Origin of the sequence: Massilia sp. Mn16-1_5 (genome assembly GCF_004798585.1) — a bacterium.
Classification (GTDB): Bacteria; Pseudomonadota; Gammaproteobacteria; order Burkholderiales; family Burkholderiaceae_D; genus Telluria.
This window is the reverse complement of the sequence record NZ_PPXQ01000015.1, coordinates 1-113393: the sequence shown is the minus strand read 5'-3', so window position 1 is coordinate 113393 and position 113393 is coordinate 1. Positions and strand designations below refer to the sequence as shown.

Below are 113393 nucleotides of genomic sequence, written 5' to 3'. Positions count from 1 at the left end.
GCAGCACATGCGCCGCGGCACCGCGATCGACGTGCACCATGCGATTTTGCCGGAGACGGCGCGCGTGCGCCCGGATCCGGCCCTGCTGCGCGCCGCCGCCCGCCCGCTGCCGGACCAGCCCGGCCTGTTCGTGCTGGCCCCCTGCGACATGGTGTTGCACAGCGCGGTTCACCTGTTTTCCGAAGGCGAGTACGACCACGGCTTACGTGACCTGTTCGACCTGCATCGCCTGCTGTGTCATTTCGGCGCGAATGAACCGGGATTCTGGACGGCGCTGCCGCTACGAGCCCGCGAACTGGAGCTGACCCGGCCATTGTTCTATGCGCTGCGCTACTGCACGCGCCTGCTCGGCACGCCGGTGCCGGCGGCGACCATGGCGGCGGCCGAGGCAGGGCGTCCGAACTCCGCCTTGCTGGCGCTGATGGATGCCTTATTCACGCGCGCGCTGCGCCCGATGCACCCCAGTTGTGCCGGCCCGCTGACGCCGCTGTCGGACGGCATGTTGTTTATTCGCGGAAATTGGTTACGCATGCCGCCGTTCATGCTGGCGCGGCACCTCTTCCGGAAAGCTTTTTTGACTTCCAGAAATGTTAAATTCGGCCAAGTTTGAGTTCCGAAAAGTATTATAATTCCTATAAGAATTTTTTGTAAAAAAATCCTGTCGGCATACTTTACACATGAGTTTAAAATGCTCTAAGGAAACTACATAAGTCCTTGATTTTAAAGTGATTTGATGAGCTGGCACAGCCTTTGCTTATAGCTGAGTGTGTTTGCCCAACCATCAACTTAAGCGAGGAATGGAATTATGAAATTTATGAAGAAACTGGCATGCGCCGCAGCTGTTGCAATGTCCCTGGCCGGTGGCGCCAATGCAGCGACCGTCCTGAACGACTGGGTCTTCAACCCGACCGGCGGCGGCATGACCGGCGGCCAGCAAATCAATGAATACCTGGACGTGAACGGCAACGCCTTCATCCAGATCAACCCAACCGGCGGCTCCAGCTTCTCGTTCACCGAACACGCTGTGTTCAACATCGTCCAGGCTGACAGCAACGGCAAACTGTTCCCAGTGAACTACCCAGGCGGCAACATCACCGCAACCTTCGAAGCAACCGGTACCGGTAACTTCAGCGGCGCCTTCAGCTTCGCCGGCGGCACCATCCGCATGTACCAGAACCCGACCAACAACCAATACGCTACCTCGGCCGGCATCTACGGCGCCGACCTGGGCAACCAGATCGCCGAGTTCACCGTGATGGCAGGCGGCGGCGGCCTGGTCGATGCAAGCGGCTCGCCAACCAACAACGGTCAAGTCACCGTCTTCGCGAAAGCCGAAGCCGGCTCGCTGGATTCGGGCTACTTCTTCCGTGAAAACGGCCAAGACCTGTCGACCGAGTCGATCATGGCCTTCGCCTTCACCAACGCTAACACCGTTGCCAACCCAGACTCGACCCTGGTGTCGGAAGTTGCTTGCCAATACGCCGGCTTCACTGGCGACGGCTGCAACGGCAATGCGTACGCCAACACCCCAGGCTACTTCTTCGTCAGCAACAACGGTCAGTTCAAGCTGGCTGAAGTGCCAGAGCCAGGTTCGCTGGCCCTGTTCGGCATCGCCATGCTGGGCGCTGGCGTCGTGAGCCGCAAGCGCGCCAAGAAGGCCTAATCAGCCTTTTAGCGTCAGGTAGCAAGAGAGAGCGGGCGAGCCCGCTCTTTCCCGTTGCAAAACGACACACGCAAGTTGCTTGGGCAAGCGCTGGCGATAACAAGAAAAGATTCACCAGTTAGGGAAATGAAAGCAAAAACGGCGGCGACCACCAGGTCGACGCCGTTTTTTTATGTGCGGACGAAACGGGGTTCAGCGCTGCATCAGCTCGGCCACCGGACGGCGCACCGAGCGCGAGGTCGGCGCGGGACCGTAGCCGAGGCGGCCCATGTAAACCGGGAACAGCTTGTCGTTGAAGATCAGGGCCTCGGTTTCGCGCTGCAGGTCGCGCGCCGCGCCCTCGAGTTTCGGCTGCTTCGTAAAACGCGTGCCTTCGCGCGCGTACTTCGAAAAGATCAGCGGCGTCATCTCCGGCTGCATGTACAGGCCGAGCGTGGTCATGGTCAGCCAGAAGCGCTGCAGTGCGCGTCCGGCGGCGACGTAGTCGTCGATCGATTGCGGCGCGCGCTTCGCCTTCAAGACGAAGTGGGCGGCGCAGGCCATGCCGGGCGCCAGGTCCATCTGCAGGCGCGGCGCCCAGGTGCCCATCAGGGTGTTGACGGTATTCATGCGGCGCCAGCTGACCATCGCCCATTTCATCAGGTGCAGGGTCATGGCGTCGACGCCGAGCGCGCCGGCCGGCACTTTATCCGGACTGTGCGTACGATTTTCCCAATCGATGATGCTGCGGTGGGTCTCGAAGGCTTCCGGCATCGTCAGGCGCAGCCGGGCATTGTTGAACATCAGCTTGGCCGCCTGCCATTTCTGGGCACGGGTTTCCAGCCAACTCAATTCGTAGTCCGGCGCTACCGTGGCCGCCAGCAGGCGCTTGTGTTCGGCGCTCAGCGGCGTGGTCTTCATTGGCCGGCGCTGCACGGTGCGCTTGTCGATGGCCTCGATCAGCGGGCTGCGCACGACCGTCGGGTCGCTTGTAAAACGGACGTCGAACACGGGGTGGGTGTCGCGGCCTTCCGGGCGGCGCTTGACGTCGGCGCGCAGGCCGTGCCCGCTGGCGGCGATGGCGATCGTTTCCAGCAGGGTGCCGAAGGCGATCTGGCTCGGGTGGCCGTCGAGGTCGTAGACGCAATGATCGCGTGTGTCGTAGGCGTGCACGACCAGGTGATCCGGCGCGGCGATCTCGAAGCGCCAGGTTTGCATGTTGTCGCCGCTGGGCGCCCAGCGCGCCAGGTCGAGGATCCGTTCGATGGTGTCGTTCGTCATGCTGTCGCTCCCGCGGCGGCCAGGTCCTTGGCCAGCTGCTTCTTGCCGATCTTGATCATCAGGCGGTGCAGGGGATTTTTATTTCCGCCCGGACGCCAGGTACGCACCAGCTTGTTGCGGTAGGCGTCGAACTGGATGCCCCAGGGCGCCGCCAGCACGCGCCCGCGCCCCAGCAGGATCTTCAGGGCTTCGGTACCCATCACACCGGCGCACAGCTGGCAGGCCATGATGGTCGAGGGACCGCGGCGTTCGACGAAATTCACCGCTTCCGGCACGACCAGATACGGACGGTGCAGGCCGGCAGGCGCCAGCCCGACCACGAAGTGGACGGCCTTGTCCGTTTCCGGCAAATTGCCCCACTGGAAATACTCTTCGAAAGTCATCTGGCCCGGCAGGAAGTTCAGCAGCGCCGCGCCCATGCCCAGCGGCGCCACGGTGCTGGCGGGAATGCCGAGCCGGGCGCACAGGGCGAAGGTCTTCTGGCGGATGTCGAAGGCGAAAAAGTCGAGCGCGTCGACATACATGTCGGTGCCTTCAAGGAAGGCATGCAAGTTGGCATCGTTGATACCCTGCTCGAACATCTCGACTTCGCATTCCGGATTGATGTCGAGCAGCATGCGGCGGATCACCGCGACCTTCGGCTCGCCCAGGGTCGAGACCATGGCGCCGACCTGGCGGTTGAAATTCGGAACGTCGAAGGTGTCGAAGTCGGCAATGCGGAATTTCGTCACGCCCAGGCGCGCCAGGGTCAGCGCGTGCACGCCGCCGACCCCGCCGCCGCCCGCGATCGCCACCCGCTTGGTGCGCAGCAGCGCCTGCTCCTCACGCGTGACCCAGCCAATGTTTCGGGAAAAAGCCTGCTCATAGCGGAAAGGATTGGTGGTCATGTGCGGGAACGGTAGACGAAAAAATGAAAACGGGGAGAAGAATGAAGCCGGGATAGCGAAAACAGGCAGCGCCATGGCGGCGCTGTCTCGATAAAACAGGCGGGAACGATACGGCGGATTACGCCGCCTGGTGTTCGTCGATGCGGCGCAGGCGATTGATAATACCCTGCTCTTCACGCGGGGAGAAGAAATACGGATAGAACGAACGTTCTGTCGACGTCTCGCTGAAGGTACCGCCATGCTTTTGAATCTGCTCGGTGACATACGCTAGCTCGATGCGCAGCAGATAAGCCGGCGCATTCACGCGCGGATTGTCCTTCAAATCGCCTTCGCGCTTGAATCCCAGCATATGCTCGTAAAAGCGGCGGTGGCGCGGATTGACTTCGATAACGATATCGGTGCAGTCGTGGATATCGCGGGCGTAAATGACGGCCAGGTGAAACAGGTTGGCGAGCGAAGTTTTCGAGCGTACCGTCGGGTCGAAGGCAAGCTTGGTGAATTCACAGAGCTTGGCGCCGCGCGCACGGTGCACGTCGAGTTCTTCCTTGAAGATCTGGTCGGCCATCAGGCCAATGGGCGAATCGATACCGAGCGTCAGGGTGCCTACCACTTCGCCTTTGTCGGTGGCGGTAAGAGTGATGCGATTGGGATCGTCGCTGAACTGGTGCGTGCCAGCATAGCCGCGCCAAGCATACATCTTGTTGACCAGCATGCTGGCCTTATTGCGTCCTTTTGCCGTATCGGTAAGCCGGATTCCATATGAATCTTGGTTCACGATAACATCCTCTAGTTCTGAGTTCGTTATATTATCGCGATCCTCTGACACATGAGCGTTCGATAGAAATTCGATGGTACGCTCGTCCAGTTCCTCTACCTCATCGGGATTCGTCATCGCAGGATACCTCGGGTTTTGAAGCACCGCCGCAAGGGCAGTGCATTCATTTTGATGCCGTACCGCGCTTTGCCGCCGGGGCGAAAAGCGCGGTGCTGTTGGTTTTTATTTAGCTGAAATACTAGACCGTTATAAGGTTTTTAGCAACGAACGGGCTTCCTCCTGCTGGGCGAATGGCTGGTTTTGCGCGAGCAGGCTTTCGAGTTCCTTGCGCGCGCCGGCCTTGTCGCCCGATTTATTCAATGCCACCGCCAGGTGATAGCGCACTTCCGGCAAGGTCGGCGCGCCCGCCGCCGCTTTTTGCAGCAGCGGCAGGCCACGCTGCGTATTGCCCTGTTCGACCAGCATCCAGCCCAGCGTGTCCATCACCGAGGCATTGTCGCCGGCGACCTTGAACGCCTGTTCGGCCGTCGCCAGCGCGCGCGGATCCTTGGTTTGCTGGTAGGCGTAGGCCAGGTTGTTCAGCGCCGCGCCGTTGTTGGGTGCGCGCTTGACGATGTCTTCCAGCAGCACTGCCGCCGGCTTGTATTCCTTCGCCGCCAGGTGCGATTCGGCCACGTACATCGCCACCCCCAGGTCTTCCGGATGCGCCTTTGCATACTGGAGCACGCGCTGGCGCGCTTCGGCTTCCTTGCCCGACTGGCGCAGGGCCTGGGCGGTGCGCAGCAGGACCGCGCCCGACTTGGTGATGGCAAAGGCCTTGTCGTAGGCGGCCGCGGCCAGCGCCGGCTTTTTCTGCGACTGGTGCAGGTCGCCTTCCATCAGGAAGCCGACCGGCGAACCCGGGATATCCTGCTGCAGCTGGCGGATCATCGCCAGAGCCTCGTCGTTGCGGCCGCGGCGCATCGCCACGCCGACCTGCGCCACACGTGCCTGCAGCAGGTTCGGCTGCAGGGCGCTGGCGCGCTTGAGCGACTCGGCGGCGCCGGCGTCGTTCTTCAGCTTGCTTTGCGCGTCCGCCAGGCGCATCTGCGCCAGCGCCGATTTCGGCACGATGTTGACCAGCTTGCTGTAGCTGTCGAGCGCGCCCTGGGCATCGTCATTGGCCAGCTGCGCCTGGCCCAGCAAGTCCATCAGCTCGGAATTCGACGGGTTCGCGGCCTGGAATTTACGGGCCAGCGTCAGCGCCTTCTTTTCCTGCTTGGTGGCGAGATAGTGGTTGCCCAGCTTGAGCACCGGCGCGATCGCATCCGGGTTCTCGGCCTGCGCCTTTTCCAGCCAGGTGGTGGCTTCCTCGGGACGCTTCTCCAGCATCGCCAGTTCGGCCAGCGCGCCCATGGCGCCGAAGTTCTTCTTGTCCTTTTCCAGGATCGCCTCGAAGCGCTTGCGGGCGACTTCCGGCTTCTTCTCCATCACGTCGAGCTTGGCCAGGTTGGCGGCCGCCGGGAAGAAGGTCGGCTTGACCTCCAAGGCCTTCTCGAAGGCGCCGCGGGCGGCCGGGACGTCACCCTTGGCCAGCAGCACGGTTGCCTTCAGGTTGTAGGTTTGCGGATCGTCCGGTTTCAGCGTCTCGAGCTTGTTGACGGCGGCCATGGCCTTGTCGAAGTGCTTGAGCTTGATTTCGGCTTGCGTCAGCGCCGTCAGCGCACGGTCCGATTTCGGATCGAGCTCGGTGGCGCGTTCCAGTTCGGCGATGCCCTTGGCGGTATCGCCTTGCTGCAGGCGCGCCATGCCGAGCGAGGTGCGCAGCACGGCCACGTCCGGCGCCAGCTGGACCGCTTTCTCGAGGTAGGACGTCGCCTTGGCGAAGTTCCCGGCCTGCATGTAGGACTCGCCGGCCAGGGCCAGCAGCTGCGGATCCTTGGTGTCGTTCAGGGTCGGCGCCAGCGTGGCGGCGGCATCGTTCGGCTGCTGGCTCTTCAGCATGGCCTGCGCCATCAGCTTGCGCGCGTAGACGTTGTTCGGCTCGGCTTCCAGGTATTTACGCAGGTGCATCTGCGCCTGTTCGGGCAAGTCGAGGTTCAGGTCGACGGCGCCGGCCAGCAGGACGCTCGGCATGTGGTTCGGAGCGCTTTTCAGGATGCGCTGCAGCGCATCGCGTGCCTCCTTGTTCTTGCCTTCACTGTAGTCGAGCAGGGCCTGGCCGTAGGTGACCAGCAGGCTGCCCGGCGCGGCCTTCTTGGCGGCCTCGATCTCGGTGCGCGCGGCGGTATACTTTTTCTGGTTGACGAGGATGTAGGCCTTTTCCAGGTTCGCGTTGCGGTCATGCGGACGCAGGGAGAGTACCTTGTCGTAGGCGGCGAGCGCCTCGTCGGGTTTTTCCAGACCGCGCAGCAGGCCGCCCTGGAACATCCAGACGTCCGGATTCTTGCCGTCTTTCGCAATGGCGTCGGCGCCGTAGCGCTGGGCCGTCGCGACGTCGTTCTTCATCAGGGCGTGACGCGCCAGGCCGGTGAGGGCGGCGCCGCTGGCCGGATCGATGGCCAGCGCCGCGTCGAAGGCGGCCTTGGCGGCGTCGGTGTCGCCGCTGGCGAGCAGGGCTTCGCCGCGTAGCGCGGTCAGGGGCGCCGACTTGGCAGCCAGTTCCGGCTTGATCGCATCCAGCACTTCCTTGGCCTTGCCTTGGGCCAGCAGGGCTTGCGCCAGCAGCGGCAGGTTGCGTTCGGGCGCCAGGCCCAGGCTGGCCGCCTTGCGCAATTCTTTCTCGGCCGACACGGCGTCGCCCGTTTCCAGGTACAGGTTACCGAGCTGGATGCGCGCTTCGGCGTCTTCCGGACTCTTCGCTACCGCATTCTTCAGCTGGATCAGGGCCGCTTTCTGGTCGCCCTTCTGTTCGTATTGCTTGGCTTCGGCCAGCAGGCTCGCAGTCGATTGGTCACGGTTGCAAGCGCTCAAACCGCCAAGCAGGAGCGCACCGGAAACGACTGCGGTGGTGAATTTCATCTTGTTTCGGGACATGGCTTCCTCTGGTTGGACATGCTGATGCCGCCCGGGACACCGGACGACAAGTTTCCTAGTCAACAATAATACCTCAAGGAACAGATTAATTACCGCACAATCCGGCTACCGTTGTAGACGGGCGATTTCCTATTGGTACTAAGCGCTGGTCGAGCCGGCGTGGCAGGTCGGACGCCCGCCTGTGTGCCTGATTGTGCGCCTTTGCCGGGCCCGATACCAGAGGCTGCTTACGGGATTACCCCTCATCGCCCTTGCGCAGGCGGCTGAGAAGGGCTTCGACGTTCTCGCCGACGGGCAGGCCGTGGCGGCGTAGCAACTGGACATGCAGGACGAGGTTCTCGAGCACCAGCTTGGCCGAGACGGCGAGCAGGGTCATCAGGCGGTCTTCAGTGCTGAAGTTTTCCATCGCGCCGGCCATCTCGCACAAGTGGTTCGCCACCAGCGCGCGCAGATCGTCTTCCGGGAAGGGTAAATCAGCAAAATCGATCGGGTCTTCCAGTTCGACTTCGCGCATCAGGGCGGCGAGTTCTTCCGGCTTGATCGGCATGCGGGGCTCCGTGGATGGGCGTGCTGCCATTGTAGGCGTGGTCGGGACGATTTGGGGATCTGTCATAATTTGAGGCAGAGCCGACTTCCTCACCGCAGATAGCAATGAACACCGAGAAAACTCACCGTAAGAGTGGCGCCGGCATCACGATGGAGGACCTAGCCGTGCTGGCAGGCGTGTCCCCGATTACGGTATCGCGTGCCTTGCGCAACAGCCCGCTTGTGACCGACCAGACCCGCGACAAAGTGCGCCGTATCGCCAGCGAACAGGGATACCGCATGAATGTCAGCGCGCGCAATCTGCGCCTGGGCCGCAGCAATACGGTGGCCGTGGTGCTGGAGATGCAGCCCGCCTCGCTGGCCCTGCTTGGCGGGATCGCGGAAGTGCTGACGGGAGCAGGCTATGCGGTGATACTCGGTGTGCGCGCATTGCTCGACACCGCGGCAGTGCGCGGCGCCGATGGCGTAATCGTGCTCGACCAGCGAATCGACGCTGCGGGGGTGGAACGCCTGCGCCAGGGCGGCTCGCCGCTGCTCCTCTGGAACGCGGTCGACCCGCAGGCGGCGTCCCTGACGGCCGATGGTGCATTACTGGGGCGCAGGATGCTGGCACTGCTGGACTGACGAGCCGGTGGCAAAAAAAATCCCTCCGCAAGCAATGGCCTTGCGGAGGGACTGCTCGGCGCCGCCGGGACAGACGGCTGCGCAACCATTACATATTGCGGCGGTACTGCCCACCCACTTCGAACAGGGCCGTGGTGATCTGGCCCAGCGAGCAGACGCGCACGGCGTCCATCAGCTTGTCGAATACGTTCTGGTTGTCGATCGCAGCCTGCTGCAGGGCGGCCAGGGCGGCTGGCGCCTCGGCGGCGTGGCGGCTGTGGAAGGCTTCCAGGCGCGTCAGCTGCGACTGCTTTTCGTCGTCGGTGGAACGGGCCAGTTCGATCGTCGCCGGGGCTTCCGCGCCCTTCGGGTTGCGGAAGGTGTTCACGCCGATGATCGGCAGCGAGCCGTCGTGCTTCTTGTGCTCGTAGAGCATCGACTCTTCCTGGATCTTGCCGCGCTGGTAGCCGGTTTCCATCGCGCCCAGCACGCCGCCGCGCTCGGCGATGCGCTCGAATTCCTGCAGCACCGCTTCTTCGACCAGGTCCGTCAGTTCGTCCATGATGAACGAGCCCTGGTTCGGGTTCTCGTTCTTGGCCAGGCCCCACTCGCGGTTGATGATCAGCTGGATCGCAAGCGCGCGCCGGACGGATTCGTCGGTCGGCGTGGTGATCGCTTCGTCGTAGGCGTTGGTGTGCAGCGAGTTGCAGTTGTCGTAGATCGCGATCAGCGCTTGCAGCGTGGTGCGGATGTCGTTGAAGTCGATTTCCTGCGCGTGCAGCGAGCGGCCCGAAGTCTGGATGTGGTACTTCAGCTTCTGCGAGCGGTCGTTGGCGCCGTACTTGTCGCGCATCGCGACGGCCCAGATACGGCGCGCCACGCGGCCCAGCACCGTGTATTCCGGATCCATCCCGTTCGAGAAGAAGAACGACAGGTTCGGTGCGAAATCGTCGATGTGCATGCCGCGCGCGAGGTAGGCTTCGACAAACGTAAAACCGTTCGAGAGCGTGAACGCCAGCTGCGAGATCGGGTTCGCACCGGCTTCGGCGATGTGGTAGCCCGAGATCGACACGGAATAGAAATTGCGGACCTGGTGGTGCACGAAATATTCCTGGATGTCGCCCATGACCTTCAGCGAGAACTCGGTCGAGAAGATGCAGGTATTCTGGCCCTGGTCTTCCTTCAGGATGTCGGCCTGCACCGTGCCGCGCACGTTGGCCAGCACCCATTCCTTGATTTTTGCCGCTTCATCGGCAGTCGGCTGGCGGTGGTTATCTTGAACGAACTTTTCGATCTGCTGGTCGATGGCGGTGTTCATGAACATCGCCAGGATGGTCGGCGCCGGGCCGTTGATCGTCATCGAGACCGAGGTCGACGGGCTGCACAAGTCGAAACCGTCGTACAGCACCTTCATGTCGTCCAGGGTCGCGATCGAGACGCCCGAGTTGCCGACCTTGCCGTAGATGTCGGGACGCAGGGCCGGGTCGGCGCCGTACAGGGTGACGGAGTCGAAGGCGGTCGACAGGCGCTTCGCGTCCATGCCGGTCGAGACGAGCTTGAAGCGCTTATTGGTGCGGAAGGCGTCGCCTTCGCCGGCGAACATGCGGGTTGGATCTTCGCCTTCGCGTTTAAAAGCGAACACGCCGGCCGTGAACGGGAAGGAGCCCGGCACGTTTTCCAGCATCAGGAAGCGCAGCACTTCGCCGTGGTCTTCGAACTTCGGCAGCGCAACCTTGCGGATCGTCGTGCCGGACAGGGTTTTTTGCACCAGTTTGGTGCGAATTTCCTTGTCGCGGATTTTGACGACATAGTCGTCGCCGGCGTAGGCAGCCTGCATGTCGGGCCACATGTCGAGCAGCTTCTTCGCGTTGCCGTCCATCGCGTTCTCACGCTCGGTGATCAAGTCGTCCAGCACCACTTCGCGATTCGCCGCGGCCAGCATGCGCTTGGTTTCGCTGAGCTGCTGGCGCTCGCGCGCCAGTTTGACTTGCTTGCTCGTGTTCTTGTGGTAGCCGCGCACGGTGTCGGCGATCTCGGCCAGATAACGGGCGCGGGCCGGCGGCACGATCACGTTCTTGCCGCTCGAGTGCTTCTGCGGCGGCACGGCCAGTTTCGAGGCTTCGACCTTCAGGCCCAGTTCCGCCAGTTTCGGCAGCAGGCCGTGGTACAGGGCGGTCACGCCGTCGTCGTTGAAGCGCGACGCCTGGGTGCCGAACACCGGCATCTGGTCCGGGCTTTGCGACCACAACTCGCGGTTGCGCTGGTACTGCTTCGCGACGTCGCGCAGCGCATCCTGCGCACCCTTGCGGTCGAATTTGTTAATCGCGATGAAGTCGGCGAAATCGAGCATGTCGATCTTTTCCAGCTGCGAGGCGGCGCCGAATTCCGGGGTCATCACATACATCGAGGCGTCGACGTGCGGCACGATGGCCGCGTCGCCCTGGCCGATGCCCGAGGTCTCGACGATCACCACGTCGAAGCCGGCGACCTTGCAGGCGGCGATCACGTCCGGCAAGGCATGCGAGATCTCGGAGCCCGCTTCGCGCGTGGCCAGCGAACGCATGAAGACGCGGGATTGACCGTTCCACGGATTGATCGCGTTCATGCGGATGCGGTCGCCCAGCAGGGCGCCGCCCGACTTGCGGCGCGACGGGTCGATCGAGATCACCGCGATGTTCAGGCGGTCGTTCTGGTCGAGGCGGATGCGGCGAATCAGTTCGTCGGTCAGCGAGGATTTACCGGCGCCGCCGGTGCCGGTGATGCCGAGTGCCGGCACTTTGAGGGTATCGGCCGCTTCGACGATCTGCTTGCGCAGTTCCGGGTCCGCTTTGCCGTTTTCGAGGGCCGTGATCAACTGGGCCAGCGGGCGGTGGCGTTCGGCGATGTCGCCCGTGCGCAGCGCGTCGATCGCGGTCGGCGCGTAAGGGGAGAGGTCGATGTCGCAAGCTTCGATCATCGAGCGGATCATGCCTACCAGACCCATGCGCTGGCCGTCTTCCGGACTGAAGATACGGGTGACGCCGTAGGCGTGGAGTTCTTCGATCTCGCTCGGGACGATCACGCCGCCGCCGCCGCCGAAGACTTTGATATGCGCGCCGCCACGCTGGCGCAGCAGGTCGATCATGTACTTGAAATATTCGACGTGGCCGCCCTGGTAGCTGGAGATGGCGATGCCTTGCACGTCTTCGGCCAGGGCCGCGGTGACGACGTCGTCGACCGAGCGGTTGTGGCCGAGGTGGATGACTTCGACGCCGTTCGACTGCAGGATGCGGCGCATGATGTTAATCGAGGCATCGTGGCCGTCGAACAGCGAGGCGGCGGTGACGAAGCGGACCTTGTTGGCGAGCTTCGGCTGCTCCGGCAGCTCGAGCTTGGCGGCGGTGGTGATGTCGTTCATGGGGTTCCTTCTAGGAATCGGACGCGGACAGGTTCGATTTGTACGGTATATGACGTTAACGTTAACGTCAAGTTTGGGATGTTGGGGTGCGCAACCGGTGAGACCGCGTGGGCGGAGCCCACCCTACGATTCGTTGCGATTCGTAGGGTGGAGTCCTGACTCCACGCGGTCCACCGTCAAAATCTACGCGGCGCGTTTTTTGACGTTGCCGCTGAGCAGCTCCGCCTTGCGAGCACGGAAGTTCTCGACCGCCTTTTCCTTCACATGGCCAAAGCCGCGGATCTGTTCCGGCAGATTCGCCAGCTCGACGGCGGTCGCATACGAGGCGCCGTTCAGCGCAGGCAGCAGCATGTCGATCATCTGGCGATACTCGACGATCAGCGCGCGCTCCATCTTGCGCTCGGCGGTGTGGCCGAACACGTCGAAGGCGCCGCCGCGCAGGCCTTTCAGCTTCGCCAGCACTTTGAAGGCGCCGAGCATCCACGAACCGAATTCCTTTTTCACGAGCTGGCCCTTGGCATCCTTCTTCGCGAACAGCGGTGGCGCCAGGTTGAACTTGAATTTGAAATCGCCTTCGAACTGCGACTTGACCTGCTCGAGGAAGCGGCCGTCGGTGTACAGGCGCGCCACTTCGTACTCGTCTTTGTAGGCCATCAGCTTGAAGTAGTACTTCGCTACCGCCATCGACAGTTTATTCCCGAGACCGGCCGCCGATTCGGCCGCGCGCACGCGCTCGACCAGTTCGGCGTACTGGCCGGCATAGGCCGCATCCTGGTAGCCGGTCAGGAAGTCGACGCGTTTCTTGATGACGGTGTCGAGGCTTTGCGGCATCTGCACCAGCACGGCCTGGGCCGGCGTCGCGGTCTTCTCGACGCGCTTGAAGTCGACGGCGGCGCGGCGGCCCCACATGAAACTCTTTTTGTTGGAGGCGACGGCGACGCCATTCAGTTCGATCGCGCGCATCAGCGCTGCTTCGGTCAAAGGAATGCGTCCCTTCTGCCAGGCATACCCCATCAGGAACAGGTTCGTTGCGATCGAGTCGCCCATCAGAGCAGTCGCCAGCTTGGTCGCATCGACGAAGTCGGCACCGTCGGCGCCGCCCACGGCTTCCACGATCAGGCCGCGCACATCCTCAGCTGGGAACTGCCAGTCGGCGTTCTGCGCGAAGGTGCCGGTCGGCTGCTCGTGCAGGTTGACGATGGCCAGCGTGCGGCCCGGACGCATTTTGGAAATCGCGTCGGCGGCGCCGGTGGTCAGCATGTCGCAGCCGAGGACCAGGTCCGCTTCGCCGGTAGCGATGCGCTGGGCGCGCAGGCGTTCAGGCGTCGCGGCGATTTTCACGTGCGAGGTGACGGAGCCGTTCTTCTGGCTCATGCCGGTCATGTCCAGCACCGATGCACCCTTCGCTTCCAGGTGCGCGGCCATGCCCATCAGGGCGCCGACGGTGATCACGCCGGTGCCGCCGATGCCGTTGATCAGGATGTTATAGGGGTGTTCGACCGAGGGCAGCACCGGCTCGGGCAGGGCGCCCCAGCCATCGTCGTCGCCCTTGGTGACGCCCGCTTTGCTCTTTTTCAGCGTGCCACCCTCGACGGTCACGAAGCTTGGACAAAAACCCTTGGTGCACGAATAGTCCTTGTTGCAGGACGACTGGTCGATGGTGCGCTTGCGGCCGAATTCCGTTTCCTTCGGCAGGATCGAGACGCAGTTCGACTGGATGCCGCAGTCGCCGCAGCCTTCGCAGACGGCTTCGTTGATGACCATGCGCTTCGGCAGGTCCGGGAATTCGCCCTTCTTGCGGCGGCGGCGCTTTTCGGCGGCGCAGGTCTGGTCGTAGATGATGACGGAGACGCCAGGCAGCTCGCGCAGTTCGCGCTGGATGTCGTCCATCTCCTTGCGGTCGTGCAGGGTGACCAGGGCAGGCAGGCTCGAGCGGTCGGCGTAGCGCGACAGGTCTTCGGTCACCAATGCGATGCGCTTCACGCCTTCGGCCGCCATCTGCTGGGCGATGTGCGGGACGGAGGTGGTGCCGTCGACCGGCTGGCCGCCGGTCATCGCGACTGCGTCGTTGTACAGGATTTTATAAGTGATGTTCACCTTGGCCGAGACCGCGGCGCGCACGGCCAGGTAGCCGGAATGGAAATAGGTGCCGTCGCCCAGGTTCTGGAACACGTGCGGCACTTTCGAGAACGCGGCCTGGCCGATCCAGGGCGCACCTTCCCCGCCCATGTGGGTGGTCAGCTTGTTCATCTCCGGGTAGATCGAGGTCGCCATCACGTGGCAGCCGATGCCGGCCAGCGCGAAGGAGCCGTCCGGCACCTTGGTCGAGGTGTTGTGCGGGCAGCCGGAGCAGTAGAAGGCTGGGCGGAAGGGCGTGGTGATCGCCTTTTGCAGCACGGCGTCCTTCGCGTCGAGGAAGGCCAGACGGGCCTTGATCAGGTCACGCGTGGTCTCATCCTGCACCAGGCGCGCGATGCGGCCGGCGATCACGCGTGCCACTTGCGCGACCGAGAAGTCGGCTTTCGGCGGCAGCAGCCAGTCGCCGCGCGGCGCGACCCATTCTCCCTTATCGTCGAACTTGCCGATGATGTGAGGACGTACATCGTCGCGCCAGTTATACAGCTGTTCCTTCAGCTGGTATTCGACGACTTGCCGCTTTTCTTCGACCACCAGGATCTCGTCCAGGCCCTGCGCGAATTCGCGCACGCCTTCCGGCTCCAGCGGCCAGATCATCGCGACCTTGAACAGGCGCAGGCCGACTTTCGCCGCCATCGCTTCGTCAATGCCCAGCTCCTCGAGCGCCTCCAGGACGTCCAGGTAGGATTTGCCGGAGGCGATGATGCCGAGCTTCGCGTTCGGGCTGTCGATCGTCGTGTGATTCAGTTTATTCTCGCGCGCATAGGCCAGCGCCGCGTAGATTTTGTAGTCCTGCATCAGCGCTTCCTGATTACGCGCCTGCTGGCCCAGCGGCACCGACGACAGCTTCGTATTCAGGCCGCCTTCCGGCATCGCGAAATCCTGCGGCAGTTTCACTTGCACGCGGTGCGGATTCGCGTCGACCGAGGCGCTCGATTCGACCGTGTCGGCCAGCGCTTTGAAGGCGACCGCGCAGCCCGAAAAGCGCGACATGGCCCAGCCGTGCACACCGAGATCCAGGTATTCCTGCACGTTGCAGGGGTAGAGCACGGGGATCATGCAGGCCGAGAAGATGTGGTCCGACTGGTGCGGCAGGGTCGACGAATAGGCGCCGTGGTCGTCGCCGGCCACCAGCAGCACGCCGCCGTTCTTGGCCGTGCCGGCATGGTTCATGTGTTTAAAGACGTCGCCGCAACGGTCGACCCCCGGGCCTTTGCCGTACCACATGGCGAACACGCCGTCGTATTTCGTCGGGCCGATCAGGTCAACCGTTTGCGTGCCCCAGACGGCGGTCGCGGCGAGATCTTCGTTCACGCCGGGTACGAACTGCACGTGGCTCGCTTCCAGGTGGCCTTTCGCCTTCCACAGGGTTTCGTCCAGGCCGCCCAGCGGCGAGCCGCGGTAGCCGGAGACGAAGCCGGCAGTATTTAATCCAGCGGCGCCGTCGCGCTCGCGCTGCATCATCGGCAGGCGCACCAGGGCCTGGATGCCCGACAGGAAGATGTTGCCCGACTTCGCGGTGTATTTGTCGTCGAGGGTGACGGTGGTGAGGCGGGACGGGACGAGATCCTGCGCGGTTTGCGGCGCGACGGTATCGGGCATGACGGACTCCTTTTGTAATCGGTATGGCCCCGCTTGATGCTCGGCGCCGGGTAGGCGCGGATCGAAGGCGGGGAAAGGTCGCGGTAGCGACATGCCCGATCAACAGCGGTTCACCGGGCGCGAGGAGTGTATGAGCTTCCCGTCAGCAGGGGAAATAGGGATTGCGGATAGGGGTATAAGAAAAACTGATAGCAGTTATTCACGCAATTGCGCGCCCGGCCAGCCGCCATTTGCGCACAGCATTTCGGTGACCTGGCGCACCAGGCGGCTGATCGCGGCAGCCGCATTCGTCAGGGGGATATTGCGCGAGGCGCAGAGGGTGACGCTGCGCCGGATCGCCGGGTTGTCGATCGGGACCGCGGCCAGCAGGCCGCTGTCGATTTCGGCACGCAAGGGGGCCAGCGGCAGCAGGGTCGCGCCCATGTCGGCCAGCAGGGCGGATTTCAGGATAGCGATTGAATTGATTTCGATCAGTTTGCTCAGCGCCAGGCCGGCACCGGCCGCCGCCTGCTCGATCAACGGCCGCACGCCGTGCTGCTGGGCCGGCAGGATCAGGGTGGTGCCGAGCGCCGTGCCCAGGGTAATGGCCGGTTCCTGCGGTTTCAGGGCGGAGTCGGCGCGGCAGATGTACATCAGGTCTTCCTCGACCAGGGGCGTGGCCTCGAAGCCGCCGAGCTGGCCGTCGTCGAACAGGACGGCCAGGTTCAGGCGGCCCGATTTCAGCTGTTCGATCAGGTTGCCCGAGATTTCCTCGGTCAGTTGCAGCGTGATTTCCGGGTAGGTCGCACGCGCGGCGGTGAGCAGGGGTAAGGCAAGGGCGCCCGAAATGCTGTGCGGCAGGCCGAGGGTGACGCTGCCGGAGGGACGCGTGGTCGACTGGGTGACGGCCGAGCGGGCGTCGGCCACCTGCTTCAGGATGGCCTGGGCGTGCTCATAAAACACCTTGCCGGCATCGGTGCTGAGGACGCCATGGGCGGAGCGGTGCAGCAATTGGGCGCCGAGTTCTTCCTCGAGCTGGCGCAGCTGCTGGGTCAGCGCCGGCTGGGCCACGTGCAAGACCAGCGCCGCACGGGACAGCGAGCCGTGGTCGACGATGGCGACGAAATAGCGGAGTTGTCGTAATTCCATGAAGAACTAATTTGTGTCTAGTTGCAACACATGAATGACGAAAAGTTTATGTACGGAAATGTCCTTGATATACTGCATGGTCCCGCCGCGGTGGCGGAGATTAACATATCGCTGGATCGTTGCATGCTTAAGAAAATCGACTCCTCCCAGCTGCGCGTGGGCATGGCTATCCACGACCTCGACTGCGGGTGGATGGAACATCCGTTCGTTCGTGCCAAATTCGTCCTCAGCAGCATGGACGAAATCCGCAAGATCACCAAGGCCGGCATCCGTAACGTCATCATCGACTGCTCGAAGGGGCTCGATGTGAAGGAAGCGCCGACCCTGGCCGAAGCCCAGGCCAAGACCGAGGCCGAGGTGACCGCCATCGCCAGCAAACCCGTCAAACCGGTGCGCGCCTCGCTTGGCGACGAGATCCAGCGTGCAGTCGGCATCCGGCGCCAGGCCGTGAACCTGGTGCGCACGGTGATGCAGGATGCACGCCTGGGCAAGGCGGTCGAGATGGAAAACGTCTCGCCGGTGGTGACCAGTATCACCGAATCGATCCTGCGCAATTCCGGTGCCTTGCTCAGCCTGATGCGCATCAAGACCAAGGACGACTACACCTTCCTGCATTCGGTCAGCGTGTGCACCTTGCTGGTCGCCTTCTGCCGTTCGCGCGGCATGGACGAGGAGACGATCTACCAGGCCGGCATCGGCGGCCTGCTGCATGACACGGGCAAGGCGCTGGTGCCGGACAGCATCCTGAACAAGCCGGGACGCCTGACCGACGAGGAATTCGCGATCATCAAGAAGCATCCGCGCGACGGTTACGACATCCTGCGTCAGACCCCGGAGATCGGCGCGATTCCGCTCGACATCACGCTGCACCACCACGAGCGGCGCGACGGCAGCGGCTATCCGGAAATGCAGAACGAATCCGAGATTTCCGAACTGGCGCAGATGGCGGCGATCGTCGACGTCTACGATGCGATCACCTCGGACCGCTGCTATCACAAGGGCATGTCGGCGGCCGACGCGCTGCGCAAGATCTATGAGTGGAGCAAGTTCCACTTCAATCCGGCGCTGGCCCAGGAATTCATGCGCTGCGTCGGCATCTATCCGGTTGGCACGATGGTGATGCTGGAGTCGGGGCGCCTGGGCGTGGTGGTGGAGCCGCACGAAACCAACCTGCTCACACCAAAGGTCAACGTGTTCTTCAACACCAAGAAAGAGATCTATATTCGCCCGGAGCTGCTCGACCTGTCGCGTTCGCTGGGCTTCGGCGGTGGCGACAAGATCGTGCGCCATGAGTCGCCCGAGAAGTGGCGCGTCGATCCAAATAAATTCCTGCTGGTTCCCTGAAAACGACTAGAAGAATTCGGCGGTGTCGTTCGTCGTCACCGTCTGCAGCAAGCCGCGCTCGACCAGTTCGTTGTAATGACAGACCTGGTTGCGGCCGTGGGTCTTGGCATAGTAGAGGGCCTGGTCGGCGTGGCCGAGTGTGACGACCGGTGAATCGTAGGGGCTGAGGCTCACGAAACCGATGCTCACCGTCACCTTGCCAACCTGCGGGAACTGGTAGCTCTCGACATTGGTGCGGAAGCGGTCGATGATACGGCGCGCATGCTCGAGCGTCGTCGAGCGCAGCAGGACCACGAATTCTTCGCCGCCGAAACGGAACACCCGGTCCTGGGCCCGGAACGAGGCCTGCAACTGGTTCGCGATCAGGATCAGCACTTCATCGCCGTACAGGTGGCCGAAGGTGTCGTTCACCATCTTGAAGTGGTCGACGTCGACCACGGCCAGCCATCCCTTCTTTTCTCCCTGACTGCAACGCCGCTCGGGCTGGCCCGGCAGCGGCGGCTCCGGCTCGGCCGGCGCTTGCAGGATGCGCGCCAGCTGGTCTTCGAAGGTTTTGCGGTTGAGGAGGCCGGTCAGCGAATCGCGTTCGCTGTAGTCCAGCAAATTCTGGAAATTGCGGTAGACCCCGATGATGCCCGTAATCGTGTGAATGATGGCGGCATGGTAGGGCGCCTCGCGCACGATTTCGAGGCAGGTGGTGGCCTTGTCGCCGAACCAGATCGGCAGCCACAGGGTACGTTTGCAGCCTGGACCGCAGGCTTCGGCGCTGGCCTCGTGGCGCGCCAGGCAGGCTGTCAGCTCCGGATAATTGTCGAGCGGCTCACCAGGCGAGGCGCCGTCATGCAGGTCTTCGACGCGGGGCGTGTCCCCTTCGTTGATGCTGGCGCGGACCCGTATGTATTGGCGTCCGCCGAATGTGGAGATGGATAACACCCGCGTCTGCGCGGCGGCGGCCAGTTCCTGCACTGCCGCCACCACTGAGATGTCGAGCATCGCATGGTCGCGGTGGCCGGTCATGTCCACCATGTGTTTCAGAAGGGAATCCATGTCATTCTCAGAAATGTAATCAACCCGCCACAGCTACTCCGAGGGGCGCGCAAGCGCCTGAATTTCCTAAGAGCAAGCGAAACAGCATAATCTCTTTTTGTTATCTAAGCAATATTTGCGCTGCTTTTTTTGGCGTTTTCGGTCCACACGAAGGTGTGTGTACGACCTGGATCAAAGTTCCACCTGAGAAACTAATTCCCCTAAGAAAGCTTGCTCACAGTCAACTTACTGTGGAGCATCATCTTTTATAGTGAACTCACTGCAACGGAAACGACAAAGCACTAGCGGCAGAGTCAGGGGAATTTTCCCACCGTTGCAGGTTGTTCTTATAAACCACCATATGGAGTTTCTCATGAAAACGATCTTTACCGCTGTGCAAGCTTTCATGGCTGACGAAGACGGCGTTACTGCCATTGAGTACGGCCTGATCGCTGCATTGGTTGGTGTTGGTGTCGCCGTCGCCGCAGAAGCACTCGGTGACGGAATCAGCGCTACGTTCACTAACGTAACGACTCGACTGGCCAACGCCATCAAGTAATCATTGAGTTAACCCTCCGGACTATGATCCGGAGGGTTTTTTTTATGGTGGATCGATCATGCCTATCTCGATCTGGCTCGATTTGTTGTTGATTTTCCTGGTTGTCAGTACGGCCATTACCGATTTGGCGATACGCAAAATCCCGAATTTGTTTCTCTTGCTTGCATGGTGCGCAGCACTTGGACTGCGCCTGTACGACACGGCGCCGGCCAGCGCCCTCGGTGCCGCGCTTGGCGGTGCAGTCGTCGGTTTTGCCCTATTCCTGCCCTTGTATCTGGTACGCGGCATGGCTGCCGGCGATGTCAAGCTGATGGCAACCGTTGGTTTGTTCCTGGGCCCGGTCGAAGCGGCGCATGCCTGCATCCTGACCTGGTGCGTAGGCGGCGCCATGGCCCTGCTGATGATCCTGTTCACGCGGCGCTGGGCAGATGCTTACGTCAACTTGCGTCACTTGCTCCTTTCAATGCTGTTACGAACCGGGCCGCCTGCCCCGGGAACGGCGATGGTACGGCCGAGTGCCGGTGCGATGCCGTATGGACTTGCCATTGCCATCAGCACGCTCTGGTTGTTATCACAAAAGCAAATTACCTGACGGTGGCCGCTTGCTGCGCCTCAATGGGCAGGAAGACCCGGTCGCTAGAATGAATTCAATATTCCAGGGGAATGTGCCCTTGTGAATGTAAGGAGAAAGATCATGAGTGACACGCTGTCTTTCGCAGCGTCTGCGGCGGTTTTCGGTACGGCATCGAGCGCGCCTGCAAGGCCGCCGGCTGACCCGGAGATCACCGCGGTCCTGCCGCGCCAGCCGAGGACGGTCAGCGACACCGGGCTCAACAAGCGCCTGCTGGCAGCCTTGTTACTCAAAACCTTGCACGCGACCGGCCGCGCCCCATTGCCATTACTAGCCGGAAAACTCCGCCTGTCCGTCAGCGTGCTGCGCGAAGTGCTGAATGCCATGACAGCCGAGCAGCAAGTCGAGGTGGCCTGGTCGGGTGACTCGGACATCGACTTGCAATACCAGTTGACCGCTATTGGCGAACGCGTCGCGCTCGAGCGTCTGGCGGAATGTGCTTATGTCGGGCCGGCGCCGGTGACGCTCGCTGCTTACCATGCCATGGTCGAGCGTCAGTCCCTGCGCCCCCTGACGCCGCGGCGCGCCAGCGCGCACGGGGCGTCGGCCTGTCCGATACGCCATCTGGCGCCGGCCGAGCTGGCCGCCGCCTTGGCCGAAGACGGCCTGGATCCGGCCTTGCGCGAACTGCTGGGCGCTGCCCTGCAGGCGCAACGCCCACTGCTTCTGCATGGCCCTAGCGGTGCCGGCAAGACCACGCTGGCGCGCAAGCTGGCGCGCCTGCTGCCGGGCTCGGTTGCGGTGCCTTACGCGATCCTGATCGGCGAGCGGATCGTTTCCTTCCACGATCCGCTGCGTCATCCCACCCCGCTACCGCTGGGCCGTCAGCAGGAAGAACGACGCAGCTGCGATGCACGCTGGACCGTCTGCCAGCGTCCGTTGGTGCACGTCGGCGCGGAACTCGATGCATCCATGCTGACGCTGCATATCGACGCCGTCAGCGGGATTCACCGTGCTCCGCTGCAGCTGCAGGCCAACAACGGCATCCTCGTGCTCGATGATCTCGGACGTGGGAAGATGCCGCCGGCCGAGCTGCTTGCGGCCTGGCTCGGCATGCTCGACGGCGCCCCCGCGCGCCTGGCGGCGGGCGCACATGGCGAGAGCATGCCCTTCGACGCGATGCTCGTGCTCGTCACTAACCAGGCGCCAGCCAGCGTCTTCGATGCCGCCTTCCTGCGCCGCATCGCCTACCGCATCGGCCTCGGAGCGCTTGCCGAACCGGCCTATCGCAGCCTCCTGCGCCGCGCCGGCAGGCTGCACGGCATCGACTGCGACGAGGCCGTGATCGATCACCTGATCACGCGCCTGCACCGTGCCGCCAGCACGCCGCTGCTGGCCTGCTATCCGCACGAGCTGATCGGCCGTGTGCTCGATTTCGCCGGCTTTGCCGGCACCGAACCCCGCCTGACGATCGCTGCCCTGGAGCAGGCGTGGAGCAGCATGTGCACCAGCGGCAGCGCCCCGGCCTCGTGCCACGTCGCAGGAATGGAACCATGAAAAACAAGCGCGCCCTTGTCGTGATGGCCGTTGCCATCCTGTTCGGCCTGACGGCCGTGATCCTCGCTTCGCGCTGGCTGCTGTTGCAGCCGACGACCAGCGCCGGGCATATCGTGGTGGCCGCATCCGACATCAACCTCGGCCAGCGCCTGACACCGGAGATGCTCAAGCTGGCCGAGTGGCCCGCCGACAGCATGCCGAAGGGCGCCTTTACCGACCCGGCGAAGCTCGCCGGCCGGGTGCTCAAGAGCAGTCTGCTGGGCGGCGAACCGGTCAGCGAAGCGAAGCTGGCGCCGGCCGGTACGCTGGGAGGATTGTCGGCCCTGATCACCGAAGGCAAGCGCGCGATCACGGTACGGGTCAACGACGTCATCGGCGTGGCCGGCTTTGCCCTGCCGGGGAACTATGTCGACATCATCGTCAGCACCGCAAAGGATCCGGCTCCTGGAAGCAACGCCCGCGAACAAAGCATTTCGAAGATCGTCCTCGAACGCATCCTGGTGCTGGCGGTGGCGCAGGAAGTCAACCGCGATGAAACCAAGCCGCGCGTAGTGAACGCCGTCACGCTCGAAGTCACACCGGAACAGGCCGAAAAACTCGACCTGGCGCGCAGCGTCGGTACGTTGTCGCTGGCGCTACGCAACCAGGTCGATCCGCAATCGGCGCAGACCGAGGGCGCAACCAAGCTGACCTTGCTGCCGGTGGCGGCCTCCGGCGTCAAGCCGGCCATGCCGAAGCCGGTTCCCGTGGTGCGCCGTCCCGAGAAGCCCGTCGTGCACCGGGTTTCCACGCCTCCGGTGCGCCGCAACTGCGTCACCGTCATCAACGGTCTGCATTCCTCGCAAGAGTGCCTCTGATCCCCCTTACCGTGTCAGGTGAAATCATGAACACCAGTTCACAACCGTCCGGCTCCCCGATTCATCCACGCGCCGGCCTGCTGTCCCTGCTGCGCCAGTGCGCGCTGGGCGGCGCTGTCCTGGCGCTGGCGGGCGCCGCCCATGCCGCCCGTCCGAATCCGCAGGCCGAGGCAGCGCCCGCGGCCGGCGAGCGTGCCGGCGCCGGGCCGCGCTGCAGCGGCGAGGCCGCGCGTCCGGCCCAGGTCGCGCTGCAGATGGGGAAATCGACCCTGATGCGCCTGCCGGAAGCGGTCCAGAACCGCAGTGTCGGCAATCCCGAGGTCGTGCAGGCGATGCTGGTATCGCCGGACACGATGTACATCGCCGGCGTCGACGTCGGCACCACCAACATGATCGTGCAAGGCCGCAGTGGCCTGTGCAGCGTGCTCGATATCACGGTTTCGATGGACCCCAGCGCGCTGCAGGCGACGCTGGCCGCCGTCATGCCCGAGGAGAAGGACATCCGCGTGCTGGCGGCCGCCGATTCGCTGGTACTGACCGGGACCGTGTCCGACGCGTCGGTCGTCGCCCGCGCGGCCGAGCTGGCGAGTGCCTACGTGCGCCGCCCGCTGCGCCCGCTGGGAGCGGTGCAGAAGGACCTGACGCCGACCGCGCCCAGCGCCGTCGGCAACGGCAGCGGCCTGCGTCTCGTGAACATGCTGAGCGTCGCCGCCCCGCAGCAGGTGCAGCTCGAAGTGAAGGTGGCCGAAGTGTCGAAGAGCCTGCTCGAACGGCTGGAAGGGGGGACCAGCTGGACCTTCGGCTCGGGCAGCTGGGCTGCCGCGGTGGCGGCGAACTTCCTGAGCGGCACGGCGAAGGGCGGCCTGGGCGCACAGAAATCGAACGGCAACGGTTTTGCGGTCGACGCCCAGACGCAGGACAGCCTGGTGCGCGTGCTGGCCGAGCCGAACGTCATGGCGATCAGCGGCCAGGAGGGCAGTTTCCTCGCCGGCGGCAAGTTTTATATTCCGGTCTCGCAGGATAACAACCGCATCACGCTGGAAGAGAAGGAATTCGGCGTCGGCCTGCGCTTCACGCCGACGGTGCTCGGCGGCGGCCGCATCAACCTGCGTGTCGCGCCCGAAGTGTCGGAGCTGTCGCGTGAAGGGATCGGCATCAACGCCGCCGGCATTAACAGCACGGCGATCCTGCCCGTCGTGACGACCCGCCGTGCCAGCACCACGGTGCAGCTGTACGACGGCCAGAGCTTCGCCATTGGTGGCCTGATCAAGAACAACCTGGTGACCAGCCTGAAAGGCTTGCCGGTGCTGGGCGAGGTGCCTGTGCTCGGTGCGCTGTTTCGCAGCACCGACTTCCAGCAGGACCGCAGCGAGCTCGTTTTCGTGATCACGGCGCGCCTGGTCAAGCCACTGACGGCGACCGGCTACAAGCTGCCGACCGATGGGGTGGATGCGCCCTCGCGTGCCGCCCTGATGCTCGGCGGGCGTCTCGAAAGCGCGGCCAAGCTGCCCGAGCCGACCGCGCGCACGGGCCAGAGCGTCGACGGATTCCAACTCAAATAGGAGGCGGCAATGACGACCAGGACTATCGCAGGCATCGTGGCGCTGTTGCTGCTGCAAGGCTGCTCGACCGCTCCACGTTTCGAACAGAACTTCGGCGCCTCGGTGCGGGCCAATGTCGCCGCACAGACGATCGACCCGCGCGGCGCGGCCAACGCCAACCCCGCAGCGGGGATCGACGGGCCGGCGGCACGCGCGGCGCACGAGCGCTACCAGCAATCGTTCATCCAACCCGGCAGCGCGGCGAGTGCGCCGCTGCTCAATACGCTCGGCAGCGTAAAGTAAGCCGAGCGGCGCCGGCCACCATCCCTTCATCGTTTACCAGCCCAGTGCTCCACGAGGACCGTCATGAAAGCCCTTTTGATCAGCCGCGACAGCTTGCTGTTTGCCGAGCTCGCCTCCCAGGGCGCGGCACGCGTGCCGCCGCTGAATGTGGCCAACAGCCGCGTCTCGATGCGCGAAGCCCTGGACCGGCCGCTGGGAGAAGCGCCGGGCCTGGTGATCGTCGATGCCGGTGAAGGCAGGCCAGACGATGCCGACCTGCTCGAACGGATGGCGCGCCAGTATCCGGAAGCGCAGTTCATGCTGCTCACCAGCCAGCACCAGCCGGAGTTCCTGATCCGCGCAATGCGTGCCGGCGTGCGCGAAGTGCTGCAGCTGCCGCTCGTGCATCGCGCCTTCCACGAAGCGATGGATCGCATCGCCACGGCGGCCGGCGTGGCAGGACTACGCGACGGCAAGGTGCTCGCCTTCATTTCCTGCAAAGGCGGCAGCGGCGCGACTTTTATTTCGACTAACTTCGGTTACGCGCTGGCTACGCTGGCCGAAAAGAAGGTCCTGCTGATCGACCTGCACGGCCAGTTCGGCGACGCGGCCCTGTACGTCTCGGACCAGAAGCCGGGCATGACGCTGTCCGACGTGTGCGAGCAGATTGCGCGCATCGACGGCCCCTTCCTGGACTCCTGCCTGGTGCACGTCACGCGCGGCTTCGGCGTCTTGCCTGCGGCCGACGACCCGTCGCAGGCGAAGGAAGCCAAGCCGGAGCACATCGATGCCATCTTGCGTGTCGCGCGCCAGCATTACGACTACATCTTGCTCGATGTCGGACGCCAGATCGATGCCGTCTCGCTGCGCGCGCTCGACAGCACTGACACGATTTATCCGGTGCTGCAGCTGGCGCTGCCCGACATCCGCGATGCGCGCCGCCTGCTCGATATCTTCCGATCGCTCGGCTACCCGCTGGAGACGATCCGCCTGATCGTCAACCGCTACGAGAAGGGCGGCCGCCTGCGCCTGCCCGACCTGCATGCGGCGCTCGGTTGCGAGGTCGTGCATACCGTGCCGAACGATTACGTCGCTGTCACCGACTCGGTCAACCAGGGCGTCCCGGTGCTCGAGCTGTCGCGCACGAGCGCGGCCGCGCGCAGCCTGGCCGATCTGGTGGAACTGGTCACCGCACGGCGCGCCCCTGAATCCCGCGGCTTGCTCGATCGCCTGTTCGGGCGCGGCGAAGCCGACTATTAAAGGAGATTCCCATGTCCCTGCGTGAACGCCTTGCCATCTCGGACGATAACCGCAAGGCCGGCGCCTTGCCTGCCGAAGCCGGCAACGGGGCCTATCAGGAACTGAAGAAGATGATGCACCAGATGATCCTCGACCGGATCGACCTGGAGCGACTGAAGCGCCTGACCGCCGAGCAGTTCAAGCACGAGCTGGCCCTGCTCATCCAGCGCATCATCGAAGAGGAGCGCATCGTCCTCAACCAGCACGAGCGCCACAACCTGGTGCTCGACATCCAGCACGAGATGCTCGGCTTCGGGCCGCTGGAGCCGTTGCTGAACGACCCGAGCGTCTCCGACATCCTGGTCAACACGGCCAGCCGGGTCTACGTCGAGCGCCGCGGCAAGCTGGAGCTGACCGACATCAGCTTCCACGACAACGCCCACCTGATGAAGATCATCGAGAAGATCGTCTCGCGCGTGGGCCGCCGCGTCGACGAATCGAGCCCGATGGTCGACGCCCGCCTGCCGGACGGCTCGCGCGTGAATGCGATCATCCCGCCGCTGGCCGTGGACGGCCCGATCCTGTCGATCCGCCGCTTCGGCGCGACCCCGCTGACGGTGCAGAACCTGCTCGACTACAAAAGCATGACGCCGCCGATGATCAAGGTGTTGCAAGGCCTGGGCATCGCCAAGATCAACATCCTGATCTCGGGCGGCACCGGCAGCGGCAAGACCACCTTGCTCAACCTGCTGTCGGGCTTCATCCCCACCAACGAACGCCTCGTCACGATCGAAGACGCGGCCGAACTGCAGCTGCGCCAGCCGCACGTGGTGCGCCTCGAGACACGCCCGGCCAACATCGAGGGCAGGGGCGAAGTCACCCAGCGCGCGCTGGTCAAGAACGCGCTGCGGATGCGTCCGGACCGCATCATTCTCGGCGAAGTACGCGGCGCCGAGGCGCTCGACATGCTGCAGGCGATGAACACCGGCCACGAAGGCTCGCTCGCGACCATCCACTCGAACACGCCGCGCGACGCCTTGTCGCGGCTGGAAAACATGGTGGGCATGGCGGGCGCGAACCTGACCCCGCGCGCCATTCGCCAGCAGATCTGCTCGGCGGTGACGGTGGTGGTGCAGGCTTCGCGCCTGATCGACGGCTGCCGCAAGGTGGTCAGCCTGCAGGAAATCACCGGCATGGAAGGCGACATCATCTCAATGCAGGAAATCTTCCGCTTCGAGCAGACCGGTGTCGATCGCGACGGCAAGGTGCTGGGCCATTTCTCGGCGACCGGCGTGCGTCCGCGCTTTGCCGACCGCCTCAAGATGTACGGCGCCGAGATCCCGGACGACACCTTCGATCCCGACCGCATTTACCAATGAACCCGCAGGCCTTGCCTGCAGTGGAGCCGCGCAATGGACCTGCTCTTCTACAGCTTTACCGTCTTCCTGTTTGCCGCCGTGATCCTGCTGATCGAGGGCGTCTATCTGTGGTGGTCGAGCACGTACGGCAAAGCGGCCCAGCGCATCGCGCGCCGCCTGCAGGTCATGTCGGGCGGGAGCGGACGTTCCGGCGAACGCATCTCGATTCTCAAGCAGCGCCGCTTCAGCATTCACGATGGCTTTGACCGCTTGCTGCACGGGATCGCGCCGCTCCACAAGATCGACGCGTTGCTGATTCAGGCCGGCAGCGCGTTGACGGTAGAGCGCTTTCTCGGCTGTTCGCTGGCAGCCTTTCTGCTGGCCTTGGCGGCAAGCAGCCTGCGGCCCTTGCCGTTCGCGCTGCGCCTGATGGTGGCGCTGCCGGCGCTGCTCCTGCCGTATATCCTGATCCGGCGCGCACGCACGCGGCGCCTGTGCCGCATCGAACAACAGTTGCCCGACGCCACCGATTTCATCGCCCGCGCGCTGCGGGCTGGTCACTCGTTTACCAACGTGCTGCAGATTGTCGGCAACGAACTGCCCGAGCCGCTGAGCAGGGAGTTCCGCATCGCGCGCGAGGAAATCAACTACGGGGTGCCGATGGGCGAAGCCCTGCACAACATGGCGGAGCGCATTCCGCTCACCGACCTGCGCTACCTGATCATCGCCGTGCTGATCCAGCGCGAGTCGGGCGGCAACCTGGCCGAAATTCTCGGCAACATCAGCACCATCATCCGCAGCCGCCTGAAATTGGTGGCCCAGGTGCGCGTGCTGTCGGCCGAGGGCCGCATGTCGGCGTGGATACTCGGCTTGCTGCCTTTTGCCGTGCTGGTGATCCTGTCCCTGGCCGCGCCGAACTATGTCAGCCTGCTTTGGACGGACCCGAGCGGTATGCGCTTGCTGTACTACGCGGCCGGCATGATCCTGTTCGGCGTTCTCTGGCTGCGCAAGCTCATCCGAATCCGTATCTGAGGAGCCGCAATGAATGCTGCACAATTTTCATTCCTGCTGATCGTCTTCGGCATCGTCTGCGCGCTGGCCTGGCTGGCGATGATCCTGTTCGCGCCGGAAGCCCTGCGCACCCGCTTGCGCCGCTTCATCGGCAAGTCCGACACCACCCAGCTCGAATCCGACGGCTGGGTCGAGCGGGTCGCCAAGGTGAGCCAGCCGTTGACCAAGCTGTCGATTCCGGAAGAGGGATGGGAAAAGTCGGCGCTGCGCACCCGCTTCATGAATGCGGGCTGGCGCAATCCGTTCGCGCCGACGCTGTTCTTTGCCGCGAAGACGGCACTGGCGCTGTTCGGGCCGGCCGTGATCGGCCTGCTGGTGGCGACTGCCGTGATGACGCTGTCCGGCATCAAGCTCCTGTTCCTGCTGCTGCTGGCCGCGTCGGTCGGCTACTACCTGCCGAATGTCAGCCTGAACCATATCGCACGGCGCCGCCAGCGCGAAATCTTCGAGACCCTGCCGGACGCCTTGGACCTGCTCACGGTCTGCGTCGAGGCTGGATTGAGCCTGGAACGGGCGTTCGTGAAAGTGGCGGGCGAGATCCATATCAAAAGCGTCACGCTGGCGCAGGAACTCCAATTGGTCCTGATGGAAATGCGTGCCGGTTTTAGCAAGGAAAAAGCCTTGCGCAATTTCGCCCTGCGTAGCGGCGTCAACGACGTCGACACTCTGGTTGCCATGCTGATCCAGTCCGAGCGCTTCGGCACCAGCGTTGGCGATTCGCTGCGTGTCTACTCGGAGAACCTGCGCACCAAGCGGCGCCTGCTGGCCGAGGAGTGCGCCGCCAAGATTGGCCTGAAACTGCTGTTTCCGCTCATCTTTTGTATTTTCCCGACGCTCTTGATGGTCCTGCTGGGCCCGGCTGGTATCCAGCTCGGCCGCACCCTGGCCGCCGTCAGTGGCGCCCGTTGAATCGAGGAGACGTTCATGCACGCCCGCCGCATTCTCAAACAAATCCCGGTGTTGTGTACCGGCGCGCTCTTGCTCGCATGTGCCGACGTCGCGCGCCAGCCCGATGCCGCGCCTGCCCTGGATGCCGACCGCGCCTACGACCAGGGACGCGAGCTGCATCTGGCCGGCCGCCACGACGAAGCGATTGCCGCCTACCGCATGGCGCTGTCCGCCACGCCGGGCCACGTGCGTGCGCGCAACGCACTGGCTGCCGCCTACGCGCGCCAGGGCGATGTCGCCCGCGCCATTCCGATCTGGCGCGCCCTCACCGATGAACTGCGCCCGGGCAGCGGACCCGACGGCGCCTACCTGTTCGCCAACCTCGGCTATGCCTATTTGCTGGGCGGTGATTTTCAGAACGCAGTGACTGCGCTGGAAAAAGCCTGCGTCCTCGATCCGCTCGATCACCGTGCCTGGAACAACCTGGGCGAAAGCCTGCGCCGCCTCGGCCAGGAAAAGAGGGCGGCCCTGATGTTTCGCCAGGCCGAGGCGCTGCGCCAGCACGACTTCCGGGGCGATTATTTAGCGGCCGGCGGCACGGCAGTGGCTGCGATCGAAGCGGCAGTAGCCGCGCCGGCGCGCCCCGACACCGGCTGGGCCGCAACCGAGGTGCGCACCGCCGCCGACGGCACCCTGGAACTGCTGCGCCTGCCGGCACGCGCCACCCTGGCCCAGAGCGCGCCGCCGCCCGAGCCGGCTCCCCAGGCGCCGCGCACACGGCCCGACCTCGTGCTGCTGGAGATTCGAAACGGTAACGGCGTCACCGGCATGGCCCGCACGCTGTCGCACCAGATCGTGGGCGACGGCCTGCAGGTGACGCGGCTGAGCAATGAAAAAGGTTTTCAGGTGCGCCGTACCCGGATCGAACACCACGCGGACTTTCGCGCCGCAGCCGAACGGCTGGCGCAGCGTCTCGGCAGCGGTGGACGCGGGCGCTTCGAAGCCGTCCAGGTCGTCCAGGTCGACAATTGCAAGCCAAGCGATATGCGCCTGGTGCTCGGCCAGGACTTGGCACGCGGGCAACTCGTACTGCGCGCGGCGCCGGCAGCGCAGCAAGTCCTGGCGCAGGCTGAACTGCCTGACAAGGCGCCGTGACCGTTCCTGGCCGGGCACCTTTGTTCGGTATCAAACACTGTCGATGCGCGCGCCCGAAAATGAAGCGATCTTCTTCATCACGGGAGCGTTGCCATGAACATTGCACAGCGTTTCATTTCGGTGTTCGCCGCCTTCATGGTGTTCTTGCTGGTCGGCTGCGCGTCGACCGGTACACGCGAAGGCACCGGTGAATACATCGACGACACCGTCATCACCAGCAAGGTCAAGGCCGCCTTCGCGGCCGACCCCACCGTCAAAGCCACCGAAGTGAAGGTGGAAACCTTCAAGGGCACGGTGCAATTGAGCGGCTTCGTCGAGTCGCGCGAGAGCGCCCAGAAGGCGGTGCAGCTCGCGCGTGAGGTCAAGGGCGTGAAGGAGGTGCGCAACAACACCGTCCTGAAATAGCCGGCTGGGTTCAGCGCCAGCTTACATGGCCCATGCCGCCCGTCGTGGCATTGCGCTGCGCCGGCTTGCCATAGACGGTGGCCGAGCCCATGCCGCTCAGGTTGAGGCTGGCCGCCGAGCTGGCATACACGGTTGCGCCGCCGAGGCCGCTCATGTCGAGATCAACGGTTTCGGCGCGCAGCTTTTCCGCGTCCAGGTTGCCGATTCCCGCGAGCGTCGCGCGCAGTGCGCGCGTCTGGCCGGTCACGGCAAGCTGGCCGGCACCGCGCAAGGCGAGATCCATCCGCTCGGCCTTGGCCGTATCGATGCTCAGGCTGCCGACACCGCCGAGGCGGGCATCCACAGTGCGGTAGTTGCCATTGAGTTTGACGGCGCCCGCTCCATCCAGCGAGACGACGATCTTGTCTCCGCTGAAACCGCTGACCGTGCTGGCGCCCACGCCACCCGACACGAATTCGGCCAGGTTCGGCACGACCAGCTCGGCGCGCAGCTGCGCATGGCGCTCGAACGACCCGTTATTGCGGCGTTCGGTATCGATCTGCAGCGTCTCTCCTTGCTGGCGCGTCGTCACGCGCGCGACATCGGCGCGCTCTCCCGAAATGACCAGCGAGGGCGTGGCGCCCTGGCGCACGACAAGGTCGGTCACGCCCTCGAGCTTGACGCGGGTGACGCGCGCATCGACAGGGCGCGCTTCGCGCACGAGGTCGGCTGCCAGCGCGGCGCTTGCGCTCAAGCCCAGGGCCGAGGCGAGTAAGGTGGTGCCAAGCAATTTGTTCATGGTTGTCTCCGTCGATTTGATGACGCCACTATAGGAGGCGGGATCGGCGGCGGCGCGTGCCGTGCGACGGGCTGCGCAATGGGCGGAATGAAATGCCAAAACCAGCACGCCGCACGAGCGATCAACGACGCAGGGCTCGCCTGACCAGCACGCCTGCGCCTGCAAGCGAAAGGACCACCACCGCCAGCGCCACCCAGCCCTCGTATGCGTGAATCAGGTGCGGCGTATCGCCCTCGCTGGCCTGGGCGGGGGCCGCGCCGAAGCTGGCGGCAAGGATGGCAAGGAGGATTGCAGCGATCGGTACGAGACGGCGCAGGAAGCGGGGCATGGCAACTCCTCAATTGAATGGACGGGGCGGCGCTGGCAAGCGCGCGCTGGCTGGACTGCAGGCCGCATGGACAGCCTCCTCACCAAGCAATAACTCAGCAAGAAGCATGCCGTTCATCTGCCCTCTATTAAGCATGTGCGCGCGGTAAAAAATGCACCCAGGCAGTGCGCCGGCTGCGGCGTGTCCCGGGATGGGGCGCCAGCATCGCGCACCGCGCCTCGGCAGGCGCTGCGCCCTGGCACGCGTGCCCATGAGCGGATCCGATGCACTTTGCCGAGTGCGCTGAGCCTAGCGCAGGCCTGTCCCGTTTGACCTCAATCAAACGCTTTGCAGCTCCACGTCCCATCTTGAACCTCTCGCCTACGGGCGATTTTTAAAAGGAGGGCGCATCATGTTGAAACAACTTACTGCAGGCATCGCACTGGCATCAGTTGTCGTCTTGCCGGCCCTGGGCGCACCGGTGCGCATGTCAAGCGCACAACTGGACGACGTGGTGGCCGGCACCGACTGCACCTGCGGCTGCCCGGAACCTACCGGGAAGGGCAACAATGGCTGGGGCAACGGTTCGGACCCGAGCAATCCGGGCAGCGACAACGGCGGTACTGCGCCGTCGAAGACCGCCAATGACAACCTGCCGCCGGGACAGAACCGGCCGAACACCAACCCGACCGGTTCGTCCGGACGATGAGCCATGCTCATGGGGGCGGGTCCTTGACCCGCCTTGTGCTCCTATCCCGGTATTCTTGGGCGCTGGGACTGGCCGTTCTGCTGGGCTCGAACCCCGTATGGGCCGAGCGTCCAGTGCGCTCGCTGCTCGAAATCCGGCACGAAGCACTGTTTCCTCAGCGTTGGGACAACAGTTGCGGTGCAGCCACCCTGGCGACCGTGCTGCGTTACTACAAGGGCGTATCCACCAACGAGGAAGCCGTCGCCCGCGGCATGCTGCGCCAGACCGATCCCTTGCGAGTACGCGTACGGGGCGGCTTCTCGCTGCTGGACATGCAGCGCTACCTGACCAGGCTCGGGTTCCAGGGAGAGGGCTACATGAACATGACGCTTGCCGACCTGGCCGAGCGGGTGCCGATGATCGTGCCCATCACCATGAATGGCTATGCCCATTTCGTCGTCGTGCGCCGGGTTGGCCCGACCGGCATCAATATCGGCGATCCCAGTTTCGGGAATTATGAAATGGCTCAATCCGCTTTCGCCGAGAAATGGTCAGGCATCGGATTCGGCATCCAATAAACCAATGGGAATACCATGAACAAATTGACGGCCGGCGCCTTCCTGTTTGGCGCCGCAACGGCGTGCTGCGCCCAGAGCGACGAGGACTTGCGGCGCAAGATCGCCGAGCAGGCGGCCACGATCGAACGCCAGCAGCAACGCATCCAGGTACTGGAACGTGCCCTGACACCGGCGCGCGTCGCCACCGGTGCGCTTGCCGACACGGCGCCGGAAGATGCCGCCGCCGAAAGCAATCGCGCGCTCGAACGCGCCCTGGTGCGGGAACGGGCCTCAGTGCTCTCGTCGGGCACGGTCGAAGTCGAACCGAACTTCGTCGCCTCGCACAGTTCCGGCGATGGCGGGTTTCGCCGCAACTCCTTCGGCCCGGGCCTGACCCTGCGCGCAGGCCTGCCCGGCCGTTCGCAGCTCGAGGCCAGCGTGCCCTATGTGTTCGAAAGGATCAGCAACGGCAACCAGTCGACGCACTCCGATGGCGTCGGCGACTTGTCGCTGGCGGCCTCGCACCAGTTCATGGCCGAGACGGAGAAGTTACCGAGCCTGGTCGGCAATCTCGGCTACCAGGCCGCCACCGGACGCAACACCAGCTACGAGCAGGGCCCCTTGGTCGCGTTGGGCGGCGGCTTTCCTTCGCTACAAGTCTCGGCCAGCGCCACCAAACGCCTCGATCCGCTGGTGTTCTTCGGCAGCCTGAGTGCCACCCGCTACCGCGCGCGTGAAAAAGGTGGTTTTCATGTCCGCCCCGGCAATATCTATGGCCTGCGCTTCGGTACCGCGCTGGCGACGGCACCCGCCACCTCACTGCGCACCGCCGTCAGCCTGAATTGGCTCGACACGACCCGGATCGATGGCGCACCGGTGCCGACCGATGACGTCAACGCGTTTCTCGAACTGGGCGGCTCGGCCGTCCTGACGCCGTCGACCGCCATCGACATCCTGTTCGCCGCGGGCCTGACGCGCAACACGCCGGACTTTCGCCTGATGGTGTCGGTACCGGTCCGGTTCTGAATAGCGGCGCCAGCCCTGAAAAACAAAAATGCCTTACGCGCAGTGCACGTAAGGCATGTGATGTTTGCTGCTGTCTGGTGCCGGCTGCCGGTTTCGAACTGGCCACCTGATGATTACAAATCAACTGCTCTACCAAATGAGCTAAGCCGGCGTAATCTGTACGGCAAGAATTATAACGCTATTTAATCCTGGTCAGCGTTGGGCGGCCGCCTTTTTTCGGGGGCTCATCGCCGTCGTCGGGCGAATGCGACACCTCCGTCGTTGGCGCGTCGCTGGTGGCAGCAGGCACGGCGGACAGGCTCGGTGCGCTCGTCGTTTCTTCCTCGGCAGCGGCCATGTCGGCTGCGGTGGTGCTGACGTCGAAGGCCATACCCTGGCCGTTTTCGTTGGCGTAGATCGCCAACACGTTTTGCACCGGCACATAGATTTCGCGCGAGACACCGGCGAAACGGGCGCGGAAGTGGATCGCGTCATTGTCCATCTTGAGGCCGGACGTCGCGCCATAGCTGATGTTCAGGATGATCTCGCCCTTTTTCACGTATTCCATTGGAACCGTCGTGGCCGCATCGACCTTTACCGCGAGATAGGGCGTGAAACCGCTGTCGGTGCACCATTCATACAGGGCGCGCAGCAAATAGGGCTTGGTGGAAATGTCGGGCATGTGCAGATGAGAGTAACAATGATCCGGCGATATCGGCGAACTGATACGCCAACGCAGCCACATGTAACAGGCAGCAGGTCGTGCGCGCCATCGCATGTGAAACGTATCGATGCAAGTGGCCAGCTTACTGCGCTTTGCCAAACGGCGGCGCAACACTGGCATGAAAAACCGAGGTCCATGCCGCACCTGGCGGCATGGACCGGACACTGCTTAGCGGCGCATGACCTTTTCCGACGGCGTCAGCGCTTCGATGTAGGCCGGACGCGAGAAGATGCGCTCGGCGTATTTCATCAGCGGTGCAGCGGTCTTCGACAGTTCGATGCCGTAGTGGTCCAGACGCCACAGCAGCGGTGCGATCGCCACGTCGAGCATCGAGAATTCGTCGCCCAGCATGTACTTGTTCTTCAGGAACAGCGGCGCCAGCGTCGTCAGGCGGTCGCGGATTTCGGCGCGCGCCTTGTCGTGGGCTTTTTCGTTCGTCTTGTTGCGGTCGCTTTCCAGCACGTGCACGTGAACGAACAGTTCCTTCTCGAAGTTGAACAGCATCAGGCGGGCACGGGCGCGCATCAGCGGATCGGCCGGCATCAGCTGCGGGTGCGGGAAGCGCTCGTCGATGTACTCGTTGATGATGTTCGATTCGTACAGGATCAGTTCGCGCTCGACCAGGATCGGAACCTGGCCGTACGGATTCATCGTCGAAATGTCTTCCGGCTTGTTGAACAGGTCGACGTCGCGCACTTCGAAATCCATGCCTTTTTCGAACAGAACGAGGCGGCAGCGTTGGGAGAACGGGCACGTGGTGCCAGAGTAGAGAACCATCATGGTTGGCGTTCCTTAAGAAACAAAGGGGCGAGCGCCGAGCGACTCACCCCGAATAATAATTGCCCGTATTATAGCCAAGCGGGCAATGAAAACGAATTACTTCAGATCTTTCCAGTAGGACGCGTTCAGTCGCCAGGCCAGGAAAGCAAATACTGACAGGAAAATTAGCACGATAGCACCAAGTTTCTTGCGCGTTCCTTGCGCTGGCTCAGCCATCCAGCTGAGGTAGGCAACCAGGTCGGCCGTCGCGATGTCGAAGTCGGTGGCGGACATCGATCCCGGGGCGACTTGCTCCCAGCCGGCAAACTTGTGGATCTTCTTGCCGGCGTCGTGCGGATCGGTTTCCTCGACCATTTTCGGGGCCCGTACGCCCTGCAGCTGCCACATCACGTGCGGCATCGCCACGTTCGGCACCACCATGTTGTTCCAGCCGGTCGGGCGGGTGTCGTCCTTGTAGAAGGTGCGCAGGTAGGTGTACAGGTAGTCGGCGCCGCTGCCCGCCGGCGACGATTTTGCACGTGCGATCACCGACAGGTCCGGCGGCACCGCGCCGAACCAGGCCTTGGCATCGGCCGGACGCATCGCGGTCGTCATCAGCTCGCCGACTTTGTCGGCAGAGAACAACAGATTGGTCTTGATCTGCTCGTCCGTCAGGCCGATGTCGCGCAGGCGGTTGTAACGCATGGCCGATGCCGAGTGGCAATTCAGGCAATAGTTGACGAACAGCTTGGCGCCGTTTTGCAGCGATGCCATGTCGCTGCGTTCCGGTGCGCGGTCGAGCGGGAAGCCGCCTTCGCTTGCGAATACCAGTCCCGGCACCAGCGCCAGGACCGCAAACAGTTTTTTTGTAAAGTTCATGGTTGTCCTTAAGCTTGGGTCCTGGGATCAATGCGGGTGGAAGGTCACGCGCGTCGGCACCGGCTTGAACCGGCCGGCGGCGCTCCACCACGGCATCAGGAGGAAGAAGCTGAAGTACAACAGCGTGCAGACCTGGGAAACCAGCGTGTAGGCCGGCGTCGGCAGCTGGGTGCCGAGGTAGCCGAGCGCGATGAAGGCCAGGCCGAACAGCACGTAGAGCCACATGTGCCATTTCGGACGATAGCGGATCGAACGTGCCGGCGAGTGATCCAGCCACGGCAGTGCGCCGATGATCACGACGGACGAGCCGAACAGCACCACGCCCCAGAATTTCGCTTCCAGCGTCAGCATGCCGATGATCAGGACCAGGCCGATCACGGCGGCCGCTACCTTGCCCTTGTACGACAGGCGCGACTTGATCCAGAGGAAGACGACATACAGCACGACCGCGGCAATCACCACGTACATGAAGTCGGCCGTGGTGGCACGCAGCACCGAGTAAAACGGCGTGAAATACCAGGTCGGCGCGATGTGCGGCGGCGTCTTCATCGAATCGGCCGGAATGAAATTGTTGTACTCGAGGAAGTAACCGCCCATTTCCGGCGCGAAGAACACGACCGCCGAGAAGATCAGCAGGAACATCGAGACGCCGAACAAGTCTTTCGTCGAGTAGTACGGGTGCGAAGGAATCGCGTCCAGCGGATGGCCGTCAGGGCCGAGGTGTTCCTTGACTTCGATGCCGTCCGGGTTGTTCGAGCCGACTTCGTGCAGCGCGATCAGGTGCGCCGCGACCAGGCCCAGCAGCACCAGCGGCAGGGCGATGACGTGGAAGGCGAAGAAGCGGTTCAGAGTCGCGTCCGACACCACGTAGTCGCCGCGGATCCACAGCGACAGGTCAGGGCCGATGACCGGGATCGCACCGAACAGGTTGACGATCACCTGGGCGCCCCAGTACGACATCTGGCCCCAGGGCAGCAGGTAGCCGAAGAAAGCCTCGGCCATCAGGCACAGGAAGATCGCGAAACCGAAGATCCAGATCAATTCGCGCGGCTTGCGGTAGGAACCGTAGAGCAGGCCACGGGTCATATGCAGGTAGACGACGATGAAGAAGGCCGAGGCGCCGGTCGAGTGCATGTAGCGCACCAGCCAGCCCCAGGGCACGTCGCGCATGATCGTCATCTCGACCGAATTGAAGGCCAGGGCGGCGTCCGGCTTGTAGTGCATCGTCAGGAAGATGCCGGTAACGATCTGCAGCACCAGGATCAGCATCGCCAGCGAGCCGAACAGGTACCAGATATTGAAGTTTTTCGGGGCGTAGTACTTGCCCCACTGGTCGTTCCAGAGTTTCGACAGCGGGAAGCGGTCGTCGATCCAGGCCAGGGCCTTGTGGCCGGCCGGCGCGTTGGCCGGCAGTTTGGTTTCCTTGAATGCCGCGCCCATGTTATGCCTCGCCTTTCTCGTCTTTGCCGATCACGAGCTTGTTATCGGACAGGTACATGTACGGCGGGATGTCCATGTTCGTCGGCGCCGGCTTGTTCTTGAACACGCGGGCCGACAAATCGAAGGTCGAGCCATGGCAAGGGCAGAGGAAGCCGCCGTGCCAGTCGTCGGGCAGGTTCGGCTGCGGGCCTTCGGCAAAACGGGAGGAGGGGGAGCAACCCAGGTGCGAGCAGATGCCGACGGTGACCAGGACTTCCTTGTGCTCGGCACGCGAACGGAATTCGTTCTTGGCGTACTCCGGCATGTCGATCTGGTAGATCTTTTCGGATTTCGGGTCGGCGACAAGATTGTCGTTCTTCGGGATGCTGGCCATCATTTCCGGCGTGCGGCGCAGGATCCACACCGGCTTGCCGCGCCATTCGACGACCTTCATTTCCCCGGGCTTGACGTCCGAGATATCCACTTCGACCGGAGCGCCGGCAGCTTTCGCCCGCTCGGAAGGTTGGAACGTGCTGACCAACGCACCTGCCGTGGCCACACCGACTACGCCTCCCGCCGCACATGTCGCGACGAGCAAGCCACGCCGGCCTGAATCGACCTGCTTTTCATTACTCATACCAACCCCACTCCGTGAAATTACGAAACTTGAGAATCAATTAAGAGCTTGCAGCAACACAAAATTATATGTGAATGGCAATCTTTATTGGAGAAAAAATATTGAGTGTGCGGTAGCGATGGAATGTGCGTCCCGGGAAACCGGTGCCAGGCCCGTGAAACGTGGTGCGCACGATCGAAAAGCGCTTGCGGTATCATCGCCTTGGTCAATTCGATAACCCGGGGAGAATACGATGTCGATGATGAGTGAGTTCAGGCAATTCGCAATGCGTGGCAATGTGGTCGACCTGGCGGTCGGCGTGATCATCGGCGGCGCATTCGGGCGCATCGTCGATTCCCTGGTCCAGGATGTCATCATGCCGCCGATCGGCAAGATCTTCGGCGGTCTCGATTTCGCGAATTACTATATACCCCTGAATAACCAGGCGACAGGCCTGGCACTGGCCGAAGCGAAAAAAGCCGGTGCGGTCATCGCCTACGGCAATTTCCTGACGATTTTGCTGAACTTCATCATCCTCGCCTTCATCATCTTCCAGATGGTGCGCCTGATGAACCGGATGCGCGAGCGCCTGGTTCCGACCGAGGCGGCAGCGGCGCCGGCCACGCCGGAAGACATCCTGTTGCTGCGCGAAATCCGCGACTCGCTGCGCCGCCCACCCACACAGTAAAACGTGAAAGACGATATCGTCACCCTCCGCCCGGCCTCGCCCTTGCGACGGCTGTGGCTGCTGTTCGCCCAGGTGGTGACGGTCGCACTCGCCCTGTATTTCGTCGTGTCGGCCCTGCGTCCCGACTGGCTCGGACGCGTGCCGGTGCAGGTACCGGTTGGGGCCGGCGCGCGCGGCGTGCCTGTCCTGCAGTCGCAGTCGGGCCCGCCGACGGCCAGCTACCGCGAAGCCGCCGGGCGGGCGATGCCGGCGGTCGTCAACATCCTCACCAGCAAGGCCTCGCGCGAAGCCCATCCGATATTAAAAGATCCGTTCTTCCGGCGCTTCTTCGGCGACCGCATGCCGCCGGAAGAGCAGATGTCGAGCCTCGGTTCGGGCGTGATCGTGAGCGGCGAAGGCTATATCTTGACCAACTTCCACGTCGTGGAGGGAGCCGACCAGATCGAAGTCGGCCTGGCCGACGGCCGCAAGGCGGCGGCGCGCATCGTCGGCACCGATCCGGAAACGGATCTCGCCGTGATCCGCATCGGCGAGCGCAACCTGCCGGTGATGGTGCTGGGTGAACCGGACGAGGCGCGGGTCGGCGACGTCGTGCTGGCGATCGGCAACCCCTTCGGGGTCGGCCAGACCGTCACCATGGGCATCATCTCGGCCGTGGGACGGAATAACCTGCACATCAACCACTTCGAAAATTTTATTCAGACCGACGCGGCCATCAACTTCGGCAATTCAGGCGGCGCCCTGGTCGACATCCAGGGCAACCTGCTCGGCATCAATTCGGCGATCTATTCGCAGACCGGCGGTTCGATCGGCATCGGTTTCGCGATTCCCGTTTCCACCGCACGCACCGTGCTCGAATCGATCATCAAGAACGGGCAAGTGGTGCGCGGCTGGATCGGCATCGAGTCGCAGGACATCACGCCCGAGCTGGCCGACAGTTTCGGTTTGGGGCGCAGCAGCGGCGCCATCATTGCCGGCGTGGTGCGCAACGGCCCGGCGGACCGCGCCGGCGTGCGCCCGGGCGACATCCTGCTCGCCGTCGAAGGGAAAATCGTCAAGAATACCGGCGACATGCTGAACCTGATCGCCCAGCTGGCGCCCGGCGCCAAGGCAAAACTCAAACTCATGCGCCAGAACCGCGAATCGACGGTCGATGTCACCGTTGGCAAGCGCCCGCGCCCCTCCCCGTAATTTTTATTTTATTTCCGGACCTTCCATGCACCTGCGTGACTTGACGCAATTTCTTAGCGAGCTGAGCGAAAACAACACCCGTCCCTGGTTCATCATGAACAAACCGCGCTACGACATCCTGCGCGAGGAATTCCAGGTCGTGGTGACCGAACTGATTCGAGAACTGAGCAAATTCGACCGCCAGGTCGCCGCCGTCGATCCAAAGAAGGCGATGTTCCGCATCAACCGCGACATCCGCTTCTCGAACGACAAAACCCCCTATAAAACCCGCTTCTCGGCCGGCATCACGCCGAACAACAAGCGCCGTCCCAGCGAAGGCGGCGGCTCGACCTATTATTTTCAAATCGACGGCAATGGCACCCTCGGTATCGGCGCCGGCGAATATTTGCCCCCGGCTGCGCGCCTGAAAGCGATCCGCGAACACGTGGTCAACGATGCGACAGGTTTTACGAAAGTGTTAAAGAATAAACACCTGCGCGCGACCTATGGCGACCTGCTCGACGAAGACAAGCTGCAGCGCCCGCCCAAGGGTTTTGATCCGGCCCACCCGCACATCGAGCACATCAAGCTGAAAAGCTTTTTCGTGTGGACGGAACTGCCGCTGCGGGTAAACGATCCGGACGAGCTGGTGCCGAGGCTGGCGCGCGGATTCAAGGATGCTTTCGCGCTGGTGACCTGGCTGCGCGAGGTGCCGCACACAACCGAAGAATCTGAATAAGGAGGCGACATGGCCTTGCAACACGCAGCATCGGGCGAACGGATCGCCTTGCAACGGGGCGAAGACGACATTGCCAACTTCACGTCGATCGCGCTGGCGAAGACCGATCACATGGAACTCATTCGGCTGATCGTCCCCAAGGACAAGCCGATGCCGGAGCACCGGGTCGAGGGAGAAGTGACCTTGCTGTGCCTGGAAGGCGAGATCATCGTCGATGCCCACGGCAACAGCGTCGTGCTGCGTCCGAACGAGATGATGTATTTGATTGGCGGCGAACCGCATGGCATCCGCGCCAACGAGGATGCCGTGGTCCTGATGACGATTCTATTGGGGCCGGTACGCACCGGCGGGCCGACGCATACTGGTGCTGGCGCAGGGCAGGATAAGTAGTATTGGTGTAGGGTGGGCGCCCCGTGCCCACCATAACGCAGCGCAGTGCTACCGTCGATTACGCCAATTCATTCCGCGGATCGCGCGCCAGCAACTGCTTCGCCATCTCCGCCGCGTCATAGCCGTCGAACAGCACCGCCGCCACCGCATTCGTGATCGGCATGTCGACGCCGAGTTTTGCCGCCAGGTCGCGCACGGCCTTCGAGCACGGCACCCCTTCGGCCACATGACCGAGTTCGGCGACGATCGTCGCCAACGGTTTGCCTTGCGCCAGCGCCAGGCCAACGCGGCGGTTGCGCGACAGGTCTCCGGTGCAGGTGAGGATCAGGTCGCCCATCCCCGTCAGGCCCATGAAGGTGTGGGCCTGGCCACCAAGCGCCATGCCGAGGCGCGTGATTTCCGCCAGCCCGCGCGTGATCAGGGCCGCGCGTGCATTCAGGCCAAGGCCGAGGCCGTCAGCGGTGCCGGTCGCGATCGCCAGCACATTCTTCACCGCGCCGCCGACTTCCACGCCGACCACGTCGTCGCAGGCATACACGCGCAGGTTGCCGCCGTGGACCGTGGCGACGACGCTGTCGCGCAGGGCTTTCGAGCTCGAGGCCACTGCCAGCGCGCAAGGCAGGCCGCGCGCCACTTCCTGCGCGAACGAGGGGCCGGACAAGGCCGCACCCGGTACCGCGTCGCCCAGCACCTCGCGCACCACCTGGTGCGGCAGCAGGCCGGTGCCGTACTCAAAACCCTTGCAGAGCCAGACCACGTTCGGGATCGCGCGTCCCTTCAATTGTTCCAACAAGGGACGCAGGCCGGCCACCGGGCAGGCGGCGATCAGCAGGGGGGCCTCGTCCGGGCCGGCATCGAGCACATGCGCCAGGGCTGCCTCGAAATCCGCGCTCACGCGCAGGCTGTCGGGCAGCGGCTGGCCGGGCAGGTAGGTCGTGTTCTCGCGCGCCGCTGCGGTTGCGGCCATCTGCTCGGCGTTGCGGCCCCAGAGCAGCACGTCGTGCCGCGCGGCCACCGCGATGGCGACGGCCGTGCCCCAGGCTCCCGCGCCGAGCACAGTGATCTTGTTCATTTTCTTGGTTTCTTGCATGGTTAGATTCAGATGCCCCATACCTCGGCCGCGCGCACGAAGCCGGCGATGCCGTCCTGGTGCCGTACGCGCACCCATTCGTTCGCCTGGGGATCGACCAGTTCGAGCAGCACGCCCTTGTCGGCTGTCATCAGGATGGTCGCATTGTCGTCGGCGGCGGCGCGCACCCTGGCAAACGGCACCTTGACGACGACATTGCGCCGGGCCGACAGGCCTTTCGATTCGGTCCAGGCCAGTTCGCCCTCGACGTCGCGCACCTTGACCCAGTCGCCGTAGCGCGCCACGATCTCGACCGGCATGCCGCGCGGCGCGATGTAGCGCTTGATTCCCTTCACCGACGGCGCATCGTAGAGCACGACCGAAGGCGAACCGACCGAACGGAAGTCGGCGGCGCAGGCATTCACGCAGGCCAGCATCAGCAGCACGGGGGAAAACAAGCGGGAAATCGTCATGGCAGGATCCGGGCTCGGTAAACCAGACGCCAATATGGCAGGAAGGGCATCCGCACCGGGCTTTTTCGATGTGAAAAAGGCGCGGCAAGGATGCCCATCACGGATCTCCCGGTGATTCCGGACTTAGAGCGGGTCCTTTGGACCGGCTCCAAGGGCGGAATGACCGGGGTACTCTTACTAACTTAGTTTGCCGGTGCGGCTGCAGCGGCTTCAGCCATCGCCTGGCGGCGCTGCTGGTAGAACACTTCGAAGTTGATCTCGGCCAGGTGCACTGGCGGGAAGCCGGCACGGGTGATCACGTCGGCGATGTTCGAGCGCAGGTACGGGTAGACGATGTTCGGGCAGCCGATGCCGAGCAGCGGATCCATCTGGTCGGCAGGGATGTTGCGTGCTTCAAAGATGCCGCCTTGCTTGCCTTCGACCAGGAAAGCGACCTTGTCCTTGACCTTGGCGGTCACGGTGATGGTCACGGTCGACTCATAGATGCCATCGGCGATTGCTTCAGCGCCAACGTCCAGCGACACCTCGATGGTCGGGGCTTCCTGCTCGAGGAAGATGGCTGGGGAATTCGGTTGCTCCAGCGACATGTCTTTCAGATAGACGCGTTGGATTTGGAAGACTGGTTGCAGATTTTCGTCAGACATGGAACGCTTTCGTTATGGGGTAAAAGGAACGGCAAAGCGCCGCCCCCGGTGCGACTTGGAGTCAACGCAGCGGCAATTGTATCAAAATCAATTTGGATAACAATACTTACTGCGGGGCGCTTTTTGCCCCGCCTCGTTCCGCCTTACTCCCCCTTGAGCAGCGGATCCAGCCGCCCCGCCTGGTCCAGCGCGTACAAATCGTCGAAGCCACCGACGTGCGTCTCGCCGACATAAATCTGCGGCACGGTACGGCGGCCCGTCTTTTGCATCATGATCTGGCGCTGTTCCGGGTCGAGGTCGACACGGATGCGCTCGATCTCGGTCACGCCCTTGGCTTCGAGCAGGCGCTCGGCACGAACGCAGTAGGGGCAGCTGGCGGTGTGATAGAGGACAACGTGGGCAGTCATAATATTTCCTTCCTGTCTTGATTTACTTGGTTGTCGGCAAGCCGGCAGCCGTCCAGGCCGTCATGCCGCCGTCCAGGCTGAGCGCGTCCTCGAAGCCGGCCGCCTTCAGCTGGCGTACGGCTTTATCGGAACGGGCACCGCTCTGGCAGACGACGACCAAGGTACGGCCTTTCGACTTTTCCAGCTCGCCGATACGATTGCTCAAGTCTGCCAGCGGAATGTTTTTCGCGTCGCGCACGTGGCCGGCCGCAAATTCGTCGGCGCCGCGCACGTCCAGGATCGTGGTCTTGCCACGGTTGATCAGCTGGGTCACCTGCAGCGCGGTCGCGCGGCGGCCCTTCGGTGCCAGGGCTGGCCACAGCAGGGCGCCACCGGAAACGACGGCAATAGCGACGATGAAGATATTATCGAGGATGAATTTCACAAGGCTTCCAATGGTTGAACGCAATCCGGCCATTATAAAATAGAAGCCGGACAGGAATATTTTTGGCCTCGATCGTTCGCAGCGGGTGCCTCTGCAAGTTTTTTAAAAACCGTAAAGAAGAGCATTTATGTACAAAATCGTATTCATGCGCCACGGCGAATCCACCTGGAACCTGGCGAACCGTTTCACCGGCTGGGTCGACGTCGACCTGACCGACAAGGGCATCAACGAAGCGAAGACCGCCGGCCGCGTCCTGCGCGAGGCCGGTTTCAAGTTCGATCTCGCCTACACCTCGGTGCTGAAACGCGCGATCCGCACCCTCTGGCTGGCGCTCGACGAAATGGACCAGATGTACCTGCCGATCAAGAACGACTGGCGCCTGAACGAACGTCATTACGGCGCCCTGCAGGGGCTCGACAAGGGAGAGACCGCCGCCAAGTATGGCGACGCGCAAGTGCTGGTCTGGCGCCGCAGCTACGACACCCCACCCCCAAGCCTGGAAGCGAACGACGACCGCGCCTCCTTCAACGACCCGCGCTACGCCGGCCTCAGCAAGGAGCAGATCCCGCTGACCGAATGCCTGAAGGACACCGTGGCACGCGTGATGCCGGTCTGGGACGAGGAAATCGCCCCCGCCATCCGCGCCGGCAAGCAGATCCTGATCTCGGCTCACGGCAACAGCCTGCGCGCCCTGATCAAGATGCTCGACAACATCAGCGACAGCGAGATCGTCGGCCTGAACATCCCGAACGGCCAGCCGCTGGTCTATGAACTGGACGAGAACCTGAAGCCGATCCGCCACTACTACCTGGGCGACCAGGAAGCGATCGCCGCCGCGACCGCAGCCGTGGCGAACCAAGGGAAGGCGAAGTAAGTCTTGCGCCTTTCTATCCAGAAGTCGGCCGCCGGCGTCCTGCTGTGCGGCTTGCTGGCCCTGTCCGCGGCAGGTACTGCCGCGGCCGCCAAGCCTACCGAACGCAGCAAGCAAAAAGCGGCGGCGGAGGCGCAGCGCGCCGGTATCCAGCAAAAGCTCACGGCACTGAAAAAAGAAATCAGCCGTACCGAGAGCGAAAAAGAGGACGTGGCCGACACCCTGGCCGAGTCGGAAGAGGCGATCTCGAACGCGAACCGCGCGCTGCGCGACCTGAACCAGGAAACGCTCGAGACCAATGTGCGCCTGCAAGACTTGGCCGGCGAACAGGAACGCCTCGCACAAACAATTGTCGGTCAAAAGAAACAATTGTCTGCTCTGCTGCGCGAGCACTATGTAGCAGGCAATGAAGACAGGATCAAACTGCTGCTGTCGGGAGACAATCCGAACCGCATCAACCGCGACCTGCAGATGATGGCCTATGTCTCGCAGGCGCAAGCGAAATTGCTGGCCGCGCTGAACGCGAACCTGGCGCAAGTCGAGGCGAACAAGGAAAAAGTAGAAAACGCCAAGGTCGAACTCGAGGAAATCGCCGAAGAACAGCGCGACCAGAAAGCCGTACTCGAAAAGGAAAAAGCGCGCCGCGCCGCCTTGCTGAACGAGCTGTCGGGCAAGCTGGTGGCCCAGCGCAAGCAGGCCGAGAACCTGCAGCGCGACGAGCAGCGCATGAGCGGGCTGGTCGACAAGCTGACGCGATTGATCCGCGAACAGGCGGAAGCCGAGCGCAAGCGCCAGGAAGCCCTGGCGGCAGCCCGTGCCAAGGCGAAAGCCGAGGCCGAAGCCCGTGCCCAGGCCCGCGCCGCCGCCAAGGCCGAACGCGAACGCCTGGCGCGCGAAGCGGCGAAAGCCGGCAAGCCGGCACCGAAACCCTTGCCGCCGGAACCGGAAGAACCGAAGGTGGCCGAGCAGCCGGCGCAGGAAGAGCGTAAACCCGACATTTCGCTCGCACCCGCGGCCCCGGCCGGCGCCTTTGCCAGCATGAAAGGGCGCCTCAATTCCCCGGTCAGCGGCACCATCGCGGCGCGCTTCGGCGCCAAGCGCGGCGGCGACGGCCCGAGCTGGAAAGGCATGTTCATCAAGGCGCCGGAAGGCACCGAAGTGCGCGCCGTGGCGCTGGGCCGCGTCGTGCATTCGGGCTGGATGCGCGGCTTCGGCAATCTGATCATCGTCGACCACGGCGGCGACTATCTGTCGATCTACGCCAACAATCAAACCTTGCTGAAACGCCTGGGCGATGCGGTACGCGCAGGAGAGCCGATCGCGAGCGCGGGTAACACCGGCGGTAACGAGGAATCAGGGCTATACTTTGAGCTCAGGCATCTGGGCAAGGCCTTCGATCCGGCAAGCTGGATCAAATTCTAGGGGCGTCAGCGATGGGTAACAAAGTGAAAAGCATGGGCCTGGTCGGCCTGGGTGTCGTGGCCGGCGTGGCGCTGACGGTGCAGGTTTCGGCCTGGGCGCAAAAGGGAGCGGACAGCCCCTTGCCGCTGGACGAACTGCGCCAGCTGGCCGACGTCTTCGGCCTCATCAAAAGCGATTACGTGGTGCCGGTCGAGGACAAGAAGCTGCTCTCCGAAGCCATCGGCGGCATGGTCGCCTCGCTCGACCCCCATTCCGTCTACCTCGACCAGAAAGCCTACCGCGAGATGCGCGAAAGCGTGCAAGGTAAATTCGTCGGGGTCGGCATCGAGGTGGCGGCCGAAGACGGCTACGTGAAAATCGTCTCGCCGATCGAGGATTCCCCCGCCTACCGCGCCGGCATCAAGGCCGGGGACCTCATCACCCGCATCGACAACGTCCCCGTCAAAGGTCTGTCGATCGACGACGCCATCAAGAAAATGCGCGGCAAACCAGGCAGCAAGGTGACGCTCACGATTGCCCGCCGCGGCGAGGACCGCCCCTGGGTAGTGCCGGTCACACGCGAGGAAATCCGGGTCCTGAGCGTCAAGGCCAAGATGGTCGAGCCGGACTATGCCTGGGTGCGCATCAGCCAGTTCCAGGAGGCGACCCTGGACGAGCTGGCAAGCAAGACGGCGGCCCTCTACGCCGACAATCCGAACATCAAGGGTTTGATTCTCGACCTGCGCAACGACCCGGGCGGCTTGCTGCCGGGCGCGATCGGCGTCTCGACCGCCTTCCTGCCGAAGGAAGAATTGATCGTCTCGACCAAGGGACAATTGGCCGACTCGAACCAGAGTTATTACGGCCGGCGCGAATTCTATGCGCCGCGCGGCCAGGATCCGCTGGCAAAAATGCCGGCCGCGCTGAAAACCGTGCCGATGGTGGTGCTGGTCAACGGCGGCTCGGCCTCGGCCTCGGAAATCGTCGCCGGCGCCTTGCAGGACTACAAGCGCGCGATCGTGATGGGCAGCCAGACCTTCGGTAAAGGTTCCGTGCAGACGCTGCGTCCACTGTCCGCCGACACCGCGATCAAACTGACCACGGCGCGCTACTACACGCCGAAAGGGCGGGCGATCCAGGCCAACGGCATCGTGCCGGATCTGGCCGTCGAAGAAACGGCCGAGGGCGACGGCCTGAACGCGCTGCGCGTGCGCGAAGTCGACCTGCAGCGCCACCTGAACGGCGAAAACGAAAAGCCGGGCACGCCCGCCAAGGATGCGCGCGACGGCGCCGAACAGAAGCAGCGCGCGCTGGCCCTGCTGAAGAACCGCAAGCCGCTCGAGCTGGGCGGCAAGGACGATTTTCAACTGGCCCAGGCTTTGAATCATTTCAAGGGCTTGCCAGTCAAACTCGCCAAGCCGGAAGCGGTCGAGGTGACGCCGCCGGCACCGAAGGAATTGCCGGGCGCGGAAACGAAGCCGCCTGAGCTGAAGGGTTCGAAGAAGTAAGCCGGTTGAACGCGTGGACGGCGCAAACGTACCGTGCGCGCCGATGACCGGGGAGAGCCGTCCACCCTACGTCCACTCATGAACGACAACCAGCTCCTGCGCTACTCGCGCCACATCCTGCTCGACGAGATCGGCATCGAAGGCCAGGCACGCCTGCTGACGGCGCATGCGCTCGTCATCGGTGCCGGCGGCCTTGGCTCGCCCGCTGCCCTGTACCTGGCCGCGAGCGGTGTCGGCCACATCACCCTGGTCGATGACGACGCCGTCGACCTGACGAATTTGCAGCGCCAGGTGATGCACACGACCGAACGCATTGGCGTATCAAAAGTCGAGTCCGGCCGCGCCGCCCTGCACGCCATCAACCCCGACGTCACCGTCACCGCCCTGTGCGAACGCGCCGATGACGCACGCTTGCGCGAACTGGTGGGCACTGCCACGGTCGTGCTTGACTGCAGCGACAATTTCGCCACCCGCCATGCCGTGAACCGCGCCTGCGTCGCCGCCGGGGTGCCGCTGGTGGCCGGAGCGGCGATCCGTTTCGACGGCCAGTTATCCGTGTTCGACCCACGGCGCGCCGACTGTCCCTGCTATGCCTGCGTTTTTCCCGAAGACAGTGGTTTTGAGGATGTGGCCTGCAGCACCATGGGCGTGTTCGCCCCCCTGGTCGGCATCGTCGGCGCGGTGCAGGCGGCCGAGGCCTTAAAACTGGTCGTCGGGATCGGCCAGCCGCTGGCTGGACGCCTGCTGCTGCTCGACGGACGCGCCATGGAATGGACCGAGATTCGGGCGGCGCGCAATCCAGCGTGTTCTGTCTGTCAGGAAAGACCTGCGCACGGCTGAGAAAGCGCAAGGATTTGCTCTGCAATACAATGGCGCACCGCGAGCAGTGGCCGCTCCCGGCATTCGGCCTTATACTAGGCCGATTGTTCCGATCCACCTTACCAAGATTGACTATGCAGATCGTTTCGCACCGCGCAGTTGGCCAGCGTCTCGCACGCGGCTTCACCCTCGTTGAAATCATGGTTGTCGTGGTCATCATCGGCATCCTCGGCGCCCTGGTCGTGCCAAAACTGCTGGGCCGTACCGGCGAGTCGCGCGTGGTCGCGGCCAAGACCGACATCGCCACCCTGATGCAGGCCATGAAGCTGTATAAGCTGGACAACCAGCGCTATCCGACCACCGAGCAGGGCCTGCAAGCCCTGACCACCAAGCCGACCTCGGGTCCGGCAGCCAATGGCTGGAAAGAAGGCGGCTACGTCGAAAAGCTGCCAAAGGATCCTTGGGGTAATTCTTACCAATACCTGTCGCCTGGCCTGCACGGCGAGATCGACATCTTCTCGTTCGGTGCCGACGGCCAGGCCGGCGGCGAGGGCGAAGACGCCGACGTCGGCTCCTGGCAGGGGTAAGTCGCCATGGCTGGCGTCGCGACGCCGCGCAGAGACGAGGGGTTTACCCTTGTTGAAATCCTGGTCGTGATGGTCATCATCGGCATCACGCTCGGGATGGCCTCGCTCAACGCGATTCCCAGTCCGCGCCAGGACCTCGAAAACGAGGCCAAGCGCCTGACCCTGCTGCTGCAGCTGGCGCGCGATGAAGCCATCGTGCGCAACCGGCAAGTCAGCTTCGAAGCCACGCCCGAGCGCTACCGTTTCCTGGTGCGCAACGACACCGGCTGGGTGCCCGTTACCCAGGACGATTTATTGCGCGAACGGGCTTTCAAGAACGCCCCGGTGCGCCTGCTGCTCGACCCGCCGGCCGCCGGCATCCAGGGGGAGACCATGCGCGTGACCTTCGGGCGCGAGCCGGTCGACAAGCCTTTTGTTTTGACCCTGGCCAGCGGCAACAACAGCGTCGGCATCCGCGCCGATGGCGTGGGCCATTTCACGGTCATCGAACCGGGAGAGCAGCAGTGAAGCATCCGCAGCGCCATGCCGGTTTCACCCTGCTCGAAGTGCTGGTGGCGCTCGTCATCGTCGGCACCGCGCTCGGCGCCGGCCTGCGCGCGATCGGCAGCCTGGCCTCGAACGGCGCCGGCCTGCGTGCCTCCATGATGGCGACCTGGTCGGCCGAGAACCGCCTCGTGCAGATCCGCCTGAACCGCGAATTCCCTGAAATCGGCAAGCGCAGCTACGCCTGCGGCCAGGGCGACCTGCGCCTGATGTGCCAGGACGAAGTGCTGGCCAGCCCGAATCCCCAGCTGCGCCGCGTCGAAGTCTCGGTCTTCGACATGGACAATCCGGACCGCCGCATCCTGAAACTGGTCCAACTCGTCCTGAGGCCCACCTCATGAAGCGGGCGCGCGGCTTCACGCTGGTCGAACTCCTGGTGGCGATCGGCATCCTGGCCATGGTGGCCGTGCTCGGCTGGCGCGGCCTGGACGGCATCGTGCGTGCGCGCGTCGCCCTGACCGACCAGATGGAAATGACGCGCGGCATGCAGCTGGCCTTCGCCCAGATGCAGAGCGATTGCGAGCACACGGTCGACGCCGCCATGCTCGGACGCCGTCCCTTCCTGGAGCAGGCCGACAACCGCCTGACCCTGGTGCGCACCGTCTTCAACGAAAACGAACCGGCACGCCTGCAGGTCATTTCTTACCGCCTCGTCAACGGCCAGCTGACCCGGCGCGAATCGAACACGACCCGTGACCTGATCGAACTCGATGCGCTGTGGCAGGCCTCGGTCAGCGATACCGATCCGACCCCGCCGGTGACGCTGCAGGGCGGCGTCCAATCGATGGCCGTGCTCGTCTGGCAGAACAATGCCTGGCAAAAGCAGCCGATGGCGACCGCCCAGGGCGGCGTCGTGCCTTCGGCCATCACCGGGGTGCAAGTGGTGCTGGCCGCGCGCAACTTCCCGCAGCCGCTTACTAAATCCTTCCTGCTGGGGAGCATCTGATGCGCAAGCCGATGCTTCGCTTCCCCCGGCGCCAGCGCGGCGTGGCCGTCATCACCGCCTTGCTGCTCACCACGCTCGCGATTTCCATCGTCGCCAGCCTGTTCTGGCAACAGCAGGTGCAGGTGCGCTCGATGGAAAACCAGAGACTGCACCTGCAGACGCGCTGGATCCTGCGCGGCGCGCTCGACTGGTCGACCCTGGTGCTGCGCCAGGATGCCTACAACAACCGCTACACGGCGCTGACCCAGGTCTGGGCCACGCCCCTGGCGGAAACCCGGCTCGACCAGTACATCGAACGCGAACGGGTCGAAGGCGAAGTATTCAATGCCAGTCTTTCCGGCAACATCGAGGACGCGACCTCACGTTACAATCTGCGCAACCTGGCGAGCAAGACCGCGAATGGCGCCGTGGTCGATGCGGCCAACCTGGCGGTCTTCCAGCGCCTGCTGACCAGTTTGCAGATCAATCCGGCGCTGGCGAAAACGGCGGCGAACCTGATCGCCGGCAGCCAGCCGGCCGTCGTTGCCGCCGGCACCGTGGACCCGGTCACGGGCCAGGAAATCGGCGGCCAGGAAAGCGATCCCAGCGAGGGTGGCACCCCGGCCGGGGACGGAGTACAGGCGAGCGGCGCCGACGCCGGCGGCGAGGTGGCCGACCCGGCCGCGACGATTCCGGTGAATCGCACAGGCCTGGGCACGCCGATCAAGTTCCTCGAAGTCGAGGATTTATTGGCGGTGCGCGGCCTGACGCCGGAAATGCTGGAAAAGCTGCGCCCCTTCGTGATCGTGCTGCCGGAACGCACGCCGATCAACGTGAACACGGCCTCGGCCGAAGTGCTGGCGGCGGTGATCCCGAATTTTTCGCTGTCGGAAGCGAAGTCCCTGCTGGCGCGGCGCCGCAACGTGCCCTGGGATGACATCGGCAAGTTCCAGACCGAGATTTCCGGGCGCACCCCGCTGGCCGATTCGATCAGCGTGAAAAGCGACTGGTTCCTCGTGAACAGCCATATCCGCCTGGACCGCGCGGCATTGAATGCACAGTCGCTGATGCAGCGCAGTGCCAATCCGATCGGTGGTGGTGTAAAGATCGTTTGGGTTCGTCAAAACTAACAAGAAAGCGAGACGGTTTGACTACACTTTATATCCGGCATCCGGCGCGCGCAGAAGGGGAGGGCGCGCCATGCCGTTATGCCGTCGTCGGCGACGGCGGCAGTATCGAAGGGCAGGGAGAAGGCGCACTGCGCAACCTGACCGACGTCGTCGCCGCCAGCCGCCGTGTCGTGCTGCTGCTGGCCGGCACCGACGTCAATCTGCTGTCGGTGCAGATGCCGCCCCTGACCGGCGCGCGCCTGAAAGCGGCACTACCGGGCCTGGTCGAAGAACACATCCTGGGTGACCCGGCCGATACCGTGCTGGTGGCGGGACCTGCGGCCGCCGACGGCACTCGTCCGGTGGCGGTGGTCGCGCGCGACTGGTTCGAGCCGCTCGTGCGCACCCTGCTGGCCCAGGGCGCGCGCAGCGTCGTGGCCCTGCCGGCGCAGCTGTGCCTGCCCTTGCAGCCGGGCGGCGTCAGCGCAGCCCTGAACGGCGCCGAGCTGCTGCTGCGCCAGAGCCAGTACGGCGGCCTCGGTCTTGCACTCGACGCCAATCCGGCCAGCGCCCTGCAGACGGCGCGCGCGCTGGCGGGCGATGCGCCGCTCACCCTGTACGTGCCGCGCGAGCAGTTGGGAGAATACGGCGTGCTGCTGGCCGAAGCCGGTCCCGGTACGGTGCTGGAAGCCGACGATTGGGCGCACTGGATCGCGGGTGCAAAGAGCACCGCCTTCGACCTGGTGCCCGGTCTCGGCAGCGCCGGTGCGCGCCAGACCGACTGGCGCCGCTGGCGCGTGCCGATCGCCCTGGCTTTCCTGGGCATCGTCGTCAACCTGGCCGGCATCAACATCGAGTGGCTGCGCCTGCGCGGCGAGGCCGAAGGCGTGCGCAAGCAGATGGAGCAGACCTTCCATACGGTGTATCCGAACCAGCCGATGGTCGATCCGGTCGCGCAGATGCGCCAGGGCATTGCACGGGCCCAGGCCGGCAGCGGCCAGATCGGTGGCGACGAATTCATCTACCTGGCAGGCGCGCTCGGCGACGCAAGCCGGGAATTGCCGCGTCCGCCCGGAATTACCTCAATCGAATACAAGGAACGCGCGTTGCGGGTGCGGGTCAAACCGGAAACGGTCGACCCCGCCGCCCTGCGTCAGCTGCAGACGGCTCTGGCCGCGCGCAGTCTTTCACTGGAAGCCGCCGCACCTGACAACTGGCTGGTGCGCAGTACGGGAGCCAAGCCATGAGTCTGAACACGACTGTCGGCCGCGCGCGCGAACGCGCCGCCGGCTACTGGATCGCACGCAGCGAGAAGGAACGCCGCTACCTCGCCGCCGGGTTCGGCGTCGTCCTGCTGGCGCTGGTGTACACGGGCCTGATCGAGCCGGCCGTCGAAGGCCGCGCACGGCTGCAGCGTTCGCTGCCCGAGCTGCGCCAGCAGGCCGCCCAGCTGGCCGGCATGGCCGACCAGGCGCGCGCGCTGGCGGGGCAGACGCCGGCGCCGGTCACGCCGATGACGCGCGAAAGCCTGATGGCCAGCCTGAGCGCGCGCGGCATCACGCCCGGCTCGCTCACGCTGACCGGAGAGTTCGCACGCATGCAGGTCACCGGCGTCTCGTTTGCCAACCTGGTGTCCTGGCTCGATGCCCAGCGCCGCGAGAACCGCATCGCCGTCCAGGAAGGCAGTTTTACCGCGCAAGACCCGGTGGGGCAGGTCGACGCCAACCTGACGCTGCGCCAGGATAACGGGACCGCTCCCCGATGAGACGCGGCCTGGCATGGCTGCTCGTAGTCGCCCTGGCGATCGCGCTGACGGTATGCATTTTCCTGCCCGCCAGCTGGCTCGGCACGATGGTGGAACGCCAGACCGGCGGCCGTTTGACTCTGGGGGATGCGCAGGGTACGCTCTGGAACGGCTCAGCTTTCGTGGGCGGCGCGCCGGGCGAAGGCGGATCGGTGACGCCGCTGTTGCCGGGGCGCTTTGCCTGGCGCCTGTCGCCGCTGGTGCTGGTCGGCCGGGTCGACATGCAGCTGGAAAACCCGCAGGCCCTGGCCCAGCCGGTCCAGCTCACGGGCAGCTGGTCGTCGTGGCAGGTCAGTGCAGGACAATTGCTGTTGCCGGCGGAAGGCCTGGCCGGATTGGGTGCGCCGCTGAACACGCTGGTGCCCTCGGGCGTGCTGCGCCTGTCGTGGGACCGGCTCGACCTGACCCGCCAGCCGAACAGTGTGGCCGTTACCGGACGCACGATCCTGACGATGAGCGACATGGGTTCGCGCATGGCGCCGATCAAGCCGCTGGGCAGCTACGAGATGGTGATGGACTGGCGCGGCCAGCAGGCCGAGCTGGTGCTCCGCACGGTGCGCGGCGCTTTGCTGTTGTCGGGAAATGGAACATTGCAGAATGGACGCCTGCGCTTTTCGGGGCAGGCGTCGGCCGCCGAAGGCTATGAAGAGACCCTGGGCAATATGCTCAACCTCCTCGGCCAGCGCCGCATGGTGAACGGTAAAAACATAATCGCATTAGAGTTCAGATAATGAAAACATCCTTCCGTAGCACCCCCGAAATCTCGCCACTGCGCCCGAGCTTGCGCCGTATCGCCGCAGGCGCCCTGCTGTGCTGCGCGGTGGCCACGGCCTTGCCGCCGACTCCCGCCCAGGCCCAGGAAAATTCCGCGGCCCTCTCTTTCGTGAACGCCGACATCGAATCGGTGATCAAGGCGGTGGGCCACTACACGGGGATGACCTTCATCATCGACCCGCGCGTCAAAGGCACGCTGACCCTGGTGTCGGAAAAATCGCTGACCAAGAGCCAGGCCTTCGGTTTGCTCACCTCGGCCCTGCGCCTGCAGGGCTTTACCGTCGTCACGACCGGCGAGGGCTATGCCAAAGTGGTGCCGGAAGCGGAAGCGAAGCTGCAATCCTCGCCGACCATGGTGGGCAAGCGCGGCACCCGCGTGCAAGGCGACCAGATCGCGACCCAGGTGTTCCACCTGTCGTATGAATCGGCCGCCAACCTGACGGCCGTGCTGCGCCCGCTGATCTCGCCGAACAACTCGATCATGGCCAATCCGGGCAACAATAGCCTGGTCATTACCGATTACGCCGACAACCTGCGCCGCCTGTCGCGCATCATCGCCGCGCTCGACGCGCCGGTGGCCGCCGACCTCGACGTTGTGCCGATCCGCAACGGTATCGCCAGCGACATCGCGACGCTCGTCTCACGCCTGATGGAGCCGGCCGCCGGCGGCGATTCCGGCCGCGTCACCATCCTGGCCGATTCCCGCACCAACTCGGTCGTCGTGCGCGCCCCCTCGCAGGCACGCGCCAATCTCGCCAAGTCGCTGATTGCCAAGCTCGACCAGGCGACCACCGAGAAGGGCAACATCCACGTCGTCTACCTGAAAAACGCCGACGCCAGCAAGGTCGCGCAAACCCTGCGCGCCGTCGTCTCGCAGGATGCCTCGGCGGTGCCGGTGACGCAGCAGGGCACGACGGGCGGCTCGATCCAGGCCGGCAGCCAGAGCGGCACCGGCGGCGGCCTCGGCGGTGGCCAGCAGGGCCAGCAAAGCAGCATCGGCGCCGGCGGTACCGGCGGTACCTTCGCCCAGCAGGGCCAGGCGACCAGCGTCGGCGGCGGCGGCGGACAGGGCTCCGGCTTCATCCAGGCCGACGCCTCGACCAACAGCCTCATCATCACCGCGCCGGATGCGATCTACCGCAACCTGCGCGGTGTCATCGACCAGCTCGACGTACGCCGTGCCCAGGTCTATATCGAAGCCCTGGTCGTGGAAATGAATTCCCAGAAAGCTGCCGAGTTCGGCGTGCAATGGCTGGGCCTGTCGGGCAGCGATACCAGCAAATACCGGGTCGGCGGCATCCAGTCCTTCAATTCAGGCAGCGCCAACAACATCGTCAACCTGGCAGCCGCGGCGCGCGCCGGCTTTGGCTCGGGCACCAGCAGCTCGGTGCCCTCGCTGCCCGGCCTGACGCTGGGCATTTTTAAGCAGATCAACGGCGAGCTCGGCTTAGGCGCCGTGGCCAGCGCACTTGAAAACGAGGGCGCCGCCAACATCTTGTCGACACCGAACATGATCACGCTCGATAACGAGCTGGCGACGATCAAGGTGGGCCAGAACATTCCGATCATTACGGGTTCGTTCACGACCGGCACCAGCGGCGCGAATAATCCCTTCCAGACCGTGGACCGCAAGGACATTGGCCTCTTGATGAAGGTGCGTCCGCAGATCTCCGAAGGCGGCGTCATCAAACTGTCGATCTACCACGAGAATTCGGGCATCGACAATTCGGTGGTCCGCGCCGAGGGCATCGTCACCACCGTGCGTGCGATCGAAAGCAATATCCTGGCCGACGATGGCCAGATCATCGTGCTGGGTGGCCTGATCCAGGACAATGAAGACCACGGCGAAGAAAAGGTGCGTGGCCTGGGCGACATCCCGGTGCTGGGCAACCTGTTCAAGTACCGCAACCGCACCCGGAATAAAACCAACCTGATGGTCTTCCTGCGTCCGGTGGTGGTGCGCAGCAAGGAGCAGAACAACGCCATTTCGCTCGACCGCTACGAATACATGCGCGCACTGGGCGCGAGCAGCCGTCCGCAAGACGACACCATCCTGATGCGCAACCTGGGTGCGCCGGAACTGCCGCCGCTGACCAACGGCCAGCCGCCGGCGGGCGGTACCATGGCGACGATGCCGCCGCCGGCGCCGCCGACTGCCCGTCCGGGCGCGGCCACCGGCCCCGGCACGGGCAGCCAGCCGTCCATGCAAGCCCAACCGAACCAGGCGCCCGTGCCCGAATTTCGCCCGGTGACGCCGCCGAACCAGAAGTGATTTCATCATGACCAATCTGTTGCCTTACGCCTTCGCCCGCGATCACGGGGTCCTGGCGCGCACCGGCGACGACACGGCTCCGGGCGCGGGACAAAGCATCGAGGTGCTGGTGTCGAGCAGCACGCCGCCGGCCGCCATTGCCGAGGTGTCGCGCCGTTTCGGCCGCATCGCCCTGCGCCGCGTCGACCGTAGCGAGCTCGACGACGCGATCGCGGCTGCCTATGCCGCTGCCGGCGGCGACGCCAACCAGGTCGCCGACGAATTCGACGCCGACCTCGACCTGACGCGCCTGCTGCAGGACGTGCCGGCCATCGAAGACCTGCTCGAATCGTCCGACGACGCGCCCGTGATCCGCATGATCAATGCGCTGCTGACGCAATCGCTGCGCGAAGGGGCGTCGGACATCCACATCGAACCTTTCGAGCAGACCTCGGTCGTACGTTTTCGCATCGATGGCGCCCTGCGCGACATCGTGCGTCCACGCAAGGGCATTCACGCCTCGTTGATTTCGCGTATCAAGATCATGTCGCAGCTCGACATCGCCGAAAAACGCCTGCCGCAGGACGGCCGCATTACGCTGCGCGTGGGCGGCAAACCGGTCGACGTGCGTGTTTCCACTTTACCGACCGGCCACGGCGAACGCGCCGTGCTGCGTCTGCTCGACAAGGAAGCGGGGCGGCTCGACCTGTCTCACCTGGGCATGAGCCCGGACCTGCTGCCGCAGTTCGACAAGCTCATTAACCAGCCGCACGGCATCGTCCTGGTCACAGGTCCGACCGGTTCCGGCAAGACGACGACCTTGTACGCGGCCTTATCTCGCCTGAACGCCTCCACCACCAACATCATGACGGTGGAAGACCCGATCGAGTACGACCTGAACGGCGTCGGCCAGACCCAGGTCAATGCCCGTATCGACATGACCTTCGCGAAAGCCCTGCGCGCGATCCTGCGCCAGGATCCGGACGTCATCATGATCGGCGAGATCCGAGATTTGGAAACGGCGCAGATCGCGGTCCAGGCCTCGCTCACCGGCCACCTGGTGCTGGCGACCCTGCACACCAACGATGCCGCCGCGGCCGTCACCCGCCTGCTCGACATGGGTATCGAGCCGTTCCTGCTGTCGTCGTCCTTGCTGGGCGTGATGGCCCAGCGCCTGGTCCGCAAACTCTGTTCGCACTGCAAGACGAGCGACGGCGTGCACTGGCATGCGGTCGGCTGCGAGCGCTGCGGCCATACCGGTTACCACGGCCGGGTCGGCGTCTACGAATTGCTCGAGACGGACGAGGGGATTCGCGCCCAGATCCACAACCAGGCCTCGGAAGCCGAGATTCGCGCCGCGGCCCAGCAAAGCGGCATGCGCACCATGCGCGAAGACGGCGAGCGCTGGCTCAAGGATGGCACCACGACGCAGGCCGAGCTGTTGCGCGTCACCAAGGACTAAACGATGCCGGCATTTCGTTACGAGGCCGTCGATGCGGGCGGCGCCACCAGGAAGGGCGTTGTCAATGCCGACAGTCCGCGCGCCGCGCGCGCCGACCTGCGCGTGCAGGGACTGACGCCGCTGAACGTCGAGGCGATCGCAGCCCAGGTCGATGCCAGCGGCGCCACCCGTTCGCGCGGCTTCGGCGAACGCCTGTCCTCGGTGGAGCTGGCCCTGTTCACGCGCCAGATGGCCAGCCTGCTGGAAGCGGGCCTGCCGCTGGAACAGGCGTTCACGGCCTTGCTGGAACAGGCCGAAAAGCCGTATCTGCGCGACCTGATCGCCTCGATCCGCGCCGAAGTCATGGGCGGTATCGCGTTCTCGGATGCCTTGTCGCACCACCCGCGCGACTTCGACCAGATCTACCGCGGCCTGGTGTCCTCGGGCGAACAGATCGGCCAGCTGGCGCGAGTGCTGTCGCGCCTGGCGGACTACATCGAGCGCCGCAACGCGCTGGTGCAGAAGGTGCGGCTGGCCTTTACCTATCCGGCCATCGTCACCGTCGTCGCGTTTGCCATCGTCATCTTCCTGCTCACTTACGTGGTGCCGCAGATCGTCTCGGTGTTTGCCAACACCAAGCAGAAGCTGCCGGTTCTCACCGTCATCATGCTGGCGGTGTCCGATTTCATGCGCGCCTACGGCATCCTGCTGGGCGCGGCGCTGATCGCCGCCTGGTTCGCCTGGCGCCGCGCGCTGCAAAATCCCGTGCTGAAACGGCGCTGGCATACCTGGCTGCTGACCGCGCCCGTGTACGGCAAGTTCGAGCGCAGCCTGAACACGGCGCGTTTCGCCAGCACCCTGGCGATCACCACCGGTTCTGGTGTGCCGATCCTGCGCGCGCTCGACACCAGCCGCGACACCCTGTCGAACGTCGCCATGCGCGAACTGGTCGAACAGGCGACGGCCAGCGTGCGCGAAGGTATCAGCCTGGCGCGCGCGCTGTCCGTACAAAAACATTTTCCACCGATGCTGGTGCACATGATCCGTGCCGGCGAGATCACGGGCGAATTGCCGGCCATGCTGGAGCGGGCAGCCAATTCGCAGCAGGCCGATCTCGAACGCCGCACGCTGACCATTGCCGGCCTGCTCGAGCCGGTCCTGATCCTGGCCATGGGCCTGGTGGTGCTGTTGATCGTGCTGGCGGTCCTGATGCCGATTATTGAAATCAACCAGCTGGTGCGCTAACAAGGAAACCGATGAAGCGTCTGCCTCTCCTTTTCACCCTGCTTGCCCTGATCTTCTTGGCCGTGTCCGCCACCTATTGGGGCATGCAGTTGTACAAGCCGCAGCAGCGCCCGATCGCCGCGGCGCCGCCGGCCGCCGTGCCCGAGCTCTCGCCCGATGCCGCCGCTACGCTGTTCGGCGGCCAGGCAGTGGCGAATGTCGCTACCAACTACCAGCTGACCGGCATCGTTGCCGCCGGACGCGACAGTGTCGCCATCGTCGTGGCCGAGGGCCAGCCGCCGAAAGCCCTCAAGGTCGGACACGAACTGTCGCCGGGCGTCAGCATCAGTGAAGTGCACCCGCGCTACATCATGCTGTCCGAAGGTGGCGTCATGAAGCGCATCGACCTCGCAGCCGACACCAAGCCGGCGATCGCGCTGTCGGGCGCCGTCGCGCCGCCGATGCCGGTGCCGCCGCAGATGGCGCGGCCAAGCATCGCGCCGGCCGGCGCGATGCCGACGACCGAGCCGCAAACGGCGCCCGGCGCCGTGCAAGCCCCACCTCCGCCGGGTGAGGTCAATCCGGTCGTGCCGCAGGGCCAGGAGGCGCCGCCAAACCAGGAGCCGCCGCAGGAAGGTCCGCCGGCCGACGTCGTCTCGCCGCCGAACCAGCCGCAAATGCCGGCGCCGACCCGTTCGGCCAACAGCCCGGTCAACAGCGATAATCCGGTCCGATAAGCGGTGCGATAAGGTCGATGGGGAGTATCAGCGGCGCAGCGCCGTAAACGCCGCAAACTCCCACGACCTGAAGCCCACCAATAAGGTCATTCCTTCGCGTTCCTCGGCCGGCAGCCTGCGGTCATGCCGGTGCAGGCGCGTCAATTCGCCCGCCAGCTGGTGGATCTTCTGCGCCAGTTCCGCCGCGCTGCCCGGCGACAACCGGGCCGGCAGGCACATCAGCGTCTCGCCCTGGCCGTCGAAGCGGCCGGCAAAATAATCCGGCACGATCTGTTCGCGGAAGTAATGCTGCACCGGTCCATCCGGCAGCCAGTGGAAGGCGTTCGAGACGCGCAGCGTGTAGCGGTTCAGCGGCCGCAATTCGATGATGCCCAGGCGGTCGAGTTCCGCCAGGCAGCCGATGCACTCGGCCTCGGTCAGGCGATAGGTCTCGACGATCTGCTCCATGTTCCAGTAGCCGAGGCAGCAGATCGCCACCAGCAGCAAGCGCGGCTTGGCGACCAGCGCGGTTTCCTGGGGCAGCGTCAGGGCGTCGGGCTGGGGCCGGCTATCGGCCGCGCCGCGCAGCACATCCTCGAAAGCGATGCCGGCAACCTGGCAAATCTGCGCCAGGCGCGACAGCGGCATGTCCTTCTGGCCGAACATGCGTTTCACGCTCGACTCGCTCATGTCGATGCGTTCGGCCAAGGTTTTATAGGTGAGATTCGCCGCGCGCAATTCCGCGCGCAGCACGTCGACGATCAGCTCGGGTGAGCTCATGGGGTTCCTGTACGTTTTGGCAATAGTGCTTTGCTGAATGTACAGGCGAAAGGCTGGGGCGGCAAGTCGGCGTCGAGCACCGGCCCACCTCGGGCAGGCTGGCGCTCGAACGCCTGGCGCTTAGTCGTCCTCGGATACCAGCGGCGCCTTTTTCAGCAGGCGCTTGGCCGCTTGCCGTTCGCTCGACAGCGGCTTGGCGTGGGCGCCGGCCGATCGCGCCTTGGCCAGGGCCGCGATCGGATTGCGCGGTTTGCCGAATTGCTGCGACGGTTCGACTCGCAGGCGCATCTTTTGCCGCGTCGCCAGTGCCTTGTTTGCCATCGTGTTCTCCCTCGCGAGGCTTACAGAACCGCCTTACAGGACATACCGCGACAGGTCTTCGTTGGCCGACAGCATGTCGAGCCGCTCGTTGACATAGGCCGCGTCGATCGTGATCTGCTTCTCCTGTGTATCGCTGGCGTGGAAGGAGATCTCTTCGAGCAGTTTTTCCATCACCGTGTACAGGCGCCGCGCGCCGATGTTCTCGGTGCGCTCGTTGACGGAGAAGGCGATCTCGGCCAGGCGGTGGATGCCGTCTTCCGAGAACGTCAGCTGCACGCCTTCGGTGCCGAGCAGCGCCTCGTATTGGGTCGTCAGGCAGGCGTCGGTGCTGGTCAGAATGCGCTTGAAGTCCTCGATCGAGAGCGATTCGAGTTCGACCCGGATCGGGAAGCGGCCCTGCAGCTCGGGAATCAGGTCCGACGGCTTCGACAGGTGGAACGCGCCCGAGGCGATGAACAGGATGTGGTCGGTCTTGATCATGCCGTACTTGGTATTGACCGTCGTGCCCTCGACCAGCGGCAGCAGGTCGCGCTGCACACCCGCGCGCGAGACGTCGGCGCCGCCGTGCTCGGAGCGCGTCGCGATCTTGTCGATCTCATCTAAGAACACGATGCCGTTGTTCTCGACGTTGTGGATCGCCTTCTGCTTCATCTCGTCTTCGTTGATCAGGCGCGCCGCTTCTTCCTCGGCCAGCACCTTCATCGCTTCCTTGATCTTCATCTTGCGCGCTTTCTTGCGCGCGCCGCCGACGCCGGCGAACATGGTCTTGATCTGCTCCGTCATTTCTTCCATGCCGGGCGGGGCCATGATTTCCATCTGCGGCGGCGTGTCCGCCACTTCGATCTCGACTTCGCGGTCGTCGAGCGAGCCTTCGCGCAGGCGCTTTCTGAAAGTCTGGCGCGTGCTGTCGCCCTCTTTCGCTTCGGCCGAGGCGCTGACGTTGAAGCCGAAATCGCGTGCCGGCGGCACCAGGATGTCGATGATGCGGTCTTCGGCCGCGTCCTCGGCGCGTTGTTTGACTTTCTTCATTTCGCTGGCGCGGGTCTGCTTGACGCCGATGTCGATCAGGTCGCGGATGATGGTGTCGACGTCGCGCCCGACGTAGCCGACTTCGGTGAATTTCGTCGCTTCGATTTTAATAAACGGCGCATCCGCCAGCTTGGCCAGGCGGCGCGCGATCTCGGTCTTGCCGACACCGGTTGGGCCGATCATGAGGATGTTTTTCGGGGTGATCTCGTGGCGCAGCGGTTCCTGCACCTGCTGGCGGCGCCAGCGGTTACGCAGGGCGATGGCGACCGCACGCTTGGCTTTACTTTGGCCGACGACGTGCTTGTCCAGTTCCGAGACAATTTCGAGGGGAGTCATGTTCATGGTATGCGCGCCGGTCAGTCCAGCGTTTCGATGATGTGAGACAGATTCGTGTAGATGCACAGTTCGCCGGCGATGGTCAGCGCCTTTTTTACCACCTCGGCCGGCGGCAGCTCCGTGTTTTCCTGCAGCGCCTTGGCGGCCGACTGGGCATAGATGCCGCCTGAACCGATCGCGCCGATGCCGTCCTCGGGCTCGAGCACGTCGCCGTTGCCGGTGATGATCAGGGTGCTTTCCTTGTCGGCCACCAGCAGCATCGCTTCCAGCTTGCGCAGCATGCGGTCGGTGCGCCAGTCCTTGGCCAGTTCGACCGAGGAGCGCAGCAGGTTGCCCTGGTGCTTTTCCAGCTTCGCTTCGAAGCGGTCGAGCAGGGTGAATGCGTCGGCGGTGGCGCCGGCGAAACCGCACAGGACCTTGCCCTGGTAGAGCTTGCGCACCTTGCGTGCCGAGCCCTTCATGACGACGTTGCCCAGCGTGACTTGGCCGTCGCCGCCCAAGGCGACCTTCTCGCCGCGGCGCACGCTCACAATGGTGGTGCCGTGAAATTGTTCCATATCTGCCTCATGATTAACTAGCCCTCCGCAGGTGGGGGTGTTGCACAAAATTGCAAGATTAGGCGAGGCTTAACGCGGCAGTAAAGTTGTCGAGACTGCTTCAGTACTTGTGTGCGTACAGGCGCGCGCAGTCGCCATAGTTCAGCAGGCGCAGCAGGGCCGCCACCAGGTGGTTCAGCTCGCGCAGCTCGACGTGGCGCTCCTCGTTCGCCAGGCGGCGCAGGGCGGCGTGCAGGCTGGTTGCTGCGCCAAAGCCGATACGCACCAATTTGGTGCAATCGAGGACGACCGGCGCGGCCGGGTCCATGGCGGCATAGCTGTCGATCGCCGCCAGCAAGGGTCCGATGTCGCCGTCGACGACGGCCGGCAGCATGAAGCGCTGTTCGGCTTTCGCCTGGCCGGCAGGCGCGGCGTTGGTGGTGTTGGAAGCGGGCAGGACTTCGAAGGAGGGCGGCGAGACTTCGAAGGTCACACAATAATCCATCGCCGTTTCTTCGAAATCCTTTTCGCGCCCCAGCAGTTGCAGCAGTTCGAGCAGCAGCAGCCAGGGCGCTTCTCCACTGCTGCGCTCGCCAATCGCCAGCATCGGCCGCAGCACCGCCAGCAGGGTGTCGGCGCCGGCCAGCACGATGGCGCGCCGTGCCGCGCGTAATCCCTGCAAGGCCGCCAGCAGGGCGGCGCAGCCGTCGATCGTGGCCTGGGTGATGCCACTCAAGTCGATGCGCACCGGGGAGCCGCTACTTGCCAGCAGCGCCTGCAGGCGCAGCGCCGCGTCGCTGCCGAGTGTGCCCGTCAGGCGGGCCGCCGGAGCGACGCCCGTAAAACCTTGCTGCGGCGTGTCGGCCGGCAAGCGGTTGCTGTAGGCGGGTGGGGAGGTTTCGAAATGGCTGGCGTAGTCGATCGCGATGCTGTCGAAGTCCTGTTCGCGGCCCTCGGCCTGGTACAGGTCGAACAGCATCCACCAGGGCTGGCGCTCGGTGCGTCCGAGCTCGGCCAGGCAGGCTTGCAGCATCTGCTCGGCAAGCGGACCCTGGCCATTGGCGTACAGGATCGCACTTTCCTCGACCACGGGAGCGGCGGCCGGTGCGGCGGCGGCATCGGGCTGCTCGAGCAATGACGATAGTTCGCTCTCGCCGGCCTCGTCGAACACGGCAGCCGCGGCGGCCGGGGCGCGCCGGGTATTGCCCCAGCGCGCTTCGGCATCGTCGAAAAAGTCGGTTGTCATCGCCAGTTCGATGGCATCGATCTTGGCAGCGGTGGCGCGCGCGATTTCGCGCTGGCGCTCGCGCTCGGCTTCGGAAGGGCGCGCCGCGGCCTCAGGGCGTGCGGGTTCCGGCGGCGCCGCAGCCGCTTCGGGTTTCTTCTTGAGGAAGGAAAATATACCCACGTTACCCTGTCGATCATCCGGCGCGGCGACGTCCGCAGCGCTCATCCATGACGGTAGCATGGACGCGCCTGCGCCGTCCTGCGCACACGTGCGCCCGCGCAAAGCCTGTGCGGGCGCACGCTAGTGTATCCCATGGGAAAGTTTTTGATCGCACGAAAAACCGCGACCAGGACGTAAAAAAGAGAAAAGCATGCGGCGGGCGCATGCTTTTTCGGGGGAAGGAAAGGCGAACCCGATCAATCGCCGTACAGCTTCTGCTTCAGTTCGCGGCGCTGCTGGGCTTCCAGCGACAGGGTCGCGGTCGGACGGGCGATCAGGCGCGGGATGCCGATCGGCTCGCCGGTTTCTTCGCACCAGCCGTAATCTCCGCCTTCGATGGCGGCCAGCGACTGCTGCACTTTCTTGAGCAGCTTGCGTTCGCGGTCGCGGGTACGCAGTTCGAGGGCATGTTCTTCCTCGATGGTGGCGCGGTCAGCCGGATCCGGAACGAGGACCGTTTCGCGCAGGTGCTCGGTGGTCTCGCCGGCGTTTTTCAGCAGTTCCTTCTCGAGCTGTTGCAGGCGGTCCTTGAAGAACGCGAGCTGGGCCGGGTTCATGTAGTCCTCTTCGCCCATCGCCCGAATTTCTTCTTCCGTCAAGAGTCGGTCTTCGGCCTGAGCGGCATTCGGTTTCGTTGTTTTAGTCATGACTTCACTTACCTTCGATACGACAAGAGGTTTTCATTTTATCAGCTAGCTCAGCCGTAGCACCCTGAACTCAAGGGTGCGCGCCCTTGCTGCTGCCATGACGGCCCGTACGATCCGCCGTCTCGCTGTCCGGGGACAGCGGTCAAACACCAGTGCCTGTAGCGTCCTTGTGGGAAGCGACCGGTACCGCTAAACCGGGATAGTTTATACCAAACATTGTTCCAATCCGCGGATAAATACGTCTTTTGGTAAATTTTTACCAATAAATACCATTTTGCTGCCACGGGTTTCATTTGCGTCCCACTTTGCGCCGAGGTCGCTGCCCATGATTTGATGCACGCCCTGGAAAACGACCTTGCGCTCGGCGCCCTGCATCGCCAGCACGCCCTTGTAGCGCAGCATGCTCGGTCCAAAGGCTTGCACCATGCTGCCCAGGAACTGGTCGAGCCGTTCCGGATCGAAGGGGCGCTCGCTGCGGAACACGAAGGCGGCGATGTCGTCGCTGTGGTGCGCATGATGGTGGTCGTGCCCGCAAGCCTCGGTGTGCACGTGATCATGTTCGCCACAATGGGTGTGATCGTGCTCGTGCTCCTCGGCCTGTAAAAAGTCGGGGTCGAGTTCGAGCTTGTCGTTCAAGTTAAAACCGCGCAGGTCGAGCACCTCGGCGATCGGCGCCCGACCGAAGTCGGAGGTCGAGATCGGCGCGCGCGGATTGATGCGCTTGAGACGCATTTTCAAGGTTTCCAGGGCGTCGGCGTCGACCAGGTCCAGCTTCGACAGCAGGATCTTGTCGGCAAAGCCGACTTGTCTCTGGGCTTCCTCGTGACGATCGAGCTGGTCCATCCCATGGCGCGCATCGACCACGGTCACGACGGCGTCCAGCATGTAGTAGCCGCCGACTTCCTCGTCGACGAAGAAGGTCTGGGCCACCGGACCGGGATTGGCGAGACCCGTCGTTTCGATCACGACGCGGTCGAAGGCAATTTCTCCGGCTTCGCGCTTGCGCGCCAGGTTCGTCAGCGCGACGACCAGGTCACCGCGGATGGTGCAGCAGATGCAGCCGTTGTTCATCTCGACGATCTGTTCGCCGCTGTCCTGCACCAGGATTTCGTTGTCGATGTTTTCTTCGCCGAATTCGTTTTCGATGACGGCGATGCGCAGGCCGTGCTCCTCGCGCAGGATGCGGTTGAGGAGGGTGGTCTTGCCGGCGCCGAGGAAGCCGGTGAGGATGGTGGTCGGGATCGGTGACATGGTCGTGTGCAGTGCGGGCAAGCCCGGAAAAGGCATAGGGAGCCGAAGATTATGCCGCAATTTGCAATCTGCCACCATCAACCGCGCCAGCCTTTGCGCCAGCTCAGGCGAACCTTTGTCTACTTCGCTTTCGCTCGCGGATGAGCTCGGTCATACACGGCGGCAAGATGCTGGAAGTCGAGCGCCGTATACACCTGGGTCGAGGTGATGCTGGCGTGACCCAGCAATTCCTGCACGGCGCGCAGGTCGCCCGAAGATTGCAGCAGGTGCGATGCAAAGGAGTGGCGCAGCACGTGCGGGTGCACGTGCACGGGCGAGCCGGCCTGCAGCGCATGGGTTTTCAGGCGCTGCTGCACCACGCGCGGCGTGACGCGCGTGCCGCGCTTCGACAGGAACAGGGCGGCGCTGCCGTCCAGCGCGGGCGGACGCACCGCCAGCCAGGCGGCCAGGGCTTCACGGGCCGGCCCGCCGACCGGGACCCGGCGCATTTTATTGCCTTTACCGGTAACCACGACTTCGCCGGCTGCCGCGTCGTACCAGCCGAGCGAGCTGCTGCCTTCGTTTTGCGTATAGGCCAGATCCAGTCCGGCCAGTTCGGATACCCGCAGCCCGCTCGAATACAGCAGCTCGAACATGGCGCGGTTGCACAATTCCTCGGGTTCGGGGTGGCCGTGGCGGTTCGCTTCCAGCAGCTGGACGGCGGCATCGACCGCCAGGGCTTTCGGCAGGGTCTTGGGACGGCGCGGGGCACGCACGCCTTCGACCGGATTGGCCGGCAGGGCGATCTGGCGCGACAGCCATTGATAAAAGCCGCGCCAGCCCGACAGTTTGCGGGCGATCGAGCGCGGTTCCTGTCCGCCGGCATGCAGGCGCGCGGCGAAGCGGCGCATGTCGGCGTGGGTCAGCGATGCCCAGTCGTCGTGGCCGGCGAGTTCGCGCAATTGCGCAAGATCTCGCCGGTAGGCGGCAATTGTGTGTCCGGACAGCTGGCGCTGGGTTTCCAGTTCGCGCAGGTAGCGCCCGGCCCAGTCCTCGCGCGCCGGTTCCATGGGATCAGCCGCGCAGGTGGGCCAGCGCGGCGCTGGCGGATTGGCCCAGCTGGACCAGGAAATCGGTCGCCATCACCGGGCTGAAGCGCTCGGCGTCGGGCGAGCCCATCACCAGCAGGCCGAAGGTGACGCCCTCGCTGGTCAGCGGCAGCAGCACGGTCGAGCGCACGCCTTCGGCATCGGCTAGCCAGCGGACGGCTTCGAAATCCTTGTTCGGGCCGCAATACGGCGCGCGCAGGCTGGAGGCGAACAGGCGCGCATCCTCGGCCACGCCGGCGGCGAACCAGGCCTCACTGTGTTCAGGCGCCACGTTCCACAGGCGCAGGGTGGCTTGCGGCACGCCGAAGTGGGTCACCAGGCCGTCCACCAGGTCACGCGCCATGGCCGCACCGCCGCTGGACTTCAGCAGCGCCAGGTGCCAGGCGTGGAAGCGATTCAGGATGACGGTGTTGTCGCTTGCTACGCGCATCAGTTCGGCCATGCGCAGTTCGAGCGCGTTGTACTTGGCGCGCATGACTTCCATCTGCCGCTCCTGCAGCGAGACGGCCTTGCCGGTCAGCGGGCTCGACAGTTTGACTTCGCCCAGCAGGCCGGCATGTTCTTCAAAAAAGCGCGGATGGTCGGCCAGGTATTGGGCGACGGCGGCGGAGTCCAGGGTCATCGGTAATCTTGCAAGAAATAGAGGGTGCGCAATTCTACCGCAGCGGGGAGCCGGCAGGCAGCCCGGGGCCGGCTGATTTGCCGTTCGCGCAGCTGCCAGGACGGCGCAGGCGCAATAAAAAAAGGCAGGTACCGCTCACGGTCCCTGCCTTTGATGATTCAAGCAAAGCGGGCATGTGCCCGCCTCAGCTTAGAACGAGTGGTTCACGCCAACGGTGTAGAAGTTGACGGTTTCGTCGATGTTACGACGCACCTGGTTCTGTGGGCCGTCCTTGCGCGATGCGTCGACGTACAGGTAGGTACGCTTCGACAGGCTGTACTCGTAACCCAGCGAGAACTGCTTGGTCTTGAACGAACCTTCTGGATCCTTCTGGCCATAGCCAGCCAGGAACTTGCCTGGGCCCATGGTGTAGTTCGCGCCCAGCACCCATGCCTTGGTCTTCGGACCTGAGGTCGCTGGCAGGGCCAGGCCTGGAAGGACGTGTTCCTGATCCTGGTGGCTGTAGAGGCCGGTCAGTTTCAGTTCCGGGGTCACGTTGAATGCGGCACCGATCGACCAGACTTTCGATTCGACGGCGTTACGCTCGTAGCCCAGCATGACGGCTGCAGGACCATTGTTGTAGGTTGCCGACACCGAGAACGGGTTGGCCGATGCCTGGGCGCCAGCTGGATACAGGGTGCCGTATGCCGGGCCGCCGTTGTTTTCTTTCGAGGCGATCGCGGTGTTCAGCTGGAAGCCGCTCACGACTGGCGAGTTGTACCAGAAGGCGTTGGCCCAACGGTTGTTCGAGTTGGTCGCTGGGTCCAGCGGTGCCGAGTTGTAGCCGGCGACGGCCAGGTCAGTGTAGAAGCCAGCCTGGTGCGGCAGCGAGTGGAACGGCTCGAAGGCACCGACGGTTTCCTGGTACGGGGTCAGGCCGCGACCGATACGGACCATACCGAAGTCGCCCTGCAGGCCGACGCGGCTCTGGCCCTGGAACAGCGGACGGCTGCCGTTTTCAACGGTACCAGTGTCCGGCTCGTAACGGATTTCCAGTTGGAACAGTGCCTTCAGGCCGTTGCCCAGATCTTCGGTGCCCTTGAAACCCAGGGTGTTCGAAGCGCGCTTGCCGATCGACAGGGTCTGGCCGCTGCGCTTTTGGAGGCCAGCATCGATGGTGCCGTAGATTTGAACGGCGGTCTGCGCGTGTGCCACACCGGCGAATGCGCCGACGAGTGCAACTGCCATCAGAGATTTTTTCATTTATTTGTATCCTTTAAAGATGAATCGGAATCCAAAGAGCGTTGAGACTTTGTTTGCTGAACACTCGGACGAGTGAACCTTAAATGCTTAACGCGTCAAGATTGCCGGATTGGTTAATTATGACCGTTCGAATTGGTGGAAAGCCAATTTAACCAATCGTGCTGTTGTATTTTCGAAACGCCCGAGCCCGGTAAATGCCCCATTTTTGGGCTTGCTGCACCGCAAGGTGGCAGAGTTCCGTATCCCCACAAGCTGCTTGTTCGATATCAATCATCAAGCGGTTCGGGACGATTCGCTCCTAGTGCTGGCTTAGACTTTCCCTTGAACCGATGGGTGTGGGCGCGATCCGAGAACTTCTTGTATATTGGCAACTTTGCCAGCGACAGCCCGTCCGTCGCGGCCTTCCGCCGATCCCGCCGGTTTTGCCCGCACCACGCCTGCCCACCAATTGATGAAGACTACCGATGGCTAATCGTGAAGAACTGGCGATCATTCGCGGCGCCCGCAGCGGCCGCGCCGATGCGCAACTCGAGCTGGGCAAGCGCTATCTGTTCGGTAGCGCGGGCCTGCCGCGCAGCCTGCCGACGGCGCTGCACTGGCTCGACCGTGCAGCCCGCCAGGGCTGCACCGAGTCATGCGAACTGATCGGTAGCCATATTCCGCTCGACCTCGCACGGGCTCATGGCGCACCGCTGGCGCCCTGGTACGAACGTGCCTACGATGGCGGCAATGTGCGCGCTGGCCTGGTGCTGGCCCAGCTGGTGCTGGACGGCGCCACCACGGCGCCCGGCAGCTTGCACGCCAAGGCGGTGCGTGCGCTGGAAGAGGCCGCGCGCGCCGGTTTTGCCGATGCCCAGTGGCTGCTGGCACGGCGGCCGGAGATCGCCGCCGGGCTCAATTCTTCAGCAACAGGCACTGCCGCGGTGCAGCATCAGGGCGTGGCCGTTCGCGACCGGGCAGGGCCGGCAGACGAGCGGCGCGCCGCTGCCCGTCCGGTTGCGCCAGCTACCGACGCGTCCGGGGCGGGGCAACCCTGGCTGCGCCGGGCCGCCGACAATGGCCTGGCCGAAGCCCAGTTCGCGCTGCTCGAGCAAAGCTGGTCAGCCGGTGCCTGGCAAGATTATCTGTCCCGCGCGCTGCCGCTGGCGCGTGCGCTTGTGGACGGGGGCGGCAGCAAACCCATCCGGCGCCTGGCGCCGGGCGAGGTCAACCTGCTGTCGCGTACCGCGCGCCTGCTGGCGGACGGAAAAGGCAACCCGGAGATCGGCAACGACGACATTCACGCCTTCTGGGAACTGGCAGCGGCCGAGCACGATCGGCATGCCCAGCTGGCGATCGGCTTGTGGTACGCCCGCATGCAGGTCGACGGCACGCGCATCCAGGGCGGCACGGGCGCCGCGAATTTCAAGAAGGCGATCCGCTGGCTGCTGCTGGCGGGAGAGCAGGGCCTGGCCGAGGCCTGGTATGCGCTGTCGCGCATCTATTTAAAACCCGAATTCTCGCAGCGGAACGTGGCCGACGCCCAGCGCTACCTGGAGCGGGCGGCGGAAATGGGTTACGAGGTCGCGCAGCTGGAATGCGGCCACAACGCCTGGCGCGCGCGCCGCGAAAACGAAAGCAACGATGTGCGCGCCGTGTTCTGGCTGCAGCAGGCGGCAGCGCAAGGCAATACCGAGGCCGGCGCTGCCCTCGGCAAGATTGCGCCGCGTCTGATTGACCTGGCCCATACCGAAACCGGCGCCCTGCGCGATTGCCTGGGCGACCTGTCTCCCCATCCGCTGCTGGCCGCGCGGCTGGAGCTGGCTTCGCTGTTCAACCTGTCGCGCGCCGAAACCCTGCTGCTCGACGTGGCCAGCGCCGACCAGGGGCATTGCCTGGTGATCGATATCCGCGCCAGCTATGGGCGCAGCAAGCGCCGCCTGGTGATGGTGAACACGGCCGAAGAGCGCCAGGCGCTCGACCGCATCGTGCGCTTGTTCGAGAACGTGGATTGCGGACCGGGCGGTCCGGAAGGAAATTACCGCCAGCGCCTGTACCGCTTGCGTACCTTGATGGCCGATGCGGCCATGTGTGGGCGCTTGCTCGATGATGCAGAGGGCCCGCATCCGCCGCCCGTGCCGCCGGAACGGGGAAATTCTTCCTACGGTATGGCGGCCTGAATGGCGAGACTACCTGAGCACTCGCCGAGCCTGGTACGCGAGCTTGGCCCGCTCCCCGAGTACTCTCTTATATATTGATTTCGCCTTCGAACACCGTGACGGCAGGCCCGCTCAGGTACACGGCTTGGCCTTCTCCAGCCCAGGCGATCGACAATTCTCCGCCGCGCGCGGATACCCGCACCGGCGAATCGAGCAGGCCGCGCCGGATGCCGGCGACGACCGCCGCGCAGGCGCCGGTCCCGCAGGCCAGGGTCTCGCCGGCGCCGCGCTCGAATACGCGCAGCTTGATGTGGCGCCGGTCGACGACCTGCATGAAGCCGGCGTTGACGCGCTTTGGAAAGCGCGGATGGTGTTCGACCTGCGGGCCGAGCTCCGCCACCGGCGCCGTAGCGGCATCGTCGACTACTTGCACGGCGTGCGGATTGCCCATCGAAACGACCGAGACTGCGACTTCGAGCGGAGCGCCTTGCAGCTGCAGCGTCAAGGGCCACAGGGTGTCGCCTCCTTGTACTAATCCCTGCAAGCCTGCGCTGTCGAACGGCACCGCGGCCGGCTCGAGCACGGGCGCCCCCATGTCCACCGTCACGCTGCCGTCGTCTTCCAGTGTCGGGGCAATAATGCCGGACATGGTCTGCACCCGGATGCTGCGTTCGCCGCTCAATCCCTTGTCGCTGACGAAGCGGGCAAAGGCGCGCGCGCCGTTGCCGCACTGTTCGACTTCGCCGCCGTCATTATTGAAGATGCGGTAGCGGAAATCGGCGCCCGGCACGGTGGGGCGCTCCACGATCAGGATCTGGTCGGCACCGACGCCGAAGCGGCGGTCGGCCAGGCGCCGCCATTCGTCGGCGCTGAAGTCGATCTGCTGGTGGATGGCGTCGATGACAACGAAATCGTTGCCGGCGCCCTGCATCTTGGTGAACTTGAGTTTCATAGTGTCAATCGTATAGCGAAGGCTCGCCCGCAGGACGGGTTTTAAAACGTTTATGGGTCCAGAAATATTCGGCCGGCGTTTCGCGCACCCGGTCTTCGATAAAAGCGTTCATGCGCCGCGTCGCGGCAATCATGTCGTCGCCCGGATAATTTTCCCATGGCGGATAGAAGCGCACACGCCAGCCCTGATAGTTCGGTAAGTAAGTGGCCACTACCGGAATTACCTTGGCGCCGGTGGTGCCGGCAATCCGGCCCAGCGCCGTCAGCGTCGCCGCCGGGACGCCGAAGAAGGGGACGAACTCGGCATCCTTCTCGCCGAAATCCATGTCCGGCAACATGAAGTAAGGCAAGCCGTCGCGCAGGGCGCGCAGGATCGGCTTGATGCCCTCTTTGCGCGTCACGAGGCGCACCGGACCGTAGCGTTCGCGGCCGTGGCGCAGCAGCTTGTCGAAGGCGGCATTCTTTTGCGGCACGTACATGCTGCAGACGGGAATCACGCGCGAGGCGACGCCCGCCACGTCGAGGCAGACGAAATGCGGGCACAGCAGGATGGTCGGCCCGGCTTCCATCGCCGCCTGCGGCACCGCGCCGTCGACGTGAATCAGGCTGCGCACCCGTGCTTCGGGTGCCCACCACAGGATCGAACGCTCGAAAATGCTGCGCGAGTAGGCCTTGAAATGCTGGCGCGCGAGTGCGCGACGCTCTGCTTCCGACAGTTCCGGCATGCACAGGCGCAGGTTGGTCAGGGTGATGTGACGGCGCTTGCCGAGTACCAGGAACAGCAGGCTACCCACCGCTTCGCCGAAACGGCCGAGGACGGGCAGTGGCAGCCAGTGGAGCAGCCACAGGAAGGCGATCAGGATCCTCATGCCACGGCCTCGGCCTGTGGCGCCGCCACTCCTTCGGGTTGTTTATAGCGGTTGTAGCTCCAGAAATACTGGGCCGGGCAACGCGCGATCAGGGCTTCCATCGCGCGGTTGATGCTGGCGGCCTGCTCGGCCGGCGTGCCCGACAAATCTCCGTCGAAGGGGACGAAGCGCACGACATAACCGCGGCCCTTCGGCAGGCGTTCGGCGTAGACCAGCAGGATGTCGGCCTTGCCCAGTTGCGCCAGCTTCGCAGGCAGCGTCATCGTATAGGCGCTGCGTCCAAAAAAGGGCGCCCAGACGCCTTCGCCTTCCTGCGGTACCTGGTCCGGCAGCAAGCCAATCGGCTGGCCGCCTTTTAGTGTTTTTGCGAGGATGCGCACGCCGGACAGGTTGGCCGGCGCCAGGTGCAGGTTGTGGCGCGCGCGGGCGCCTTCGACCAGCGGCTTCAACGCGCTTTTGCGCGGCGGACGGTACATGACCGTGAGCGCCGTATGCAGCGCGATTTGCTGCGCCGTCATCTCGAAGCAGCCCAGGTGTGGCGTCAGGAACACAATGCCGCGGCCGGCGTCGAGCACGCGCTGCACCATGTCCCAGTTCTCGACCGTGGCATAACGATTAACACGCTCCGGCTTGCCGCACCAGACGAAGGCAAGTTCGACGATGGCTTTACCGGCCTCGGCGACGGCGGCGCGACGCTGGGCGCTATAGCCGGCCTGGGCCAGATTGGCGTCGAGACGGCGGCGATAAGAGGGGGATAACAGGTATACCAGCCACCCCAGCGCCGCGCCCAGGGCGTGGAGCATGCGTAGTGGAAATACGGACAAGACTCTGAATAAAATAACTAGCATGCGATTGATCGGCGTCGAGGAACAAAGCAGGCCCCTCCGCCAAAAATTTCTTAAAGGAGCGTAAAATACCACTTTACGCAGGATCCGCCGAGTTAATAGACAACTTGCGAAGCGGAATATAAATGTCGCTAAAGCGTCGCAGGCACGGGTTGCTGCGGCAGTTTTTTGAACACAGTAACTGGAGCCTTCATGTCCAACGATTATCTCTTTACTTCCGAATCCGTCTCGGAAGGCCACCCCGACAAAGTCGCCGACCAGATCTCGGATGCGATTCTCGACGCCATCCTCGAGCAGGATCCGCGCGCGCGCGTCGCTGCCGAAACGCTGTGCAACACCGGTCTGGTGGTGCTCGCCGGCGAGATCACGACCCACGCCAACGTGGATTATATCGGCGTTGCGCGTAACACCATCAAGCGCATCGGCTACGACAACACCGATTTCGGCATCGACTACAAAGGCTGCGCCGTCATGGTCTGCTACGACAAGCAGTCGCCTGACATCGCCCAGGGCGTCGACGAAGGCGCCGGCCTCGACCTCGACCAGGGTGCGGGCGACCAGGGCCTGATGTTCGGTTATGCCTGCGACGAGACCGCCGAATTGATGCCGGCTGCCATCCACTACGCGCACCGCCTGGTCGAGCGCCAGTCGCAACTGCGCAAGGACGGCCGCCTGCCATGGCTGCGTCCGGATGCGAAGAGCCAGGTCACCCTGCGCTACGTCGACGGCCGTCCAGTCTCGGTCGACACCGTCGTGCTCTCGACCCAGCACCACCCGGACGTGTCGCACTCGCAGATCGAAGAAGCGGTGATCGAGGAAATCATCAAGCCGATCCTGCCGCGCGAATGGCTGCAGGACACCAAATACCTGGTGAACCCGACCGGCCGCTTCGTCATCGGCGGTCCGCAGGGCGACTGCGGCCTGACCGGCCGCAAGATCATCGTCGACACCTACGGCGGCGCAGCCCCGCACGGCGGCGGCGCGTTCTCGGGCAAGGATCCCTCCAAAGTCGACCGCTCGGCCGCCTACGCCGCACGCTACGTCGCGAAGAACATCGTCGCCGCGGGTCTCGCACGCCAGTGCCAGGTCCAGGTCAGCTACGCCATCGGCGTTGCCCGTCCGATCAACATCACGGTCTACACCGAAGGTACCGGCGTCATCTCCGACGAGAAGATCGCCAAGCTGGTGATGGAACATTTTGATCTGCGCCCGAAAGGCATCGTGCAGATGCTCGACCTGCTGCGTCCGATCTACGCGAAGTCGGCCGCCTACGGCCACTTCGGCCGCGAAGAGCCGGAGTTCACATGGGAGCGTACCGACAAGGCGGCGCTGCTGCGCGCGGAAGCCGGCCTGTCGTAATCTAGGGTGGGCTCCGCCCACGCGGTATCGTACGCATGCCCACCCGCAGCAGCAAAAGAAGGCATTCCATCGGAATGCCTTTTTTATTGATCACGTCGAGTTGTTGCAACCGCACAAATCCCTCCTAGCATGACCTCCGTCTGAGACGGCGCCGTCGCAGACGTGCTAAACTCCCTCGTTCCGAGGAGCGTTGCGACGAAAAGAATCCTTTTCGCCAGGCTCGGATATCAACACTGCGCTCACGTTACTTTTTTCTTAACTTGAAAGGAGGGCGTGATGAGCGCCGTACTGAAACCTACCCAAGACTTCCACATCGCCGACATCTCCCTGGCCGCCTGGGGCGAGAAAGAGATCCGCATCGCCGAAACCGAGATGCCGGGCCTGATGGCGATCCGCGAGGAATACGCCGCAGCGCAGCCGCTCAAGGGCGCGCGCATCACCGGTTCCCTGCACATGACCATCCAGACCGCCGTGCTGATCCGCACGCTGGAAGCCCTCGGCGCGCAAGTGCGCTGGGCCTCGTGCAACATCTATTCGACCCAGGACCACGCTGCCGCCGCGATCGCCTCGGTCGGCACGCCGGTGTTCGCCGTCAAGGGCGAGACCCTCGACGAATACTGGGAATACACCCACCGCATCTTCGAATGGCCGAACGATGCCGCCGGCAATGCCGTGTACTCGAACATGATCCTCGACGACGGCGGCGACGCGACCCTGCTGCTGCACCTGGGCGCACGCGCCGAGACCGACCTTTCCGTGCTCGACAAGCCGGGTTCGGAAGAAGAAATCTGCCTGTTCAATTCGATCAAGGGCCGCCTGGCACGTGATCCGCACTGGTACTCGAAGCGCCTGCCGGAAATCCTGGGCGTGACCGAAGAGACCACCACCGGCGTACACCGCCTGTACCAGATGCACCAGGAAGGCAAACTCGCTTTCCCGGCCATCAACGTCAACGATTCGGTGACGAAGTCGAAGTTCGACAACCTGTATGGCTGCCGTGAATCGCTGGTCGACGGCATCAAGCGCGCGACCGACGTCATGATCGCCGGTAAGATCGCCGTCATTGCCGGTTACGGCGACGTGGGCAAAGGTTCGGCCCAGGCCATGCGCGCCCTGTCGGCGCAAGTCTGGGTCACCGAGATCGACCCGATTTGCGCACTGCAGGCAGCCATGGAAGGCTACCGCGTCGTGACCATGGATTACGCGGCCGAACACGGCGACATCTTCGTCACCTGCACCGGCAACTACCACATCCTGACCGAACAGCACATGCTGGCCATGAAGGACCAGGCGATCGTCTGCAACATCGGTCACTTCGACAACGAGATCGATGTCGCCTCGCTGAAGAAATATCAGTGGGAAAACATCAAGCCGCAGGTCGACCACGTCATCTTCCCGGATGGCAAGCGCATCATCCTGCTGGCCGAAGGCCGTTTGGTGAACCTGGGCTGCGGCACCGGTCACCCGTCGTACGTGATGAGCTCGTCGTTCGCGAACCAGACCATCGCCCAGATCGAACTGTTCGCCAACACCGACAAGTACCCGGTCGGCGTCTACACGCTGCCGAAGCACTTGGACGAGAAGGTCGCGCGCCTGCAGCTCAAAAAGTTGAATGCCCAGCTGACCGAACTGACCGACGAGCAAGCTGCCTACATCTCGGTCAAGAAGGAAGGTCCATACAAGCCGGACCACTACCGTTATTAATCAATAACGCTGTCGTTTACCAAACGGCCGAGGCAACCTGCGGACGCGGCGCGTCCGCAGGTCCCATAACAAGAAAACGCTCTACGAAAGCTGAACATGCGCCTGCTCCTGACCTGGCTGATCAATGCTGCCGCGTTGATGGCCTTGCCTTACCTCATGCATTCCGTGTCCGTCAGCAATGTCGGCACCGCCCTGATCGCCGCCCTCGTGCTGGGCCTGGTCAATACGCTGATCCGGCCCGTGCTGGTATTGTTGACCTTGCCTGTCACGCTGCTGTCGATGGGGCTGTTTATCCTCGTCATCAATGCCATCCTGTTCTGGCTGGTGTCGCATTGGGTCGAAGGATTCGAGGTGGCGGGCTTCTGGTCGGCCTTCCTGGCGGCGATCCTGTACAGCGTGATTTCGTGGGCGCTTTCTACCTTGCTCCTGAATAAAGATGGAAACCCATAATTTCAGCATCGAGTTTTTCCCGCCCAAGACGCCTGAAGGCGCGGAAAAACTGCGCGTCACCCGCCGCAAGCTGGCTGAACTGAATCCGAAGTATTTTTCGGTCACCTTCGGCGCCGGCGGTTCCACCCAGCAGGGTACGCTCGACACCGTGCTCGACATCATGGCGGACGGCCACCTGGCCGCGCCCCACCTGTCCTGCATCGGCGCCACCCGCGAATCGATCCGCGCCATCCTCAAGCAGTTCCAGGAAAAGGGCATCCGCCGCCTGGTGGCCCTGCGCGGCGACTTGCCCAGCGGTTACGGCGGTGCCGGCGAACTGCGCTATGCGAACGAGCTCGTCGAGTTTATTCGCGCCGAGACGGGCGACTGGTTCCATATCGAAGTGGCGGCGTATCCGGAAGTGCATCCGCAAGCCCGTTCGCCGCAAGACGACCTGCTCAACTTCGAGCGCAAGATCAAGGCCGGCGCGAACTCCGCGATTACCCAGTATTTCTACAATGCCGACGCCTACTTCCAGTTCGTCGACAATGCGCAAAAACTGGGCCTTGATGTACCGGTCGTGGCCGGCATCATGCCGATCACGAACTACACGCAGCTTATGCGCTTTTCCGAGATGTGCGGCGCCGAGATCCCGCGCTGGGTACGTTTAAAACTGGCCAGCTTCGGCGACGACAGCGCGTCGATCAAGGCCTTCGGGCTCGACGTGGTGACTGGCCTGTGCGAGCGCCTGCTGGCAGGTGGCGCGCCCGGCTTGCACTTCTATAGCATGAACCAGGCTGTGGCGACCACGGCCATCTGGCAGCGGCTGGTGGCGAAGTAAGCCAGTCCGCCCCAGAAAAAATCCCGGCAGCGCGTAAGCGCTTGCCGGGATTTTTTATGGGCGAGGCTGCTACTCGACCGCCGTCTCTTCCGTCACGATCAGATCGAGCGGCACGTCGTGCACGTCGCTTGCAAAGTCGGCGGCCTGGCAGGCGTAGGCGATGCCGAGGGTGGCCGGGCGGGTGCCGGGAGCCAGGGTGCGGTCATAAAAGCCGCCGCCATAGCCGAGCCGGTAGCCGTGTTCATTGAAGCCGAGGCAAGGTATCAACAGGGCCGGCGGGCGCTCGACCGTGCGCAACGCATCCGGGACCGCAATGCCCATGGGGTCGACGCTCATCGCTTCGCCCGGCGTCCAGGCGGCAAAGGCAAGTGGGGCATGGCGCTGCACCACTACCGGCAGGGCCAGGGCCGCGCCTTCTTGCGCCAACTGGGCGTAGGCCTCCGACAGATCCGGTTCGCCAGCCAAAGGCCAGTACACGGCCAGCAGGGGCGGGCGGGTACGCCGCCACCAGGCCAGCACCTGGTCTCCGATGCGGCGGTCGCGCGCGCGTTTGCCCTCGTCGTCGAGGCCGGCGCGTGCGGCTTTCAGCCGGCGCCGCAGCGCTGCCTTGGCCGCTTTTGCTTCCTCGGCCGCATCGCCGGATAAGCGCTCATTCATCGTCGTTTGTTGTTTTGGCGCATCTTTTTGTACAGGTGCCGGCGCGGCCGTACGGACCGTCGCCGCGTCCGTTTTTTCACTCGCGACAGGAGGCGCGGAAGGGGAAAAATGGCCCGGTTCCAGCCCCGTCACGCTAGGCTCCGGTTCTGGTCGTGCCATGGATGCGCATGGTATTCTTGATTTGCCGGTCATGGTTCGATGAAGGGTTGTCATTCGTGTTTTTGCTTCCGAAGAATTTCTTAGCCGGCGCTGTCCTTGCCGTTGCCAGTACCGCCGTGCTGGCCGAGGCGCCTGAGGCGAATTCGCCCCCGGTGCCGCCGGTGCCGGGCGCCGCCACCGTTCCCGCAGCTCCCGGGGCTGCCCCTGCCAACGAAGCCTCGCGCGCCGAGGACGATACCTTCCTGCTGTTGCGCGAAGCGGCGCGCCAGAACGACAGCGCCCGCGCCAACGCGTTGGCCTCGCGCCTGCCGAACTACGTGCTGGCTTCCTATGTCGACTATTATCGTCTGAAACCGCGCCTGCGCGAGGCGAGCGCGGATGAAATCCGCGCCGTCCTGCAGCGCCACCAGGGCACGGCCGTGGCCGATCGCCTGCGGACCGACTGGCTGCTCGAGCTCGGCCGCGCGCGCGACTGGAACAATTTTGACCAGGAACTGGCGCAAGCCACGCGCAGCGACGACCTGCAGGTGCGCTGCTACGCGCTGCTGGCACGCGCCGCGCATGGCGAGCGCATCGTGCATGAAGCACGCGGCCTGCTGGTCAATCCGCCGGCCTATGGCGAAGGCTGCGCCGCCCTGATGGCGCAACTGGCGCAGACCGGCCAGCTGAGCCAGGACGAGTTACTGGCGCAATTGCGCCTGGCGGGCGAGATGGGCGCGACGGGGCCCTCGCGCCGCATCGCCCTGCTGCTGGGCGCATCGGATACCCGTGCGGCGCAAGCGGTCGACGTGCCGGCCGTGGCGATGGCGCGCGGCATCGGCACCACCCGCGCCGAACGCGAGATCTACCTGGTGGCGCTGGGCCGCATGGCGCGTACCAGCCTGAAACTTGCCACCGTCGCACTGGATAAAAACAGCAGTAAACTGAATGCCGACGAACGCGCGATCGGCTGGGCGAACGTAGCCCTGGCCGCCTCGATCGTGCTGGCGCCGGAAGCCTATGAATACTGGCGCCGCGCCGAAGGTGCGCCCTTGTCTAATTTCCAGCGCGAATGGAAAGCCCGCATCGCCCTGCGCCGCGGCGACTGGAAGCAGGTAGCCGCCACCATCGATGCCATGCCTTCTCCGCTGCGCGACGAATCGGGCTGGGTGTATTGGCTCGGCCGTGCTTATGCCCAACAGGGGCGGCGCGAGGATGCCGAAGCCCTGTACCGCCGGATCGCAACGCCGAACAATTTCTATGGCCAGCTTGCGCTCGAAGAGCTGGGCGAGCTGGTGACGACGCCGCCGAGCGCAGCGCCAGTGACGCCGCTGGAGGTCAACCAGGTGGCCCAGCTGCCGGCCGTGCGCCAGGCGATGAAATTCTACGAATTGCGCCTGCGTCCCGAGGGCAACCGCGAATGGAACTGGGCGACGCGCGCGATGAGCGAGCGCCAATTGCTGGCCGCGGCCGAGTACGCGCGCCGCAACGATTTATTGGACCGCATGGTCGAGACCTCGCTGCGCACCCGTACCGAACTCGACTTCAACCAGCGCTTCCCGGCCCCGCACAACGACATCCTGCAGCCGACGGCGAAGAACCTGTCGCTCGACAGCGCCTGGGTGTATGGCCTGATCCGCCAGGAATCGCGCTTCGTCAGCGAAGCCCGTTCCGGCGTCGGCGCCTCCGGCCTGATGCAGGTGATGCCGGCCACCGGCAAGTGGGTGGCGGCGAAGATCGGCCTGACCGACTTCGTGCACAGCATGCTGTCCGATGTGCGCACCAACATCACGCTGGGCGCCAACTACATGAATATGGTGCTCGAAAACAATGGCGGCTCGCAGGTGCTGGCCACCGCCGCCTACAACGCCGGCCCGGCCCGCTCGCGTACCTGGCGCGGCCTGCTGGAGGCGCCGATGGAAGGGGCAGTATTTGTCGAGACGATTCCCTTCTCCGAGACCCGAACCTATGTACGCAATGTGATGTCGAACGCTACCAACTACGCGGCCCTGTTCGAGAAGCGCCCGCAGTCGCTGAAGGCGCGCCTCGGCACCATCACTCCCCGCACCGGCGGAGCCGGCCTCCCGTAGAGCGAACAACTGACAAGAGGACCCCATGCGCGACCCGAATGTGGTGGTATTTGGCGGTTCCGGCTTCATCGGCAGTCATCTGCTCGCGCTGCTGGCGCAGGAAAGCATCCCGGCGCTGGTGCCCACGCGCCACTTCGAACGCGCGCGCCACCTGACGACCTTGCCCGGGGTCGACGTGGTGGAAGCGAACATCCACGACGACGCCACCCTGCGCCGCCTGCTGGAAGGGCGCACGGCCGCCATCAACCTGGTCGGCATCCTGCATGCCAGCCGAGTTCACCCCTACGGTCCCGAATTCCGGCGCGCCCACGTCGACCTGCCGCGCCGCATCGTCGAGGCCTGCGCGGTGAGCAAGGTGCCGCGCTACCTGCACATGAGCGCGCTCGGTGCGAACGTCAACGGGCCCTCGATGTACACCCGATCGAAGGCCGATGGCGAACTGGCCGCGCGCAGCCGTTCGGAGGTGGCCGCGACCATCTTCCGTCCTTCGGTCGTGTTTGGTCCCGGGGACCATTTGCTGACCATGTTTGCCAGGCTCCAGCGCCGCTTCCCGGTCATCCCGCTGGCCTGCGCCTCGACCGCCTACCAGCCCGTCTACGTGGGCGACGTCGCCACCGCCTTCCTGCATGCACTGGGCGATGCGCATGCCTCGCACCACGTCTACCAGCTGGGCGGACCGAACATCTATACCCTGGCCGAGCTGGTGCGCCTGGCGGGCCGCTATGCCGGCTGCGAGCGGCCGATCGTCGAATTGCCCTTGTCTCTGGCGCGGTTGCAGGCGCGGGTCTTCGAGCTGCTGCCGGGCGAACCCCTGCTCACGCGCGACAACATCGACACCATGAGCGTCGACAACGTGCTCGATCCGGCAATCGGGGACTTGACAGCGGCGGCGCTCGGAATCAAGCTCACCCCGCTCGAAGCGGTCGCGCCGCACTACCTGGCGCCGAACGAGCCGCTCGATCGCCTGCGCACCCGCGCCGGACGCTAACGCCGCATCTCCACTTAACCAGGACCGCCATGCAGACCACGGAACTCGATCCGACCCTCTCGAATACGCTCGACAATGCGCGCAAGCCCGGCCTGACGCTTGTCATCGGCAACAAGAACATTTCGTCCTGGTCGATGCGGCCCTGGGTGGCCGCAAGCGCGTTCAACATTCCGTTCACCGAAGTGCGCCTGCTGCTCGACCAGCCCGACACCGCCGCAAAAATCGCCTCGTATTCGCACGCCGGCCGCGTGCCCGTGCTGCTGGCGGGCGAGATGACGATCTGGGACAGCCTCGCGATCTGCGAATACCTGGCCGAGCAGTTCCCCGACAAGCACCTGTGGCCGCAGGACGTGGCCGCGCGCGCCATGGCCCGTTCCATCGTGTGCGAGATGCATTCGGGCTTTGCCGCCCTGCGCAACGACATGTCGATGAACATCCAGGCCAGGCTGCCGGGCCGCGGCCGCACGCCGGGCGCCCAGGCCGACATCGGCCGTATCTGCGAGATCTGGGAAGACTGTCTGGCGCGCTTTGGCCACCGCGGCTTCCTGTTCGGCGAATTCTCGCTAGCCGACGCCTTCTATGCACCGGTCGTGATGCGCTTCAGAACCTACGGAGTGGCGCTGGCGCCGGCCCTGCAGGCCTATTGCGACCGCATGCTGGCCCATCCGGCCATCGCGCGCTGGGTCAACGAGGCGATGGCGGAGACCGATCCGACCCCGCTGCATGACGCGGACCTGCCGCGCGCATGACGATGCAGATCTATGTCGTCGGCGGCGCCGTGCGCGACGAATTGCTTGGCCTGCCCGTGCAGGACCGCGACCACGTCGTCGTCGGCGCCACCCCGGACGCGATGCTGGCGGCGGGCTTCCGCCCGGTCGGCAAGGATTTTCCCGTGTTCCTGCATCCGCAGACGCAGGAGGAATATGCGCTGGCCCGTACCGAACGCAAGACGGCGCGCGGCTACCACGGCTTCGTCTTCCACACCTCACCCGACGTTACGCTGGAAGAAGACCTGATCCGGCGCGATCTCACCATCAACGCCATGGCGCGCGCCGAGGACGGCAGCATTGTCGATCCCTACGGCGGCCGGCGCGACCTGGACGCGCGGATTTTCCGCCACGTCTCCGAAGCCTTCGCGGAAGACCCCGTACGCATCCTGCGCCTGGCCCGCTTTGCCGCGCGCTTTCCGGAATTCAGGGTGGCCGCCGAGACCCTGGCCCTGATGAAGAAGATGGTGGAGGAGGGCGAGGTCGATGCCCTCGTGTCCGAACGCGTCTGGCAGGAAGTCGCGCGCGGCCTGATGGAAAATACGCCTTCGCGCATGTTCACCGTGCTGCGCGACTGCGGCGCGCTGGCGCGCATCATGCCCGAGCTCGACGCTGCTTGGGAAACGGACAAGGGTGTCCACATCGCGCGCGTGATCGACACCGCCGCGCAGCACGACCACACGCTGGCGGTGCGCTTTGCCGTGCTCGTGCAAGGGCTGGGTGGAGGCGTGAACGACATCGGCACCCTCTGCAAGCGCCTGAAAGTACCGAACGATTGCCGCGACCTCGCCGTGATGGCTGCGCGCGAGCAAGACCACATGCGGCGTGCCTGCACGCTGTCCGCAGACGCGATTGTCGGTCTGTTCGAACGCTGTGACGGCTTTCGCAAACCGGAGCGTTTCGCCGACATGCTGCTGGCCGGGGAATGCAATGCCGGCGCAGGCGCCTATCCGCAGCGCCCCTACCTGCTCGGCGCCCTGGCCGCAGCGCGCGCCGTGAATGCCGGCGAAGTGGCGGCCGGCTGCGGCGACAACAAGGCGCGCATCCCCGAAGCGGTCCACCGCGCCCGCGTGACGGCGGTGACGCAGTGGATCGGCAGCGCCGAGGGCGGCCGGTCGTGCCTGGAAAATGCCACCGGACCCGGCTGAGCAGCTGTATTTTCATTGAATTGTTACAAGAAGTACCACGTGCGAGCTAATGCATGACAGGTTTGCTATGCTCGTCGCATTATGAGCAGATTGTTACAACAGACGGACCGGGTCTTCGCAGTCATGATGGGGCGCCTGGAGGCGATGGGTCCGCGCCAGCGCATGCGCTACGGTGTGTTGGCGTCCCTGGCGCTGGTCGCCTTGCTCGCCTTTCTCTACACCCGCACCACGGGTGTGGACGTCGATACCCAGAACCGGGTGATGTTCGACCTGCACGAACTGCAGCAGCTCGACGCCGCCTGGGACACGAATCTGCTGCGCGCCCACATCGGCAGCAATGTCGCCGATGCCCAGCTGGCCGCGCCGGTGCCGCAGATCGAGGAATTGACGGCGCGCCTGGGCGAGGCGCTGCCCCTGACGCATGGGCGCGGCGCCCGCCAGGCCCATGCCGCGCTGGATAAAGCCTTGCGCACCAAGGTCGCCCTGGTGACGCAATTTCGCACCCTGAACCCGCCGCTGCGCGCGGCCCTGCTGTCGCTGCCGCCGGCGCTGGCCGACCTCAAGACCGAACTCGGCGGCATCGAAGGCGCGCTGGCGCCGGGCCGCCTGGTGGTGCGGCTCGACTTGCTGCTGAACGATCTGCTGGCCGACACGCTGCGCTATAACCTCGTGCCCACGCCCGCGCTGGCGCACCGCATCGAAGCGAACCTGTCGCAGATCGAAGCGCAAAAGGAACGCTTTTCGCTCGCCGTGAACGAGCAGATCGACGCCCTGGCGCGCGATGCCCGCATCATCCTCGCCAACCGTCCGCGCGAAAACGAGCTCGAAACGCAGATCGCGGCCCTCGACACGGGAGAAGCGATGGCGCGCCTGGGCCGCGAACTCGACCGTTCGTTCCAGGCCGAGGTGCTCGAGCGCCAGCGTTACCGCGGCTTCCTGTTCGCCTATTCGATCCTGCTGCTGGGTTTACTGGCCTACGCCGGCTGGCGCCTGCGCCGCAGCTACCGCATCATCAACGACGTCAACCGGCGCCTGAAGGCCGCCAACGACACCCTCGAACACCGCGTGGCCGAGCGCACCGCCGAGCTGGAAGAACAGTCGGCCAAACTGGCGCGCCTGGCCCAGCACGACAGCCTGACGGGCCTGGTCAACTACGGCCAGCTGACCCGTTTATTGGAACTGGCCCTGGTGCGCGCAGCGCGGCGCGACAGCGTGGTGGTGACCATGTTCATCGACCTCGACGGTTTTAAAGCCGTCAACGATACCTGGGGCCACGCCACCGGCGACCTGGTGCTGCAGCTGGTCGCGCGCCGCGTGCAGAAGGTGCTGCGCGCCGAGGACATCCTGGCGCGCCTGGGCGGCGACGAATTCGTCGTCATGCTGGAGGGAGTGGGCATGGCGGACGGCGCGCTGCGCGTGGCACGCCTGGTGCTCGACCAGATCGAAGGGATCGTCGAGGCCGACGGCAATCCGGTCGCGATTTCCGCCAGCATCGGCATCGCCAGCGCGCGCGGCCGTGCCGGCGCGGAATGGGGCGCTGCCGCCTTGCTGGCCGACGCCGACAAGGCGATGTACGCGGCCAAGCAGGCCGGCAAGGGCACGTTTATTATCAGTCCGAACGCGCACTGGAGCGTCGAGCAGGCGCCCGGCGTGCCATGACTGTCGCGCGCGGCAGTATGGACGGCATTCCGCTAGAATAGCGGGATGGTGCAGTGCACAAAAACGGACAATCCCCCGATGCGTGACAATTCGATCAAGAACTGGTTTGCCAGCCTGGCCGGCACCAGCGCGCATCCCGCGGTGCTGGTCAAGGTGCTGGGCAAGCGCGACCGCCGACGCATGCTGAAGCATTTCCTGGCACTGGACGATGCCGACCGCCTGCTGCGCTTCGGTACCGTGCTGCCGGACGAGCAGGTCCACGCCTATGTGAACAAGATCGATTTCAAGCGCGACATCGTGTTCGGCGTCGTCAGCCGCGGTTTTCAATTGGTCGGCGTCGGCCATCTGGCGTTTGCTCCGCCCGAGCCCGGCCGCGCCGCCAACACCGACAAGCTGCGCGTGGCGGAATTCGGCGTCTCGGTCTCGAAGTCGGCGCGCGGGCAGGGTGTCGGCTCGCGCCTGTTCGAACGTGCCGCCATCCACTGCCGCAACAACGACATCGATACGCTCTACATGCAGTGCCTGTCCAGCAACCGCACGATGATGCACATCGCGAAAAAGGCGGGGATGGAGATCAAGCGGGAATACGGCGAAGCGGATGCTTATTTACACCTGCCGCCGCCCAGCCCAGGCAGCGTGATGCGCGAGGCGCTGGAAGAGCAGTTCGCGGTGATCGATTACACGGTCAAGGCCAACGCCCGCGCGGCGATGAAATGGTTCATGCCGCGCAAAAAATAGCGTTCAGCGTCCCGCATCCCCGATCGGCAGCGCCGTCGTCTCCTTGATCCTCTGCAGCGCAAAACTCGACTTCACATCCAGCACCGACGGATGACGCAACAAGGTCGCCATCATGAAGCGCGAAAAGTGGTCCATGTCTTCCACGTGCACGCGCAATAGAAAATCCATCTCGCCCGTCATCGCATAGCAGGCCACCACTTCCGGCCAGGCCGCCACCGCCTGCGCGAACTCGAAGCGGGGAGAGGTCGCCGGCACACGCGAATTGGCCGGGCCCTCGCTGTGCTTTTCCAGGCGCACATTCACATAGGCCAGCAAGCCGAGGCCGATCTTGTCCGGGTCGACCAGCGCCACGTACTGGCGGATCACCCCCGCCTCTTCGAGGCGCTTGATGCGCCGCAGGCAGGGAGACGGCGACAGGTTGACGCGTTCGGCCACGTCCTGGTTCGACAGGCGGCCATCGGCCTGGAGGATCTCGAGGATCTTGCGGTCGGTCTTGTCCAATTCGATCTTTGACATAAAGTTCCCTTCTACTCAGCACAGCCGCAATTTTATTGCGCAATGGACGCGGCGGGGGGAATTGATTGGTATTTAATGCCGGGGACAGAAGACTATACTGACGCCCATTACGGAGGAGACATCTCCGTCGCGGCGCCAACAATAACAACAAGGGCGCCGCACCCACCCTACGGAGACACCCAATGAACGCACCCCTGGACCGTTCCCAGCTTCAGCCATCGGAGCCGAACCACGAGATCACGCTCGACGACAAGTGGACGCTCGAGCGCGGCCGCGCCTTCATGACCGGCACGCAAGCCCTGATCCGCCTGCCGATGCTGCAGCGCGAGCGCGACCTGAAAGCGGGCCTGAACACCGCCGGCTACATCACCGGCTACCGCGGCTCCCCGGTCACCGCCGTCGACCAGACCGCGATGAAGGCGAAGAAGCACCTGGACGCCCACCACGTCAAATTCCATCCGGGCATGAACGAAGACCTGGCGGCGACCGCGGTCTGGGGCACCCAGCAAACCAACCTGTATAAAGACGCGAATTACGACGGCGTCTTCGCCATGTGGTACGGCAAGGGCCCGGGCGTGGACCGCTGCGGCGACGTGTTTAAACACGGTAACAATGCCGGCTCCGCCAAGCACGGCGGCGTGCTGGTGCTGGCGGGCGACGACCATGCCGCCAAATCGTCTTCGACGGCGCACCAGTCGGATCACATTCTCACCGCCTGCGGCATTCCGGTACTGTATCCGTCCTCGGTGCAGGAATACATCGACTACGGCCTGCACGCCTGGGCCATGAGCCGCTACACGGGCCTGTGGGTGTCGATGAAGTGCGTCACCGACGTGATCGAATCGGGCGCTGTGGTCGACCTCGACCCGGACCGCGTTCAGACCGTCATCCCGACCGACTTCGAAGTGCCGGAGGGTGGCCTGAACATCCGCTGGCCGGACGCCGTGCTGGACCAGGAAGTCCGCATGAACAACCACAAGTGGTACGCGGCCCTGGCCTACGCCCGTGCCAATAAACTGAACCAGATCATCTGGGACAGCCCGCAGCCGAAAATCGGCATCATCACCGCCGGCAAAAGTTATGTCGACACGCGCCAGGCGCTGGCCGACCTCGGCATCGACGAGCAGGCAGCCGCCGACATCGGTATCCGCCTGTATAAAATCGGCATGACCTGGCCGCTCGAGTCGGAAGGCGTGCACGAATTCGCGCGCGGCCTCGACGAGATCCTGGTGGTCGAAGAAAAGCGGCAAGTGATGGAATACGCGCTCAAGGAAGCGCTGTACAACCTGCCGGACAGCGAGCGTCCGCGCGTGGTCGGCAAATTCGACGACACCGGCGAGTGGAGCAACAAGGACCGCAAGGGCCACGGCGACTGGCTGCTGCCGGCGACCTATGAACTCAATCCGGCACAGATCGCGCGCGCTATCGCCTCGCGCATCTCGCACTACTGCGCCGGCCATCCGGTCGAGCAACGCGTCAAGGAACGAATCGCCTTCCTGGAAGCGAAGGAACTGGTGCTGAAGGCGATTCCAGCCAAAGCCAATCCGGAAACCGACCGCATCCCGTACTTCTGCTCGGGCTGCCCGCACAACAGCTCCACGAAAGTGCCGCAAGGCTCGCGCGCCATGGCCGGCATCGGCTGCCACTACATGGTGCTGTGGATGGACCGCGAGACCTCCACCTTCACCCACATGGGCGCCGAGGGCACGACCTGGATCGGCCAATCGCCGTTCACCAGCGAAAAGCACGTGTTCGTGAACCTGGGCGACGGCACCTATTTCCACTCGGGCATCCTGGCGATCCGCGCGGCGGTGGCGGCCAAGGTGAACATCACCTACAAGATTCTTTATAACGACGCGGTCGCGATGACCGGCGGCCAGAACGTCGACGGCCCGCTCGATCCGGGCATGATCACGCGCCAGATCGCGGCCGAAGGCGTCAAGCCGATCATCGTCGTCACCGACGAACCGGAAAAATACCCGAGCGACTACGCCTGGGCGGCAGGCGTCACCGTGCGCCACCGTTCCGAACTGATGGACGTGCAAAAGGAACTGCGCGAGATGCCGGGCGTGTCGGCCGTGATCTACGACCAGACCTGCGCCTCGGAGAAGCGCCGCCGCCGCAAGAAGGGCGAGTTCCCCGACCCTGCGAAACGCGCCGTCATCAACGAAGCCGTCTGCGAAGGCTGCGGCGACTGCTCGGTGCAGTCGAACTGCCTGTCGGTCGAGCCGCTGGAAACGGAACTGGGCCGCAAGCGCCAGATCAACCAGTCCTCCTGCAACAAGGATTTTAGTTGCGTCTCCGGTTTCTGCCCGTCCTTCGTGACGGTCGAGGGTGGCGGCCTGAAAAAGCCGAAGAAGGCTGCCGTCGGCACCGATAACGCACTCCCGGTCCTGCCTGCTCCAAGCATCCCGGCGATCGACAACCCGTTCGGCATCCTGGTCGCCGGCGTCGGCGGCACCGGCGTCGTCACCGTCGGCCAGATCCTGGCGATGGCGGCCCACGTCGAGGGTAAAGGAGCCATCGTGCTCGACCAGAGCGGCCTGGCCCAGAAGGGCGGTCCCGTGATGTCGCACGTGCGCCTCGCGCAGCATCAAGCCGACCTGCACTCGACCCGCGTCGGCACCGGCAGCGCCGACCTGGTCATCGGCTGCGACCAGATCGTCAGCGCCAGCCGCGACGCCCTGAGCCGCATGGGCGAAGGCCGCACCTGGGCCGCCGTGAATGCGACCGGCGCCACCACCGCCGCCTTCGTGAAAAACCCGGACTGGCAATTCCCGGCCGAAGGTTCGCGCGGCGCCATCCTGCAGGCCTGCGGTGCGAACAACGTCGATTTCGTCGACGCCGGCCAGATGGCGACCGCCCTGATGGGCGACGCCATCGCGACCAACATGTTCATGCTCGGCTACGCCTTCCAGAAGGGCCACGTGCCGCTGCTGGAAAGCTCGCTGATGAAGGCGATCGAACTGAACGGCGTCTCGGTGCCCTTCAACAAAGCCGCCTTCAACTGGGGCCGTACGGCCGCGCACGACCTGGCGTCCGTCAAAAAGCTGACCACGCCGGCCAAGGTCGTGGAATTCAAGCGCACCCAGACCCTGGACGAACTGGTGAACCGCCGCGTCGAACTGCTGACGGCGTACCAGAACGCCGCTTACGCCGCGCAATATAAAACCTTCGTGGACCAGGTGCGTGCCGAGGAAGCGAAGCTGGGTAAAGGCACCCGCCTGACCGAAGCCGTGGCCCGCTACTTCTACAAGCTGATGGCCTATAAGGACGAGTACGAAGTGGCGCGCCTGCACACCGACCCGGCCTTCAAGGAAAAGATCGCGGGCATGTTCGAAGGCGACATCAAGCTGAAATTCCACCTGGCGCCGCCACTGCTGGCCAAGCACGACAAGGAAGGCCGCGCGCTGAAGAAGGAATACGGTCCCTGGATGATGAGCGCCTTCGGCGTGCTGGCGAAATTCAAAGGCTTGCGCGGCACCCCGTTCGACGTGTTCGGTTACACGGCCGAGCGCAAGACGGAACGCGCCCTGATCGGCCAGTACCGCGACACCGTGTCGGCGCTGCTGCCGAAGCTCTCGAGCGAGAACCTGGCGCAAGCCGTCGCGATCGCCAGCATCCCGGAAGACATCCGCGGCTATGGCCACGTGAAGGAACGCCACCTTGCCTCGGCCAAGGCCAAGGAAGCCCAGCTGTTGTCGGCGTTCCACAATCCGGCAGGCGCCACGCGCGCAGCCTGATCGTCAGCAAACACTGTTGTAGCGCCAGGACTGGTTTGCGCCGGTCCTGGCGTTTTTGCTTTACGGAATCAAAAAATGCTCCATAAAATGGACGATTGCAAGCGTGCGGCCTTCCCGGATCGGCACGCTTGTCCTAAGCTTTCCTGACGAACTCGCCTGCCGGACACTGCTCATGACATCGCCAACTTCATCCACCGGTCGCCTGACCGCCACGCTGCGCCTGCTCAGCGCCTGCTGCGCTGCCGCCCTGATGCTTGCCGCCTGCGGCGGTGGCGGCGGCAATCCCGGTACGCTCAGCAATCCGCCATCGAGCACCACGCCGAATACGGGCACAAACGCCGGCACCGGCAACACCGCGGCCGATCCCGACCTCGCCACCCTGGGCGACGCCTTCGACAAGTACTGGAACCTGTGCGCCAAGCCACGCACCGGCATCGACCCTTATACCGGCAAGCCGTATCCGGACAAGCAGGGTACGCTGCGCGACGAGTTGACCTTCCTGCGCGCCTGGTCGAACCAGTACTACCTCTGGTACAACGAAGTCCCGACCAACTTCCGGATGGCCGATTTTACGAATCCGGTCGACTACTTCGAGCGCCTGATGTCGCCGCGCGACAAGGACATGTACCACTTCACCTATCCGTCGGCAGAGTGGGACAAGCTGACCAATTCCGGCATCGAACTGGGTTACGGCCTGACCTGGAGCAGCGGCAGCGCGACCGCGCCGCGCACCTGGCGCGTCGCCATCGTCGAACCGGGTTCGCCGGCAGCCGCCGCCGGCCTGCGCCGCGGCGACCAGCTGATCACGATCGACGGTGTCGACTTCGTCAACGGCAGCGACACCGCCACGGTCGAGAAGATCAATGCCGCCCTGTTCCCGGCGACGCCCGGCGCATCGCACAGCTTCACCGTGCGGCGCGGTGGCGAGACGGTCGCGGTAACGATGCAGGCGCAGGAAGTGACGGCGCTGTCGGTGAAGAACACCAAGGTGATCGACACCCCGACCGGCAAGGTCGGCTACCTCAGCTTCGAGAATCATAACGCCGTGGCCGAGCGCCAGCTGATCGATTCCATCACGACCCTGAAAGCGGCCGGCGTCAGCGACCTGGTGGTGGACCTGCGTTATAACGGCGGCGGCCTGCTGCACGTGGCGAGCGAACTGGCGTACATGATCGCCGGACCGGCCACCCAGGGCCAGGTGTTCGAGCGCCTGCAGTACAACGACAAGATCGAAGCGGCGCAAACGCCGCAGATCATCCGCTTCAGCGACAAGGCCGCCGGTTTTTCGGTCGCGGAGGGTACGACCCTGCCGACCCTGGGCCTGAACCGCGTCACCATCCTGACCACCTCGGGCACCTGCTCGGCCAGCGAAGCGCTGATCAACGGCCTGCGCGGGGTGAACGTGGAGGTGAACGTGATCGGCGCCACCACCTGCGGCAAGCCCTATGGTTTCACGCCGGTGCCGAACTGCGGCACGACCTACTTCTCGGTCGAGTTCAAGGGCGTGAACGCGAAGGGTTTCGGCGACTTCGCCGACGGCTTCGCGCCGACCTGCAGCGTGGCCGACGACCTGAGTCACGAACTGGGCGACACCAGCGAAGGCCTGCTGGCGGGCGCGCTCAGCTACCGCGCTACCGGCGTCTGCCCGGCCCGCACCTCGGCACAGGCGATGGCGATCGCGGTGCCGGCCCAGGTACGGCCGCGCGCGTCGCAGATCGCGATCCATTACCGGACAAGGTAAAGCGCTTATTGCCAGCCACGCCAACAGCGGCGCCACCTGCGGGTGGCGCTTTTTTTTCGCCTGTCGCCGGGGGCAAACCCGACTATAATTTTCCGCTTTGCTTCTCTTATAAACCTGCCGGAGCTTCACCGATGATTCGTTCTGCGTTACTGCTTGCACTGCTGGCCGCCGCCCCCCTGACCCATGCCGCCGCTCCCGACCTGACGACCGTCTCCGAGCGCTCCGGTTTCCAGGCCACGGGCCGCTACGACGAAGTGGTCAAGCTGTGCGCAGCGTTTGCGAAAGCCTATCCGAAGGAAGTCAAATGCGTGGAATTCGGCCGCACACCGGAAGACCGTCCGATGCTGGCGCTGATCGCCACCCGCACCGGCGCTTTTACTGCGCAGGCGGCTTCGAAGAAAGGCTTGCCGGTCACCCTGATCCAGGGCGGCATCCACGCCGGCGAGATCGACGGCAAGGACGCCGGCTTCCTAGCCCTGCGCGAAGTGCTGGAAAACCGCCTGGCCAAGGGTGCGCTGGACAAGCAGGTGCTGGTCTTTGTGCCCGTGTTCAACGTCGACGGCCACGAGCGCTTCCAGCAGTGGAACCGTCCGAACCAGCGCGGTCCGGTCGAAATGGGCTGGCGCACCACCGCCCAGAACTTCAATTTGAACCGCGACTACGTCAAAGCCGACGCGCCCGAGATGCAGGCCATGCTGGCGCTGGTGAACGCCTGGGATCCGCTGACCTATGTCGACCTGCACGTGACCGACGGTGCGAAGTTCCAGCACGACGTCTCGATCCAGGTCGAACCGGTCAACTCGGCCGATCCGGAATTACGCAAGGCGGGCCTGGCGCTGCGCGACAAGGTGATCGCCGACATCACGAAGCAGGGCTCGACGCCGCAGTCCTACTACATGTCCTTCGCCAAGACCGACGATCCGCAATCGGGTTTTGTCGACGCCGTCTCCGATCCGCGCTTCTCGACCGGCTACTTCCCGCTGCGTAACCGCATGGCGATGCTGGTCGAAACCCACTCGTGGAAGGATTACCCGACCCGCGTGCGCATCACCCACAACAGCGTGATCTCGGTGCTGGAACAGGTCGCGAAGAACGGCAAGCAGTGGCAGGTGGCCGCCGCGGCGGCAGACGCCCGCGCCGCGCGCCTGGCCGGCACGCCGGTGGCGCTGACCTACAAGACCACGGACAAGACGAAGATGGTCGACTTCAACGGCTACGAATACACGCGTACCCCATCGGACGTCTCGGGCATCCTGATGACGCGCTACGACGAAAGCCGCCCGCAGGTCTGGCGCGTGCCGCTGCGCGAAGAGATCGTGGCCGACCTGGAAGTGGCCGCGCCGCGCGCCGGCTACATCGTCCCAGCCGCGCACGCCGCCATGGTGGCCGCGAAGCTGAAACAGCACGCCATCGAATTCCGCAAGCTGGACAAGGCACTCGACCGTGTCGATACCGAGACCTTCCGCGCCGACAAGGCGACGTTTGGTACGAAATCCTTCGAGTCGCACCAGCGCCTGACGGTGGAGGGCAGCTGGAAGCTTGAGCCGCGCAGCGTCGGCAAAGGCGCGCTGTTCGTGCCGATCGCGCAGCCGAAGGCGAGACTGGTGATGGCGATGCTGGAACCGCAGGCGCCGGACTCGCTGCTGGCCTGGGGCATGTTCAACAATGCCTTCGAACCGAAGGAATACATGGAAGAGTATGTCGCCGAAGAAGTCGCGCGCGAGCAGATGGCCGCCGATCCTGCCGTCGCCGCCGAATTCAAGCGCCGCGTCGAGAGCGATCCGGCGTTTGCGAAAAGCGCCCATGCGCGCCTCGAGTTCTTCGCGCGCCGCCATGCGTCGTGGGACGAGCGTTTGAATTTGTATCCGGTGATGCGTACGAACGTTGCGCCGTAAGCCCGCAATACGTACGCCGCGTTCACGCACGCGGTGATACGCGGGCATGCCCGCCCTACGGTGCACCGCCGCCGTAACGTAGGGCGGGCATGCCCGCGCGTGACAAGACGAACATACGCGACGTTACGCTCCCAATACCTCGCGCACCGCCGCGGCATACCGCTCACTGACCGCCACCTCGGCCCCGCAGCGCAGCCGCAGCAAATAACTCCCATCCCCCACCACGCTCAAGCCCACGGCCTGCGTCCGCCGCACGATCACCCCGCGGTGCACGCGTAAAAACTGCGCCGGATCCAGGTGCGCTTCCAGCCGGCTCAGTGCCACCCGGTGCAGCGGCGCGTTCGACGCCGTGTGCAGCGCCACGTAATTTCCCTGCGCTTCGAACCACAATATGTCGCCCACCTGCACCTGGTCGATCCGTCCCACCGAGCGCACGCTGATCTGCTCCAGCCAGGCGGGACCGTCGGCATAGGCGCGCAAGGCCTTGCCGTAGGCGCCGCGCTGGCGGCCTGCCAGCAGCAGGCGGGCGCGCTCGAGCGCTTGCGCCAGGCGCGCATCGTCCAGGGGTTTCAGCAAGTAGTCGAGCGCATGCACTTCGAAGGCCTCGATCGCATGCGCGCTGTGGGCGGTGACGAATACAACCAGCGGCGGCTCTGGCAGCTGCGCCAGTTCGCGCGCCAGCTGCAAGCCCGATTCGCGCGGCATCTGGATGTCCAGGAACAGCAGGTCGATGCGGTGCATAGCCAAGGCTTCGCGCGCACGGGCCGCGCTGTCGCATGCGAACGCCAGGCGCCAGTCCGGGTAGGCCTCCATCGCCAGGCGCAGGTTGGTGCGGCCCGGCTCCTCGTCGTCGACGATGGCGTAGCAGATGTCCATGCAGGTCAATCCTGCAGCGCCAGCGGCAGGCTGATCTCGGCCGTGAAGCGGCCGTCCCGGTGCCCGGTGCGCAAGGACGCGCGGGCGTCGAGCAGCGCCAGGCGCGCGCGCGTGTTCGACAAGCCCAATCCCGTACCGGGATTCGGCGAACTCCATTCGCTCACCGGATTCATCACGCGGATCAGGAGTTCGTCGGCCGTGCGTTCGAAAGATAGGCGGATGTCGCCGGGACCGTCGTGGCAATCGAGGTCGTGGCGCAGGGCGTTCTCGATCAGGGGCTGCAGCAGCAGGGGCGGGCACTCTCCCTGCCGTACCTGTTCGTCGTCGCCGTCGATGCGGATGCGCAGGCGCTCGCCGTAGCGCAGGCGCTGCAGCGCGAGATAGTCGCGCATGAAGCCGAGTTCTTCCTCGATGGTCGCGCGTTCGCGCTGGGTGGCGGCCAGGGCGTAGCGCAGCAGGTCGGACAGGCGCCCGATGCCGGCCAGGGCATCAAGCTTGTCGCCGGCGCGCACCAGGGCGCTGATCGCGTTCAGGGCGTTGAAGATGAAATGCGGTTCGAGCTGGGCGCGCAGGGCCAGCATGCGCTGCTGTTCCAAAGCCAGGTGCAGGTTCAGGTTTTCCGCCTGCGCCTTGGCGAAGGCTTCGCTGCGTGCGCGCGCTTCGCGCTGGTTGCCGATGGCGACCATGGTCACAAACGTGCCGGTCATCCAGGCCGTCTCGGTAAACCAGGTCATCTTGTTCATCTTCGTCAGTTCGACCCAGCCGGACTGGAGGGTCAGCACTTCCCCGCGTAGCAGCACGTCGGCGCAGCTGAGGAAATACCATTCGACGGGCAGGAACAGCAGCACCATGCCCGCGTAGGTCCGGATCACGGTACTGCGGTCGGTGAACAGGGCGGGATGGCGCGCCAGCACCAGGCTCAGGGCGCTGCTGAGAGCCATCATCGGCACGTGGCCGACCCACCATTCGAGCAGGATGGTGGTGAACGGGGACGGGCGGCCGAAGCCGATCCGGTCGGTGTAGACGCCGAGCGCGCCGGCGATGCATAGCGCGGTCCAGAAACCGACGTGGGCGAGAATGGTGCGCGCGATCTTGTGTGCTGGCTGGCTCATGGTGCGCCGAGTATAGCAGCGCCGCCATGGCTAAAAACCGGCAGGCGGCGGCACTCGTCACAGCGCGGCGGTCTTTCGTCACAGGGCTGGCGCGACAGGGGGCACCGGCCCTAGAATCGCGCTTTCCGAACCCGATCGCGCCTTCATGAAACGCCTGCCTTTGCTGCTCCTGCTGTCCCCCTTGCCGTATGCTTGCGCCCAGGAGGGAGCGCCGGCCCGGGTCGAGGTGCAGGGCAAGGCGCAGCCGCTCGAAGCGGCCGTGGCCAGCAAAGTGGTCGGGCGCGCCGAGATCGCGGCCTATGGCGACGGCAACCTGGCCGACGTCCTCAAGCGCCAGAGCGGTATCGCGGTGGTCGGCAGCGAGGTGCGCATGCGCGGCCTCGGCACGGGCTATACGCAGATGCTGGTCGACGGCGAGCCGGTGCCGCAAGGTTTTACGATCGATACGATCGCGCCCGAACTGGTCGAGCGCATCGAGATCGCGCGCACGCCCACGGCCGACCGCAGCGCGCAGGCGGTGGCCGGCACCATCAACATCGTGCTGCGCAAGCGCAGCAACACGGGACGGCGCGAAGACAAGGTCTCGACAGGCTACCAGCGCGGCGAATGGAGTCCGTCGGCCTCCACCCAGCTGAGCGGCAAGCGCGGCGATCTGGCCTGGTCGCTTGGTGCGAGTGCCGAGCGCACTGTGCGCATCGACCGCGTACTGACCGACGAGACGATCGAAGAGGCAGGCAGCACGACGGCGGCACGCCGCTTCACCGAATCGGGCCTTGGCCGCACCGGCCGCCTGAACCTGGCGCCGCGCCTGAACTGGACGTTTGAAAACGGCGACACGCTGGGCTGGAACACGCTCGTCGGCCTGGTGCGCTCGCAAAGTGATACCGCGGCGGACGAAGAGACGCTGCTGGGCGCGCCGACAGACTATCCCGCCAGTACCGCCGCCATCGGCTCACACACGGCCAGCCTGCGCAGCGACCTCGCCTGGGCGCACCGTTTCCAGGGCGCCGGCAAGCTGACGGTGAAAGGCGTGGTCGACGCCAGCCGGCGCCGCGGCGATTACCTGTTCCTCGGTACGCGGCCGGATGGCAGCCTGGGCCTCGCGCGCGCCGTGGCCTCGGGCGCCGACGAGCGCACGGCCAGCCTGAACGGCAAGTACCTGGCGCCGCTGGGTGCGGCACATAGTCTCGGTCTCGGCTGGGATGCCAGCCGTACGACGCGCGGCGAACACCGCAACCAGTTCGATACGATCGACGGCATCCCGAACGCGGCGCAGCGCCTGCAGGACTACACGGCGCGGGTCGAGCGCCTGGCGCTGTTCGCCCAGGACGAGTGGACCATCTCCGAACGTTTCGAAGGCTATGCGGGCCTGCGCTGGGAAGGACTACGCACGGGAACCGACGGTGCCGACCTGGCGCGCGTGGCGACCAGCAGCAGCGTGGCCAGCCCGATCCTGCAACTGCTGTGGAAGCTGCCCGCCAAACAGCAGCTGCGCCTGGCGCTGGCGCGCACCTATAAGGCGCCGCTGACCGGCAACCTGGTACCGCGCCGCTACACGATCAATAACAACAACGGCCCTGCCAATCCCGACGTCGAAGGCAATCCGGACCTGCGCCCGGAGCTGAGCTGGGGCCTGGATCTCGCCTATGAGCGACCGCTGGGAGAAAAGGGCACGGCCACGCTGTCCGGCTACGCAAAACGCGTAAGCGACGTCACGACGCAGCAGTTGTACCGCGATGGCCTCAGCTGGGTCGCACGCCCGATCAACAATGGCGATGCCGACCTGGCCGGCGTCGAGGTGGACCTGAAGTCGCCGCTCAAGGTCGGCGCCGCGGCGTTCGAGCTGCGCCTGAACGCGGGCCGCAACTGGTCGCGCGTGCGTAATGTGCCCGGTCCCGACAACACCCTGGCCGAGCAGGTGCCGTTCACGCTGAACCTGGGCGCTGACTACCGCGGCGTGGGCATTTGGAGCGCGGGCGCGAACCTGAACATCCGCGCAAGCGCCACCAGCCGTTCGATCGACGGCGTCACCACCTGGCTTGGCCGCACGGCGCCGCTCGACCTGTACTGGACGCGCAAGCTCGATGCAGGCTGGCGTCTGCGCGCGAGCGTGGCAAACGCCTTGGGCAGCAAGCAGCGTGCGGGCACCATCTACCGCGATGCCGACGGCACCATCGTGACACGGGCGCAGGCCTGGGGCGGGATGGCCAGCCTGCGTGTGGGATTCGAGCGCGCCCTGTGACTCAAGGAGCGGGACCGGTCGCCGGCAGGGAGGTGAACAGCACGGTGGCCACGCTGCCGTCCGCACGGGGAATGAGCTGGTACACGCGGTCGTATTCGTTGTCGGCGATCTCGACCCCGGGCTGGCCGCCGAACAGGCGCACCAGTTCGGACAAGGTGTTCGAGTGGCCGACCACGAGCACCGGCCCGTTCAATCCCTTGACCTTTTCGACCAGCGCCCGCGGCGCGCGCGGATCGTATTCCTCTACCGGCAAGCCACTCGCCTGCGCCAGCGGCTGCGCGGTCTGGCGTGTGCGATTCGTCGGCGTGCTGAAAACGTGGGCGATGCCGGTCTTTGCCAGCATGGTGGCGATGTTCTGCGCGCGCTGTCGTCCTTGCGCCGTCAGCGCGGGGTCCTTTTCGTCGGGCGTCTTCTCGCCGTGGCGCACGAGATAGACCATGCTTGGGGCGGCGAGGGCGATCGAGGGCGAGATCATGGAGAGAGAAAGCGCAAAGACGGTCAGCAGGCGTGGCAGCAGGGGCATGGGATGTCCTTTATTGGATTGAATCGATTGTAATACTGCCACCGAAAAATGCCGACGGGCCGTGTTTTGAATCTACAATCACAATATGGACAGCCACGCGAACAGCGCATCGACTACACGGCCCGGATCGGCGTCGCTGGCCGCGCGGCGCCCCTTTTTGACGGCCTTTGCGTTGTCGCTCGGTGCCGCCGTTTCGCTGGGACTGACACGCTTTTCCTATGCGCTGCTGCTGCCGCCCATGCGCGCCGACCTCGACTGGTCCTATTTTCTGTCCGGCGCCATGAATACCGGGAACGCCCTCGGCTATTTTCTCGGCGCCCTGGCCACTCCCGCCCTGATGCGGCGTTACGGCGCGCAAGCGGCCCTGGTCGGCGGCGCCGTGCTGGCCAGCCTGTTCATGCTGCTCTCCGGCTTCGTGATCGATGCCGAAGTGCTGATCGGCCAGCGCGTCCTGGCCGGCATCGCCAGCGCCTTCATTTTCATTTCCGGCGGCCTGCTCGCGGCGCGGCTTGGCTTGCTGCACCCGCAGCGCGCCGGCCTGCTGCTCGGGATGTATTATGGCGGCACCGGCCTGGGCATCGTCGCCTCGTCCTTGCTGGTGCCCGTGGCGATGGACGCCGCCACGGCCCAGGGTGCCGCACACGCCTGGCAATGGGCCTGGATCGCGCTGGCGGCACTGTGCCTGCTGGCGACGCTGATGATGATCCCGCCGGCGAGACAAGTCGACGGCGCGCCCTCGCAGGCGGGCGCGCAAGGCGGGTTCCGGTTGGCTCCCTTCGGCTTCGGGCTGGCCGGCTACCTGATGTTCGGGGTCGGCTATATCGGCTACATGACCTTCGTCATCGCTCTGCTCAAGGAGCAGGGGATGGCAGGTACCACCATCACGCTGTTCTACGCCATGCTGGGACTGGCCGTGATGGCTTCGTCGCGTATCTGGGCGCGCATGCTCGACCGCTTCAAGGGCGGGCAGGCGATGGCGATCCTGAACGCCTTGTTGGGCATAGCGACGCTCCTGCCGGCGCTGACGGCTCTGCCTGCCCTGATGTTCGTCTCGGGACTGCTGTTCGGCGGGATTTTCCTGTCGGTAGTGGCCTCGACCACCGCCCTGGTGCGCCACAACCTGCCGCAGCACGCCTGGTCGGCCGGCATCAGCGCGTTTACCACTGTGTTCGCGCTGGGCCAGATCGTCGGACCCTCGACCATCGGCTGGATCGCCGACGGCCCCGGCGGCTTGCAGCGCGGGCTGGTGTTTTCGGCGCTGGCGCTGTTCATCGGGGCCTTGCTGGCGTCGCGCCAGCGTCCTCTTCAAACTCAGTGAGCCTTTCATGATCGTCCTGCAAACCGAACGCCTGCGCGTGCGCCACATGGCACCTGGCGATGCCGAATTCATGCTCCGCATGCTGAACGATCCCGCCTGGCACCGTTACATCGGCGACCGCGGCATCCGCACCGTCGACGGCGCGCGCGAGCACATCGTCAAGGGACCGATGGCGATGGTCGCGCGTCTCGGCTTCGGCTTCCACGTCGTCGAATTGAAGGAAGACGGCCGCCCGATCGGCGTCTGCGGCCTGGCCAAGCGCGACTTCCTCGACGACGTCGACATCGGCTATGCCTTCCTGCCCGAATACGGCGGCAAGGGCTATGCCTTCGAAGCGGCGCAAGCGACGCTGGCGCATGCGCGCGCGCTCGGCTTGACGCGCCTGGTCGCCACCGTCGTGCCCGAGAACGCGGCTTCCATTCGCCTGCTCGAAAAACTGGGCCTGCGCTTCGAACGGACCTTCCAGGCGCCGGACAGCACGCGCGACCTGCAGCTGTTCGGCATGACGCTCGCCTGAGAGCGGACGAAAAAAAAGCAGCGCCGAAGCGCTGCTTTTCGATGCGTCGCGAACGGTTTACAGCTGCGTCAGCGAAATCGTGTTCGCCGCCGGTGTCGAGCACGGCTCCTCGTCGAAGGCGATGTCGCCGTCCGGATTGGCGATGCCATCGGTCTTGAGATCGACGAAGCCGAACAGGTTGCGGTCCTGCAGGTGCGACGGCACCACGGTCGAGAGCGACGAGAACACGTTCTCCACGCGGCCCGGATGCTTCTTTTCCCAATCGCGCAGCATGGCCTTGATCTGCTTCCTCTGCAGGTTTTCCTGCGAGCCGCACAAGTCGCACGGAATGATCGGGAAGCCTTTCACTTCCGCATAGCGCTCCGTGTCCGCTTCTTTTACATAAGCCAGCGGACGGATCACCATGTGCTTGCCGTCGTCCGAGACCAGCTTCGCAGGCATGCCTTTCAGCTTCCCGCCGAAGAACATATTCAGGAAGAAGGTTTCGAGGATGTCGTCGCGGTGGTGGCCGAGGGCGATCTTGTTGCAGCCCAGTTCATCGGCGACACGGTACAGGATGCCGCGGCGCAGGCGCGAGCACAGGGAACACGTGGTCTTCCCCTCCGGGATCAGGCGCTTGACGATCGAGTAGGTGTCCTGGTTCTCGATGTGGTAATCGACGCCGAGTTTATCGAGATAGGCCGGCAGCACCTCGGCTGGAAAATTCGGCTGCTTCTGGTCCAGGTTGACGGCGACGATATCGAAATGGATCGGCGCGCGCTCGCGCAGGGTCATGAGGATGTCGAGCAGGGCGTAGCTGTCCTTGCCGCCGGAGAGGCAGACCATCACCTTGTCGCCGTCTTCGATCATATTAAAATCGCCGATCGCCTGGCCGACCAGGCGGCACAGGCGCTTATGCAGCTTGTTGTTCTCGTGCGCAATCTTTTCCGCCTTTTTGGCGTCGATGTCCGCGGTGTCGTTCAATACTGCACTCATGCTGCTTCCTTCACTTGAAACACTTCCACGCCGACGCCTTCGCAGTCGGGGTACACGTCCGGCTTCATGGTCGACACGCGCGCGGCACGCACGCGCGGGTGGGCCAGCATGGCGCGCACGACGTCGTCGCACAGGGTTTCCTGCAGGTGCACGTGGCCCTGCGCCATGCGCTGGGCGATGGTCTCGCGCATGAAATCGTAGTCGACGACTTCATCGAGCTGGTCGGCCTTGGGGGTCGATTCGGCCAGCGGGATGTACAGGTCGACGTTGATCAGGACGCGCTGCTCGCCCTTCTTTTCGAAGTCGTGCACGCCGATGTTGATCATCACTTCGTAATTGCGCAGGAACAGCCGGCGGCAATCGCGCAAGCTCGGGTGGGTGAGGGCGGACAGCATAGAAAGGCCTTGGTCGGTTTTAAATTCAGTTATTTATTTCGTTAGGAACATCACATCGCGCGCCAGCGGCACCAGGTGCTGGCCGCCGTCGACCACCAGCGTGGTGCCGGTGAGCGCGCGCGCCGATGCCGCATATACGACGGCGTCGGCAATATCCTGCGGGGTCGAGGAGCGTCCCAGCGGCGTCACGGTGTGGGCTTTGGTAAAGCCTTCTTCGCTCTGGTCGCCCGACACCATGGTAATGCCGGGGGCCACGCCGACAATCCGCACCTGGGGTGCCAGCGCTTGCGCCAGCATCTTGGTGGCGGCATCGAGCGCCGCCTTCGACAGCGTGTACGACAAAAAATCCGGGTTGAGATTGTACAGTTTCTGGTCCAGCAGGTTGATGACCACGGCCTGGCTGGTTTCCGGCGTCGCGGCATGCAAAGCCTGCGCCAGCAGCAGGGGCGCGGCCAGGTTGGTGTGCATATGCGCCGTAAGCAAACTGGGTGAAAACGTGGTGGCGCTGTCGTATTCGAACAACGAAGCGTTATTGACGATGCAAGTAACTCTACCTAGCGCCTCGGCGGCCCGTCCCGGCAGCGCGCGCACCGCCGCTTCATCCGCCAGGTCGCACGACAGCAGGGCGGCACGGCGGCCGAGCGCGCGGATCGCGTCCGCCGTCTCGTTCGCTTCGCGCTCGGAGTGGCGGTAGTGGACGGCGATGTCCCAGCCGGCGGCGGCCAGCCCGAGGGCGATGGCGCGGCCGAGGCGGCGTCCGGCGCCGGTCACGAGCGCAACCTGGATTTCACTGCGGTGGCCGCCAACAGTTGGCGTGATGTGCGTCATGGTCTTGGCAAGTGGCTGAAATTGTTGATCCGTGCCGATCTGGCTACAATGCCGGGATGTCCCTGCCCCTTCCCGACAGCGACGCGCTGGCCGCGTCCCACGCCCTACAACAGGAAATTGCCGCCGCTATTCAAGAGGCGGGCGGCGCCATTGCCTTTTCGCATTTCATGGAGCTGGCGCTGTACACGCCCCGTCTCGGCTACTACAGCGGCGGCGCGGCCAAGCTGGGGGCCAGCGGCGATTTTACGACCGCGCCCGAGATTTCTCCCCTGTTCGGACAGGCGCTGGCGCGCGCGGCAGCCGCTATTATCGCCCAAAGCGCGCCCAACATCATCGAATTCGGCGCCGGCACCGGCAAGCTGGCGCGTGACGTGCTCACCGCCCTGGCGGACGGCGGGGTGCAAGTCGAGCGCTACACCATCATCGAGCTCTCCGGAGAATTGCGCGCGCGCCAGCAGGAAGCCTTGAAGGATTTCCCGCAGGTCGAGTGGCGCGACGGCTTCCCCGAGGCCTTCAACGGCGTGGTGCTGGCCAACGAGGTACTGGACGCGATGCCGGTCGAACTGGTGATCAAGACCGCGCATGGCTGGCAGCGCCAGATGGTGACGATCGAGGATGGCCGTTTTACTTACGTTCAGGCGCAACTCGACGCCACGCTGGCAGCCCAGCTGGCGCGCCAGATTCCGGACGCCGAGTCCCTGCCGGAAGGCTATCTCACCGAACTGCATCCAGTCGCCTGCGGCTTCATGGGTTCGCTGGCCACCATGTTCCAGGGCGGGAAGGGCGCGGCGATCCTGCTCGACTACGGCTTCCCGGCCCACGAGTTCTACGTCGACCAGAGAACCGGCGGCACCTTGATGTGCCATTACCGCCACCATTCGCATCCGGAACCCTTCTTCCTGCCGGGGCTGCAGGACATCACGGCCCACGTCGATTTCACGGCGATGGCGCTGGCGGCCCAGGATGCCGGACTGGACGTGCTGGCCTACACGAATCAATCCGGTTTCCTGCTGGCTTGCGGCATCGGTGAGCTGTTGATGCGCACCGATCCCGAAGATGCCGTGCGTTATTTGCCACAGTCGAAGGCGGTCCACAAGCTGGTCGCGCCGAGTGAAATGGGTGAATTGTTCAAGGTCCTCGTCGTAGGCAAGGACGTCGACCTGCCTGATGCAATCGTGCGGGCCGATCGCAGCCACCGCTTGTAAAATTGATAACTTGCACTAGGGATACAAACCCGGCTATGCTGTATCGGTTGGGCTCCAGGAACCGGCTGGCGACCTGACCAGAACCTGCACGCGGCACCACTTACCATGGCCAAGATCCACACCCATTACGACAACCTGAAGGTAGCGCGCGGCGCGCCGCAGGAAGTCGTGCGTGCGGCCTATAAAGCGCTCAGCCAGAAATACCACCCCGACAAGAATCCGGGCGACGAAAAGGCCGCCCGCATCATGGCGATCGTCAACACCGCCTATAACATCTTGTCCGATCCGGTGCGCCGCAAGGAGCACGACGAGTGGATCGCGGCCGAGGAATGGGAAGTCGAGTGGCTGGAGAGCAGCGGGGAAGAGGCGCCGCGCACCCGCGGCGAGAATTGGGAATCGCCGCCGCCGGCGCGCAACCGCCGCCGTCTGCTGCGCGAACCGCGCTGGTGGATCGGGCTGGCCGGCGGCGTGGCGCTGGGTGCCGTCTGCGCGCTGCTGCTGGTGCAGCAGCCGCGCCTGCTGCCGTCCGCGCTCGCCTTCAACGGCAAACCGGAAACCGTGACTGTGCCGCCGGTGACCTCGGTCCCGGCGCCGGACCCGGACGCCTGGGCCATGCCGGCCGGCGCCAAGACGCCGCCAGCCGTGGTGAAAGCCCTGGCCGTGACCCAATTGGTGGTGCCGGCGCGCCAGCCCGAATGCGATACCGATCTCGCCACGCCCGCCGCGCCGAACGGCGAACCCTGGCCCGAGCAGTCCGGCTATATCCCCGGCTACCCGATGGGCAATAGCGGCCGCGAGATGACGGTGGTGGTCGACAACAGCGCGAATGCGAACCCCGTGTTCGTCAAGATCTGGGACCTCGAGCGCCGCTCGAACGTGCGCCACGCCTATGTGCTGGGCAACGGCACGCTCACCATCGACGGCCTGGCCGCCGGCAAGTACGAAGTGCGCTACCAGAACGTGGTGAGCAGTACCGCGCACGCCGAGTGCAAGAACCGCGCTGCCCGTCGCGCCGCTGCCGGCTTTTAAGCACCCCTGAAATCTCACCAACTGTTGCTTTTTCCCACCTGCAAGCAGGTTTTCCGCAAGTCACTCCCCAATTCAGCCAGTTTGTTCCTCGGCCGTAATATACTCGTCCGGCAGCGGCCAGCGTAGCCGCCGGCCTGAACGGAAATCGCCATGAACGAATTAGACGGCCTCACCGCCTTGCTCATCGAGCCCCACTCGGGCATGCGGGCGAATATCCACAGCATGCTGAACATGTGCGGCCTGACCCGCATCGAGCATGCCAGCAGTGCCAACCAGGCCGTCAAGCAACTGACCCTGCGCAGCTTCGACCTGGTGCTGTGCGAATACGACCTGGAAGGCGGCCAGGACGGGCAGCAGCTGCTTGAGGATCTGCGCCACCATAAACTGGTGTCGCTGGCGACGATGTTCTTCATGGTCACGGCCGAAGGCGACTACGGTAAAGTCGTCAGCGCCGCCGAACTGGCCCCCACCGACTACATCCTGAAACCGTTCACGGCGGACCGCCTGCTCGAACGCATCGCGCGCGCCCTGGAAAAGAGGAATGTCTTCCTGCCCGTGTACCGCTTGATGGAAGCGGGCGCCCAGCACGAAGCGATCGAGGCTTGCCTGGAGGGAGAACAGGCGCACCCGCGCTACGCGGTCGACTTCCTGCGCCTGCGCGCCGAACTGCACCTGTTCCTGGGCGAAGCGCACCTGGCCGAACCGATCTACCGCCAGCTCGCCGACAGCAAGGCGATCGCCTGGGCGCGTCTGGGCCTGGCGAAAACCCTGTACCTGCGCGAGGAATACGAGGAAGCCGGCAGCTTGCTGACCGAGCTGGTACAGACCAACACGAATTTCGTCGACGCCTACGACTGGCTGGCGCGCACCCACACGGCGATGGGCGAACTCGACAAATCGCAGGACGTGCTGGGACGCGCGGTGGCGGTTTCGCCGCATGCCGTGCGCCGCCTGCGCACCCTGGGCGAAGTCGCTTTCGAAGCCGGCGACGACGAGGTCGCCGAGAAGGTCTTGAAACAGGTGGTGGCGAAGGCAAAGTATTCGGAGTTTCGCGACCCCGAAGACCACGTCAAACTGGTACGCACCCTGGTCCGTAAAGGCGATCCGGTAGCGGCCGCCACCGTCATCCGCGACCTCGACCGCTCGATGGGCGGCAAGGCCCACGCGGACGCCTGCAGCGCGATCTCCTCGGCGCTGCTGCACGAATACACGGGCAACGAAGAACGCCTGCTCGATTCGCTGAATGCCGCAGTGGCCGCCAGTCGCGATTTGCCTGCCATGTCGGCCGATCTGAAACTCGAACTGGCACGCAACTGCCTGGCGCACGACATGGCCGAGGGCGCAACGAGCCTGGTGCGCGACGTCATGCGCAATGCGGCCGACGCCAGCGCCATGGACCGCGCGATGAGCGTGATGGCCCAGGCCGGGCACGCGGAACTCGGCACCACGCTGGCCCAGGAAACGCGCCAGCACGTGGTCGACCTGGTGGCCAGCGGCGCCGAGTGCGCCCGCAGTGGAGACTACGCCGGCGCCGTCACCCTGATGCAGGAAGCGGCCCAGCGCATGCCGGGCAATCCGCAGGTCGCCTTCAACGCCGCGCTGGCGCTGCTGCGCTGTCTCGAGCACACCGGCTGGGACGACAAGCTCGGCCAGCAGGCCCTGGCGCAGATGGCCGCCGTGCGCCGGCTCGATGCGCGCAATCCGAAGCTGCCCGCGCTCACGGCGCTGCACCAGGCTGTGCTGAAAAAGTACAAGAAGTCACATAAATAATCCGGATACTCCCCATGCTTGAAGCAGTCCAGCCGCCCGACGAGGGCGCGACCCGCCGCGTGCGCGCGGCATTGATGCAAAAAGTGAATGGCGACGAAGAGATGTTCGCCCTGGGCGGTTCGATCGCACGCGTGATCGAGCTGGCCGATTCCGACGAGCCGGGCACGCACGATCTCGCCTATTTCGTCCTCTCCGACGTGGCGCTGACCCAGCGCATCCTGCGCCTGTCGAACACGATCCGCTACCGCACGATCTCCGGCACCGCCGTCACCACGGTCTCGCGTGCGATCGCGCTGCTCGGTTTCGACAACGTGAAAACCACCGCGCTGGCGATGCTGCTGGTGGACACCCTCGACAACGGCGCCCATGCCGGCAGCGTGCGCGTCGAGCTGGAAGCGGCCCTGTGCGCCAGCCTGGTCGGACGCGAGATGGCCAGGCTCTCGCACTACCAGGGCGCGGAAGAAGCGGCTATCGGCGCGCTGTTCAAGAACCTGGGCGCCTTGCTGGTGGCCTCGCACGAACATGCGCGCTACCGCGAAATCAAGCAGCTGACCGCCGGTGGCAAGCACACCCCGGCGCAGGCCTCGCAGATGATCCTCGGCTGCAGCTACGACACCCTGTCGGCGGCCGTGCTGGCCGAATGGAAGATCCCGGAAGTGATCGTGCGCGCCCAGGCGGCGCTGCCGCCTGGCTCCTTGAAAGTCGCGGCCAGCCGCGGCGAATGGATGCGGCAAGTTGCGTCCTTCAGCCTGGACGTGGCGCGCCTGCTGGGCAAAAGCGGCGAACCTGCCGCCACCCCGGAAGCCCGTGCACTGCTGGCGCGCTACGGCGCCGCGTTTGAGCTCGATGCGGCCGCGCTGGAGCGCCTGTTCACCAACGTGGCCGAAGGCATGCAGGGCCTGATGGAGAGCATGAACCTGCAACCGCTGCCGAAGGAAGCGCTTGATACCGGCGACGGCCTGCCCGACGTGCTGATGCTGGCCACGCTCGACGCCGGAGAAGAGGAGGAGGGAACGCACCCGAGCGGCAAGCCGAAGAACGCACGCGAGCTGCTGCTGGCCGGCGTGCAGGACGTGACGCAATTGCGCGCCGGCGGCAGCGCGCGCGTCAACGACGTGATCCTGGCCGTGCTCGAAACCTTGTACCGCGCGCTGGGTTTCAAATTCGCCACCGTCTGTCTGAAAGATGCGCGCGCCGGGCAGTACCGCGCACGCGTCTCCTTCGGTTCCGACCAGGCGCGGGTGCAGTCCGGCTTCGTGTTCCCGGTACCGGCGCCCTTGCCAACGTCGGGCGGGCGCGACCTGTTCCTGCTGGCGATGGAGAACGATGCCGACCTGATGATCTCGGATGCGGCCAGCCCGAAGATCCGCGAGCTGCTGCCGTCCTGGCACCGTACGTTGCTGCCCGATGCGAAGAGTTTCATCGTGCTGCCGCTCGTGGTGGGCAAGGCGCAGCTGGGCTTTTTCTATGCGGATCGCGCACAGACCGCGCCGGAAGGCGTGCCGCCCGACGAAACGGCGATGATCCGCGCCCTCAAGCGCCAGGTACTGGCTGCGCTTGCCGCCGGATGAATTCGCGGAATTCACGCGCCGGCATCGGCCGCGCGAACAGGTAGCCCTGGGCTTCGTCGCCCTGCTTGTCGCGCAGGAAGCCCCATTGCGCCTGGGTCTCGACCCCTTCGGCCACCACGGTCAGCCCCAGCGAATGGGCCAGGCCGATGGTGGCGGCGACGATCACGGCGTCGTTCGGATTGTGCTCGATGTCCTTTACAAAACCGCGGTCGATCTTGATGCGGTCGATCGCAAACAGTTTCAGGTAAGCCAGCGACGAATAGCCGGTGCCGAAGTCGTCGATTGCGAGCTTGAAACCGCGCGTGCGCAGCTGGCGCAGCAGCAGGCGCGTCGCTTCCGGATCGCGCATCGCCGCCGTCTCCGTGATCTCCAGTTCCAGCTGCGACGGGTCGATGCCGTGCTGCGCCACCAGCTCGTCGAGCCGCGCCAGCAGGGTCGACCCCGAGAACTGGCGCGCCGACAGGTTGACGGCCAGGCGCAGGCCTTCCAGTCCCTCGCGCTGCCATTGGGCCAGCAAGACCATGGTCTGGCCCAGCACCCAGTCGCCGAGCGGCACGATCATGCCGCTTTCCTCGGCCACGGGAATGAAGCGGCTCGGCTCCACGCTGCCCAGCTCCTGGTCGTGCCAGCGCAGCAGCACTTCGGCACCGATCACGCGTCCGGTATCGAGCTCCACCTGCGGTTGCAGGTATAGCTCGAAATTCTCTGCATTGAGCGCGCCCCACATGCGGTTTTCCAGCAGCAGGTGTTCGTGGGTGGCGGCGTTCATCTCGGGCGAGAAGAACTGGAAATTGCCGCGTCCCTCGCGCTTGGCCGCGTACATCGCCATGTCGGCGTGGCGGATCAGGGTCGGGGCATCTTCGCCGTCGTTCGGAAACAGGGCCACGCCGACGCTGCAGCCGCTGTGCGCGGTGGCGCCGTTCAGCTGATACGGCTGCGACAGCGACTCGACCACGCGCACGGCGACGCTGGTGACGCTGTCGGGCGTCAGGGGGCCGGCCAGCACGATGATGAATTCGTCGCCGCCCAAGCGGGCAAGTGTGTCCACTTCGCGCAATAAATCCTTCATGCGCTCGGCCGCGCCGACCAGCAGCTTGTCGCCGGCCGCATGGCCGAGCGAATCGTTGATCTTTTTAAAATGGTCGAGATCGATGAACAGCACCGCCGCCGGCTCGCCATGGCGCCGTGCGCTGGCCAGCTGCTGCTCCAGGCGCACGTTCAGGGCAAAGCGGTTTTCCAGGCCGGTGAGGGCGTCGTGATGGGCCAGCCGGTAGATGCGTTCCTGGGCGCGCTGCTGCTCGCTCAGGTCGCGCAGGATGCAGACGAAAAATGCCTCGCGTCCCATCAGCACCGGTGCCACCGAGATCGACAGCGGCACGACCTCGCCGCGCGCATTGCGGCCCTCGAGCACGCAGTCCTCGGGGGGCGCCGTGGCCAGGCGCGCCAGCTCGGCGCCGGCATCGCCCGTCGCGTCGCCCGCTTTCGGCACCAGCGCGCTGAACGACAAGCCGTCCAGGTGCGGCGGCGGATAGCCGAACAGGCGCGCGGTGGCGGCATTGCTCGACACCAGCACGCCATGCGCGTCGACCGTGACGATGGCGTCGGCCGCGTTGTCGAGGATGGCCTCGAGGCGCGCTTCGCGGTCGCGCAGGCGCGCCGTCCGGTCGGCCACCTGCTCCTCGATCACGGCGCGTTCGCCGCTGATGAGCAGCATCAGCGCGCCCAGCATGCCCGTCATCAGGAGGCCGGCCGAGAGCACCATCCAGCTCACGGCGCCGGTCTCGGCCTCCATGTAGGCGGGCGTCGGCCGGAAGCTCAACTGGTAGCTGCGCCCGGCGAAATGCAGGCCGACCCGGTAGTCGTCGCGCTTCCACTGGCCCAGGGAACCGGACACCGGCAGCGCCGCGCCGTCGGTGACGTCGACGAGGGCCGCGCTGAAGCCGTCGAAGTCCGCGCGCGCGATCGCCTGCTTCAGCAGCTTCTCGGCATTCAGGATGAAGATCACGACCCCGGCCGGCGGTCCTTCTCGCTCGCCGACGGAGCGCAGCAGGCCGATGCCGAGTCCCGACGTCGACAGCATGGAGAAGGGCTCGGAGGCGACCGGCGCACGCGATCCCATCGCGCGTGCGGCGACCGCGGCGCGCCCGGGGGCGGCCAGGAAATCGACGCCGCGGATGAAGTTGTTCGCCGGCGGCCACAGGTAGAGCACCGGCAGGTAACGGTCGCGCTCATTGGCCGGCACCAGTCCGCCCGCCTCGTCCATGTCGGCAATGCCCTTGAAGGCCGGGTCGAGCGTGCGCCGCACCCAGTCCTCGAAACCGGCGCGCTCGGCGTGCGTGACGGGGACGCCCCAATTGATGCCCTGGATCTCGGGGCGGCCGTCGGCATAGCCGCCGGCGATGCGCAGGAATTTGTCGCGCGCCAGGATGTGTTCGGTGTCGGCAAGCGTGCGGGCGAAGGTGCCGACAAAACGCACATGTTCGTTGAATTCGGCCTGCAGCATGTCGGCCGTCTGCTGGGCTTTCAGCCGGTAGGGCTGCAGGTGCTGGTCGTGCTCCCAGCCGAGCGAGAGCCGGTAGATGATCACCACGGCGCTGCTGGCAATCAATAGCGGCAGCGCCACCAGGGGCGCGCGTCGCCGCCACAGCCGGCGCGGCGCGCCGCACACGATCCAGCACAGGGGCGCGGCCAGCAGCACGCCGAGCGTGTCGCCCGCCCACCAGGCGAACCAAAAGCGCAACTGCGCGACTTCGTCGAAAGCGCCCAGTGCAAACAGGACGGGGACCGATATCGTGGCACTGGTGAGGCAGACAAGCGGAGTCAGCAGAAAGAACGCGATGACGTCGTGCCCGGAATCGATTGCCGGACGCATGTGGCGGCGGAACTGGCGTCCGCCCAGCCAGGCTTGCAAGGTGGCGCCGAAGGTGCCGGCCAGGATGGCGATCCAGGTGCCGGCTTCCGTCAGCGCCTGATTTGCCTGATGCAAGGGGAACGCATACACGAAGGCGCCGAGGGCCACCGCGGGCAGCACGCGCATGCCGCCGGCAGTGGTCATCGCCAGGGCGATCCCGGCAGGAGGAAACAGGGGCAAGGCATAACCGGCCGGCAACGCAAGCCAATTGTTGATCAGCCGCATGGCAATGAAAAACGCGATGATCGTAACGCCGGCAACGAGGATCTGCGGCCAGCTCCAACGGGGGTAGTGGGGCGCCTTGCTGTCCATGTGCAAAAGTATTTACATGCCTGCTGCATACAGTACAGCACCGGCGGGTCGCGTAGCGCACCGCTCGTGAAAAAAGAGCCTTGCAGATTCTTACCCCGAACGGTTACAATCACGCCCCGAAGCAACGCTGCTATTGAGCCAAGCCTGTAAGGATGGCAAAAATAGTTGACAGCATGTTGAGCTTGCTTCATACTCTGCGGTTCTTCGCGGTGGGGTGGCCGAGTGGTTAAAGGCAGCAGACTGTAAATCTGCCCTCTCTGAGTACGCTGGTTCGAATCCAGCCCCCACCACCAAATGAAGAGTTCGTGAAGTCGAATTGAAGTTGTTCCTCGCGGGTGTAGCTCAATGGTAGAGCAGAAGCCTTCCAAGCTTACGACGAGGGTTCGATTCCCTTCACCCGCTCCAGTAAATTGTGCTGCAGTCTGTGCGGTGCAAACAAATAAGCCCTTGTAGCTCAGTGGTAGAGCACTCCCTTGGTAAGGGAGAGGCCACGTGTTCAATCCACGTCAAGGGCACCAGAATTTAGAACGGCAGTGCGCTGTACTCGTCCGTCAGGTGTGCCTGGTAATTCTCAAAATATCGTTAGGAGTCTCAAATGGCAAAAGGTAAATTCGAACGGACCAAGCCGCACGTCAACGTCGGCACCATCGGTCACGTTGACCACGGCAAAACCACCCTGACGGCTGCAATCGCAACCGTTCTGTCGAAGAAGTTCGGCGG

104 protein-coding genes, 4 tRNA genes and 1 riboswitch (1 of these 109 running past the window's edge) are annotated in these 113393 nt (G+C 64.5%); of the genes, 64 read left to right on the top strand and 44 right to left on the bottom strand.

Features of this window, described 5'->3' with window-relative positions; translation table 11 throughout:
- Positions 1–610 carry the 3' portion of a nucleotidyltransferase family protein gene (locus tag C2862_RS18365; protein ID WP_210736053.1) on the top strand. The gene continues 485 nt to the left of window position 1, outside the view, so only the last 610 of its 1095 coding nucleotides appear in the window; the start codon falls outside the window, past its left edge; the stop codon is at positions 608–610.
- A 204-nt stretch (positions 611–814) separates the two neighbouring features.
- Positions 815–1663, top strand: a complete 849-nt coding sequence (pepA, locus tag C2862_RS18360) for a flocculation-associated PEP-CTERM protein PepA (protein ID WP_168710105.1) — start codon at positions 815–817, stop codon at positions 1661–1663.
- A gap of 192 nt (positions 1664–1855) precedes the next feature.
- Here pepA and C2862_RS18355 read toward each other — a convergent pair whose 3' ends face one another.
- The 5 genes from C2862_RS18355 to C2862_RS18335 all read right to left on the bottom strand — a co-directional run bounded on the left by C2862_RS18355 (position 1856) and on the right by C2862_RS18335 (position 8147).
- The gene (locus tag C2862_RS18355) at positions 1856–2923 is read right to left on the bottom strand and encodes a nitroreductase family protein (RefSeq protein ID WP_136221574.1); all 1068 of its coding nucleotides are present in this window, start codon (positions 2921–2923) and stop codon (positions 1856–1858) included.
- Positions 2920–3810, bottom strand: a complete 891-nt coding sequence (locus C2862_RS18350) for a ThiF family adenylyltransferase (RefSeq protein WP_136221573.1) — start codon at positions 3808–3810, stop codon at positions 2920–2922. Before C2862_RS18350 ends, C2862_RS18355 begins: the two co-directional genes overlap by 4 nt.
- Positions 3811–3928: 118 nt before the next feature.
- Positions 3929–4585, bottom strand: coding sequence for an N-acetyltransferase (locus C2862_RS18345; protein WP_229467505.1), 657 nt, complete (start codon positions 4583–4585; stop codon positions 3929–3931).
- 246 nt (positions 4586–4831) lie between these two features.
- On the bottom strand, positions 4832–7585 hold the full coding sequence (prsT, locus tag C2862_RS18340) for an XrtA/PEP-CTERM system TPR-repeat protein PrsT (protein WP_229467504.1): 2754 nt from the start codon (positions 7583–7585) through the stop codon (positions 4832–4834).
- A 250-nt stretch (positions 7586–7835) separates the two neighbouring features.
- Positions 7836–8147 carry a hypothetical protein gene (locus C2862_RS18335; protein ID WP_136221571.1) on the bottom strand — a complete coding sequence of 104 codons (312 nt, stop codon included), beginning with the start codon at positions 8145–8147 and terminating at the stop codon, positions 7836–7838.
- A gap of 104 nt (positions 8148–8251) precedes the next feature.
- On the opposite strand from C2862_RS18335, the gene C2862_RS18330 reads away from it, so the two are divergent.
- Complete coding sequence (locus tag C2862_RS18330; protein ID WP_229467503.1) at positions 8252–8770, top strand: LacI family DNA-binding transcriptional regulator; 519 nt, start codon at positions 8252–8254, stop codon at positions 8768–8770.
- Between the two features lie 88 nt (positions 8771–8858).
- Here C2862_RS18330 and icmF read toward each other — a convergent pair whose 3' ends face one another.
- From icmF to C2862_RS18315, 3 genes are all read right to left on the bottom strand, one after another.
- Positions 8859–12146, bottom strand: a complete 3288-nt coding sequence (gene icmF / locus C2862_RS18325; RefSeq protein ID WP_136221569.1) for a fused isobutyryl-CoA mutase/GTPase IcmF — start codon at positions 12144–12146, stop codon at positions 8859–8861.
- A gap of 183 nt (positions 12147–12329) precedes the next feature.
- A complete protein-coding gene (locus C2862_RS18320) occupies positions 12330–15884 on the bottom strand; it encodes an indolepyruvate ferredoxin oxidoreductase family protein (RefSeq protein WP_136221568.1) in 3555 nt (1184 codons plus the stop codon).
- Positions 15885–16079: 195 nt separating this feature from the next.
- Complete coding sequence (locus C2862_RS18315; protein ID WP_136221567.1) at positions 16080–17012, bottom strand: LysR family transcriptional regulator; 933 nt, start codon at positions 17010–17012, stop codon at positions 16080–16082.
- Positions 17013–17135: 123 nt separating this feature from the next.
- On the opposite strand from C2862_RS18315, the gene C2862_RS18310 reads away from it, so the two are divergent.
- Positions 17136–18356, top strand: a complete 1221-nt coding sequence (locus C2862_RS18310) for an HD-GYP domain-containing protein (protein ID WP_136221566.1) — start codon at positions 17136–17138, stop codon at positions 18354–18356.
- Positions 18357–18362: 6 nt separating this feature from the next.
- Here the strand turns inward: C2862_RS18310 and C2862_RS18305 are convergent, their stop codons facing one another.
- Positions 18363–19403: a GGDEF domain-containing protein gene (locus C2862_RS18305; protein ID WP_136221565.1), complete on the bottom strand. Its 1041-nt coding sequence runs from the start codon at positions 19401–19403 to the stop codon at positions 18363–18365.
- A 352-nt stretch (positions 19404–19755) separates the two neighbouring features.
- Here C2862_RS18305 and C2862_RS18300 point away from each other — a divergent pair, with 352 nt between their 5' ends.
- From C2862_RS18300 to C2862_RS18245, 12 genes are all read left to right on the top strand, one after another.
- Positions 19756–19941, top strand: a complete 186-nt coding sequence (locus C2862_RS18300) for a Flp family type IVb pilin (protein WP_136221564.1) — start codon at positions 19756–19758, stop codon at positions 19939–19941.
- A 58-nt stretch (positions 19942–19999) separates the two neighbouring features.
- A complete protein-coding gene (locus C2862_RS18295; protein ID WP_136221563.1) occupies positions 20000–20533 on the top strand; it encodes a prepilin peptidase in 534 nt (177 codons plus the stop codon).
- A 102-nt stretch (positions 20534–20635) separates the two neighbouring features.
- The gene (locus C2862_RS18290) at positions 20636–22069 is read left to right on the top strand and encodes an ATP-binding protein (protein WP_229467502.1); all 1434 of its coding nucleotides are present in this window, start codon (positions 20636–20638) and stop codon (positions 22067–22069) included.
- Complete coding sequence (gene cpaB / locus C2862_RS18285) at positions 22066–22926, top strand: Flp pilus assembly protein CpaB (RefSeq protein WP_136221562.1); 861 nt, start codon at positions 22066–22068, stop codon at positions 22924–22926. Before C2862_RS18290 ends, cpaB begins: the two co-directional genes overlap by 4 nt.
- 26 nt (positions 22927–22952) lie before the next feature.
- Positions 22953–24488, top strand: a complete 1536-nt coding sequence (locus C2862_RS18280; protein ID WP_136221561.1) for a type II and III secretion system protein family protein — start codon at positions 22953–22955, stop codon at positions 24486–24488.
- Between the two features lie 9 nt (positions 24489–24497).
- Positions 24498–24770, top strand: coding sequence for a hypothetical protein (locus C2862_RS18275; RefSeq protein ID WP_136221560.1), 273 nt, complete (start codon positions 24498–24500; stop codon positions 24768–24770).
- A 63-nt stretch (positions 24771–24833) separates the two neighbouring features.
- Positions 24834–26009, top strand: a complete 1176-nt coding sequence (locus tag C2862_RS18270) for an AAA family ATPase (RefSeq protein ID WP_136221559.1) — start codon at positions 24834–24836, stop codon at positions 26007–26009.
- An 11-nt stretch (positions 26010–26020) separates the two neighbouring features.
- Positions 26021–27367, top strand: a complete 1347-nt coding sequence (locus C2862_RS18265) for a CpaF family protein (protein ID WP_136221558.1) — start codon at positions 26021–26023, stop codon at positions 27365–27367.
- Between the two features lie 33 nt (positions 27368–27400).
- Positions 27401–28378 carry a type II secretion system F family protein gene (locus tag C2862_RS18260; RefSeq protein ID WP_136221557.1) on the top strand — a complete coding sequence of 326 codons (978 nt, stop codon included), beginning with the start codon at positions 27401–27403 and terminating at the stop codon, positions 28376–28378.
- Positions 28379–28387: 9 nt separating this feature from the next.
- A complete protein-coding gene (locus C2862_RS18255; protein WP_136221556.1) occupies positions 28388–29326 on the top strand; it encodes a type II secretion system F family protein in 939 nt (312 codons plus the stop codon).
- A 15-nt stretch (positions 29327–29341) separates the two neighbouring features.
- Positions 29342–30460, top strand: coding sequence for a LytR C-terminal domain-containing protein (locus C2862_RS18250; RefSeq protein ID WP_136221555.1), 1119 nt, complete (start codon positions 29342–29344; stop codon positions 30458–30460).
- Positions 30461–30553: 93 nt separating this feature from the next.
- Positions 30554–30865, top strand: a complete 312-nt coding sequence (locus tag C2862_RS18245; RefSeq protein WP_136221554.1) for a BON domain-containing protein — start codon at positions 30554–30556, stop codon at positions 30863–30865.
- 10 nt (positions 30866–30875) lie between these two features.
- Here C2862_RS18245 and C2862_RS18240 read toward each other — a convergent pair whose 3' ends face one another.
- Together C2862_RS18240 and C2862_RS18235 are read right to left on the bottom strand one after the other, a co-directional pair.
- Positions 30876–31643, bottom strand: a complete 768-nt coding sequence (locus C2862_RS18240) for a GIN domain-containing protein (protein ID WP_136221553.1) — start codon at positions 31641–31643, stop codon at positions 30876–30878.
- A 121-nt stretch (positions 31644–31764) separates the two neighbouring features.
- On the bottom strand, positions 31765–31971 hold the full coding sequence (locus tag C2862_RS18235) for a hypothetical protein (RefSeq protein ID WP_136221552.1): 207 nt from the start codon (positions 31969–31971) through the stop codon (positions 31765–31767).
- A gap of 391 nt (positions 31972–32362) precedes the next feature.
- On the opposite strand from C2862_RS18235, the gene C2862_RS18230 reads away from it, so the two are divergent.
- From C2862_RS18230 to C2862_RS18220, 3 genes are all read left to right on the top strand, one after another.
- Positions 32363–32659: a hypothetical protein gene (locus tag C2862_RS18230; protein ID WP_136221551.1), complete on the top strand. Its 297-nt coding sequence runs from the start codon at positions 32363–32365 to the stop codon at positions 32657–32659.
- Positions 32660–32772: 113 nt separating this feature from the next.
- Positions 32773–33216, top strand: a complete 444-nt coding sequence (locus C2862_RS18225; protein WP_168710104.1) for a C39 family peptidase — start codon at positions 32773–32775, stop codon at positions 33214–33216.
- Positions 33217–33231: 15 nt separating this feature from the next.
- A complete protein-coding gene (locus C2862_RS18220; protein WP_136221549.1) occupies positions 33232–34221 on the top strand; it encodes a transporter in 990 nt (329 codons plus the stop codon).
- A gap of 75 nt (positions 34222–34296) precedes the next feature.
- Here the strand turns inward: C2862_RS18220 and C2862_RS18215 are convergent.
- The 6 genes from C2862_RS18215 to petA all read right to left on the bottom strand — a co-directional run bounded on the left by C2862_RS18215 (position 34297) and on the right by petA (position 38618).
- Positions 34297–34372, bottom strand: a tRNA-Thr gene (locus C2862_RS18215).
- 27 nt (positions 34373–34399) lie between these two features.
- Complete coding sequence (locus C2862_RS18210) at positions 34400–34882, bottom strand: ClpXP protease specificity-enhancing factor (protein WP_136221548.1); 483 nt, start codon at positions 34880–34882, stop codon at positions 34400–34402.
- A 210-nt stretch (positions 34883–35092) separates the two neighbouring features.
- A complete protein-coding gene (locus tag C2862_RS18205; RefSeq protein WP_056342583.1) occupies positions 35093–35704 on the bottom strand; it encodes a glutathione S-transferase N-terminal domain-containing protein in 612 nt (203 codons plus the stop codon).
- Between the two features lie 96 nt (positions 35705–35800).
- A complete protein-coding gene (locus C2862_RS18200; RefSeq protein ID WP_136221547.1) occupies positions 35801–36562 on the bottom strand; it encodes a cytochrome c1 in 762 nt (253 codons plus the stop codon).
- Positions 36563–36589: 27 nt separating this feature from the next.
- Positions 36590–38002: a cytochrome b N-terminal domain-containing protein gene (locus C2862_RS18195; RefSeq protein WP_136221546.1), complete on the bottom strand. Its 1413-nt coding sequence runs from the start codon at positions 38000–38002 to the stop codon at positions 36590–36592.
- Position 38003: 1 nt separating this feature from the next.
- A complete protein-coding gene (gene petA, locus C2862_RS18190) occupies positions 38004–38618 on the bottom strand; it encodes a ubiquinol-cytochrome c reductase iron-sulfur subunit (RefSeq protein WP_136221545.1) in 615 nt (204 codons plus the stop codon).
- 232 nt (positions 38619–38850) lie between these two features.
- Between petA and mscL the strand changes: the two genes are divergently transcribed.
- Genes mscL through C2862_RS18170 form a run of 4 tightly spaced genes read left to right on the top strand, consistent with a single transcriptional unit; the run spans position 38851 to position 41584 of the window.
- Positions 38851–39285 carry a large conductance mechanosensitive channel protein MscL gene (mscL, locus tag C2862_RS18185; RefSeq protein WP_136221544.1) on the top strand — a complete coding sequence of 145 codons (435 nt, stop codon included), beginning with the start codon at positions 38851–38853 and terminating at the stop codon, positions 39283–39285.
- Between the two features lie 42 nt (positions 39286–39327).
- Positions 39328–40476 carry a Do family serine endopeptidase gene (locus tag C2862_RS18180; protein WP_210736060.1) on the top strand — a complete coding sequence of 383 codons (1149 nt, stop codon included), beginning with the start codon at positions 39328–39330 and terminating at the stop codon, positions 40474–40476.
- A gap of 25 nt (positions 40477–40501) precedes the next feature.
- Positions 40502–41194 (top strand): DUF2461 domain-containing protein, encoded by a 693-nt coding sequence (locus C2862_RS18175; RefSeq protein ID WP_136221543.1) that lies wholly within the window; start codon positions 40502–40504, stop codon positions 41192–41194.
- A 9-nt stretch (positions 41195–41203) separates the two neighbouring features.
- Positions 41204–41584, top strand: coding sequence for a cupin domain-containing protein (locus tag C2862_RS18170; RefSeq protein ID WP_168710103.1), 381 nt, complete (start codon positions 41204–41206; stop codon positions 41582–41584).
- A gap of 58 nt (positions 41585–41642) precedes the next feature.
- Here the strand turns inward: C2862_RS18170 and C2862_RS18165 are convergent, their stop codons facing one another.
- From C2862_RS18165 to C2862_RS18145, 5 genes are all read right to left on the bottom strand, one after another.
- On the bottom strand, positions 41643–42656 hold the full coding sequence (locus tag C2862_RS18165; RefSeq protein ID WP_229467501.1) for an NAD(P)H-dependent glycerol-3-phosphate dehydrogenase: 1014 nt from the start codon (positions 42654–42656) through the stop codon (positions 41643–41645).
- Positions 42657–42682: 26 nt separating this feature from the next.
- Positions 42683–43126, bottom strand: a complete 444-nt coding sequence (locus C2862_RS18160; protein ID WP_136221541.1) for an SH3 domain-containing protein — start codon at positions 43124–43126, stop codon at positions 42683–42685.
- Positions 43127–43308: 182 nt separating this feature from the next.
- Positions 43309–43770 (bottom strand): protein-export chaperone SecB, encoded by a 462-nt coding sequence (gene secB, locus C2862_RS18155; protein WP_136221540.1) that lies wholly within the window; start codon positions 43768–43770, stop codon positions 43309–43311.
- A 143-nt stretch (positions 43771–43913) separates the two neighbouring features.
- Positions 43914–44177: a glutaredoxin 3 gene (grxC, locus tag C2862_RS18150; protein ID WP_136221539.1), complete on the bottom strand. Its 264-nt coding sequence runs from the start codon at positions 44175–44177 to the stop codon at positions 43914–43916.
- A gap of 22 nt (positions 44178–44199) precedes the next feature.
- Entirely contained in the window at positions 44200–44601 is a 402-nt protein-coding gene (locus tag C2862_RS18145; protein ID WP_136221538.1) for a rhodanese-like domain-containing protein, read from the bottom strand.
- 127 nt (positions 44602–44728) lie between these two features.
- Here C2862_RS18145 and gpmA point away from each other — a divergent pair, with 127 nt between their 5' ends.
- The 16 genes from gpmA (at position 44729) to C2862_RS18065 (ending at position 60595) form a co-directional block, all read left to right on the top strand.
- Positions 44729–45475 carry a 2,3-diphosphoglycerate-dependent phosphoglycerate mutase gene (gene gpmA / locus C2862_RS18140; protein WP_136221537.1) on the top strand — a complete coding sequence of 249 codons (747 nt, stop codon included), beginning with the start codon at positions 44729–44731 and terminating at the stop codon, positions 45473–45475.
- A 3-nt stretch (positions 45476–45478) separates the two neighbouring features.
- The gene (locus C2862_RS18135) at positions 45479–46894 is read left to right on the top strand and encodes a murein hydrolase activator EnvC (protein WP_373888263.1); all 1416 of its coding nucleotides are present in this window, start codon (positions 45479–45481) and stop codon (positions 46892–46894) included.
- A gap of 11 nt (positions 46895–46905) precedes the next feature.
- The gene (locus tag C2862_RS18130; protein ID WP_136221536.1) at positions 46906–48381 is read left to right on the top strand and encodes a S41 family peptidase; all 1476 of its coding nucleotides are present in this window, start codon (positions 46906–46908) and stop codon (positions 48379–48381) included.
- 78 nt (positions 48382–48459) lie between these two features.
- On the top strand, positions 48460–49221 hold the full coding sequence (locus tag C2862_RS18125; protein WP_136221535.1) for a molybdopterin-synthase adenylyltransferase MoeB: 762 nt from the start codon (positions 48460–48462) through the stop codon (positions 49219–49221).
- 113 nt (positions 49222–49334) lie between these two features.
- Positions 49335–49787: a type II secretion system major pseudopilin GspG gene (gene gspG, locus C2862_RS18120; protein ID WP_136221534.1), complete on the top strand. Its 453-nt coding sequence runs from the start codon at positions 49335–49337 to the stop codon at positions 49785–49787.
- Positions 49788–49793: 6 nt separating this feature from the next.
- Positions 49794–50294, top strand: coding sequence for a GspH/FimT family pseudopilin (locus C2862_RS18115; RefSeq protein WP_136221533.1), 501 nt, complete (start codon positions 49794–49796; stop codon positions 50292–50294).
- Positions 50291–50671, top strand: a complete 381-nt coding sequence (gene gspI / locus C2862_RS18110) for a type II secretion system minor pseudopilin GspI (RefSeq protein ID WP_136221532.1) — start codon at positions 50291–50293, stop codon at positions 50669–50671. The genes C2862_RS18115 and gspI overlap by 4 nt, the downstream gene beginning before the upstream one ends.
- Positions 50668–51276: a type II secretion system protein J gene (locus C2862_RS18105; protein WP_136221531.1), complete on the top strand. Its 609-nt coding sequence runs from the start codon at positions 50668–50670 to the stop codon at positions 51274–51276. The genes gspI and C2862_RS18105 overlap by 4 nt, the downstream gene beginning before the upstream one ends.
- A complete protein-coding gene (gene gspK / locus C2862_RS18100; RefSeq protein ID WP_229467500.1) occupies positions 51276–52385 on the top strand; it encodes a type II secretion system minor pseudopilin GspK in 1110 nt (369 codons plus the stop codon). The genes C2862_RS18105 and gspK overlap by 1 nt, the downstream gene beginning before the upstream one ends.
- A 17-nt stretch (positions 52386–52402) precedes the next feature.
- Complete coding sequence (gene gspL, locus C2862_RS18095) at positions 52403–53611, top strand: type II secretion system protein GspL (RefSeq protein ID WP_136221530.1); 1209 nt, start codon at positions 52403–52405, stop codon at positions 53609–53611.
- A complete protein-coding gene (gene gspM / locus C2862_RS18090) occupies positions 53608–54129 on the top strand; it encodes a type II secretion system protein GspM (RefSeq protein WP_136221529.1) in 522 nt (173 codons plus the stop codon). Before gspL ends, gspM begins: the two co-directional genes overlap by 4 nt.
- Positions 54126–54899 (top strand): type II secretion system protein N, encoded by a 774-nt coding sequence (gene gspN / locus C2862_RS18085; RefSeq protein ID WP_136221528.1) that lies wholly within the window; start codon positions 54126–54128, stop codon positions 54897–54899. Before gspM ends, gspN begins: the two co-directional genes overlap by 4 nt.
- Complete coding sequence (gspD, locus tag C2862_RS18080; RefSeq protein ID WP_136221527.1) at positions 54899–57214, top strand: type II secretion system secretin GspD; 2316 nt, start codon at positions 54899–54901, stop codon at positions 57212–57214. Before gspN ends, gspD begins: the two co-directional genes overlap by 1 nt.
- Before the next feature lie 7 nt (positions 57215–57221).
- Positions 57222–58655: a type II secretion system ATPase GspE gene (gene gspE / locus C2862_RS18075; protein ID WP_136221526.1), complete on the top strand. Its 1434-nt coding sequence runs from the start codon at positions 57222–57224 to the stop codon at positions 58653–58655.
- A gap of 3 nt (positions 58656–58658) precedes the next feature.
- Positions 58659–59879, top strand: a complete 1221-nt coding sequence (gene gspF / locus C2862_RS18070) for a type II secretion system inner membrane protein GspF (protein WP_136221525.1) — start codon at positions 58659–58661, stop codon at positions 59877–59879.
- Positions 59880–59890: 11 nt separating this feature from the next.
- Positions 59891–60595 carry a type II secretion system protein N gene (locus C2862_RS18065; protein WP_210736045.1) on the top strand — a complete coding sequence of 235 codons (705 nt, stop codon included), beginning with the start codon at positions 59891–59893 and terminating at the stop codon, positions 60593–60595.
- A 27-nt stretch (positions 60596–60622) separates the two neighbouring features.
- On the opposite strand, the gene C2862_RS18060 is transcribed toward C2862_RS18065, so the two are convergent.
- From C2862_RS18060 to C2862_RS18015, 10 genes are all read right to left on the bottom strand, one after another.
- A complete protein-coding gene (locus C2862_RS18060) occupies positions 60623–61354 on the bottom strand; it encodes a helix-turn-helix domain-containing protein (protein ID WP_136221524.1) in 732 nt (243 codons plus the stop codon).
- Between the two features lie 120 nt (positions 61355–61474).
- Positions 61475–61675: a hypothetical protein gene (locus C2862_RS18055; protein WP_136221523.1), complete on the bottom strand. Its 201-nt coding sequence runs from the start codon at positions 61673–61675 to the stop codon at positions 61475–61477.
- A gap of 33 nt (positions 61676–61708) precedes the next feature.
- A complete protein-coding gene (gene hslU, locus C2862_RS18050) occupies positions 61709–63046 on the bottom strand; it encodes an ATP-dependent protease ATPase subunit HslU (RefSeq protein WP_210736043.1) in 1338 nt (445 codons plus the stop codon).
- A gap of 14 nt (positions 63047–63060) precedes the next feature.
- A complete protein-coding gene (gene hslV / locus C2862_RS18045) occupies positions 63061–63597 on the bottom strand; it encodes an ATP-dependent protease subunit HslV (RefSeq protein ID WP_136221522.1) in 537 nt (178 codons plus the stop codon).
- A gap of 100 nt (positions 63598–63697) precedes the next feature.
- Positions 63698–65044, bottom strand: a complete 1347-nt coding sequence (locus tag C2862_RS18040) for an STAS domain-containing protein (RefSeq protein ID WP_229467499.1) — start codon at positions 65042–65044, stop codon at positions 63698–63700.
- A gap of 176 nt (positions 65045–65220) precedes the next feature.
- Complete coding sequence (gene dksA, locus C2862_RS18035; protein ID WP_136221521.1) at positions 65221–65670, bottom strand: RNA polymerase-binding protein DksA; 450 nt, start codon at positions 65668–65670, stop codon at positions 65221–65223.
- A gap of 204 nt (positions 65671–65874) precedes the next feature.
- Positions 65875–66921 carry a GTP-binding protein gene (locus C2862_RS18030; RefSeq protein ID WP_136221520.1) on the bottom strand — a complete coding sequence of 349 codons (1047 nt, stop codon included), beginning with the start codon at positions 66919–66921 and terminating at the stop codon, positions 65875–65877.
- 119 nt (positions 66922–67040) lie between these two features.
- Positions 67041–67970, bottom strand: a complete 930-nt coding sequence (xerC, locus tag C2862_RS18025) for a tyrosine recombinase XerC (RefSeq protein WP_136221519.1) — start codon at positions 67968–67970, stop codon at positions 67041–67043.
- A gap of 4 nt (positions 67971–67974) precedes the next feature.
- Positions 67975–68631: a DUF484 family protein gene (locus C2862_RS18020; RefSeq protein ID WP_136221518.1), complete on the bottom strand. Its 657-nt coding sequence runs from the start codon at positions 68629–68631 to the stop codon at positions 67975–67977.
- Between the two features lie 189 nt (positions 68632–68820).
- Positions 68821–69873 (bottom strand): porin, encoded by a 1053-nt coding sequence (locus tag C2862_RS18015; protein WP_168710102.1) that lies wholly within the window; start codon positions 69871–69873, stop codon positions 68821–68823.
- 464 nt (positions 69874–70337) lie between these two features.
- Here C2862_RS18015 and C2862_RS18010 point away from each other — a divergent pair, with 464 nt between their 5' ends.
- Entirely contained in the window at positions 70338–72032 is a 1695-nt protein-coding gene (locus C2862_RS18010) for a tetratricopeptide repeat protein (protein ID WP_136221517.1), read from the top strand.
- 67 nt (positions 72033–72099) lie between these two features.
- Here C2862_RS18010 and dapF read toward each other — a convergent pair whose 3' ends face one another.
- The 3 genes from dapF to C2862_RS17995 are packed head-to-tail and all read right to left on the bottom strand — an operon-like array spanning position 72100 to position 74679.
- Positions 72100–72963, bottom strand: a complete 864-nt coding sequence (gene dapF, locus C2862_RS18005; RefSeq protein ID WP_136221516.1) for a diaminopimelate epimerase — start codon at positions 72961–72963, stop codon at positions 72100–72102.
- Between the two features lie 4 nt (positions 72964–72967).
- Positions 72968–73831, bottom strand: a complete 864-nt coding sequence (locus C2862_RS18000; protein ID WP_136221515.1) for a lipid A biosynthesis acyltransferase — start codon at positions 73829–73831, stop codon at positions 72968–72970.
- Entirely contained in the window at positions 73828–74679 is an 852-nt protein-coding gene (locus C2862_RS17995; RefSeq protein WP_136221514.1) for a lysophospholipid acyltransferase family protein, read from the bottom strand. The genes C2862_RS18000 and C2862_RS17995 overlap by 4 nt, the downstream gene beginning before the upstream one ends.
- Before the next feature lie 189 nt (positions 74680–74868).
- On the opposite strand from C2862_RS17995, the gene metK reads away from it, so the two are divergent.
- The 4 genes from metK to metF all read left to right on the top strand — a co-directional run bounded on the left by metK (position 74869) and on the right by metF (position 79009).
- Positions 74869–76035: a methionine adenosyltransferase gene (metK, locus tag C2862_RS17990; protein WP_136221513.1), complete on the top strand. Its 1167-nt coding sequence runs from the start codon at positions 74869–74871 to the stop codon at positions 76033–76035.
- 176 nt (positions 76036–76211) lie between these two features.
- Positions 76212–76283, top strand: a riboswitch (S-adenosyl-L-homocysteine riboswitch).
- A gap of 28 nt (positions 76284–76311) precedes the next feature.
- Positions 76312–77739 (top strand): adenosylhomocysteinase, encoded by a 1428-nt coding sequence (gene ahcY / locus C2862_RS17985; protein ID WP_136221512.1) that lies wholly within the window; start codon positions 76312–76314, stop codon positions 77737–77739.
- Between the two features lie 96 nt (positions 77740–77835).
- Positions 77836–78189 carry a phage holin family protein gene (locus C2862_RS17980; protein ID WP_136221511.1) on the top strand — a complete coding sequence of 118 codons (354 nt, stop codon included), beginning with the start codon at positions 77836–77838 and terminating at the stop codon, positions 78187–78189.
- Positions 78176–79009, top strand: coding sequence for a methylenetetrahydrofolate reductase [NAD(P)H] (gene metF, locus C2862_RS17975; protein ID WP_136221510.1), 834 nt, complete (start codon positions 78176–78178; stop codon positions 79007–79009). The genes C2862_RS17980 and metF overlap by 14 nt, the downstream gene beginning before the upstream one ends.
- 69 nt (positions 79010–79078) lie before the next feature.
- Here the strand turns inward: metF and C2862_RS17970 are convergent, their stop codons facing one another.
- Positions 79079–79666, bottom strand: coding sequence for a 5-formyltetrahydrofolate cyclo-ligase (locus C2862_RS17970; RefSeq protein WP_136221509.1), 588 nt, complete (start codon positions 79664–79666; stop codon positions 79079–79081).
- Between the two features lie 221 nt (positions 79667–79887).
- Between C2862_RS17970 and C2862_RS17965 the strand changes: the two genes are divergently transcribed.
- The 6 genes from C2862_RS17965 (at position 79888) to C2862_RS17940 (ending at position 87194) form a co-directional block, all read left to right on the top strand.
- On the top strand, positions 79888–81894 hold the full coding sequence (locus tag C2862_RS17965) for a transglycosylase SLT domain-containing protein (RefSeq protein WP_373888264.1): 2007 nt from the start codon (positions 79888–79890) through the stop codon (positions 81892–81894).
- 25 nt (positions 81895–81919) lie between these two features.
- A complete protein-coding gene (locus tag C2862_RS17960; protein ID WP_136221507.1) occupies positions 81920–82882 on the top strand; it encodes a complex I NDUFA9 subunit family protein in 963 nt (320 codons plus the stop codon).
- A gap of 29 nt (positions 82883–82911) precedes the next feature.
- Positions 82912–83631 carry a glutathione S-transferase family protein gene (locus C2862_RS17955; protein WP_136221506.1) on the top strand — a complete coding sequence of 240 codons (720 nt, stop codon included), beginning with the start codon at positions 82912–82914 and terminating at the stop codon, positions 83629–83631.
- 2 nt (positions 83632–83633) lie between these two features.
- The gene (locus tag C2862_RS17950) at positions 83634–84797 is read left to right on the top strand and encodes a multifunctional CCA addition/repair protein (RefSeq protein WP_136221617.1); all 1164 of its coding nucleotides are present in this window, start codon (positions 83634–83636) and stop codon (positions 84795–84797) included.
- 90 nt (positions 84798–84887) lie between these two features.
- Positions 84888–86456, top strand: a complete 1569-nt coding sequence (locus C2862_RS17945) for a DAHL domain-containing protein (RefSeq protein ID WP_229467497.1) — start codon at positions 84888–84890, stop codon at positions 86454–86456.
- 78 nt (positions 86457–86534) lie between these two features.
- On the top strand, positions 86535–87194 hold the full coding sequence (locus C2862_RS17940) for a GNAT family N-acetyltransferase (protein ID WP_136221505.1): 660 nt from the start codon (positions 86535–86537) through the stop codon (positions 87192–87194).
- A 3-nt stretch (positions 87195–87197) separates the two neighbouring features.
- Here C2862_RS17940 and C2862_RS17935 read toward each other — a convergent pair whose 3' ends face one another.
- Entirely contained in the window at positions 87198–87710 is a 513-nt protein-coding gene (locus C2862_RS17935) for an Lrp/AsnC family transcriptional regulator (RefSeq protein WP_056342738.1), read from the bottom strand.
- A 182-nt stretch (positions 87711–87892) separates the two neighbouring features.
- Between C2862_RS17935 and C2862_RS17930 the strand changes: the two genes are divergently transcribed.
- The 3 genes from C2862_RS17930 to C2862_RS17920 all read left to right on the top strand — a co-directional run bounded on the left by C2862_RS17930 (position 87893) and on the right by C2862_RS17920 (position 95089).
- On the top strand, positions 87893–91453 hold the full coding sequence (locus C2862_RS17930; protein WP_136221504.1) for an indolepyruvate ferredoxin oxidoreductase family protein: 3561 nt from the start codon (positions 87893–87895) through the stop codon (positions 91451–91453).
- Between the two features lie 172 nt (positions 91454–91625).
- Positions 91626–93194, top strand: coding sequence for a S41 family peptidase (locus tag C2862_RS17925; RefSeq protein ID WP_229467496.1), 1569 nt, complete (start codon positions 91626–91628; stop codon positions 93192–93194).
- A gap of 131 nt (positions 93195–93325) precedes the next feature.
- Complete coding sequence (locus tag C2862_RS17920) at positions 93326–95089, top strand: M14 family metallopeptidase (RefSeq protein WP_136221503.1); 1764 nt, start codon at positions 93326–93328, stop codon at positions 95087–95089.
- A gap of 123 nt (positions 95090–95212) precedes the next feature.
- Here C2862_RS17920 and C2862_RS17915 read toward each other — a convergent pair whose 3' ends face one another.
- Positions 95213–95965: a LytTR family DNA-binding domain-containing protein gene (locus C2862_RS17915; RefSeq protein WP_136221502.1), complete on the bottom strand. Its 753-nt coding sequence runs from the start codon at positions 95963–95965 to the stop codon at positions 95213–95215.
- 5 nt (positions 95966–95970) lie between these two features.
- Complete coding sequence (locus C2862_RS17910) at positions 95971–97077, bottom strand: sensor histidine kinase (RefSeq protein WP_136221501.1); 1107 nt, start codon at positions 97075–97077, stop codon at positions 95971–95973.
- A 145-nt stretch (positions 97078–97222) separates the two neighbouring features.
- Between C2862_RS17910 and C2862_RS17905 the strand changes: the two genes are divergently transcribed.
- Positions 97223–99319: a TonB-dependent siderophore receptor gene (locus C2862_RS17905; RefSeq protein ID WP_136221500.1), complete on the top strand. Its 2097-nt coding sequence runs from the start codon at positions 97223–97225 to the stop codon at positions 99317–99319.
- Between the two features lies 1 nt (position 99320).
- Here the strand turns inward: C2862_RS17905 and C2862_RS17900 are convergent, their stop codons facing one another.
- Complete coding sequence (locus C2862_RS17900) at positions 99321–99842, bottom strand: histidine phosphatase family protein (protein ID WP_229467495.1); 522 nt, start codon at positions 99840–99842, stop codon at positions 99321–99323.
- An 85-nt stretch (positions 99843–99927) separates the two neighbouring features.
- Here C2862_RS17900 and C2862_RS17895 point away from each other — a divergent pair, with 85 nt between their 5' ends.
- Complete coding sequence (locus C2862_RS17895) at positions 99928–101160, top strand: YbfB/YjiJ family MFS transporter (protein ID WP_136221499.1); 1233 nt, start codon at positions 99928–99930, stop codon at positions 101158–101160.
- 7 nt (positions 101161–101167) lie between these two features.
- Entirely contained in the window at positions 101168–101677 is a 510-nt protein-coding gene (locus tag C2862_RS17890) for a GNAT family N-acetyltransferase (protein ID WP_136221498.1), read from the top strand.
- A 57-nt stretch (positions 101678–101734) separates the two neighbouring features.
- Here the strand turns inward: C2862_RS17890 and ttcA are convergent, their stop codons facing one another.
- From ttcA to C2862_RS17875, 3 genes are read right to left on the bottom strand one after another with little or no spacing between them, the layout of a single operon-like run.
- Positions 101735–102652: a tRNA 2-thiocytidine(32) synthetase TtcA gene (ttcA, locus tag C2862_RS17885; RefSeq protein WP_136221497.1), complete on the bottom strand. Its 918-nt coding sequence runs from the start codon at positions 102650–102652 to the stop codon at positions 101735–101737.
- Positions 102649–103047 (bottom strand): dihydroneopterin aldolase, encoded by a 399-nt coding sequence (locus C2862_RS17880; RefSeq protein WP_136221496.1) that lies wholly within the window; start codon positions 103045–103047, stop codon positions 102649–102651. The genes ttcA and C2862_RS17880 overlap by 4 nt, the downstream gene beginning before the upstream one ends.
- Positions 103048–103080: 33 nt before the next feature.
- On the bottom strand, positions 103081–103875 hold the full coding sequence (locus C2862_RS17875) for an SDR family oxidoreductase (RefSeq protein ID WP_136221495.1): 795 nt from the start codon (positions 103873–103875) through the stop codon (positions 103081–103083).
- Between the two features lie 56 nt (positions 103876–103931).
- Between C2862_RS17875 and C2862_RS17870 the strand changes: the two genes are divergently transcribed.
- From C2862_RS17870 to C2862_RS17855, 4 genes are all read left to right on the top strand, one after another.
- Positions 103932–105080: a class I SAM-dependent methyltransferase gene (locus tag C2862_RS17870; protein ID WP_136221494.1), complete on the top strand. Its 1149-nt coding sequence runs from the start codon at positions 103932–103934 to the stop codon at positions 105078–105080.
- A 105-nt stretch (positions 105081–105185) separates the two neighbouring features.
- Entirely contained in the window at positions 105186–106109 is a 924-nt protein-coding gene (locus C2862_RS17865; RefSeq protein ID WP_136221493.1) for a J domain-containing protein, read from the top strand.
- Between the two features lie 150 nt (positions 106110–106259).
- Positions 106260–107879 carry a response regulator gene (locus C2862_RS17860; RefSeq protein WP_136221492.1) on the top strand — a complete coding sequence of 540 codons (1620 nt, stop codon included), beginning with the start codon at positions 106260–106262 and terminating at the stop codon, positions 107877–107879.
- A gap of 14 nt (positions 107880–107893) precedes the next feature.
- A complete protein-coding gene (locus C2862_RS17855; RefSeq protein ID WP_136221491.1) occupies positions 107894–109450 on the top strand; it encodes an HDOD domain-containing protein in 1557 nt (518 codons plus the stop codon).
- Here C2862_RS17855 and C2862_RS17850 read toward each other — a convergent pair.
- On the bottom strand, positions 109413–112673 hold the full coding sequence (locus tag C2862_RS17850) for an EAL domain-containing protein (RefSeq protein ID WP_136221490.1): 3261 nt from the start codon (positions 112671–112673) through the stop codon (positions 109413–109415). The two genes, C2862_RS17855 and C2862_RS17850, sit on opposite strands and share 38 nt — an antisense overlap.
- Positions 112674–112881: 208 nt before the next feature.
- Between C2862_RS17850 and C2862_RS17845 the strand changes: the two genes are divergently transcribed.
- The 4 genes from C2862_RS17845 to C2862_RS17830 all read left to right on the top strand — a co-directional run.
- Positions 112882–112966 (top strand) — tRNA-Tyr (locus C2862_RS17845).
- 38 nt (positions 112967–113004) lie between these two features.
- Positions 113005–113078 (top strand) — tRNA-Gly (locus tag C2862_RS17840).
- Between the two features lie 38 nt (positions 113079–113116).
- Positions 113117–113191: transfer RNA gene (locus C2862_RS17835), tRNA-Thr, on the top strand.
- 77 nt (positions 113192–113268) lie between these two features.
- Positions 113269–113393 (top strand): GTP-binding protein (locus C2862_RS17830; RefSeq protein WP_229427325.1); only part of this gene is annotated, 125 nt, incomplete at its 3' end.

What these genes read in the sequence shown, in the direction of transcription:
- pepA (WP_168710105.1), top strand. Translation starts at nt 815, where the DNA reads ATGAAGAAACTGGCATGCGCCGCAGCTGTTGCAATGTCCCTGGCCGGT.
- C2862_RS18355 (WP_136221574.1), bottom strand. Translation starts at nt 2,923, where the DNA reads ATGACGAACGACACCATCGAACGGATCCTCGACCTGGCGCGCTGGGCG.
- C2862_RS18350 (WP_136221573.1), bottom strand. Translation starts at nt 3,810, where the DNA reads ATGACCACCAATCCTTTCCGCTATGAGCAGGCTTTTTCCCGAAACATT.
- prsT (WP_229467504.1), bottom strand. Translation starts at nt 7,585, where the DNA reads ATGAAATTCACCACCGCAGTCGTTTCCGGTGCGCTCCTGCTTGGCGGT.
- C2862_RS18335 (WP_136221571.1), bottom strand. Translation starts at nt 8,147, where the DNA reads ATGCCGATCAAGCCGGAAGAACTCGCCGCCCTGATGCGCGAAGTCGAA.
- C2862_RS18330 (WP_229467503.1), top strand. Translation starts at nt 8,252, where the DNA reads ATGAACACCGAGAAAACTCACCGTAAGAGTGGCGCCGGCATCACGATG.
- icmF (WP_136221569.1), bottom strand. Translation starts at nt 12,146, where the DNA reads ATGAACGACATCACCACCGCCGCCAAGCTCGAGCTGCCGGAGCAGCCG.
- C2862_RS18320 (WP_136221568.1), bottom strand. Translation starts at nt 15,884, where the DNA reads ATGCCCGATACCGTCGCGCCGCAAACCGCGCAGGATCTCGTCCCGTCC.
- C2862_RS18315 (WP_136221567.1), bottom strand. Translation starts at nt 17,012, where the DNA reads ATGGAATTACGACAACTCCGCTATTTCGTCGCCATCGTCGACCACGGC.
- C2862_RS18310 (WP_136221566.1), top strand. Translation starts at nt 17,136, where the DNA reads ATGCTTAAGAAAATCGACTCCTCCCAGCTGCGCGTGGGCATGGCTATC.
- C2862_RS18305 (WP_136221565.1), bottom strand. Translation starts at nt 19,403, where the DNA reads ATGGATTCCCTTCTGAAACACATGGTGGACATGACCGGCCACCGCGAC.
- C2862_RS18300 (WP_136221564.1), top strand. Translation starts at nt 19,756, where the DNA reads ATGAAAACGATCTTTACCGCTGTGCAAGCTTTCATGGCTGACGAAGAC.
- C2862_RS18295 (WP_136221563.1), top strand. Translation starts at nt 20,000, where the DNA reads ATGCCTATCTCGATCTGGCTCGATTTGTTGTTGATTTTCCTGGTTGTC.
- C2862_RS18290 (WP_229467502.1), top strand. Translation starts at nt 20,636, where the DNA reads ATGAGTGACACGCTGTCTTTCGCAGCGTCTGCGGCGGTTTTCGGTACG.
- cpaB (WP_136221562.1), top strand. Translation starts at nt 22,066, where the DNA reads ATGAAAAACAAGCGCGCCCTTGTCGTGATGGCCGTTGCCATCCTGTTC.
- C2862_RS18280 (WP_136221561.1), top strand. Translation starts at nt 22,953, where the DNA reads ATGAACACCAGTTCACAACCGTCCGGCTCCCCGATTCATCCACGCGCC.
- C2862_RS18275 (WP_136221560.1), top strand. Translation starts at nt 24,498, where the DNA reads ATGACGACCAGGACTATCGCAGGCATCGTGGCGCTGTTGCTGCTGCAA.
- C2862_RS18270 (WP_136221559.1), top strand. Translation starts at nt 24,834, where the DNA reads ATGAAAGCCCTTTTGATCAGCCGCGACAGCTTGCTGTTTGCCGAGCTC.
- C2862_RS18265 (WP_136221558.1), top strand. Translation starts at nt 26,021, where the DNA reads ATGTCCCTGCGTGAACGCCTTGCCATCTCGGACGATAACCGCAAGGCC.
- C2862_RS18260 (WP_136221557.1), top strand. Translation starts at nt 27,401, where the DNA reads ATGGACCTGCTCTTCTACAGCTTTACCGTCTTCCTGTTTGCCGCCGTG.
- C2862_RS18255 (WP_136221556.1), top strand. Translation starts at nt 28,388, where the DNA reads ATGAATGCTGCACAATTTTCATTCCTGCTGATCGTCTTCGGCATCGTC.
- C2862_RS18250 (WP_136221555.1), top strand. Translation starts at nt 29,342, where the DNA reads ATGCACGCCCGCCGCATTCTCAAACAAATCCCGGTGTTGTGTACCGGC.
- C2862_RS18245 (WP_136221554.1), top strand. Translation starts at nt 30,554, where the DNA reads ATGAACATTGCACAGCGTTTCATTTCGGTGTTCGCCGCCTTCATGGTG.
- C2862_RS18240 (WP_136221553.1), bottom strand. Translation starts at nt 31,643, where the DNA reads ATGAACAAATTGCTTGGCACCACCTTACTCGCCTCGGCCCTGGGCTTG.
- C2862_RS18235 (WP_136221552.1), bottom strand. Translation starts at nt 31,971, where the DNA reads ATGCCCCGCTTCCTGCGCCGTCTCGTACCGATCGCTGCAATCCTCCTT.
- C2862_RS18230 (WP_136221551.1), top strand. Translation starts at nt 32,363, where the DNA reads ATGTTGAAACAACTTACTGCAGGCATCGCACTGGCATCAGTTGTCGTC.
- C2862_RS18220 (WP_136221549.1), top strand. Translation starts at nt 33,232, where the DNA reads ATGAACAAATTGACGGCCGGCGCCTTCCTGTTTGGCGCCGCAACGGCG.
- C2862_RS18210 (WP_136221548.1), bottom strand. Translation starts at nt 34,882, where the DNA reads ATGCCCGACATTTCCACCAAGCCCTATTTGCTGCGCGCCCTGTATGAA.
- C2862_RS18205 (WP_056342583.1), bottom strand. Translation starts at nt 35,704, where the DNA reads ATGATGGTTCTCTACTCTGGCACCACGTGCCCGTTCTCCCAACGCTGC.
- C2862_RS18200 (WP_136221547.1), bottom strand. Translation starts at nt 36,562, where the DNA reads ATGAACTTTACAAAAAAACTGTTTGCGGTCCTGGCGCTGGTGCCGGGA.
- C2862_RS18195 (WP_136221546.1), bottom strand. Translation starts at nt 38,002, where the DNA reads ATGGGCGCGGCATTCAAGGAAACCAAACTGCCGGCCAACGCGCCGGCC.
- petA (WP_136221545.1), bottom strand. Translation starts at nt 38,618, where the DNA reads ATGAGTAATGAAAAGCAGGTCGATTCAGGCCGGCGTGGCTTGCTCGTC.
- mscL (WP_136221544.1), top strand. Translation starts at nt 38,851, where the DNA reads ATGTCGATGATGAGTGAGTTCAGGCAATTCGCAATGCGTGGCAATGTG.
- C2862_RS18175 (WP_136221543.1), top strand. Translation starts at nt 40,502, where the DNA reads ATGCACCTGCGTGACTTGACGCAATTTCTTAGCGAGCTGAGCGAAAAC.
- C2862_RS18170 (WP_168710103.1), top strand. Translation starts at nt 41,204, where the DNA reads ATGGCCTTGCAACACGCAGCATCGGGCGAACGGATCGCCTTGCAACGG.
- C2862_RS18165 (WP_229467501.1), bottom strand. Translation starts at nt 42,656, where the DNA reads ATGAACAAGATCACTGTGCTCGGCGCGGGAGCCTGGGGCACGGCCGTC.
- C2862_RS18160 (WP_136221541.1), bottom strand. Translation starts at nt 43,126, where the DNA reads ATGACGATTTCCCGCTTGTTTTCCCCCGTGCTGCTGATGCTGGCCTGC.
- secB (WP_136221540.1), bottom strand. Translation starts at nt 43,770, where the DNA reads ATGTCTGACGAAAATCTGCAACCAGTCTTCCAAATCCAACGCGTCTAT.
- grxC (WP_136221539.1), bottom strand. Translation starts at nt 44,177, where the DNA reads ATGACTGCCCACGTTGTCCTCTATCACACCGCCAGCTGCCCCTACTGC.
- gpmA (WP_136221537.1), top strand. Translation starts at nt 44,729, where the DNA reads ATGTACAAAATCGTATTCATGCGCCACGGCGAATCCACCTGGAACCTG.
- C2862_RS18130 (WP_136221536.1), top strand. Translation starts at nt 46,906, where the DNA reads ATGGGTAACAAAGTGAAAAGCATGGGCCTGGTCGGCCTGGGTGTCGTG.
- C2862_RS18125 (WP_136221535.1), top strand. Translation starts at nt 48,460, where the DNA reads ATGAACGACAACCAGCTCCTGCGCTACTCGCGCCACATCCTGCTCGAC.
- gspG (WP_136221534.1), top strand. Translation starts at nt 49,335, where the DNA reads ATGCAGATCGTTTCGCACCGCGCAGTTGGCCAGCGTCTCGCACGCGGC.
- C2862_RS18115 (WP_136221533.1), top strand. Translation starts at nt 49,794, where the DNA reads ATGGCTGGCGTCGCGACGCCGCGCAGAGACGAGGGGTTTACCCTTGTT.
- C2862_RS18105 (WP_136221531.1), top strand. Translation starts at nt 50,668, where the DNA reads ATGAAGCGGGCGCGCGGCTTCACGCTGGTCGAACTCCTGGTGGCGATC.
- gspK (WP_229467500.1), top strand. Translation starts at nt 51,276, where the DNA reads ATGCGCAAGCCGATGCTTCGCTTCCCCCGGCGCCAGCGCGGCGTGGCC.
- gspM (WP_136221529.1), top strand. Translation starts at nt 53,608, where the DNA reads ATGAGTCTGAACACGACTGTCGGCCGCGCGCGCGAACGCGCCGCCGGC.
- gspN (WP_136221528.1), top strand. Translation starts at nt 54,126, where the DNA reads ATGAGACGCGGCCTGGCATGGCTGCTCGTAGTCGCCCTGGCGATCGCG.
- gspD (WP_136221527.1), top strand. Translation starts at nt 54,899, where the DNA reads ATGAAAACATCCTTCCGTAGCACCCCCGAAATCTCGCCACTGCGCCCG.
- gspE (WP_136221526.1), top strand. Translation starts at nt 57,222, where the DNA reads ATGACCAATCTGTTGCCTTACGCCTTCGCCCGCGATCACGGGGTCCTG.
- gspF (WP_136221525.1), top strand. Translation starts at nt 58,659, where the DNA reads ATGCCGGCATTTCGTTACGAGGCCGTCGATGCGGGCGGCGCCACCAGG.
- C2862_RS18065 (WP_210736045.1), top strand. Translation starts at nt 59,891, where the DNA reads ATGAAGCGTCTGCCTCTCCTTTTCACCCTGCTTGCCCTGATCTTCTTG.
- C2862_RS18060 (WP_136221524.1), bottom strand. Translation starts at nt 61,354, where the DNA reads ATGAGCTCACCCGAGCTGATCGTCGACGTGCTGCGCGCGGAATTGCGC.
- C2862_RS18055 (WP_136221523.1), bottom strand. Translation starts at nt 61,675, where the DNA reads ATGGCAAACAAGGCACTGGCGACGCGGCAAAAGATGCGCCTGCGAGTC.
- hslU (WP_210736043.1), bottom strand. Translation starts at nt 63,046, where the DNA reads ATGAACATGACTCCCCTCGAAATTGTCTCGGAACTGGACAAGCACGTC.
- hslV (WP_136221522.1), bottom strand. Translation starts at nt 63,597, where the DNA reads ATGGAACAATTTCACGGCACCACCATTGTGAGCGTGCGCCGCGGCGAG.
- C2862_RS18040 (WP_229467499.1), bottom strand. Translation starts at nt 65,044, where the DNA reads ATGCTACCGTCATGGATGAGCGCTGCGGACGTCGCCGCGCCGGATGAT.
- dksA (WP_136221521.1), bottom strand. Translation starts at nt 65,670, where the DNA reads ATGACTAAAACAACGAAACCGAATGCCGCTCAGGCCGAAGACCGACTC.
- C2862_RS18030 (WP_136221520.1), bottom strand. Translation starts at nt 66,921, where the DNA reads ATGTCACCGATCCCGACCACCATCCTCACCGGCTTCCTCGGCGCCGGC.
- xerC (WP_136221519.1), bottom strand. Translation starts at nt 67,970, where the DNA reads ATGGAACCGGCGCGCGAGGACTGGGCCGGGCGCTACCTGCGCGAACTG.
- C2862_RS18020 (WP_136221518.1), bottom strand. Translation starts at nt 68,631, where the DNA reads ATGACCCTGGACTCCGCCGCCGTCGCCCAATACCTGGCCGACCATCCG.
- C2862_RS18015 (WP_168710102.1), bottom strand. Translation starts at nt 69,873, where the DNA reads ATGAAAAAATCTCTGATGGCAGTTGCACTCGTCGGCGCATTCGCCGGT.
- C2862_RS18010 (WP_136221517.1), top strand. Translation starts at nt 70,338, where the DNA reads ATGGCTAATCGTGAAGAACTGGCGATCATTCGCGGCGCCCGCAGCGGC.
- dapF (WP_136221516.1), bottom strand. Translation starts at nt 72,963, where the DNA reads ATGAAACTCAAGTTCACCAAGATGCAGGGCGCCGGCAACGATTTCGTT.
- C2862_RS18000 (WP_136221515.1), bottom strand. Translation starts at nt 73,831, where the DNA reads ATGAGGATCCTGATCGCCTTCCTGTGGCTGCTCCACTGGCTGCCACTG.
- C2862_RS17995 (WP_136221514.1), bottom strand. Translation starts at nt 74,679, where the DNA reads ATGCTAGTTATTTTATTCAGAGTCTTGTCCGTATTTCCACTACGCATG.
- metK (WP_136221513.1), top strand. Translation starts at nt 74,869, where the DNA reads ATGTCCAACGATTATCTCTTTACTTCCGAATCCGTCTCGGAAGGCCAC.
- ahcY (WP_136221512.1), top strand. Translation starts at nt 76,312, where the DNA reads ATGAGCGCCGTACTGAAACCTACCCAAGACTTCCACATCGCCGACATC.
- C2862_RS17980 (WP_136221511.1), top strand. Translation starts at nt 77,836, where the DNA reads ATGCGCCTGCTCCTGACCTGGCTGATCAATGCTGCCGCGTTGATGGCC.
- metF (WP_136221510.1), top strand. Translation starts at nt 78,176, where the DNA reads ATGGAAACCCATAATTTCAGCATCGAGTTTTTCCCGCCCAAGACGCCT.
- C2862_RS17970 (WP_136221509.1), bottom strand. Translation starts at nt 79,666, where the DNA reads ATGAATGAGCGCTTATCCGGCGATGCGGCCGAGGAAGCAAAAGCGGCC.
- C2862_RS17960 (WP_136221507.1), top strand. Translation starts at nt 81,920, where the DNA reads ATGCGCGACCCGAATGTGGTGGTATTTGGCGGTTCCGGCTTCATCGGC.
- C2862_RS17955 (WP_136221506.1), top strand. Translation starts at nt 82,912, where the DNA reads ATGCAGACCACGGAACTCGATCCGACCCTCTCGAATACGCTCGACAAT.
- C2862_RS17950 (WP_136221617.1), top strand. Translation starts at nt 83,634, where the DNA reads ATGCAGATCTATGTCGTCGGCGGCGCCGTGCGCGACGAATTGCTTGGC.
- C2862_RS17940 (WP_136221505.1), top strand. Translation starts at nt 86,535, where the DNA reads ATGCGTGACAATTCGATCAAGAACTGGTTTGCCAGCCTGGCCGGCACC.
- C2862_RS17935 (WP_056342738.1), bottom strand. Translation starts at nt 87,710, where the DNA reads ATGTCAAAGATCGAATTGGACAAGACCGACCGCAAGATCCTCGAGATC.
- C2862_RS17930 (WP_136221504.1), top strand. Translation starts at nt 87,893, where the DNA reads ATGAACGCACCCCTGGACCGTTCCCAGCTTCAGCCATCGGAGCCGAAC.
- C2862_RS17925 (WP_229467496.1), top strand. Translation starts at nt 91,626, where the DNA reads ATGACATCGCCAACTTCATCCACCGGTCGCCTGACCGCCACGCTGCGC.
- C2862_RS17920 (WP_136221503.1), top strand. Translation starts at nt 93,326, where the DNA reads ATGATTCGTTCTGCGTTACTGCTTGCACTGCTGGCCGCCGCCCCCCTG.
- C2862_RS17915 (WP_136221502.1), bottom strand. Translation starts at nt 95,965, where the DNA reads ATGGACATCTGCTACGCCATCGTCGACGACGAGGAGCCGGGCCGCACC.
- C2862_RS17910 (WP_136221501.1), bottom strand. Translation starts at nt 97,077, where the DNA reads ATGAGCCAGCCAGCACACAAGATCGCGCGCACCATTCTCGCCCACGTC.
- C2862_RS17905 (WP_136221500.1), top strand. Translation starts at nt 97,223, where the DNA reads ATGAAACGCCTGCCTTTGCTGCTCCTGCTGTCCCCCTTGCCGTATGCT.
- C2862_RS17900 (WP_229467495.1), bottom strand. Translation starts at nt 99,842, where the DNA reads ATGCCCCTGCTGCCACGCCTGCTGACCGTCTTTGCGCTTTCTCTCTCC.
- C2862_RS17895 (WP_136221499.1), top strand. Translation starts at nt 99,928, where the DNA reads ATGGACAGCCACGCGAACAGCGCATCGACTACACGGCCCGGATCGGCG.
- C2862_RS17890 (WP_136221498.1), top strand. Translation starts at nt 101,168, where the DNA reads ATGATCGTCCTGCAAACCGAACGCCTGCGCGTGCGCCACATGGCACCT.
- ttcA (WP_136221497.1), bottom strand. Translation starts at nt 102,652, where the DNA reads ATGAGTGCAGTATTGAACGACACCGCGGACATCGACGCCAAAAAGGCG.
- C2862_RS17880 (WP_136221496.1), bottom strand. Translation starts at nt 103,047, where the DNA reads ATGCTGTCCGCCCTCACCCACCCGAGCTTGCGCGATTGCCGCCGGCTG.
- C2862_RS17875 (WP_136221495.1), bottom strand. Translation starts at nt 103,875, where the DNA reads ATGACGCACATCACGCCAACTGTTGGCGGCCACCGCAGTGAAATCCAG.
- C2862_RS17870 (WP_136221494.1), top strand. Translation starts at nt 103,932, where the DNA reads ATGTCCCTGCCCCTTCCCGACAGCGACGCGCTGGCCGCGTCCCACGCC.
- C2862_RS17865 (WP_136221493.1), top strand. Translation starts at nt 105,186, where the DNA reads ATGGCCAAGATCCACACCCATTACGACAACCTGAAGGTAGCGCGCGGC.
- C2862_RS17860 (WP_136221492.1), top strand. Translation starts at nt 106,260, where the DNA reads ATGAACGAATTAGACGGCCTCACCGCCTTGCTCATCGAGCCCCACTCG.
- C2862_RS17855 (WP_136221491.1), top strand. Translation starts at nt 107,894, where the DNA reads ATGCTTGAAGCAGTCCAGCCGCCCGACGAGGGCGCGACCCGCCGCGTG.
- C2862_RS17850 (WP_136221490.1), bottom strand. Translation starts at nt 112,673, where the DNA reads ATGGACAGCAAGGCGCCCCACTACCCCCGTTGGAGCTGGCCGCAGATC.